Source organism: Clostridium prolinivorans (assembly GCF_004011155.1).
Classification (GTDB): Bacteria; Bacillota; Clostridia; order Clostridiales; family Clostridiaceae; genus Clostridium_AT; species Clostridium_AT prolinivorans.
Map to the genome: position 1 here is coordinate 1 of NZ_RJWG01000006.1, position 115343 is coordinate 115343.

Annotated in this window: 88 protein-coding genes, 2 pseudogenes, 2 CRISPR repeat arrays, 1 riboswitch and 1 other annotated feature (1 of these 94 running past the window's edge); of the genes and pseudogenes, 19 read left to right on the top strand and 71 right to left on the bottom strand. The window is 26.8% G+C overall.

Features of this window, described 5'->3' with window-relative positions:
* The coding region (locus tag EGD97_RS06830; protein ID WP_323052679.1) for a transaldolase family protein at window positions 1-97 on the bottom strand (97 nt) is incomplete at its 3' end.
* Between the two features lie 440 nt (window positions 98-537).
* Here EGD97_RS06830 and EGD97_RS06835 point away from each other — a divergent pair.
* Window positions 538-1629, top strand: coding sequence for a GntR family transcriptional regulator (locus EGD97_RS06835; protein ID WP_127836857.1), 1092 nt, complete (start codon window positions 538-540; stop codon window positions 1627-1629).
* Between the two features lie 44 nt (window positions 1630-1673).
* On the opposite strand, the gene EGD97_RS06840 is transcribed toward EGD97_RS06835, so the two are convergent.
* Window positions 1674-2420 (bottom strand): polysaccharide deacetylase family protein, encoded by a 747-nt coding sequence (locus EGD97_RS06840; protein ID WP_127836858.1) that lies wholly within the window; start codon window positions 2418-2420, stop codon window positions 1674-1676.
* Between the two features lie 76 nt (window positions 2421-2496).
* Window positions 2497-3459: a 3'-5' exoribonuclease YhaM family protein gene (locus EGD97_RS06845; protein ID WP_127836859.1), complete on the bottom strand. Its 963-nt coding sequence runs from the start codon at window positions 3457-3459 to the stop codon at window positions 2497-2499.
* A 431-nt stretch (window positions 3460-3890) separates the two neighbouring features.
* On the opposite strand from EGD97_RS06845, the gene EGD97_RS06850 reads away from it, so the two are divergent.
* The gene (locus EGD97_RS06850) at window positions 3891-4445 is read left to right on the top strand and encodes a rubrerythrin family protein (protein ID WP_078683053.1); all 555 of its coding nucleotides are present in this window, start codon (window positions 3891-3893) and stop codon (window positions 4443-4445) included.
* Window positions 4446-4503: 58 nt separating this feature from the next.
* Here the strand turns inward: EGD97_RS06850 and addA are convergent, their stop codons facing one another.
* From addA to EGD97_RS06880, 6 genes are all read right to left on the bottom strand, one after another.
* Entirely contained in the window at window positions 4504-8307 is a 3804-nt protein-coding gene (addA, locus tag EGD97_RS06855) for a helicase-exonuclease AddAB subunit AddA (RefSeq protein ID WP_127836860.1), read from the bottom strand.
* Window positions 8308-11781: a helicase-exonuclease AddAB subunit AddB gene (gene addB, locus EGD97_RS06860; protein WP_127836861.1), complete on the bottom strand. Its 3474-nt coding sequence runs from the start codon at window positions 11779-11781 to the stop codon at window positions 8308-8310.
* A 111-nt stretch (window positions 11782-11892) separates the two neighbouring features.
* A complete protein-coding gene (locus EGD97_RS06865; RefSeq protein WP_127836862.1) occupies window positions 11893-13458 on the bottom strand; it encodes a DUF3794 and LysM peptidoglycan-binding domain-containing protein in 1566 nt (521 codons plus the stop codon).
* 333 nt (window positions 13459-13791) lie between these two features.
* The gene (locus EGD97_RS06870) at window positions 13792-14025 is read right to left on the bottom strand and encodes a Veg family protein (RefSeq protein ID WP_127836863.1); all 234 of its coding nucleotides are present in this window, start codon (window positions 14023-14025) and stop codon (window positions 13792-13794) included.
* Between the two features lie 238 nt (window positions 14026-14263).
* Complete coding sequence (gene yabG, locus EGD97_RS06875) at window positions 14264-15127, bottom strand: sporulation peptidase YabG (protein ID WP_127836864.1); 864 nt, start codon at window positions 15125-15127, stop codon at window positions 14264-14266.
* A 320-nt stretch (window positions 15128-15447) separates the two neighbouring features.
* Entirely contained in the window at window positions 15448-16452 is a 1005-nt protein-coding gene (locus EGD97_RS06880) for a CotS family spore coat protein (RefSeq protein WP_127836865.1), read from the bottom strand.
* Between the two features lie 145 nt (window positions 16453-16597).
* Here EGD97_RS06880 and EGD97_RS06885 point away from each other — a divergent pair, with 145 nt between their 5' ends.
* Entirely contained in the window at window positions 16598-17722 is a 1125-nt protein-coding gene (locus tag EGD97_RS06885) for a glycosyltransferase family 4 protein (RefSeq protein ID WP_127836866.1), read from the top strand.
* Between the two features lie 118 nt (window positions 17723-17840).
* Here EGD97_RS06885 and EGD97_RS06890 read toward each other — a convergent pair whose 3' ends face one another.
* The 3 genes from EGD97_RS06890 to EGD97_RS06900 are packed head-to-tail and all read right to left on the bottom strand — an operon-like array spanning window position 17841 to window position 20738.
* On the bottom strand, window positions 17841-18878 hold the full coding sequence (locus EGD97_RS06890; RefSeq protein ID WP_127836932.1) for a CotS family spore coat protein: 1038 nt from the start codon (window positions 18876-18878) through the stop codon (window positions 17841-17843).
* Between the two features lie 50 nt (window positions 18879-18928).
* Entirely contained in the window at window positions 18929-19693 is a 765-nt protein-coding gene (locus EGD97_RS06895) for a spore coat protein (protein WP_127836867.1), read from the bottom strand.
* 34 nt (window positions 19694-19727) lie between these two features.
* The gene (locus tag EGD97_RS06900; protein WP_127836868.1) at window positions 19728-20738 is read right to left on the bottom strand and encodes a CotS family spore coat protein; all 1011 of its coding nucleotides are present in this window, start codon (window positions 20736-20738) and stop codon (window positions 19728-19730) included.
* A 191-nt stretch (window positions 20739-20929) separates the two neighbouring features.
* Here EGD97_RS06900 and EGD97_RS06905 point away from each other — a divergent pair, with 191 nt between their 5' ends.
* Complete coding sequence (locus EGD97_RS06905) at window positions 20930-22060, top strand: glycosyltransferase family 4 protein (RefSeq protein WP_127836869.1); 1131 nt, start codon at window positions 20930-20932, stop codon at window positions 22058-22060.
* A 39-nt stretch (window positions 22061-22099) separates the two neighbouring features.
* Here EGD97_RS06905 and larB read toward each other — a convergent pair whose 3' ends face one another.
* The 7 genes from larB to EGD97_RS06940 all read right to left on the bottom strand — a co-directional run bounded on the left by larB (window position 22100) and on the right by EGD97_RS06940 (window position 30733).
* Entirely contained in the window at window positions 22100-22846 is a 747-nt protein-coding gene (gene larB, locus EGD97_RS06910) for a nickel pincer cofactor biosynthesis protein LarB (protein ID WP_127836870.1), read from the bottom strand.
* Window positions 22847-22879: 33 nt separating this feature from the next.
* Entirely contained in the window at window positions 22880-24190 is a 1311-nt protein-coding gene (gene larC / locus EGD97_RS06915; protein WP_127836871.1) for a nickel pincer cofactor biosynthesis protein LarC, read from the bottom strand.
* Complete coding sequence (locus tag EGD97_RS06920) at window positions 24187-25080, bottom strand: DMT family transporter (protein ID WP_078682998.1); 894 nt, start codon at window positions 25078-25080, stop codon at window positions 24187-24189. The genes larC and EGD97_RS06920 overlap by 4 nt, the downstream gene beginning before the upstream one ends.
* A 239-nt stretch (window positions 25081-25319) precedes the next feature.
* Complete coding sequence (locus tag EGD97_RS06925) at window positions 25320-26387, bottom strand: mannose-1-phosphate guanylyltransferase (protein WP_127836872.1); 1068 nt, start codon at window positions 26385-26387, stop codon at window positions 25320-25322.
* Window positions 26388-26540: 153 nt separating this feature from the next.
* Window positions 26541-27218, bottom strand: coding sequence for a fructose-6-phosphate aldolase (locus EGD97_RS06930; RefSeq protein ID WP_127836873.1), 678 nt, complete (start codon window positions 27216-27218; stop codon window positions 26541-26543).
* Window positions 27219-27264: 46 nt separating this feature from the next.
* On the bottom strand, window positions 27265-29670 hold the full coding sequence (locus tag EGD97_RS06935; RefSeq protein ID WP_127836874.1) for a glycyl radical protein: 2406 nt from the start codon (window positions 29668-29670) through the stop codon (window positions 27265-27267).
* Between the two features lie 310 nt (window positions 29671-29980).
* Window positions 29981-30733, bottom strand: a complete 753-nt coding sequence (locus tag EGD97_RS06940) for a DeoR/GlpR family DNA-binding transcription regulator (RefSeq protein ID WP_127836875.1) — start codon at window positions 30731-30733, stop codon at window positions 29981-29983.
* A 370-nt stretch (window positions 30734-31103) separates the two neighbouring features.
* On the opposite strand from EGD97_RS06940, the gene EGD97_RS06945 reads away from it, so the two are divergent.
* Window positions 31104-32006, top strand: coding sequence for a glycyl-radical enzyme activating protein (locus EGD97_RS06945; RefSeq protein ID WP_127836876.1), 903 nt, complete (start codon window positions 31104-31106; stop codon window positions 32004-32006).
* Window positions 32007-32176: 170 nt separating this feature from the next.
* Window positions 32177-33732: direct repeats of the CRISPR family, unit length 30 nt; unit sequence GTTTCAATTCCATCTTGGAGAAGATTAAAC.
* 308 nt (window positions 33733-34040) lie between these two features.
* Here the strand turns inward: EGD97_RS06945 and cas3 are convergent.
* From cas3 to cas4, 8 genes are all read right to left on the bottom strand, one after another.
* Window positions 34041-36269 (bottom strand): CRISPR-associated helicase Cas3', encoded by a 2229-nt coding sequence (gene cas3 / locus EGD97_RS06950; protein WP_127836877.1) that lies wholly within the window; start codon window positions 36267-36269, stop codon window positions 34041-34043.
* The gene (locus EGD97_RS06955) at window positions 36269-36949 is read right to left on the bottom strand and encodes a hypothetical protein (protein ID WP_127836878.1); all 681 of its coding nucleotides are present in this window, start codon (window positions 36947-36949) and stop codon (window positions 36269-36271) included. Before EGD97_RS06955 ends, cas3 begins: the two co-directional genes overlap by 1 nt.
* Window positions 36950-36960: 11 nt before the next feature.
* Entirely contained in the window at window positions 36961-38043 is a 1083-nt protein-coding gene (gene cas7i, locus EGD97_RS06960; protein WP_127836879.1) for a type I-B CRISPR-associated protein Cas7/Cst2/DevR, read from the bottom strand.
* A complete protein-coding gene (locus tag EGD97_RS06965; RefSeq protein WP_127836880.1) occupies window positions 38040-39698 on the bottom strand; it encodes a Cas8a1 family CRISPR/Cas system-associated protein in 1659 nt (552 codons plus the stop codon). The genes cas7i and EGD97_RS06965 overlap by 4 nt, the downstream gene beginning before the upstream one ends.
* A gap of 42 nt (window positions 39699-39740) precedes the next feature.
* Window positions 39741-40502 (bottom strand): CRISPR-associated endoribonuclease Cas6, encoded by a 762-nt coding sequence (gene cas6 / locus EGD97_RS06970; RefSeq protein ID WP_127836881.1) that lies wholly within the window; start codon window positions 40500-40502, stop codon window positions 39741-39743.
* Window positions 40503-40728: 226 nt separating this feature from the next.
* A CRISPR array of direct repeats spans window positions 40729-42558; the repeat unit is 30 nt; unit sequence GTTTCAATTCCATCTTGGAGAAGATTAAAC.
* A gap of 181 nt (window positions 42559-42739) precedes the next feature.
* A complete protein-coding gene (gene cas2 / locus EGD97_RS06975; RefSeq protein WP_127836882.1) occupies window positions 42740-43003 on the bottom strand; it encodes a CRISPR-associated endonuclease Cas2 in 264 nt (87 codons plus the stop codon).
* Window positions 43004-43005: 2 nt separating this feature from the next.
* The gene (gene cas1b, locus EGD97_RS06980; protein ID WP_127836883.1) at window positions 43006-43995 is read right to left on the bottom strand and encodes a type I-B CRISPR-associated endonuclease Cas1b; all 990 of its coding nucleotides are present in this window, start codon (window positions 43993-43995) and stop codon (window positions 43006-43008) included.
* Between the two features lie 18 nt (window positions 43996-44013).
* Window positions 44014-44526, bottom strand: a complete 513-nt coding sequence (cas4, locus tag EGD97_RS06985) for a CRISPR-associated protein Cas4 (protein ID WP_127836884.1) — start codon at window positions 44524-44526, stop codon at window positions 44014-44016.
* Between the two features lie 235 nt (window positions 44527-44761).
* On the opposite strand from cas4, the gene EGD97_RS06990 reads away from it, so the two are divergent.
* The 5 genes from EGD97_RS06990 (at window position 44762) to EGD97_RS07010 (ending at window position 51108) form a co-directional block, all read left to right on the top strand.
* Complete coding sequence (locus tag EGD97_RS06990) at window positions 44762-47512, top strand: sigma 54-interacting transcriptional regulator (RefSeq protein WP_127836885.1); 2751 nt, start codon at window positions 44762-44764, stop codon at window positions 47510-47512.
* Window positions 47513-47725: 213 nt separating this feature from the next.
* Window positions 47726-48031 carry a PTS sugar transporter subunit IIB gene (locus EGD97_RS06995; RefSeq protein WP_127836886.1) on the top strand — a complete coding sequence of 102 codons (306 nt, stop codon included), beginning with the start codon at window positions 47726-47728 and terminating at the stop codon, window positions 48029-48031.
* Between the two features lie 33 nt (window positions 48032-48064).
* On the top strand, window positions 48065-49378 hold the full coding sequence (gene celB / locus EGD97_RS07000; RefSeq protein ID WP_127836887.1) for a PTS cellobiose transporter subunit IIC: 1314 nt from the start codon (window positions 48065-48067) through the stop codon (window positions 49376-49378).
* A gap of 30 nt (window positions 49379-49408) precedes the next feature.
* Window positions 49409-49705, top strand: coding sequence for a PTS lactose/cellobiose transporter subunit IIA (locus EGD97_RS07005; RefSeq protein ID WP_456064396.1), 297 nt, complete (start codon window positions 49409-49411; stop codon window positions 49703-49705).
* An 11-nt stretch (window positions 49706-49716) separates the two neighbouring features.
* Window positions 49717-51108, top strand: coding sequence for a glycoside hydrolase family 1 protein (locus tag EGD97_RS07010; RefSeq protein ID WP_127836889.1), 1392 nt, complete (start codon window positions 49717-49719; stop codon window positions 51106-51108).
* A gap of 121 nt (window positions 51109-51229) precedes the next feature.
* Here EGD97_RS07010 and EGD97_RS12795 read toward each other — a convergent pair whose 3' ends face one another.
* The 5 genes from EGD97_RS12795 to arfA form a co-directional block, all read right to left on the bottom strand.
* Window positions 51230-51490: an ABC transporter permease family protein gene (locus tag EGD97_RS12795; protein ID WP_407643136.1), complete on the bottom strand. Its 261-nt coding sequence runs from the start codon at window positions 51488-51490 to the stop codon at window positions 51230-51232.
* Window positions 51491-51536: 46 nt separating this feature from the next.
* Window positions 51537-52118: a carbohydrate ABC transporter permease gene (locus EGD97_RS12800; protein ID WP_407643132.1), complete on the bottom strand. Its 582-nt coding sequence runs from the start codon at window positions 52116-52118 to the stop codon at window positions 51537-51539.
* A gap of 1 nt (window position 52119) precedes the next feature.
* Window positions 52120-53016: a carbohydrate ABC transporter permease gene (locus EGD97_RS07020; protein ID WP_127836890.1), complete on the bottom strand. Its 897-nt coding sequence runs from the start codon at window positions 53014-53016 to the stop codon at window positions 52120-52122.
* A 113-nt stretch (window positions 53017-53129) separates the two neighbouring features.
* Window positions 53130-54485, bottom strand: a complete 1356-nt coding sequence (locus EGD97_RS07025) for an ABC transporter substrate-binding protein (protein ID WP_127836891.1) — start codon at window positions 54483-54485, stop codon at window positions 53130-53132.
* A gap of 20 nt (window positions 54486-54505) precedes the next feature.
* Window positions 54506-56017: an arabinosylfuranosidase ArfA gene (gene arfA / locus EGD97_RS07030; RefSeq protein ID WP_228201982.1), complete on the bottom strand. Its 1512-nt coding sequence runs from the start codon at window positions 56015-56017 to the stop codon at window positions 54506-54508.
* 558 nt (window positions 56018-56575) lie between these two features.
* Here arfA and EGD97_RS07035 point away from each other — a divergent pair.
* Entirely contained in the window at window positions 56576-57499 is a 924-nt protein-coding gene (locus EGD97_RS07035) for an ArsR/SmtB family transcription factor (protein WP_078683084.1), read from the top strand.
* 142 nt (window positions 57500-57641) lie between these two features.
* Here the strand turns inward: EGD97_RS07035 and EGD97_RS07040 are convergent, their stop codons facing one another.
* Entirely contained in the window at window positions 57642-58997 is a 1356-nt protein-coding gene (locus EGD97_RS07040) for a sn-glycerol-1-phosphate dehydrogenase (protein WP_228201983.1), read from the bottom strand.
* A gap of 147 nt (window positions 58998-59144) precedes the next feature.
* Window positions 59145-61424, bottom strand: coding sequence for a glycoside hydrolase family 65 protein (locus EGD97_RS07045; protein WP_127836892.1), 2280 nt, complete (start codon window positions 61422-61424; stop codon window positions 59145-59147).
* Window positions 61425-61947: 523 nt separating this feature from the next.
* Between EGD97_RS07045 and EGD97_RS07050 the strand changes: the two genes are divergently transcribed.
* From EGD97_RS07050 to EGD97_RS07070, 5 genes are all read left to right on the top strand, one after another.
* Window positions 61948-62211, top strand: a complete 264-nt coding sequence (locus tag EGD97_RS07050; protein WP_078683082.1) for a TM1266 family iron-only hydrogenase system putative regulator — start codon at window positions 61948-61950, stop codon at window positions 62209-62211.
* 12 nt (window positions 62212-62223) lie between these two features.
* Entirely contained in the window at window positions 62224-63279 is a 1056-nt protein-coding gene (gene hydE / locus EGD97_RS07055) for a [FeFe] hydrogenase H-cluster radical SAM maturase HydE (protein WP_078683081.1), read from the top strand.
* A gap of 23 nt (window positions 63280-63302) precedes the next feature.
* The gene (gene hydG / locus EGD97_RS07060) at window positions 63303-64721 is read left to right on the top strand and encodes a [FeFe] hydrogenase H-cluster radical SAM maturase HydG (RefSeq protein ID WP_127836893.1); all 1419 of its coding nucleotides are present in this window, start codon (window positions 63303-63305) and stop codon (window positions 64719-64721) included.
* Window positions 64722-64746: 25 nt separating this feature from the next.
* The gene (gene hydF, locus EGD97_RS07065) at window positions 64747-65937 is read left to right on the top strand and encodes a [FeFe] hydrogenase H-cluster maturation GTPase HydF (RefSeq protein WP_078683079.1); all 1191 of its coding nucleotides are present in this window, start codon (window positions 64747-64749) and stop codon (window positions 65935-65937) included.
* A 237-nt stretch (window positions 65938-66174) separates the two neighbouring features.
* Window positions 66175-67548: an MATE family efflux transporter gene (locus EGD97_RS07070; RefSeq protein WP_078683078.1), complete on the top strand. Its 1374-nt coding sequence runs from the start codon at window positions 66175-66177 to the stop codon at window positions 67546-67548.
* 233 nt (window positions 67549-67781) lie between these two features.
* Here the strand turns inward: EGD97_RS07070 and EGD97_RS07075 are convergent, their stop codons facing one another.
* From EGD97_RS07075 to EGD97_RS07100, 6 genes and pseudogenes are all read right to left on the bottom strand, one after another.
* Window positions 67782-69056, bottom strand: coding sequence for a methyl-accepting chemotaxis protein (locus tag EGD97_RS07075; protein ID WP_228201984.1), 1275 nt, complete (start codon window positions 69054-69056; stop codon window positions 67782-67784).
* 281 nt (window positions 69057-69337) lie between these two features.
* Window positions 69338-71275, bottom strand: a complete 1938-nt coding sequence (gene thrS, locus EGD97_RS07080; RefSeq protein ID WP_127836895.1) for a threonine--tRNA ligase — start codon at window positions 71273-71275, stop codon at window positions 69338-69340.
* Window positions 71276-71359: 84 nt separating this feature from the next.
* Window positions 71360-71567, bottom strand: a binding site (T-box leader).
* A gap of 66 nt (window positions 71568-71633) precedes the next feature.
* Window positions 71634-72377 (bottom strand): annotated as a pseudogene (locus tag EGD97_RS07085) (complex I 51 kDa subunit family protein); the annotation flags it as partial.
* A 229-nt stretch (window positions 72378-72606) separates the two neighbouring features.
* Window positions 72607-73131 (bottom strand): HD domain-containing protein, encoded by a 525-nt coding sequence (locus EGD97_RS07090; RefSeq protein WP_205693961.1) that lies wholly within the window; start codon window positions 73129-73131, stop codon window positions 72607-72609.
* Between the two features lie 74 nt (window positions 73132-73205).
* Window positions 73206-74900, bottom strand: a complete 1695-nt coding sequence (gene ubiB / locus EGD97_RS07095; RefSeq protein ID WP_323052678.1) for a 2-polyprenylphenol 6-hydroxylase — start codon at window positions 74898-74900, stop codon at window positions 73206-73208.
* Between the two features lie 196 nt (window positions 74901-75096).
* On the bottom strand, window positions 75097-75468 hold the full coding sequence (locus EGD97_RS07100; RefSeq protein ID WP_078683070.1) for a phasin family protein: 372 nt from the start codon (window positions 75466-75468) through the stop codon (window positions 75097-75099).
* A 455-nt stretch (window positions 75469-75923) separates the two neighbouring features.
* Between EGD97_RS07100 and EGD97_RS07105 the strand changes: the two genes are divergently transcribed.
* Both EGD97_RS07105 and EGD97_RS07110 read left to right on the top strand, forming a co-directional pair.
* Window positions 75924-76385, top strand: coding sequence for a hypothetical protein (locus tag EGD97_RS07105; RefSeq protein WP_127836896.1), 462 nt, complete (start codon window positions 75924-75926; stop codon window positions 76383-76385).
* A 243-nt stretch (window positions 76386-76628) separates the two neighbouring features.
* On the top strand, window positions 76629-78497 hold the full coding sequence (locus EGD97_RS07110; protein ID WP_078683068.1) for an LTA synthase family protein: 1869 nt from the start codon (window positions 76629-76631) through the stop codon (window positions 78495-78497).
* A 101-nt stretch (window positions 78498-78598) separates the two neighbouring features.
* On the opposite strand, the pseudogene EGD97_RS07115 reads toward EGD97_RS07110, so the two are convergent.
* The 7 genes and pseudogenes from EGD97_RS07115 to EGD97_RS07145 all read right to left on the bottom strand — a co-directional run bounded on the left by EGD97_RS07115 (window position 78599) and on the right by EGD97_RS07145 (window position 86411).
* A pseudogene (locus tag EGD97_RS07115) lies at window positions 78599-79949 on the bottom strand (6-phospho-beta-glucosidase).
* 450 nt (window positions 79950-80399) lie between these two features.
* Complete coding sequence (locus EGD97_RS07120) at window positions 80400-81743, bottom strand: aminotransferase-like domain-containing protein (protein WP_078683066.1); 1344 nt, start codon at window positions 81741-81743, stop codon at window positions 80400-80402.
* A 417-nt stretch (window positions 81744-82160) separates the two neighbouring features.
* The gene (locus EGD97_RS07125) at window positions 82161-82439 is read right to left on the bottom strand and encodes a hypothetical protein (RefSeq protein ID WP_078683065.1); all 279 of its coding nucleotides are present in this window, start codon (window positions 82437-82439) and stop codon (window positions 82161-82163) included.
* A gap of 279 nt (window positions 82440-82718) precedes the next feature.
* Window positions 82719-84041: a PTS sugar transporter subunit IIC gene (locus EGD97_RS07130; protein ID WP_127836897.1), complete on the bottom strand. Its 1323-nt coding sequence runs from the start codon at window positions 84039-84041 to the stop codon at window positions 82719-82721.
* 59 nt (window positions 84042-84100) lie between these two features.
* Window positions 84101-85510: a GH1 family beta-glucosidase gene (locus tag EGD97_RS07135; RefSeq protein ID WP_078683063.1), complete on the bottom strand. Its 1410-nt coding sequence runs from the start codon at window positions 85508-85510 to the stop codon at window positions 84101-84103.
* Window positions 85511-85661: 151 nt separating this feature from the next.
* On the bottom strand, window positions 85662-85970 hold the full coding sequence (locus tag EGD97_RS07140) for a PTS sugar transporter subunit IIB (RefSeq protein ID WP_078683062.1): 309 nt from the start codon (window positions 85968-85970) through the stop codon (window positions 85662-85664).
* Window positions 85971-86078: 108 nt separating this feature from the next.
* The gene (locus tag EGD97_RS07145; RefSeq protein WP_078683061.1) at window positions 86079-86411 is read right to left on the bottom strand and encodes a PTS lactose/cellobiose transporter subunit IIA; all 333 of its coding nucleotides are present in this window, start codon (window positions 86409-86411) and stop codon (window positions 86079-86081) included.
* A 462-nt stretch (window positions 86412-86873) separates the two neighbouring features.
* On the opposite strand from EGD97_RS07145, the gene EGD97_RS07150 reads away from it, so the two are divergent.
* A complete protein-coding gene (locus tag EGD97_RS07150) occupies window positions 86874-89534 on the top strand; it encodes a sigma 54-interacting transcriptional regulator (protein ID WP_127836898.1) in 2661 nt (886 codons plus the stop codon).
* A gap of 117 nt (window positions 89535-89651) precedes the next feature.
* On the opposite strand, the gene EGD97_RS07155 is transcribed toward EGD97_RS07150, so the two are convergent.
* The 24 genes from EGD97_RS07155 to folP form a co-directional block, all read right to left on the bottom strand.
* The gene (locus tag EGD97_RS07155; protein WP_127836899.1) at window positions 89652-90623 is read right to left on the bottom strand and encodes a GNAT family N-acetyltransferase; all 972 of its coding nucleotides are present in this window, start codon (window positions 90621-90623) and stop codon (window positions 89652-89654) included.
* Window positions 90624-90721: 98 nt separating this feature from the next.
* The gene (locus EGD97_RS07160) at window positions 90722-91549 is read right to left on the bottom strand and encodes a sugar phosphate isomerase/epimerase family protein (RefSeq protein WP_228201985.1); all 828 of its coding nucleotides are present in this window, start codon (window positions 91547-91549) and stop codon (window positions 90722-90724) included.
* A gap of 99 nt (window positions 91550-91648) precedes the next feature.
* A complete protein-coding gene (locus tag EGD97_RS07165) occupies window positions 91649-93727 on the bottom strand; it encodes a helix-turn-helix domain-containing protein (RefSeq protein ID WP_127836900.1) in 2079 nt (692 codons plus the stop codon).
* A gap of 21 nt (window positions 93728-93748) precedes the next feature.
* Window positions 93749-94234, bottom strand: coding sequence for a hypothetical protein (locus tag EGD97_RS07170; protein WP_127836901.1), 486 nt, complete (start codon window positions 94232-94234; stop codon window positions 93749-93751).
* Window positions 94209-94394 (bottom strand): hypothetical protein, encoded by a 186-nt coding sequence (locus tag EGD97_RS07175; protein WP_127836902.1) that lies wholly within the window; start codon window positions 94392-94394, stop codon window positions 94209-94211. Before EGD97_RS07175 ends, EGD97_RS07170 begins: the two co-directional genes overlap by 26 nt.
* 178 nt (window positions 94395-94572) lie before the next feature.
* Window positions 94573-96102, bottom strand: coding sequence for a sensor histidine kinase (locus EGD97_RS07180; protein WP_127836903.1), 1530 nt, complete (start codon window positions 96100-96102; stop codon window positions 94573-94575).
* Window positions 96092-96778 carry a response regulator transcription factor gene (locus EGD97_RS07185; protein WP_078682842.1) on the bottom strand — a complete coding sequence of 229 codons (687 nt, stop codon included), beginning with the start codon at window positions 96776-96778 and terminating at the stop codon, window positions 96092-96094. Before EGD97_RS07185 ends, EGD97_RS07180 begins: the two co-directional genes overlap by 11 nt.
* A gap of 74 nt (window positions 96779-96852) precedes the next feature.
* Window positions 96853-98022, bottom strand: coding sequence for an ABC transporter permease (locus EGD97_RS07190; RefSeq protein ID WP_127836904.1), 1170 nt, complete (start codon window positions 98020-98022; stop codon window positions 96853-96855).
* Window positions 98019-98675, bottom strand: coding sequence for an ABC transporter ATP-binding protein (locus EGD97_RS07195; RefSeq protein ID WP_078682859.1), 657 nt, complete (start codon window positions 98673-98675; stop codon window positions 98019-98021). Before EGD97_RS07195 ends, EGD97_RS07190 begins: the two co-directional genes overlap by 4 nt.
* 92 nt (window positions 98676-98767) lie before the next feature.
* On the bottom strand, window positions 98768-100264 hold the full coding sequence (locus EGD97_RS07200) for an efflux RND transporter periplasmic adaptor subunit (protein ID WP_127836905.1): 1497 nt from the start codon (window positions 100262-100264) through the stop codon (window positions 98768-98770).
* 344 nt (window positions 100265-100608) lie between these two features.
* A complete protein-coding gene (locus EGD97_RS07205) occupies window positions 100609-101976 on the bottom strand; it encodes a PTS fructose transporter subunit IIC (protein WP_127836906.1) in 1368 nt (455 codons plus the stop codon).
* A 158-nt stretch (window positions 101977-102134) separates the two neighbouring features.
* The gene (locus EGD97_RS07210) at window positions 102135-102575 is read right to left on the bottom strand and encodes a PTS sugar transporter subunit IIA (RefSeq protein WP_127836907.1); all 441 of its coding nucleotides are present in this window, start codon (window positions 102573-102575) and stop codon (window positions 102135-102137) included.
* Complete coding sequence (gene pfkB / locus EGD97_RS07215) at window positions 102575-103507, bottom strand: 1-phosphofructokinase (RefSeq protein WP_127836908.1); 933 nt, start codon at window positions 103505-103507, stop codon at window positions 102575-102577. The genes EGD97_RS07210 and pfkB overlap by 1 nt, the downstream gene beginning before the upstream one ends.
* 27 nt (window positions 103508-103534) lie before the next feature.
* Window positions 103535-104299: a DeoR/GlpR family DNA-binding transcription regulator gene (locus EGD97_RS07220; protein ID WP_127836909.1), complete on the bottom strand. Its 765-nt coding sequence runs from the start codon at window positions 104297-104299 to the stop codon at window positions 103535-103537.
* Between the two features lie 243 nt (window positions 104300-104542).
* Window positions 104543-105283, bottom strand: coding sequence for an amino acid ABC transporter ATP-binding protein (locus tag EGD97_RS07225; RefSeq protein ID WP_078682828.1), 741 nt, complete (start codon window positions 105281-105283; stop codon window positions 104543-104545).
* A 49-nt stretch (window positions 105284-105332) separates the two neighbouring features.
* A complete protein-coding gene (locus EGD97_RS07230; RefSeq protein WP_078682827.1) occupies window positions 105333-106061 on the bottom strand; it encodes an amino acid ABC transporter permease in 729 nt (242 codons plus the stop codon).
* A gap of 23 nt (window positions 106062-106084) precedes the next feature.
* Window positions 106085-106924, bottom strand: coding sequence for a transporter substrate-binding domain-containing protein (locus EGD97_RS07235; RefSeq protein ID WP_078682826.1), 840 nt, complete (start codon window positions 106922-106924; stop codon window positions 106085-106087).
* Between the two features lie 131 nt (window positions 106925-107055).
* Window positions 107056-107238: riboswitch (Lysine riboswitch) on the bottom strand.
* 241 nt (window positions 107239-107479) lie between these two features.
* Entirely contained in the window at window positions 107480-108100 is a 621-nt protein-coding gene (locus EGD97_RS07240) for a cupin domain-containing protein (RefSeq protein WP_127836910.1), read from the bottom strand.
* A 76-nt stretch (window positions 108101-108176) separates the two neighbouring features.
* Complete coding sequence (locus tag EGD97_RS07245) at window positions 108177-109010, bottom strand: Cof-type HAD-IIB family hydrolase (protein WP_127836911.1); 834 nt, start codon at window positions 109008-109010, stop codon at window positions 108177-108179.
* A 71-nt stretch (window positions 109011-109081) separates the two neighbouring features.
* Complete coding sequence (locus tag EGD97_RS07250) at window positions 109082-110536, bottom strand: glycoside hydrolase family 1 protein (RefSeq protein WP_127836912.1); 1455 nt, start codon at window positions 110534-110536, stop codon at window positions 109082-109084.
* A gap of 33 nt (window positions 110537-110569) precedes the next feature.
* Window positions 110570-112471, bottom strand: coding sequence for a beta-glucoside-specific PTS transporter subunit IIABC (locus EGD97_RS07255; RefSeq protein WP_127836913.1), 1902 nt, complete (start codon window positions 112469-112471; stop codon window positions 110570-110572).
* Between the two features lie 128 nt (window positions 112472-112599).
* Complete coding sequence (licT, locus tag EGD97_RS07260; RefSeq protein ID WP_127836914.1) at window positions 112600-113430, bottom strand: BglG family transcription antiterminator LicT; 831 nt, start codon at window positions 113428-113430, stop codon at window positions 112600-112602.
* A gap of 316 nt (window positions 113431-113746) precedes the next feature.
* Window positions 113747-114571, bottom strand: a complete 825-nt coding sequence (gene folK, locus EGD97_RS07265; protein ID WP_127836915.1) for a 2-amino-4-hydroxy-6-hydroxymethyldihydropteridine diphosphokinase — start codon at window positions 114569-114571, stop codon at window positions 113747-113749.
* A 20-nt stretch (window positions 114572-114591) separates the two neighbouring features.
* A protein-coding gene (folP, locus tag EGD97_RS07270) for a dihydropteroate synthase (RefSeq protein ID WP_127836937.1) crosses the window boundary here: on the bottom strand, window positions 114592-115343 show its 3' portion. It continues 55 nt past the right edge of the window; only the last 752 of its 807 coding nucleotides appear in the window; its start codon lies beyond the right edge, outside the window; its stop codon occupies window positions 114592-114594.

Sequence of the window (115343 nt, forward strand, 5' to 3'; positions counted from 1 at the left end):
CAATTAATGATGGATTTGTAGTTACTCCACAAATGACACCCATTTCATTAGCTTCTCTAATTTCCTTAACATTAGCAGTATCAATAAATAATTTCATTGTAAAAATTCCTCCTTTAATTTCCAACATATAAGGTTAATCGATAACAATTGTACGTACATGTAATTTGTACTACACTTGTATTTTAAGCCATTTATCCATATAATTCAATATATTTTGAAAGTTTTTAATACTATTTTAAAATATATACTAGAATTAAAGTATTTTCATATATAGAATTTAAAATATTATATATAAAAAGTAAATATAATTATATCAAATATAAAATTTTTACAATACTACTTGTACGTATAATCTGTAAATGTTATAATAATTTTCTACAAGTTATTTAATGATTAACCTACAATAAGCTGTAAATTAATTCCCACTATTTTATATTGTTTCTAAATTTCTATTATATATAGTGGTCAATATTTAATAAAAAGACTTTTTGTAATATAATAATTAAATATATTAAAAAATAAGCAGGTGTAATATATATGTCAGTAAAAAAACCAAAATATCAACAACTTAAAGACTATATAATATCAGCAATTAATTCAAATGAATTAAAGGTAGGAGACAAAATATATTCTGAAAATGAATTAGCAGAAAAATTTGAAATGAGCAGACATACTGTAAGGCAAGCTTTAGGAGAACTTGTTAATGAAGGATGGCTATATAAAATTCAAGGTAAAGGTACTTTTGTTGACGAAAAACATAATAAAACAGCAAGTAAATCTAAAGTTGTAGCTGTTATTACTACTTATTTAAGCGACTATATATTCCCTTCTATTATAAGAGGCATAGATACTGTACTTTCTGAAAACGGCTATAATATTCATTTAAGCTGCACATATAATCAGCATGAAAAAGAAAGACTCTGCCTTGAAAATTTATTGAATCAAAATGTATCTGCAATAATCGTGGAACCTACTAAAAGTGCTCTGCCAAATCCTAATATTGATATGTATAAAAATTTTATAAACTTAAATATACCTATTTTATTTATTCATGGGTGCTATAAAGAACTAAATTGTTCTTATATTGTTGAAGATGATACTGAAGCTGGATTTTTAGCAGCAAAACATCTTATAGAATTAGGTCATAAAAATATTGGAGGAATTTTTAAAATTGATGATATTCAAGGGCATATGAGATTTGCTGGATTTCAAAAGGCTCTTTATGAAAACTCAATAAAAATTTCTGATTCTAGAATTCTTTGGTTTGAAACTTCTGATATAGATGATAATTTTAAATCTAAATATACTTACTTTGAAAAAATATTATCTAATTGTACTGCAATAGTTTTCTACAATGATCAAACTACAATTAAATTTATGGATATTATAAGAGAAAAAAATTTAAATGTTCCTGAAGACATATCTATAGTAAGTTTTGATGATTCTCAGCTTGCAGTAGCTTCTGAAATTAAACTTACAACAGTTGCTCACCCTAAAGAAGCTCTTGGAAAAGAAGCTGCAAAAGCAATAATAAATATGATTAAAAAAAATCAAGATTATTATAATATAAAAATGAAACCTAAATTAATTATAAGAAAAAGTACCAAAGAATTAACATCTAATATATAAAAAGCAGATTAAATTAGTCTGCTTTTTATATAAAATAACTACTTTTACTTAAATCTAAAATAATATTCTGAAGTTTCATTTGTTATAGCCTTAAATTTATATCCTGAATTTTTATAATAATTTATAATTTCAGGAAGAGCTATAGCTGTATTTTTATTAACTTGATCACAGTGAAGAAGTAAAAATATTCTTGAGTAAGACTTACCCACTACATTGTGTGATTCCATAATTAATTTATTAACTGGAGTATTATAATTTAATCCATCAGAAAGACTTGCATTCCAATCATATATTTTATAGTTTTTTTTGTGAAGCCTATCTAAAAGTTCAGAATTTAAAAATGGTTTGCTTCCTCCTGGAAATCTAATAATATTAGGTCTAAAGCCAAGTACTCTATTTACTTCTTCTGCAGTATCATCCATTTCTTTTATAAAATTATCATAACTTGAATAAATTTGATTATATTTATGAGAAAAACTGTGAAGTCCTATAGAATGTCCTTCATCATACATTCTTTTTAAAATATTTTCTCTTCCCTTTATTTTACTTCCAACTACAAAAAAAGTTGCTTTAACATTACTTTCTTTTAAAATATCTAATATTTTATCACTTACTATATAACTTGGTCCATCATCAAAAGTTAAATAAATAACTTTTTCTTTTTTGTATTCTTCCTTACTATCTTTTGTATCTTTTGCTAAAACTATTTTTGAAGTTATCATGCAAAGAATTAATATTAAATAAACAAATGAAAAAATATATAATAAGAACTTTTTATTTTTTTCTCTCATGTCTTAATCCTCCAGACTAAAAATTAAATTATCTATTTTAGTATAACCTAAAATAGATAATTTAATTTTTTTGTCCTTATTCTTGACATGTTATATTCCCTTTATATAATTTTCTATTTTCTAATGAAAATATTTTTTCTGAAAAACTTCCTATATTAGTTTCTCCAAGGACTCTATTCATATCATACATTCTTGCGTCTATTATATCTAAATGATGTAATAGCTCTGCTTCTGGAAACATTGGCTTTACCGGGCTTCCGTATTCTGGCTCATAATGATGAGAGAGTATCATATGTTGTAACATTATAGTTACTTCCTTATCTGCTCCTACATTTTCAGCTGCTATTTCCAAATTTTTAACACCTTGAATTATATGCCCTAAAAGCTGTCCTTCTACTGTATATTCGCTAACTATCCCAAGATTATTAGCATTCATTTCTTCAATTTTTGCCATATCATGAAGTATAATGCCTCCGTATAATAAATCTTTATTTAAATATGTATATATTTCACAAAGCTTTTCTCCAGCTTTAAGCATTGTAAGTATATGATATAAAAGTCCTGATTTTATAGAATGGTGATTTTTCATAGCAGCAGGATAATGCATTAATTTTTCTTTATTTTTTTCTATAATAAATTTAACAATATTTTTTATATCTTTATTTTTTATACATGAAATATATTTAGTAATTTCACTGTACATAAAATCAGCTTCTAATGGTGCAGTCTCTACAAAATCCTCTATATTAACTTTATCTTCTTCTACTGCTTCTCTTAATCTTTCTATTTTAAGCTGTAATGAATTTTGCCAAAGGTTTACTAATCCTCTTACCTTTATAAGCATATTTTGAATATATCTTTTTTCGTCTCCGTCTGAATATTCCCAAAGCTTTGCATTTATTTCACCAGTTTTATCTCCTAAAGTAAAATCCATATATTTTTTACCATTTGAAGAAGTTTTTAATTCTACAGACTTTACAATAAAAAATCCATCTATCCTTTCATTAACTTGAAACTCATTAATTTTTTTTAATTCCAATGAAATTCTCCTCTCTTATACAAGTTTACTAAAATTATATGTTAATAAATAACTTTTCATATATTATCTTACTATCTATATTAATATATAAATTTAATCTTTTATAATCAAAATATACTTATAATTATAAGTAATTTTTAATATAAGTACAATTTAAAAGTATATTATAATCATTTGTATGTTGTTATAATATTAAATCTTTAGACAATATATATTGATTAACACACAATATAAAATAGCTTTCACTATACAATTTATATTGTCTTTAAATATATTTATCTCTACATATAGTAATCAATATTTAATAAAAAACTTTTGTAAAATAATAATATAATTTATAGTTTATTATAAATTAATTATATTTAGCAATGAATTAAATTTTTTTATTAAACAATAATATATATGTATAATATTTTAAAGGAGTGTGTTAAATGTCGCTAAAAAATGCTATGACTGCAGATTTTTTACGTTCAGCATATGGTGGAGAAAGTATGGCTCATATGCGATATCTTATTTGGGGAGAAAATGCTCAAAAAGATGGTTATCCAAATATAGGAAGACTTTTTAAGGCTATTGCATATGCAGAGTGGTGTCACGCCAAAAATCACTTTAATGTATTAAAAGAACAGGTAGGAGATAACACTGTTGCAGCAGGTGGAGTATTTGGAAATACAAACATTATAGAAAATCTTCAAGGTGCAATTAATGGTGAATTACATGAAGTAGAGCAAATGTATCCAGTTTATTTAGAAACTGCAAAATTTCAAGAAGAAAAAGATGCTCAGCGTTCTTTTCACTTTGCTTTAGAAGCTGAAAAAATTCATGCTGAAATGTTTAAAAATGCACAAAATTCAGCTAAAGAAGGAAAAGATATAGGAAATGAAACTATATACATATGCCCAGTTTGTGGTTTTACTGAAATTGGAGATAATGTAGAAAAATGCCCAGTTTGTGGAGCTAAAAAAGAATTATTTAAATCATTTTAAAAATTTTTAAGGCAGGCTTTTAGTTTAAAGCCTGCCTTAAATTTAAATATATTAAATTTTAATACTTTATTATTTCTCCATTACTAAATAAATATATATATTTTTCTTTAGGCTTTTCTCCTATTATACTTTCTATTGCCTTTGCATAATAATAAATCTGTCTTTCATATCTTTTTTTAATTTCTTCCATATTTTCTTTCGTTATATAATCTGTTTTATAATCTAAAAGAACTATACCATCTTCTTCTTTAAAAAAACAATCTATAACTCCCATAAGAAGAGTTTCTTCTTTTTCATAAATTTCTTTTGAAAGGTTATTATTTATCTCTGTACTTTTTACTCTTATATGAAATGCAACTTCTCTTTCTATATCTTTCTCTAAATTATTTACTTTAAGCATTCTTTTGCCAATAGGTGATTTAAAAAAGTTTAAAATTTTATCTATATTTATAGTTTTTGCCTGTTCCTCTGTAAGAAGCTCTCTTAAGACCATAGATTTTACTTGTTTATCTATTTCATTAAAACTACCTACATTTTTTAAATCAATATGCTGCATTACAAAATGTAAAACTGTTCCTCTCTCTGCAGCTGATAAGCCTTTCCTTTCCTCTAAAAAAGCTGGTTTTTTAGATATTTTTTCTACAAACATAGGCGTTGTATAATCATCTTTTTCAGGATTATTTATAAGTCTTTTCAGCTCTGTAACTGAAAGCTTTGCAGGTATTTTAGAAGCTTCTGTATATTTATATGAAAAACTTAATCTTCTCTCTACTTCCTTCTTAAACTTACTTTCAGGTTTTTTATCTTTTATTTCTTCTAGATATCCACAATTTATTTCTTCACCTTCGTTTTTATCCACACTTTCTTCTAAAATATTGTTAACAACCTCTTTTTTATCCCAAAGTTTAATTTCCCATCTTGAATTGTTAGAAGAAATTTTCCCTATTTTAAAATCTTCTACTTTAGCAATATTTCTTAATATTTCACCATCTTTATGCTTAAGTATTGCAAGTACAATCCATTCTAAATAACTCTTTGCATTAAATGCAGCATACTCTGGGACATTTTCATTATTTTTTTCTAAACTATCACACCATTTACTTAAAGAAGCTTCTATATCATTTAGCATACCGGTTATAATAAGTTTTTCCTTTGCTCTTGTAAATGCAACATATAAAATCCTTATTTCTTCAGAAAGAGTTTCAAGTTTTATTTTATTTTTAAGTGCCATTTTAATTATAGTAGAATGCTGTATTCTTTTTTCAGGATTTATATACTCTGGTCCAATTCCTAATTTTTGATGATAAAGAATTTTATTATTTAAATCCATCATATTAAAATTTTTCCCGCTGGATGAAAGTATAACTACTGGAAATTCCAATCCTTTACTCTTATGTATGCTCATAATTCTTACTACATTTTCATTTTCACCAAGTATCTTTGCACTACCCATATCTCCACTACTATTTTTTAATTTATTTATAAAATTTACAAAATTAAATAATCCTCTATAACTTGTTTTTTCAAATTGTCTTGCTCTTTCAAAAAGTATTCTCAAATTTGCTTGTCTTTGAACTCCACCAGGCATAGCCCCAACATATCCATAATATCCAGAAGATGTAAATAGATACCAAATAAGTTCATCTATAGGCATAAATTGTGCTTTATCTCTATAATTTTCTAAATTTTCCAAAAAGTTTTTAACTTTTTTTAAGGTATTTTCATTACTTTCATTTTTACTACCTTCAGCAAACTTTTTAAGAGCTATATAAAATGGTACTTTATTATCTACAAGCCTTATGTCTATAAGTTCTTCTGGAGTAAAAGAAAATATAGGACTTCTTAAAACTGCAATAAGAGGAATATCTTGAAGAGGATTATCTATAATTTGAAGTAAAGACATCATAGTTCTTATTTCTATAGTTTCAAAATATCCATTACCTGTATCTGCATATACAGGTATTCCTTCTTTTTCAAATTCTTCTACAAATATTGCTGCATAATCTTTTGTAGCACGAAGAAGTACAACTATATCTCTATATTGAAGATTTCTATAATCATTTAAGCTTTTATCAAAGACTTTAAAATTTTTCCCATTTTTTATCATAATCAATTCTTTAATTCTTCTGGCAGCAACTCTGGCTTCAATTTGAATATTATCTAAACTTTCTTCTTCATCTTCCTCATCTAACATTTCTGATACTTCTTTTATATCTTCTGATACTTCTTCTTTTTTATCTTTTTTCTCTATAATATGAATCTCAATAGGTCCTCCTGTTATACTGTCATAATCTTGTATAATTTTATAATCTGCTCCTAAATTCAGTGCCTCTTTATCTGTATATTCAAGCTCTCCTATATTTTTAGACATTAGAGATTTAAAAATATAATTTACTCCATTTATAATTTCGCTTCTGCTTCTAAAATTTTTATAAAGAGTTATAACCCTGTTTTTACTGCCCTCTTCTTTAGAATAATTTTCATATTTCTCTAAAAAAAGTTCTGGTACTGCCTGTCTAAACCTATAAATACTTTGCTTTATATCTCCAACCATAAACACATTAGGATTATCTTCAAATTTTCTTGAAACCATATTTATTATAACTTCTTGAACTAAATTACTGTCTTGATATTCATCTACTAAAATTTCATCAAAATGCTTTCTAAACTCTAATGCTATTTCAGAAGGCACAATTTCATCATTTTCATCTTTAGCCGTTAATATACTTAATGCTAAATGTTCTAAATCATTAAAATCTAAAATACCTCTTTCTCTTTTCTTTTCTGTATAAAGCTTATTAAAATCTAAAACTAAATTCCCAAGTTCTTTCATAAGAGGATACATAAAAATCAATTCTTCTTTTATTTCTTCATTACTAAAGTTAAAAAAATCATTATTTATTTGTTTTATTTTTTCCTTTACTTTTTTATTCCTTATATCTAATAATTTTTTCTTTAAATCTTCATCATAAATATCATTTTTCTTTAATGTTTTTAATTTAGAAAATTTACAGTTTTCAAATTCATATTTAATAACTTCCCATTTTGAATTTAAAGAAAGTATTAAATTATCAATAATATTCATATCATCATTAAATGTATCTAAATATAACTCTAATCCAGAAGAATTTTTAATCATATCTATTGCCTTATTTATTAAAGCTTTAATTTCAAGAAGTTCAAGCTTTACAGTTTCTATAATAACTTTTCCCCATTTAGTTTCTTTAAAATCAAAATCCTCATTTACATTAAAAGCTTCATAAGCCTCTTTAATCCATTTTTCAGGCCAAGGTCCACTCATTACAAATTTATATAAATTAATAACTATATCTTTAAGTTTAGCATCACTTCTCCCTCCACCATAAGCTTCAACAAGTCTTAAAAAATTACTTTCAGTATTTTCTTCTGCTTCTTTATACTTTTCTTCAAAAAATTCATCTATAGTTTCTGATTTTAAAAGTATTTCTTCCGTACTATCTGCAATTCTAAAATCAGGATCTAAATCTATGTGATGAAAATTATTTCTTATAATATCTAAACAAAAAGAATGTATAGTTGTTATTTTAGACTTATTTAAAAGAGTAAGCTGTCTTTGAAGAATTTTAGATTCAGGATTTTTATCTAAAGCTTTAGAAATTGCATCTCCTATTCTTTCTCTCATTTCAGCTGCAGCAGCATTTGTAAAAGTAACTACTAAAAGTCTATCTATATCAACGGGATTTTCTTCATTGCTTATAATTCTAATAATTCTTTCAACTAAAACTGCTGTTTTACCTGAACCTGCAGCTGCAGCTACAAGAAGATTACAATTTCTTGTTTCTATAGCTTCCTTTTGCTCTTTAGTCCAATTAGTATCGCTCATTTATATATCCTCCTTCTCAATTTCTTGTTTCATAAGAGTCCAAATTTCTTCATTCTTCTTTTCATTTAAATACTTATATTTATTTTCTTTTATACTAGCATCAAATTGGCATATACTTTTAAATTCACAATATTCGCAAGGCGTATTTTTATTTTGTTTATAAGGTTTAATACTTATATTCCCATTTAACATATCTTCACAAATATTTATAACCATTTTCCTTGCATATTTTCTAAGAATTTCAAATTCTTCTAATGTAGCACTTGAAGTTTGGCTATCTACAACTCCGCTCTTTTGAGTAACTCTTGCAGGGATTATTAATGAATATCCTTCCTTAGTTTCAGTAATAGTTAAATCCATTGCTTTAATTATTTCTATATCTTTAAGTAAAATACCTTTCATCTTAAGCTCTCTTAAAATAGCTTTTTTTATTTCATCTTCATTGCTGTTTCCATCTACCTTAACTATTGGATCATCTATCTTAAAATAAAATATACCTCCAGGAATAACTCCTTTTTCTATATACTTTTCTTTATTAGAAATAATAGCATCAAGATAAATTAAAAGCTGCAACTGAAGTCCATAGTAAACATCACTTAATTTAAAAGCCTTATTACCTGATTTATAATCAATTATCCTTATATAAATACCATTTTCAGTTTCAAGTTCATCCACCCTGTCTATCCTGCCTATAAGTTCAATTTTATCTCCAGATGGAAGAATAATATCTATTGGAGGATAATCTCCTTTACTTTCAAAAGATACTTCATGTCCTACAGGATTAAATTTACTTCTTTTAACATGTTCACTTATTATATTTACTGACTTTACAAGCACTCTTTTAAGCTTATTTGATATATATTTGTATCTTGGAGAGCTATTTAATATATATCCTGTTTTACCATTAATTTTTTCTTCTACAATTTGAGTTATAGCCTCTTGTGTAAATTTTTCATCTACATCTCTAAAAGTTACAGCCTCTTTATCTAAAACATTTGCAAATTCATCTAATACTTCATGCAAAAATGTACCTAAATCAGGCATAGAAAAATCATATATCTTTCTTTCTTGTGCTTTAAGTCCATATTGAATATAATAAGCAAAAGGGCACTGGGCATAACGTTCAAGCCTTGAAACACTTAATTTAAGCGGATATCCATAAAGTTTTTTAATTTTATTTGAATCAACTTTTGAAACTTGATTTTTATAACTTAGACCGCTAAAAGCTCTTTTACATCTCTCTCTCCATTTTTCATCTTTTAAATACCATCTATATGCATCCCACCATATAGGATTTATTTCTTTCCCTTCAATTTCTTCTTTTATTGCAGCAATAAGCTCATTAAAAGTTGAACTTTCTCCAACAATTTCTCTTAAAGTTTCTTCATCACTGTTTCCTTTTATTATATCGCTTTCTTCTTTAATCTTTGGAAATATTTTTTTCATTCTGGATATTATTATAGAGGGTCTCATGCTTTTCCCTTCAAAATCTGCAATAGGATAGCTTATTCTTAAATACTTTCCTCCTATAGTTAATGCTCTATATATTAAAAACTGCTCTTCAAAAGCTTGTGATTTAGTATCTCCTGCTATCTCTATACCAAGATTTTTTAAATTTTCTCTATCTTTATCATTCAAAATTCCTTCCTTATCTGAAATTCTAGGGAATATTCCATCGTTAACACCAATAATAAATATAGCCGATACTTCATGACTTTTAACACGTTCAATATCTCCTACTAAAACTTCATCTAAAGAAGCAGGAATTACACCAACATCATACTCATTTATACCTATCCTCATTATTTTTATAAATTCTTCAAGTTTTACTTCTTCTTCACCTAAAACTTCAACTAATTGGCTTAAAAGATCCATAACAACATTCCAAACCTGACTGTATTCATTTGCTAAATCTAATTGTTTTTCTCTTTCAAATTTAAGAACAAAATTTTCTATCTTTTCTCCTGCCCTTATTTCAACTAAAAATTCATAAATATTTGTACATATTTCCTTTACTTTGTTTTTACCTTTAACCTTATTTTGAAGTTTTATAAGAGGATTTGCTATTTTATTTTTTATATCATTTATCCTTTGAAAACTCTCTTCTTCTTTTTCTATATTATTAAAGTTATATTCAAAAGAATAATTCCATTCATCTTCAAGCCATTTCTTTCCTCTAATTCCATTTGATAATACATAGTTTTCAATAATATCTATTTCTTCTCTTTCTATATCTATAAGTCCAGTTTTTAAATATCTAAATACTGATTCATACGACCAGTTTTTTGTAAATATCTCCATAACAGAATTTAAAAGTATTATAAGAGGATTACTATTTATATCCCTTCTTTTATCTATAAAATAAGGAATATTATATTCAGTGAAAATAGCTTCAACAAGCTTTTCATAATTTCCTAAATCTCTTGTTACAACAGCTATATCTTTAAATCTTAAATTTTCATCTCTTACAAGCCTTATAATATTAGATGCTGTATTTCTTATTTCACTATACATATTAAGCCCTCTGAATATGCTTACATCTTTAGTATTTTCACTATAAATGTTATATGGAAATTTAAAAAAGTATTTTTCCAAATGAGCTATTTCTTTACTTTCCTTAAATCTAAAAGGAGTTTCTCCGTCTAAACATATTGGTTTTTCATAAGGAATATTATTTTTAGCTGCAATATTAACAAGCTTATTTTCTGTATTTTTAATAGGCATAAATACATCTGTATTATCTGTATTATCTGCATTACCTCCATTTATAAGACAATCTGTTGTAAGAGTAATATTTACCCTTTTACATTTTAAAAACAGCTGCTCAATTACATTATACTGAAGAGGAGTAAATGTAGAAAATTCATCTATCCATATTTCAGCTCCATCATATATAGAAGTTTCTTTCAGTTTTTCTACAAGAAGCATAAGTTCATCTTCTGTATCTATGTAATTTTTATGAAGATATTCCTCAAATTTTTGGAAAATAAGTGATATATCTTGAATTTTATCTTTTAAAACTTCATTATCATTTAATTGTGTTAATACTATATCTAATTCTTCTGGATTTATATTATATCTTTTAAATTCACTTATAATATCTGACATTATATCTACAAATCCTTGCTGCTTCGAAGCTCTTGAAAATACTTTTAATTTATCTTTAACTTCATCTAAAATTTTATATATAAGCATATTTCTTCCTGACGATTTCATGTGAAGCCTTGTTATTCCTCCAACTTCTCCTAACACTACTTGAGCCATTCTTGTAAAACTTAAAACTTGAACTTTATGTATCCCCTTTTCCCCTAATGTATAAACTAAATTTTTATCTGCTTGAAAAGTAAATTGCTCTGGAACAAGATAAATTATCTTTTTATCGTCTTTATTATCTAAAACACTTTTTTTTATATTTTCAAGACAAAATCTACTTTTACCGCTTCCTGCTCTTCCAAATATAAATCTTAAGCTCATAAAACCACTCCTCAATTTATTTTCATAAAAATTATAATTTATGTAAAAATAAAAATACCTTATCTAATATAATTTATTATATCAAATAAGGTATTTTTAAATAACCTTTATTTAAATTATTGCTCTTCCTGGAATTATAAGTTTTTCACCTTCTCTTATATTATCTAAGTTCTCAATTTCATTTATTTTTACCAAATCATCTACAGTTGTATAATATCTTTTAGCTATCTTCCAAAGTGTATCTCCATTTTGAACAACATATATAGTTATACTTGCTTTTTTATCTGGCTTTTCTCCTTCTTTTTGAACAACATTAACTAAAAATTCTTTATTTTTAATATAATTTACTCTTCCATAAGCTTCTACTATTGCTTTAACTCCTATAGTATTAGCTTCAATAGATGCTTCTATGCTTTCAAGATCTAATTTTGCAATACATTGCATATCTATCTTAGCATCTGGAATTTCTACATAAGTACTAAATGGTATTTCATCTTTAATAACATAAGCACATTTATCTTCATCATTAGTCTTATATAAAACTTCAACATTTAATAAACCTTCAATTAATATTTTATTTTCTATAAGCTTTTTCTCTGTTATACAAACATTTCCTGTAGACATAACAATTGAAACTGGTTTTGGAATATCTTCTGAAATTTCTATATTACCTTTAACTATAACTTCATTACCTGCCTGACCATGCATAACATTAAGTTCATAACTTTTTCTTTCCATATCCATAAGTACAGATGGTGAATAAGCATCTTCTATGGTATCTATTTCTTCTTTACTCATAACTTTAGTATTACTTCTTATAAGAATTTCAACATCAACAATTCTTTTTTCTCCAAGATCATTTTCCTTTACATCAAATATCATATCATCTACTCTAAATTCAGAAAAACTATCCATAAAAGAATTAACTTCCTCAGCTTCTAATTCTTTATTAACCAATACATCATCATCAACATAGCATAACTGAGAACTATCTTTATCTCTATAGAGCATATTAACATGGGCAAAAGCTGATACTTCTATTTTTCCATCTAAAACTTTAACTTCCTTTTTGTGAAGATCAACATCGCACTTTAATACTGTTCCTATTTCAGGCTTATCCATTGGAATTTCCATATGTGATTTAGCTATCATCTCTCCATCACAGTTTTTTACAATTTTATCTACAGAAGCACTGTCTTTTAATACCTGAACATCAGAAATTCCCCTTAAATCTTTAACTATTTCAAAATTATAAACCTTATATACTGATGATTTAACTTTTATTATGCCTTCTATTGCTATTTTTCTTTCATTAATAACTACAGGCTCAATATGTTCTATGTAACATTCAGCCTCACAAGGCATATTTCTATTTGCTCCATCTATTTCTATACTATTAGAGAATTTCGCACTATAATCTACATTGTAAACTCCGCTTCTATTTTCATCTTCCTTAGCTAAATATAGTACATTTAATGCAATTTGACCTTCTATATATACTTTATCCTGCATTACTTCTTTAGTTACTATAGTGGGTTTTGCATCAAGTGTTAAAATTTGATACACATCCGGGTGAGTATCTGGTATTACATATTCCCCCTTAATGACTGTATCAGCAGTGTTTTCTCCTAAAAGTTGTTCACATTCTATATTTTCTTTAAGCAAATCTATAGCCATTACTTTGTCCCTCCCATAAAATACCTACTATTAATTTATATAAATGCTTCTATAAAAATATAACCTCCAAAATAAAAAAATTATAAAATATTTTTATAATTTAAAGCATTTGTATATTTTATTTAATTTCAGTATTTTATATTACCTTAATTTGCCATGTATAAATATGTTGACAATTGAATTATTTTGTCTTAATATAGAATATGATTATTGACCATATAACCTCTCATAAATTCTCAATACCCTTTTATACCATAGTTGAAAGATGGAAAAACGCCATCTTTCTTTTTATTATATAAAATAAAATCGGCACTAAGTACTTAGTGCCGATTTTCATGCAAAGACTATTTGAACTGTCTTAGTTAAAACATCTGAATAACTGTATGTCACTGTCCTCTGGGTGTCATGTTCTAGTCTAATAACAAAAATATTAGGATAAGTTTTTTCAATTATACCTTTGTTAATAAGGACTTTCCTTCTACCGCCATTAGCCTTCAAAGTTACCTTTTCTCCAACATGGTTTTCGATGTCTGTCCTTATAGATGCAAGCACATTTATTTTTTCCACATCAAACACCCTCTTTCCACAAATATATTATATATTAAAAATCATTATCTGTCAAATAAACTTAATATTTTACCAGTTAATAAAGTGTTTTGTCAATATTAATTTTTTGTAAATAAAAATAAAAACTTCAAGTCATACTTAATACTTATGACCTGAAGTGTTATTATTTAAATATCCCATAAGTATATTTATATTATTTCCTAAAAATTTTCATATATGCACAATTTTTTACAAAATTTTATGCATAAGATGATTTAGGAAATCCTTCTCTATATTTTCCTCTAGTTTGAAGCCCTCCAATTCCTTTACTACCAGTTATTGTATTTTCCAAAGCATCTTGAATGGAAAGTACTTTTTCAATACTTGTATAAGCAATCCTTTCACAAAGAAATACTGGATCAAGACAATGAATTAAAATCCGAGAAGGTGAACTTGCAAAATTAGCACCTGCATCTAAAATTGCTTCGTAATTACTTTGACAGGCTCCTGCAAAAATAACTAAATCATCATAACTAGGCTCATAATTTCTAAGTTCACTTACTGTTTCTACAAAATATCTTGAGTTTCTATAATTATTTATATTTAAATAATCTTCAGCTCCTTTTGTTATAGCATCGTGACCAGTTATAATTACTATATCTGGTTTTATTTGTTTAACTAAATCTGGAACTTCTCTAGGCTGGTTTTTTTCTTCTATAACTTTTCCAACAACGTCTAATCCTAATTTTTTATATACTTTAAGGCATACATCTAAATATTCTGCATCTCCATCTACATGAAGTATTTTCCCAGGTCTTCCAAATACCATTTCTTTAGTTAAGTTAACCTTAGAACTTCTATAATATCGCTTATTTGTACTAAATCTGTTTATTAATATATTATTTATAGAAGTATTTACCTTCCTATTTAATATTTTTTCTTTTTCTCCAAAAGAATTTGGAACTACTTCCTCTAAATCTTCTGGCGGAGCATCTGCTATAACTCTAAGATTAATTCCTTTAAGAGTATATACAGGGCCATTTTCTGTATCTTTTACATCAATTATTTTAAAAGTTATATCTTTTCCATAAGATTTTCTTACAACAGTATCTCCTATATTCATACCCTCATCTCCAACTTACTTATAGTTTAACAAGTATAAACAAGCTCATATTAAATTTATATTATAGATATCAAACCCGAAATTTTAACATTAATCTAGGAAAATAACAACTTAGTCAATTAAATATATTTTTAATTTATTGTTTCACTATACTATTACATTAAATTTTAAGGTTTGATATATTTTAAATATTAAGCTTTTAAATATATGATATATACAATAAGATTACTTATATTACATACTATGAATTTACAATATTATATGTGCAAAATTATAAATAGGTCATGAAAATAAATGCTTCATGACCTATTTATAAAATATTATTCTTTTTGAGCATATATATTTTTAAACTCTTCTACAAAATTTATAAAATTATCTTGCTCCTTAATTAATTTTTCTATTTTATTGTTAAAAGTATTTTGAGCCCAACTAACTTCATTGTAATAATACCTGTTAGCAAGTCTCCAATATCTTTGAGGAAATAAAAGATATGCAAATAATACTCTATATTCATCTTCCCTTAAAGGACTTATCTCATTATAAGCATCTATTATTAATCTGGCATATTCTATGTTCCAATCTTGCCTTTTAAGAACTTTTGTAATAAAAAGAGATAAATCGTATGTTCTTACTTCTTTTTTACAATAATCAAAATCTATTACATTTACATCATTTTTATTATCTATTATTATATTATGATAAGTATAATCATGATGGCAAAAACTTTTTTCTTCATCAGTTATTCTACATATTTCATTATAATTTGAATTTTCAAGTACTTTTAAAGCCCTTTTACCCAAATTTTTATAAAATTCTACTGATTTAATGTAATTTAAATCAAAATTTGTTTTATTATTTTTTTTCCTAGACATGTCCCTCATTTTTTCAAAAGATTTTATCCTCTTTTCCATAAGATGAGGCCATCTTCCTAAATCACTTTTTAATTTACTGTTTTCCGGTGGTTCATATCCTTTTGATGCTATATGAAGCATTGCTAAATTTTTAGCAGCAATCACTAAATCCTCTTTACTGTAAAAATCACACTCTCTTCCATCTATCCATTCAGAAAGTGTATAAATGTCTTCATTTACCAAAGCGTAAGGATTGCCATCTATATTTAAACAATATCTATCAACTCTAGGAAAACCATTTTTTATAAGATGTTCTTTAGCTCCATATACAAAAAGCAGCTTTTGAGTACCATAGTTTATTTTTTTAAGACATTTCATTCCTTTATTGGTTTTTAAAATGTATACTCCTTTATTTGGTTTTAAACTTTCAATTTCAATATCAAACTGCCTTTCAAGTTCAAATTCTCTCATCATTTTAATCACCGCCCTCCTTTTTATTATGCTTAGATCTATAAATCAAATCCTCTATATAATTTATATGTAAAGTATAATTTATTTATTAACACTTTTTATTAATTCTTAATATAATAAACTATAAACACTTTGAAAGGATACCAATATGAAAATAGGTATAGATGGAAGAGGTGCTAAATGGTATAGGGGTACTGGTATTGGTACTTATACTTATCAGCTTATTTCATCCTTAAATACTATAGATAAACTTAATGAATATTTGCTTTTTATGCCAGAATCTTCTGTGTCAGATATATCTTTTAGCAATAATTTTCATATAGAAAATATATCAGAAGGTAATTTAAATAATTTTTGGGACGAAGTAAATATTCCTAATATACTCACAAATAAAGATATTGAAATTTATCATGTACCTCAAAATGGTGTTGGGCTTCCTAAGGAAAAGAATTGTCCTTTTGTTATAACATTACACGATGTTATTCCTCTAAAAATGCCCGAAACCGTTGGTGAAACATTGCTTAAAATATTTAATAATGATATGCCTTCTATAGTCTCTTCTTGTGATGGTATAATAACAGTTTCAGAATTTTCAAAAGAAGATATTGCCAGAAGTTTTAATTATCCAAAGGAAAAAATATTTGTTACTTATCTAGCTGCTGAAGAAATATATCATCCTTTAGATAGAATTCAATGTGCAGAATTAATAAAAAAATTTTACGGAATTGATGGAGACTATATTTTATATGTAGGTGGATTTAGTCCTAGAAAAAATATAATAGGATTAATAGAAGCTTTTAGTAAATTTATTTCTAAATATAAAAAAGATATAAAGCTTGTAATTGCAGGTAAGCAAGGTAAATCTTATGATATATATAAAAAACGTTCTCAAGATTTAAATATAGAGGATAAAGTTATATTCCCAGGATTTATACCTATAAAATATCTGCCATGCCTTTATAATGCTTCTAAACTTCTTGTATATCCTTCTTTTTATGAAGGTTTTGGACTTCCTCCAATAGAAGCCATGGCTTGTGGTGTTCCTGTTATAGCTTCAAATTTAACTTCTATTCCTGAAGTTGTTTCTGACTGTGCGGTACTTGTAGATCCTTATAATATAGATGAAATATCTAATGCAATATATAAGGTAATTAATGATCATAAATTTAGAGATAAACTTATAATAAGAGGACTAATAAGAAGCTCAGAATTTAATTGGAAGAAAACAGCTAAAAATACTTTAATAGCGTATAATAAAATAATTAATAACTAAATAAAAAACAGAAGGATAATATACACTTTAATATCCTTCTGCTTTTTATTTTATTTATCTAAAAAGCGCTTTAATTATATATAATAATCACATATAATTAAAACGCTTTTTATACTTTTTATTTATTATGAGAAAAAAATTTTTCATTAAATTCTTTCAAAAATTCTATTCTATCTTCTTTAAAAGATACTTTTTTCATAAGCCTATATAAAAAAACTTCTTCTTCCCAATCCTTTCTTCTTGTATAATAATCTTTAGAAATACTATAAAAATCCTCTGGAAAATATAAAAATCCATATAAAACTTTTAATTCTCTTTCATCAATAGAGTTTGTACTGGAATAATCATAAATAATAGAACTAGCTTTTTCTATATCAAAAGCAAAATTTTTTATAACTTTATTTATAAAATTACATAAATCATGAACTTTTAAATCAATTAATGCATAATCTAAATCTATAAAATATGCTTCATCATTATTTATAATAATATTATGATAAGCTAAATCATGATGACATAAGGCAATTTTATCTTTTTCATTACAAATTTCATAAAAAGAAGAATTTTTTAAAATATTTATGCTCTCCTTTATTTCATTTGTATAATGTTCAAAATTTTCTAAAAATATTTCATCGAATTCTGTTTTATATTGATGCATTTGAGCTATACTTTTAAATAACTTCATTTCTTCTAATTTTCTTTCAAAACTATATATAGTATTACCTACTGCATATTTATTTCTTATATTACTTGTAAAACCCAAAGAAGCTTTATGAAATTCTCCAAGCCCTTTAGATGCTATACTCAAATCAATTGGATTATTAAACTCACATTCTTTACCTGATACTAAATCCATAATACAATATATGTCATCTTTAATTTTAACATATATATCTCCTTCTTTTGTATTTACAAAATCTATTACTCTATCAAATTTATTTTTAATATATTTTATCGCTTTGTTTATAAATTCCAAATCCTCAAGAGAATAATCAATTTTCTTTAATACTTTATTTCCTTTATCAGTAGATATAATGTAAACACTTCTTATTGGTACTACATCTATAACTTTTAAATTAAATTTTTCAAAAAGTTCAATAGATAAATCATATTTTGCTAAATACTTTTTATCTCTATATCTTACATCTGTCTGCATTTTAAAATTTGAAGATAACTTTTCTGTTGCATTCAATTTTATATCACCTCCTAAAATAAAACTTCTCCATCTTTAATAATTGCTTTTTTTAATTTATTTTCATATTCTTCTTCGCTTAATTCTTTTGTTTTTTCTCTATATCTATTAAAACATTTCATGAATTCATAAGGATAAGATAACAAAGCTAAAATAAATCTATTACTTTCTTTTGAAAGATTTGAATATTTACAAAAATCATCTACAAGATATTTAAAATCAAGTTTAATTCCTTTCCTTTTATATTTGCTTAAAATATTAAAACAATCTATTTCTATGTTGTTATAATTGCATTTATCTATATTTATTATTTCTAATTTATCAGTTTTTCTTAAATTAGAAAAATCTGCATCACCTATACAAATTTCAGTTCTATCCATACTTCTTTTTATAATATCCATATAACTAGAATTAAAAATTTCAGATATGCAATATTCTGCCCTTTTTATATATTCATTGCCAACTTTTAAAAGCATTATTTCAAAATCATTCTCTGGTGAATTCATTTTTATATTATTTAAGTATCTTTTTAATCTTTTTATATAAACTTTATATTGTTCTATAATACTTCCAGTTTTATTATTAAGTCTTTTACCCATATATCCTTTATATCCCATAGCTTTATTTTGAAACTCATTTATAAGCATAAGTTGATTTGACATTAAACTTTCATCAATATTATTTGGTAAAACATATTTATCTTTAAAATTTTTAACTATATTTATATCTTTTGACATAAGATATTCTGCAAAAGGCTCAAACAATTCATCTCTAGCCACCAAAAACACCTCTATATATTTTTTATATTTATTTTTATACTCCGTATTTTATAAGCCTGAATTCATCAACAAAATCTTGTTTTTCTTCATTATCATCATATATCTTTTTTAATTTTTTAATAAAGAAATCTTCACCCCAAGGCTGTTTTTCCCAATAGTACTGAATTCCAACCTGCCAGTAATCTTGTGGAAATTCCATAAAAGCAGCCATAATTTCTATATCTCTTTTCTCTATTACTCTTTCTTTACTATAATTGTCCATTATAAAAATAGCATCATCTATACTCCATTTGCCGTTTTTTAGTTTTCTTAGTAAAAGACTTGCTAAATCATGTATATTTATATCTAATATACAATAATCAAAATCTATAATGTCAATATCACCATTATCTTCAATTAAAACATTATGATGTGCATAATCATGATGGCAAAAACCTTTCTTTAATATTTCACTATCTACTTTTTTTATATACTCGCTTTTCATAAGATTTCTTATAGATTTATCTGCTCTTTCTATCTCTTTAGACATAGCTTTAAGATATAAATTATCAAACTCACTTTTTTCTTCTTTTTTCAATATTCTATTTCTAAAATCTAATATTTCTTCCCTTCTTGTAACAAAATGATTTATCCACTTATACCAATATACTCTTGGATTCATATCTTCTGTTACATTAAATCCTTCACTTTTATTGTGAAGCTGTGCTAACTTAACTGCAGCTTTTGAAACATCAATTGGATTGTCATAGTTACATTCTCTTGCGTTTACCCATTTAGTTAAGTAAGCATTACAACCTTCAAAACTTATATAATCTAAATCATCTAATGTTTTTATTATCTCAGGTACTTTATCAAATCCATTATTTTGGAGATGCTTTATTGCACTTAAAATAAAATAAAAGTGAGGAAAATTATATTTAATAACTTTTAAACAGTAATCTCCATGAAGAGTTTTAATTTTATAAACATTTTTTATTTTTTCAAGGCCTATTATCTTTAATCCATAATTACACTCAACTAAATTTTTGATTTTCTCTAATTCCAAGGAGCTTCCTCCAAAAATATTGCTCTAATTGCATTATATGAATTTAATATAGAGTGTGTGATAATTAAAGATAAACAAGTTAATTATCAAACATTGTGGAACATTTTTATATTAATTCTAATACTTATAATATATAGGCTTATTTTCTTTAAATTAAACTTATCTTTTATCAATTTAAGGGAGAGGATTGGATGAGAATTGCAATTGATGCACGAGGTATCAATTGGTATAGAGGTACTGGCATTGGTACTTATACAGATAAAGTTTTAAGATATTTATTAAAAATGGATATAGAAAATTATTATCATATATATTGGTCTGGGGAAAATTATGAGGAATTTAAATCTAAAAATACAGACATTATTATGGCGTCCAAAAAACATCATAGATTTTTTGAACAAGTTTATTTCCCAAATAATTTAAAAAACAGCAATATAGATATATATCATGTACCTCAAAACGGAATAGGCATAAATGAAAATATAAAGTGCAAAAAAATTACTACTATACATGATTTAATACCTTATATAATGCCTGAAACTGTAGGGAGAGGATACCTTATTAAATTTCTAAAAGAAGTACCAAAAGCTATAGAGTTAAGCCATGCTATAATAACTGTTTCTGAATGGTCAAAACAAGATATATTAAAGTTTTTTCCTATAGATAAAGATAAAATTTTCGTCACTCCTCTTGCAGCAGAAGATATGTATAGACCTATGGATAAAGAAAAGTGCAAAGATTTTTTATCAAAAAATTACAATATAAATAAACCCTTTATACTATATATAGGAGGTTTTAGTCCTAGAAAAAATGTAAAATCTCTTATAACAGCTTTTCAAAAGATATATAAAGACTTAAATAAGGACTATAATTTAGTAATAGTAGGAGCAACAAAAGATCAAGGAGAATATTTAAATAAGTTTTCAAGCAATTTAGAATTTGCATCTAAAATAATATTTACAGGATTTGCTCCTGAAGAACATCTTCCTATTTTATATAATGGCTGCGATGTATTTGTATATCCTTCACTTTATGAAGGCTTTGGACTTCCACCTCTTGAAGCAATGAACTGTGGTGCTCCAGTTATAACTTCTAATTTAACTTCTATACCAGAAGTTGTAAAAGATGCTGGTATACTTATTAATCCTTATAACGAAAATGAACTTTCAAGTGCAATTTTAACGCTTTTAAATAGTGAAAGTCTTCAAAATGAATATAGAAAAAGAGGTCTTAAAAGAGCACAAAATTTTTCATGGTCTAAAACTGCTGAAAAAACTTTAGAAGTTTATAAAAAAGTTTATGAAACAAATTATGATATATAAAGTAAAATCAGAAGGCAAAAATACCTTCTGATTTTATTTTTACAATTTATTTATTATACTTGCTAAATATCCAGCACCAAAACCATTATCTATATTTACCACACTTATACCACTGGCACAGCTGTTAAGCATAGTTAAAAGTGCTGATAACCCTCCAAAATTAGCTCCATAGCCTACACTTGTAGGCACAGCAATGACAGGTTTATCAACCAATCCTCCTATAACACTTGCAAGAGCTCCTTCCATTCCTGCTATTACAACTACAACTCTCGCCCCTCTAATAATATCTAATCTATTAAAAAGTCTATGTATTCCTGCAACACCTACATCAAATATTCTTTCAACTTTATTTCCAAGTATTTCAGCAGTTACAGCTGCCTCCTCTGCTACAGGTATATCTGAAGTTCCAGCAGTTACTACAGCTATATAAGTATCAGGTATTTTTAATTCTTTCTTTTTTATAGTTATAGTACGTCCAAGTCTGTTATATTCTGCTTCAGGGCAAATTTCTTTAACTGCATTATAAATTTCTTCATTTGCTCTTGTTCCTAAAATATTGTTATTCTTAGTAAGCATAAATTCAACTATTCCTTTTACTTGATCTACAGTTTTTCCTTCACAATATATTACTTCAGGGTATCCTACTCTTACTTCTCTATGATTGTCAATCTTTGCATAACCAAGTTCTTTAAAAGGAAAATCTTTAAGTTTTTTTACTCCTTCTTCTATGGTTAAATTCCCGATTTTTATGCTTTCAAGTAAATCTTTTATCTCTTTTTCATCCATATTAGTATCACTGCCCTTTTATATTAAAATTATTTATAACTCTTTGTTAACTTCATCATAAACTTCATTTATAGATATATTATTTTCTATTGCAATCTTTTTACAATCATCATATTCTGCTTTAGATTTTATTTTTTTGTTATTAAAAAAAGAAGATTTTATTCTAACTTCACCATATTTAGTTTTTACTAAGCTAAATTCTCTTTTAAGCATTGTTTTTTCTACTTTATATTTTCTTATACCTAAAGTAGTAGTTTCCTTTAATATAATTTCTATAAGTTTTTCTTCTATATCTTCATCACACAAAACACTAAGCTTAATTCCTGGTCTTCCTTTTTTCATAATTATTGGAGTCATAAATACATCCATAGCACCTTCATTAAATAATCTTTCCATAACATAATCATAAAGCTCAGGGTTCATATCATCTATATTACATTCAATCATAACAGCATCTTCATAAATTTTATTGTTTTTATCAATATTAAATTCATCTTTTATTTTTTCTTGAGTTTCTCCTAAATATACTCTTAAAACATTTGGAATATCTGTATCTCTATGTCCTATTCCATAGGAAACTTTATTTATTTTAAAATCCTTTTTATCTGTAAATTCATCTACAACAGCTTTAAGTATTGCAGCACCTGTAGGTGTTGTAGTTTCAAAAGGTACTCCGCCAAGCTTTACAGGTACTCCTTTTAATATTTCAGCTGTTGCAGGTGCAGGAACTGGAAATAATCCATGAGCACATTTAACAAAACCGCCTCCAAGCTCAACTTTAGATGACATAATTTTATCAACATTTAAATAATCAAAACATATAGCTGCCCCTACAATATCAACAATAGAATCTACTGCTCCTACTTCATGAAAATGAACTTCCATTAAAGATTTACCATGTATCTTAGCTTCAGCTTCAGCAACTTTTAAAAATATTTTCTTACTTAAATTTTTGACTTTTTCATTTAAAGAACTATTATCTATTATAGTTTCTATATCACTTAAATTTCTATGATGATGTTCTCCTTCTTTATGATTATGTTCATGTTCTTTATTATTTAAATTGTGAATATGCTCATGTAAATCATGAATATGTTCATGTTTCCCATGCTCACGCTCATGATTATGCTCATGATTACATTCTTCATTATTTAATTTTACATTTACTTTTGTGCCAGTAATACCTTTTCTATTATCTTTACTTACTTCTATTTCATATCCAGAAATATTAAGCTTTGAAAGCTCATTAATAAGATAATCTTTATCAACTCCTAAATCTATCATAGCTCCCAAATTCATATCTCCGCTTATTCCAGAAAAACAATCATAATATAATATTTTCATGCTATTTCTTCCTTTCTTTCCTCTTTTCTTTCTTCTCTTATTTGAGGTAATTGTAAATTTATTACTATCATTCCTGACAATATCAAAAGACATCCTAATAAAGCTTTACCTGTTAATTTATCTCCAATAAAAACTGAAAATATTGCACTAAAAACTGGTTCTGCTAAAAATATTATTGCAGCATGAGTAGGTGTAGTATACATTTGAGCTATATTTTGAAGTCCATAGGCAAATACAGTACAAAATATTGCAGTAAATAAAATAGCACCAAAAGAAAATGTATTTAAATCCATTTTTAATCTATCAACAAAAACTGCTGGTACTAAAGAAATTATACCTACAGTTAAAAGTTCAATAAAAGTCAAAATAGCAATATCTGTATTTTCTGTATATTTATCTACTAATATTATTTGAACTGCAAAACATACAGCACTTAATAAAGTTAAAAAATCTCCTTTATTTAAGCCTAAATCTCCACTTATAGACATTAATCCTAAACCTATTACAGATATGACTATACCTATAATAGTTTTAAAATCTGGAAATTTCTTATATAAAAAAGCTAAAAATAAAGGAACCATAACTACATTAAGTCCAGTTATAAAACCAGATTTACTTGAACTTGTGTAAACAAGCCCTACTGCTTGAAGTATGCTTCCAATACCCAACGCCAATCCTATTAATACACCTGATTTTACCATATTTTTATTGCAATTTTTTAACTTTTTAATAGATATAACTCCAATTATAATGGCAGCTAAAATATATCTTAACGCTATAAAAGAATACGGCGGAATACTTTTTAGTGCTATACTCATAATTGGGAAGCTAGAACCCCATACTACCGTTACTAATATTAAACTTAAGTCTGCTTTTAATTGTTTTGTCATATTTTCCCTCCTGTATTGCTTTAAAATACATAAAAATTAATTATTGTCTACTTATATATTTTATCAAATATTAATGTTTCAATAAACATAATTATATGAAAATTCATATTAAAATAATATTTATTAATAACATTTTTTAATAAATATTAAAAAAGAGCAGTTCAAAACTGTTTTTTTAATAATTTTGAACTACCCTGTTTTAATAAAACTTGATACATAAAATAACCTGCTTTTAATATTTACAAAAATTTATTCAAAAAATCTTCTTTTTTGATTTCATTTACTAAATGTTTTACTTCCTGCTCTTTGTTTTTATCCATAATTAAAACTACATCTCCTGAATCAACAATAACTAAATCTTTAATACCAAATCCTATAATAAGTCTTTCATTGCCAAACACATAACAATTTTCACTTTGTTCCATAAAAGTTGTACCTAATACATTATTACCTCTGTAATTATTTAAAAATCTTCCTAAAGATGCAAAACTTCCAATATCATCCCATACAAATTCACACTTTACAACATAAGCTTTTCTTGTCTTTTGCATTATTCCAAAATCAACTGATATACCATCTATCAAATTATATTGTTCCTCTATAATTTCTTTCTCATTTTCTTCACCTATGTTCTGATAAATAGTCATTAAATTTTTATACATTTTAGGAAGATATTTTTCCATTTCTCTTAAAAATACATCTGCTCTCCAGATAAACATTCCACTATTCCAAAGGTAAGTTCCTTTTAACAAAAAATCTTTTGCTACTTCAATATTAGGTTTTTCAGTAAATCTTTCAACTTTAAAAGTAGCAATATCTCCTATAGTTCTTTCTCCCATTTCAATATATCCATAACCTGTTTCAGGTCTTGTAGGTGTTACCCCTATAGTTACAAGACCTCTTTTTCTTTCAGCTATTTCTACAGCTTGAGTTAAAGTATCTATAAATACTTTTTCTCCCTCTATATAATGATCTGAAGGAAGAACTATCATTGTAGCATCCTTGTCCTTTTTTAAAAGTTTAACTGCTGATAATCCTATACACGTTGCAGTTTCTTTATTAGCTGGTTCTACAAAAATATTGTCTTTACTTATCTCAGGAAGTTCCTCGTGAATTTTGTCTAAATATTCTTCATTTGTAACTACATAAATATTCTCTTTATTTATAAGAGGTTTTATTCTGTCTACTGTATTTCTTAAAAAGCTTTTATCATTTATTATTTTTAAAAACTGTTTTGGATTTTTATCTCTAGATAGAGGATATAACCTTATACCTTTACCTCCTGCTAAAATTAGTGCGTATAGCAAAAATACTCACTCCAAATATTGCTTTGGTTTATAATATGAATTTTTCTTTACATATGTGAAAATAAATAGATTATTGACAATTAAATTCTTTACGCCATATATCATATGTGAAAAATAAATAGTTTTATATTAGAATATACTTAACCCCATATATTACAAATCAGCTATAGAAACTTTTCCAAATACAGCTTCCCAATCATTTTTAAAATCATCAACTGCTTTGTAAATTGCTGGCATTTTTAAAGCATCTATTAAAATTTCAGGAGAAATTGTTGCACTTTGTGCACCTGCAGCAAAAGAAGCATTTACCTGCCCTATATTTTTAAAACTTGCCGCAAGTATTTTTGTTGGATAATTATATTTTTCAATTATATCAGCAAAAGTTTTTATAACTTCATGTGGATTAATATTCATATTTTCCATACGATTAAAATATGGTGCTATAAAGTCTGCCCCTGCTTCTATTGCCAATAATCCTTGAATTGTTGTGTAAATTGCTGTTGCAGTTATTGATACCCCTTGTGATTTTAGTATCTTAATTGCCTTTAATCCTTCTTCATTAACTGGTATTTTAATAAACACTTTATTATCAATATTTTCCAAAATTGCTTTTGCCTCTTTTATAATGCCTTCACAATCTTGTGCAACAACTTGAACATGAATACTTTTATCTTCCCCTATTATTTCGCGTATTTTTCTAAAATGATTAAAAAAATCAATTTTACCTTCCTTTTTTATTATGCTCGGATTGCTTGTAACACCTTTAATATTGAAAATTTCAATACACTTCTTAATCATTTCAATATTTACTGTATCTAACATATATTCCATTTTATATCTCTCCTTATTATTAAAATTTCCTAAAAATATTTTTTATTTATAAAACTTGTTCTGTTCTTTCAATTATATCATCTTGAGTTTGTTTAGATAATACATTAAAAAATGCACTATATCCTGCAACTCTAACTATTAAATCTTTATGTTTTTCTGGATTTTTTTGAGCATCAAGTAATATTTCTCTAGATACTACATTATATTGAACATGAAATCCATTTAAGCGATTAAAAAAAGTTCTTATTAACAAAATTAACTTCATTTTGTTTTCTTCTTTTGATAACATTTGAGGTGTAACCTTTTGATTTAATAATACCCCTCCTGTAATATCACGTATTGGCAATTTTGAAACTGACTTAAATACTGCTGTAGGTCCTTTTTTATCCATTGCATGTGAAGGTGAACAACCTTCTGCTAAAGGCTCTCCTGCTTTTCTTCCGTCTGTAGTTGCTAAAGTTCCTGCCCCTTGTGGTACATTAGCAGAAATAGAAGATGTACCTGCATAATAACAGCCTCCAATTGGTCCTCTTCCATATCTCGTATTTTTGTATTTTTTTATTTCATCAATATATATTTCATATGCCTCTTTTAATAATAAATCTACATAATCATCATCATTTCCATATTTAGGTGCATCATTAATTAATATATCTCTAATTTTTTTACCTTTTTCACCTTCAAAATTATTAATTAAAGCATCCCATAACTCTTTTGGAGTTATACTTTTATCTTCAAATACACATTTTTTAATTGCACAAAGAGAATCTCCAAGATTTGCAATACCTACTTGAAGGCCACTTATAAAATCATACACTGCTCCGCCTTCTTTTAAATTTAATCCTCTTTCAATGCAATCATCTGTTAAAGCTGAACATAACACATCTGCTGTAACTTCTTCTATAGCTAAATCTATACAGCTGTCAATTATTACACTGTGCCTTGTAAATTCTCTAATTATCTTATCCCATGCTTTCATAACCTCATCAAATGAAGTCATATATTTAAAATGCCCTACACCTTCGCAAAGCCTGATTCCTGAATCAGGATCAATCCCATTATTTAATGCAATTAGTAATGATTTGGGGAAATTTAAAAAACTCATACCTGTACATCTATAACCCCATTTGCCTGGAACTGCTACTTCTACACATCCAATTGCACTATAGTTATATGCATCTTCTTCTGATACTCCTTTTTCTATAAATGACGGAATTATAATTTCATCATTATTAAATGCAGGCATACCAAATCCTAACTTTACAACCTCAATACATTCATTCATAAAGTCATCTGATAATCCTTTATGATAACGCACTGTTAAATTAGGCTGAGGTAATTTTGTCTGAGCAACACTTTTTAAAATTAGATAGCTTAATTGATTTACTGCATCTTTTTTATCTACGGTCTGTCCACCAATTGTAACATTTTGATATAATGGACTTCCTGCACTAAAACGAGTATGAGACCAACTTCTTATTTTATTTATAGTAAATGTTTTAAGCCATAAATTTGTCAATAATTCAACAGCTTTATCTTCAGTTATTTTACCTATTTTTAAATCTTTTTCATAAAAAGGATTTAGATATTGATCCATTCTTCCATATGAAACTGAATGTCCATTAGATTCAATTTGCAATACAAGATGAATTATCCATAAGGATTGAACTGCTTCATGAAAAGTTTCTGCTGGATAATAGGGAACTTTATTTAGTATTCTTGACATTTCTAATAATTCTTCTTTTCTTAATGTATCTGCCTCTTTTTGAGCTAAATTTAATGCTAAGTCTGCATAACGTTTTGCAAAAGCAACTACTGCATCTAATGCAATTAAAACTGCCTTATAAAAATATAATTTATTTAAATTCCTATAATCAGTAATATCTAACTCTTTTAATTTCTTTTCTGTTCTTTCTTTATAATTAACTAATCCAAGATTTAATACTTTTTCGTAATTTACAGCTATATGTCCATCTCCTGATGTTATATTACCTTCTGCTTTTATTATTCCTAAATCATAAAAAACTCTACTTTCTGAAGGTATCCCCGCAAGCCCCCTATCTTTTAAAGTTTTCTTCTCCCAAAATGGTGCAATTTCCCTTAATACTTTTTTGTTTTCTTCAGTAATATAAAATACATCGCCATCACGTTTTTCAAATTCATCAAGTTCATCAATAACCCAATCCATTGCATATTCAGGGAAAATAGGTGCTGCTCTGTTATAAGATGCTTGATTTCCTGCAATCATTGTTTCATCTTCAATAAATATACTCATATTTTTCAATATATTTTCCAAACATAATGCTCTACGTAAAATCATAGGTTTGTCTGCATGTTCCTTATAACTTTCTGTAACAAATTTTGCCCTCTCTACACATACCATAGGTTTTGCATTTATTAATTTTTCTCTAAAATTATACATTCTTTCCGTTAATTCTCCAAAATGATTCATAATAATTCCCCTTTCATTGTAATGAGTATTTTGCTTTCATTTGAAATTTTTTATCTTTCTTTTATAATTTTATTATATAGCTTTATTATTCTTTGTCAATATTTTATTTCATTCAAAACTATAATAGTTATCTTTTGAAATTTTATAAAAATATTATTATAAAAAACACCATACTATAATATTAAATTTTTATAATATTTATATAGACTTAGTAAAATTATTATAAAAAAATACACAGACTATAATACCTACTACTTTTAGTAAATATTATAAACTGTGTATTTATACTTCTAATTTATTTTATTTTTTATTAATCTATATTTACCATTCTAACATCCACATTTTCTTTTTTTAAATTTTCTAAAATGTCTTTTGGAATATTGCTGTCTGTAAATAAATAACTTATCTCACAAGCTTTAAACTGAGATACCACCCCACGTTCTGAAAACTTTGATGAATCAGTTAATATTATAATTTTTTCAGCACTTTCAGCCATAGCTTTAACTGTTTCTACACGCATTAAATTTTTACCTGTAAAGCCTATTTTAGGACTATAACCATCAATTCCAATAAATAATTTATCTACAAAAAAATCCTTTACACATTTTTTTGTAAGAGGTCCTACTGAAACTTGAGATTCTGTCTGATAGTCTCCCCCAAGTAATACTATCTTTGCACCTCCTTCTCTAATATAGTTAGCAATAAAAATAGAATTAGTAATTATAGTTACATCTTTTTTATTATAGGCAAGCTCTTCTGCAAGCAAAGCACAAGATGACCCTGACTCTATCATAACAGTTTCTCCATCACTAACAAGCTTACTTGCCAAATGTGCTATCTTTCGTTTTATATCATAATTAAAAGCTAATCTGCTTCTAATATCATCACTTGAACTTATAACAGCATATCCATGCTCACGCTTTAATAATCCCTTTTCTTCTAATATATCAAGATCCTTGCGTATAGTAACTTGAGATACATTTAAAAGCTCTGATAATCTACTAACTTCTATACGTTTATTTTTATTTACAATTTCAAGAAGTTTTGTATGCCTATCTACCATAGTAACTTCCTCCTATCTCTTAAGTATAATGGTAATTATAACATAAACTTTTTCTAAAATAAAACATTTATATTTCGAATAAAAGCAAATCCATCTAATAAGTATTATATTTTTATTTATATACTTTTAATTAATCACTTTTTATTTATTTGAAATTATTTTTAATTTCAAATGTAATATAATTATTTACATTTAAGTATCTTGATGTTATTATTAAACTATAAAGCAATTTATAGTTATTATCTTTAATAAATATCCCTTATATCCCTTCCAGTTTTGAAATTATTGTTAAACTATAAAGTTGCATTGTATAATATTAACTGGTTTAAATATATTAGTAAATTAAATAGTACTATATGGAGATGATTATATGAAAGATATAAAGGCATGTATTTTTAATATTCAAAGATATAGTATACACGATGGTCCTGGTATTAGAAGTGTTATATTTTTTAAAGGCTGTCCTTTAAAATGTTTATGGTGTTCAAATCCAGAATCCCAATATAATAAAATACAAATTATATGCGATAAAACTAAGTGCAAACAATGCCTTAATTGTATAAATGTATGTCCTAAAAACGCTATTTATTTAAACAACAATCATATAGAAATTAATTATAATAAATGTATTTCTTGTCTTAGCTGTAAAAATTTCTGCCCTAATAACGCTCTATCAGTGGAAGGAAACTTTTTAAGTATTTCTGAAGTTTTAAAAGAAGTTTTAAAAGATGAAGTATTTTATGAAGAGTCAAATGGTGGAGTTACTCTATCTGGAGGCGAAGTATTAATGCAGCATGAATTTGCATCAGAGCTTTTAAAATCTTTAAAAGAAAAAAACGTACACACAGCAGTTGAAACTACTGGATATGCTCCAAGTAAAATATTCTTAAAATTTATAGAAAATGTTGATTTACTATTATTTGACATGAAACATTATGATAGAGAAAAACACTTTAAAGCTACAAATGTTTATAATGACTTAATTATTGAAAATTTAAAAATTGCTATAAACATGGAAAAAGAAGTTATTATTCGTATACCTGTTATACCAAATATAAACTCTAGTTTAAAAGATGCTGAAGAATTTTGTAAATTACTTAAATCTATCAATGCTAAAAAAGTAAATCTTCTCCCATTTCATCAATTTGGGCAGAAAAAATATGAGTTTTTAAATAAAAAATATGCTTTTCAAAATATTCAGCAGCTTCATGAAGAAGATTTAATAGATTATAAAAATATCTTTCTAAAAAATGGATTTGATTGTTATTTTTAAATATTCATTTCTAAATTTTTCTTTAATAAAATAAAAAATATACAAAGGATCATATTGAAATTATATGATCCCTTTTTATCTTCTTTTATATATAACTCACCAACTAATTCAATCCTTGTTGGAGAAGATTAAACTTGAGGTACAGTAGCTAAACCAATTAGTTATTAAAATTTTCAATTCCATCTTGGAGAAGATTAAACTGCTAATGCAACAATAGACACCGCGAATATAAAAGAGTTTCAATTCCATCTTGGAGAAGATTAAACCCGGTAAGAAGTGCTAAGATAACTTTCCTGGAAACAGTTTCAATTCCATCTTGGAGAAGATTAAACAATCAGATAAAAATGTTGAAAAATATCTTAAGTCTATGTTTCAATTCCATCTTGGAGAAGATTAAACAGTCATTCCATTTTTTCTATCATCATCGTTGATAGTGTTTCAATTCCATCTTGGAGAAGATTAAACTGACTGTTTTTTTGATTTTATTTCCATTTTCTTTTAAGTTTCAATTCCATCTTGGAGAAGATTAAACGATTGACGTGATAAATTGGGCAGTAACAAACGACCTGTTTCAATTCCATCTTGGAGAAGATTAAACTAATTAAGGAGGAAAAATAAATGTTAAAACAGTTACTGTTTCAATTCCATCTTGGAGAAGATTAAACCTAAGGCTGATTTATTCGTTAGTTGTCACCTAAATGCGTTTCAATTCCATCTTGGAGAAGATTAAACTAATGCTATCTAATATGATTATTTCTGTAGTGGCAATGTTTCAATTCCATCTTGGAGAAGATTAAACATATACCATATTATTATTTTCCCCCCTTATACAGCATGTTTCAATTCCATCTTGGAGAAGATTAAACAATATTAAGCATTGAAATGCAAAATGCTTATACAGGTTTCAATTCCATCTTGGAGAAGATTAAACACATGAAGCAATTACACTCATTTGGTCACATTTTTTTGTTTCAATTCCATCTTGGAGAAGATTAAACTTCCTGCCTCCTGTCCTATGCTTGCAATACCAGTATGTTTCAATTCCATCTTGGAGAAGATTAAACATTACTAACTAATAATAACTATTAGCACCTTGTACAAGTTTCAATTCCATCTTGGAGAAGATTAAACGAGGGATTAGAAATTGAAGTTTGTGGTTGTTTCATAGTTTCAATTCCATCTTGGAGAAGATTAAACATCTTCTACTTTTCCGTTATAATATTCGATTTCTCTGGTTTCAATTCCATCTTGGAGAAGATTAAACTTCTACAAAACAGCTAAGTGGAAAGCAAAGAGAGAAGTTTCAATTCCATCTTGGAGAAGATTAAACACAATTCTATCAACAACTATCAACAAAGGGGATGTTAGTTTCAATTCCATCTTGGAGAAGATTAAACACTGCCTAAAATCTTAGATACTCTTAAGTGATTAAGAGTTTCAATTCCATCTTGGAGAAGATTAAACAAGTTGCCTGAATACTGTGAAAGATAATTTCCAATGTTTCAATTCCATCTTGGAGAAGATTAAACAGAAGCTATGAAGGCTTATACAAATAAACTGATGATGTTTCAATTCCATCTTGGAGAAGATTAAACCAACACAGCAGTAGTTGATTTTTATGTTTTGCCAAGGTTTCAATTCCATCTTGGAGAAGATTAAACTTATATTATGCTCAGAAATTATGAAAATATTCCAAGTTTCAATTCCATCTTGGAGAAGATTAAACACCGACGTAAAGCCGCTAAAATAAACACCTCCGAGTATTCATTTTATGTATATTTTCTGAAAGCTATGGTTGTTAAGAAAACTAGGGGGTGTTTATAAATTTATTTCATTATATATCCTATATTACCACATTATAGAGATATTGAAAATAAAAATTTATAATTTTTTTCATAATTAATTTTATATTCTATTCATACATTCGTCTATTAAATTCTATATTTCTCACAATAGTCTTTATGCGTATATTTCAATCATTTATTTTTATTTTCACATATTAATCTTAGATTTAGTTCCATTTGACCGTTATTTTTAATCCAATCCTATAAAATTAGAAGTTTTTTCTTCAGTTAATAAACCCCTTTCTGAATCATATTTACAGTCTACTATTATTACGTCAGAATTTTCATCATTTTTATTTGTTATTTTATCAAATATTAAATTATACCTAACATTTACTAATAAATCCTTTGCTTCAACCCATAATCCTTGTTCTTTTTTATTTTCATATTCATCATAATAATTTATAGGAAGGACTTCACAATTTCCGTCATTTTTATCAACTACATCTTCTACCCATTTTCTACTTACTCCTGCTGTAAAGTTCTTTTCAAAATTATTTATACCATAATTATTGAATCCCAAATTAAAATATTCCATTTCTTCTGTTGTATAACCATTACTATAAACTTTATTAGTAATATCTAATAATTCCATTTCGCTTACAGGATTAATTATGTTTTTTAATAATTCTATAGTTTTACCTACTCTCTCTTTAATATAAATATTGTGTGGTGATATTTGTTTACTCATAACATAAATAGATTCTGGTTTCCTATCTCCTTTTCTGTTAATTCTTCCAAATCTCTGAGCTAAAGCATCAATTGGTGCAGGTTCAGTAAACATAGCTTGATAATCTATATCTAAACTTACTTCTATAACTTGAGTAGCTATTACAATCTTAGGTTTTGATTGTCCATTTGAAATTAACATTTGCTCTTTATTTCTTCTATCTTTTTTATTAAATCTACTGTGCAAAAGCATAGGCTTATAATCGCTTAATATTTCATAAATTTTTTGTGCAGTTTTAACATGATTAGCTATAATTAAAACACTTTTATCATCATCAATTGTCTGAATTATCTTATCTAAATTGTCTATTAAATTTCCATCTAAAACTTCAACAATATGCCTTTTCCTATTTAAAATATATTGATCATGATTATATTCATCTTTAGTCATTTCTTCTTGATTATATTGTTTGGCAGGGCTTATTTCTATCATTTCTCCAAGTTTCTCTTTAATAAGACTTTTTAAAAAATCAGGGAAAGTTGCTGAAGCAAAAGCTAGTTTTGCACCTAAATTTTTTAAAAGTTTTGCTGTAGCAAGAGTAAGTCCTACAATTTGAGGCTGAAAAGCATGAATTTCATCATAAATAACTAAGCTATTTGAAAATTCTAAAAACAAAAATTCCCATCCAGTACCTTTTAACCCAAATCTAAGTAATTGATGTGGAGTACATATTCTTATAGGATAATAAATTTCCTTAGCAAGTGCAGCCATGTTTTGAGCTTCCTTTTGATTGTCAGCCAAACTATTTTTATCCTCCCCTTGTGAATTGTAAAGATAAGAAACTGAATTTGAATGTAAAATCCCTACGTAATTTTTATCAAAAATTTTGCTTAATCTTTCATGCATAGCATTTATTGAAGCTTGATAAGGAAGAACGTAAAAAAGTCTAGAATTTTCTTTTTGATTACTTTGAGCCCATAAAAGAACAGCCTCAGTTTTACCAGAGCCTGTTGGTGCAATAAGCATAATATCTTCATTACATTCTTTACATCTTCTTTGAAAATATCTTAAGGGATATTTAGAAATTACATATTCTTTCATATTAATCTGATCAATAGGTTCTTTATGAGCTGAAGCTAAATGATCTGCAGCTCTTAATATACCTCTTAACTTTGCTGCAAGCTTTTTATTTTCTAAATTAATCTTAACACATTGTCCATATCTCCATCCCAATTTTCCATTCAGCCAAACCATATTAATTCCTATGCCCTTATCTAATTTTATAGAATAGTTTATTTTTAATTTTGCATAGTCTATAAGCTTATCACACAGAAACTTAATTTCTTCACTATTTTCTTCGAACTGTTTTTTCATATCATTTAATATTTCATTATCTTCCAACTGATTTGATGGAAGTATTTTTTTACCTTCAGAATATAAAATATCCTTATGATGTGTTATAACAGCAAAAATTTGTTCATCTTTAATATTTAAATTACCTAAAAAAGCTGCTGATAATATTTCATGCCTAAGTCCACCCCAATTGGATCCATTTATCAATGCCTTTTGAAAACCAACTGCTCCCTTACCTATATCATGAAACAATAAAGGAAGAGAAGAAAGTTTTTTTAATTCTTCTCTTTCATTTTTGGAATAAGGAAGCATATCAATAATTTTTAAACCTGCATTATAAACCTTAATACTATGCTCAAAAAGTGTTTCTTTATCACTTTTGGCATAAAGAGTCATTATATCTCATCTCCTAATCTATGCATATATATTACTTCGTTATCTGAGTCAGGTAATTTATAAAGATTATTTCTCCTCACAAATACACCTTCTTCAGTTTGAGGTACAACTTGATATAAAATCATTTTATCTGGCTTTCTTAAATAGCCTAATTCATTATTATAAAAATAATCACAATATCTTATAACTCTGCCTCCAAATTGTTCACAAGGAAAAGGTATAAGAGTAGGTTTCATTTTACCTTCACAGGCTTCTTCAACTTCAATAATTTCTATATTACTAATCCATGCAACATCTTGAGACCTTCCAAGAGTAGGAACTCCTATAGGCCTTTCAAAAAATTTTTTAAGCTCTAAATTATCTAAATATATATCAAGTTTTGGATTGACATGAAACTCTCTAATTATAATACCTTTTTCAGGATTTCTCTTTAAAATTTCTTTTTTAGAATCCATAAATAATCTAGTTGTAGTTTCTAAATCTCTTCCTATACCATCATAACTGTATTTAAATCCTATTAATGTTTCATTCTTTTCTATTAAAGAACCTTTACAGCAGCTTATTAACCCAACAATATTAGAATATGATGGTACAGGTGCAGATATTGCTACACCTGTATTAATAAAAGGCATCTTAAATGTAGCAGTATAAGCCTGAAAGGTTATATGTAAAACCTTCATATAATCAACTCCTACTTATAACCTAATTCTCGTTCATTAAATTTTTTCACAGCATCAATTGGAGATGTTACAACTACTAAATCCTTAAATTCTTCATCACTTGAAATATCGTAAATTTCCTGCTCATTCTTAATATAGCCTTTTCTAATTCCTATATAAACATTTCCTGTAATTCTATCCTTATAATCCCTTAAAACTTCTTTGAAAGTTTCAGTTTTAAAAAGTAACTCTTTCTCTTCTATAAATAAACTATTAAAAATAGGATTCCCACAGTTTAAAGGTGCTAAAATAATTGCTTTTGGAGCTAAATCTGTTCCAAATGCAGCTTGCTTTGCCCCACCTCTTAATACACTTAAAGCTTTTAAAAGTTCACCAGCTCTCTTCTTTCTTTCTTCATTTAAATTCTTAAGAGCATATACCTTCCAATTTTTCTTTTCATCTTCAACTTTAATTTCTTCAATTAATCCATCTTTAATAAACTTTTCAACTTTATTTTCATCTAACTCAATTCTATCTCCACAGTTATTAAAAACGCCAAGTCTACCATAATCTAAACAAAAAATACCTTGAAGATCTGTAGTATAAAACATTGTACTATAAGGTTGTGGCGTACCTTCTTTTAAATGAACAAAACCTTCATCAACTGTCTTCCATCCTCTTTTCCTTAAAGATAGAAGTATAGATGCCATAAACGGTGAAGTTCTTATAAGAGCCCTAGTTTTTCCTGAAGTTTTTTTACCTTCTTCTTCAGTTTCCTTACCCTGTCCCCCTTTAGCTTCCATATATCCAAAAATATCATCTTCAACAAACTCAACCGGATTTAATTCTCCAGCAATTTTATTTGTATTACCTTTCTCATTAGCACCTATAGCCTTAAGCTCACTTTTATCCCAGCCTGTTTCCTCAATAAGTGTATTTCTAAGCCATCTTTTCCATGCTTGAGCTGATACATAAGGTGCTTTTTCCCCCTTATAAACAAGAGTTTTAGGAACTGTTACATTTCTGTCTTCACCATCTCCAAGCCCTGCTCCATTTAAAAAACTTCCATCTGCCTCAATTAAAAATGTACCTGCAATATGAGTAAATTCTTTCATGCTAATTTTCCCTCCTTAATATATTCACGATAAAGTTCTGCAAAAGCTAATCTTAATTGAAACATTAGCTCTTTAATATTTTTATTTCCTTCTTCATCAGTAATAAAATCAAGCCATCCATCATAATCCAATTTCAAAGTTTCACACTCATAAATATCAGCCAACTTTGAAAAGTTATCCTTAAGCCAATACTCATCAAAATTTTTAAAGTTATCAAGTATGTTCTTTTTAAATTTTTCAATTCCCTTATAAGCACCATTTTCTTTATCTAAAACATAATATTTAAAATATAACTCTGCAAAAGTTTTTATCTTTTTATGAGTATTTATAGATTTAACTTTATAGTCCAAACTATCTTCCTCCTCGGTAACCTCAAGAGTATCACTATTACATAAATAATACATAATCGTATCAAAACCTTCCTTATGATTTGTGTTTAAATATTTATCATTTCTATTAAAAAGTTCCAAATAATCAACGATGTTTGCATTTCCATTTAATATGAGATCAACCATAATACTTTTTGCAAGATTTTTATTTTCTGAGTAAGCAAACACATCACTTTTTTGTATTCTTGATAATTCTTTTTCTTCTTTCCCAGAAATCATTACCGCTGCAACCTTTTTAGCAAAATTTAAAGCTTTAGGAGTCTTACCCACAATATATTTTTGAAAATATTCATAAAATTCCGGTATAACTCCTTTATATTTTCCTTTAGGATATAACCCAATATAATCCCATCCGTAACTAATACAATCAAAAAGTGATCCATTCTTATCTTTAGAAATAAGTTTTAAAAACTCATTTCTAAAACTCTGAGATTTTCTCGAAACTTCCCAAATAAATTTTAAAGGTTTATTTGGAATTTCTATCATATCACAGTCTGCTCCTGTACCTGCATTTGAAAATAGCCAAAGATAAATAGCAACAGTTTCAGGTAAACTTTCCTGTTTTCTCACTTCTTGAAGCAATTCAAAATATTCTAATAATCTTAAATAAATTACACTACTTCCTTCTTTTTTACCATAAATTTCTTTATTACCTCCAGAAATCCTATCTAAATTTTCAGCCACGATTCCTTTAGTTAAATCAATCATTATACTTTCAGAAGTACTTTCAATACAGATTAATCTTCCTTTTATGAGCATTGTCCCAAGTGGTATATAATTAACTGCAAACAGACATTTAGGGCAAATATTTAGCATCCTTGAAGCAGAAGGTAATGCTTGAGCGTCATTTCCTATGCTGCCTATTAATGGAAAAAAATCTCTGCCAACATACTTTTTTCCATTAACTTTTATATTATGTTTTTTAGCAATTTCTCTCCATAATATGTCAATATCAAAATTATGTTTTTCGCCACAAATTTCACAAATCTCTCCAGTGTCTTTTTTCTTCATCTCAATTAAGAGTGCCTTTAAAAAATCTATATATATTTCTTTGTTTTTAGGTTTAAATGCATTTTGAAATAATGGACCATTAGTACCAAAAATCATAGTAAAACTCTTAGTTTCTTTATTTATAGTTGCTATATCATATTTATTAAATGCCTCTTCAATATCCTCAATTTTTAAATCCTCAAAACTTGACTTATCAGCTAATGCAGCTATAGTACAAAGTCCTGTATCAACAAAAGGATTCCCACTTCTTTTCAAATTCTCACTTCCTTTATTTTAAAATTTTAAATTAGCATTAAATTATATTTTCCCTTTAGGGTAATAAACCTCTACAAGTCCCATGCCAAGTGAAGATTTACTTCCAAATCCAGCTTCATATCCAATTTTAATAAGCTCTTCACTGCCTTTTATTTCAAATATAGGATTATATCCTTTTATAAAACTATTTTTAATATTAATTCTCTTTCCTTTTATACATTTATCCAAATTTACTATTTTCATTTCAAAATTTAAATCATTAGGTAAAGTATTTGTTAATGCAAAATACTTTCTTAAAAGATTATTTTTTATGTTCTCTATAAATTTTTCGTTTTCTGGTGATAAATAATATTGCTTAAATTCACCCTCTACTACAGTTCCAGTATTTACAGCAATAGGAGACAAGCAACGAAACATCATTTTGTTTTTAAACTGTGGTGATTTTAATACCTCCACATTTAAAACCTGAAATTCTCCTTCTGAAATATTTACTGTACATTCATTTAAAAGAGATTGAGCGAAATAAAGTATAAATTCATTTACAGGTGAACTTATATACCAAGTAATAATATCTTTAAACAAAATGTATGATTCTTTTATTTCATATTTATGACAAATTAATGTACTATAAGTAAATAATTTAAATTTTTTACCACCAGCACTATATCCTTCCTCATGAAGTGTATTAGCAAAGTCTATATTGCTCTTACTAATAAATTTATATATTAAAGATGTAATATAATAATTGTAATTTATATCAATAGCTTTATCATTTAAAAGCTCTAAGTTTACTTTCAGTCTCATTTAATCACTTCCTAATTTCAACCTTAGTTATAATAATTATAAATATGAAGATAATTATTACGAAAATTATACATTATATGGTATAATTTTGCAATATTTTATTTAATAAATATAAATAATAAATGATTTTAATTTTTGATGATTCCACTTGTTTTAAAAAACTTTCATGCTCCTCTAAAAAGATTAAACATGAAGAATTTAAAAAAATTCAATATTAGTTTCTTGAGTTTCAATTCCATCTTGGAGAAGATTAAACCTTGGCTTTTATTTATGAGCTTGACGATAAGGACGAAGTTTCAATTCCATCTTGGAGAAGATTAAACTTTACAGTGTACAGCATTTTAGCAGTCATTCTACTAAGTTTCAATTCCATCTTGGAGAAGATTAAACTAAAATTAAATCCTGATTTAACATACAATTCTCAATTGTTTCAATTCCATCTTGGAGAAGATTAAACGTGGGCTCTTGTGGCTTCTTCTCTTTCACTACTTCTACGTTTCAATTCCATCTTGGAGAAGATTAAACCGGGGTATGAAAAGTGTTATATAGCTTGTCTTATAGGGTTTCAATTCCATCTTGGAGAAGATTAAACTCCTTTCTTAAACAATTTACCCTATCAATTAAATTTGTTTCAATTCCATCTTGGAGAAGATTAAACCTCAAGTGGTGGTGGTACTGTAAGAACAACTACTCAAGTTTCAATTCCATCTTGGAGAAGATTAAACAGGAACTGTTTACCAAGCTACAAACTGGTATTGTTTGTTTCAATTCCATCTTGGAGAAGATTAAACGCTGTAGGATTGAAAAGTGCGAATTTATGCTTGATATGTTTCAATTCCATCTTGGAGAAGATTAAACATTCTAATTTCACTGATATTATGTTTTTTAGTAATAAGTTTCAATTCCATCTTGGAGAAGATTAAACTAACCTTAATAAGTGTTTCATAATTAATTGTTTTTTCGTTTCAATTCCATCTTGGAGAAGATTAAACGTAATTCCTCTACGCTTAGCGCTCTTAGCTTTGACAGGTTTCAATTCCATCTTGGAGAAGATTAAACCAGATACAGTAAAAAGAAATGGAGTAAGTATTTAGAGTTTCAATTCCATCTTGGAGAAGATTAAACTGTTGTTCAAATGTTTTACGATATGTTTCACTATAAAAGTTTCAATTCCATCTTGGAGAAGATTAAACATAGTACTCTATTCGCAATCTCAATTTGATTTTTTTCGTTTCAATTCCATCTTGGAGAAGATTAAACTAAATTAAGCATATAAATATGCTTAATAAAAATAAGTTTCAATTCCATCTTGGAGAAGATTAAACGCTTATGTGATGCATGCCATAATAAAATGCATGATGTTTCAATTCCATCTTGGAGAAGATTAAACCCTTCGGATCTATATCTAGATTAGTAGTAATGATTAAGTTTCAATTCCATCTTGGAGAAGATTAAACTATACAAGCCCCTACTGGTGGTAATCCATCACTTATGTTTCAATTCCATCTTGGAGAAGATTAAACTCTTACCCATGCCCTAAATTCTTTAGCTTTTTCAGTTTGTTTCAATTCCATCTTGGAGAAGATTAAACTTTATTTAGCACTTCCTCAAATCTTTTCTTAATTGCGTTTCAATTCCATCTTGGAGAAGATTAAACCTGAAAGCAATAAGGTGTTGAATCTATGCTATGTAAGTTTCAATTCCATCTTGGAGAAGATTAAACATAATAGTAATTGAAAGGTTATCAATATGATAACTAAGTTTCAATTCCATCTTGGAGAAGATTAAACTCAATGCAGAATATGAAATAATGTTTAACATACTTAGTTTCAATTCCATCTTGGAGAAGATTAAACGCGTAGATTTAAGTGTAATACAAGCTACTATGCAAAGTTTCAATTCCATCTTGGAGAAGATTAAACCCGCAGTGGCTTAAGACATTAATTCATAATTATAAAAGTTTCAATTCCATCTTGGAGAAGATTAAACTAAGTACATATTCTAAGATAGAAAGTAACCAGCAACAGTTTCAATTCCATCTTGGAGAAGATTAAACACCGACGTAAAGTCGCTAAAATAAACACCTCCGAGTATTCATTTTATGTATATTTTCTGAAAGCTCTAATTATTAAGAAAACTAGGGGGTGTTTATAAATTTATTTCATTATATATCCTATATTACCAAATTGTATTTAAATTTACAAGTGATAAAAGAACAATTTATGATATTATCTAAATTAAATAAAATTTATTACTGGATTTTTCTCTTTACCTATAACATTTTTAGATATCCATTTTTTATCTCGTGATGTAAAAATAATTACAGAATCTTCTGTTTCATCTATTATTTTTTTAAGCTCATTTTTTATTTTTACAAGTTGGGATTGTGTAAGCTCTCCTTCAAATACAGAATTTTGTATCCAATTTAAGTAGCCTCTCATTAATTTTAAAACTTTACTAACTCTCTTCTCTCCGATATCATAAACTAATAATACATACATAACTACCACCAAACTTTAAACCCTTCATAATTTTCTAAACCTGTAATGTGTTTTATTATTTTATATAATTCAAGCCTTACAAGGCTTTTGTAACTTACATTTTTTTCAAGTTTTTTATGTGTTATTGTTGAATTCATTTTATTATCAAATTCCATAACAAATTTCTTTTTCCCCTCTTCAGTTAAATAACAGTAGTTAAGTTCATTTAAAAAATCATTTTCTTTTAGCATTCCTTCATTTACCATTTTAAAAATAATTCTATCTACTATAATAGGTTTAAAAATTTCACTTATATCAAGACTTAATGAAAATCTTCTCTCTGAAGGTTCATGAAGGTAACTTATAGTAGGATTAAGTTGAGTATTATAAATTTCACTTAGGACAGCACTATACATCATGGAATTTCCGAAGGATATAAGAGCATTCATTGGATTATCCGGTGGCCTTTTAACTCTACTTTTAAAATCTAAACGGTTATTTATAATTGTTTCAAAAGTTCCATAATATATATTTCTTATACTCCCTTCAATTCCCATGATAGTTCCTATATCAAAAGCCTTTAAAAGTTCTAATCTCATATTATCAATTTTAACAATAGCTTCATTTAACTCTGGATGCTTAATAGCATAATGCTTTAAATTTTTTATTATATTATAACTTGCTGAATAAATAAGTTCTCTTGCTATATAAACTCTCTTTTCATAATCTATATAATGCTTTGCTTGATTTATCAAAATATATCCTGAATTTAGTCTTTCTCTTGGATAAAAAGTACCTGTATAATATCCATAATAATTAAACATATGAATTGGAATATTACTTTGCCCAAGAAAATTAATACATTTTGTGTTTAAATCAACTTCTCCATAAAGATATATACTTTCAATATCATTAATAGGAAGTACCTTTTTCCTCTGTTCCATTTCAAAGAATACTGTATTATCTTTCCTTCTTAATCTTCCATCCTTAAAAACATAATAATTTTGTTTCATATACCCACATCCTTTCAACTAACAAAAGCATAATTCATAATAACTGCAACTTTTACATTTCTTTTCTTTAACCTTTTGGGGAGGAAACTCCATATTTGATATCTCAACTATTTGATTCATAAATTTTTCTATAGAACATTTGTCTTCATCAGTATAATTTATTATTTCAGTCTTTTTTAAATTAGGATAATGAATTATTCCCTTTCTGCAATCTATACCCTTTTGCTGAAGATAGTAAATATAGTACAGAATCTGAACTTTACTTGCTTCCTTCATAGCTTTAGTAGATTTTATTTCATGTACAGTAAGTTCATTATCTATATAATCTATTCTTATAGAATTGTCTATAAGAATTTCACTTCTTTTACTTGTTAATGAATTATTATGTATTTCTTTACCCAAAGCAACTTTATCAGAATTTTGCTCCATTGTTATTCCATGTAAGAAAAACCAAAGTTTTTTCTTACAAATTAATAAATAATTTATTTGTGTTCCTGTTATTTTAATATGTTCACCAAAAATATTTTCCATAAAATCACTTCCCATTTTAAAAATTATATTTATATTATGGACAACCATTTTGCTTATTAATCAACAAAAATAATTTTTTATCAAAAGTAAAATTATTATAAATTTGATCCGAAATCCCTTTTCAGAAAATCTATCCATTGCTTATTTAAATATTGTATGTTAATGTGTATATGTGTATAAATTCATTAATAACCTATATATTTTATACATTATAAAATATAGGAAGTGATATATTATGAAAAAATCAGATGCCATTATATTTAATTATTTATATAATAAATGTAAATCTCAGCATAATTTAGATAAAAGCGATATTATAGGTTGTACTACTAAAGAAATTGCTGAAGCTTTAAAGTTACAAAGAACAAATGTAAGTGCTGCTTTAAACAGACTATGCGAAGAAGGAAAAATTTTAAAAATAAAAGGAAAACCTGTTATATATACTATAAATTCATCATGTGAAAAATCTAATATTCAAATTTTAAAGCAAAATAATTTTAAAGTTAATAGAAGTTTTGATAATATTATTGGAGCAAATAAAAGTTTAAAAAAATGTATCCAACAAGCAAAAGCTGCTATATTATATCCTCCTAATGGTCTTCATACCTTGCTTTTAGGTCCTACTGGAGTAGGAAAAACTATGTTTGCAGAATTAATGTATAATTTTGCTATAGAAAAAGGAGTTATAAAATCTAATGCTCCTTTTGTTTCATTTAATTGTGCAGATTATGCCAATAATCCTCAACTTTTATTAGCTCACCTTTTTGGAAGTAAAAAAGGAGCTTTTACAGGAGCAGATAGAGATAAAATAGGACTTGTGGATAAAGCTAATGGAGGAATTTTATTTTTAGACGAAATCCATAGATTACCTCCAGAAGGACAAGAAATGCTTTTTATGCTAATAGATAAAGGAGTTTATACTCCTCTTGGAGATATAGAAAATAAAAAAACAAGTAAAGTCCTTATAATTTCTGCTACTACAGAAGATGTAGGAAGTTCTTTATTAAATACTTTTACCAGAAGAATACCAATGACAATAAGCATACCTCCTTTGAAAGATAGAACTTTAGAAGAAAGATTTGAGCTTATTTGTGAGTTCTTTAAAATTGAATCTAAAAGAATAGGTAAAGAAATAACTGTATCAACAAATACAATTAGAAGTTTACTTCTTTATAATTGTTCAGGGAACATAGGACAGTTAAAAAGCGATATACAATTAGGCTGTGCTAATGCTTTTTTAAAATTTGTGTCAAAAGGCCAAAAAAAAATAGAAGTTTACAGTACAGATTTTTCTAATAATGTAAGACAAGGATTAGTATTATATAAACAATATTCTAAAAGTATAGATAAAATTATTAAAGAAGATGCAAAATTAACTTTTAATTCAAAAGGTACAAAATTAAAAATGGAACATACTGATACTTCTCTTCCTGATAATTTTTATGAAAGTATTGAAAAAAGAATTCAAGAACTTAAAAATCGAGGTGTAGAAGAAGACGACATCAATTTTACAATATCTTTCGATATAAAAAATTATTTTAATAAATATATTAAAAAATTTGAACAAAAGGTTAATAAAGAAGAACTATCTAAAATTGTAGATAATAATATCATTAATATAGTTGAAGACTTTTTAAAAATAGCTTCTCAAGAATTAAAAAGAATTTTCCCTACAAAAGTTTTTTATGGATTATGTCTTCATATAAATTCAAGCATTGAACGAATTTTAAACAATAAAAATATAATCAATCATAATTTAGCAGAAATAATACAAAAGCATGGCCAAGAATATGGATTAGCACTAACTTTAGCTAATAAATTAGAAGAAAAATTCAACATTAAAATTCCAGCTGATGAAATAGGTTTTTTAGCTATGTTTTTATGTGTAGATTCTGAAAATGAAGAAAATATAAACAATAAACCTATTATTGTTATAGCCATGCATGGTAGAAACACAGCTTCTTCAATGGCAGAAGTAACAAATAAATTAGTAGGTGGAAATAATGTATTCGCTTATGATATGAATTTAGATAAAAAACCTCAAGAAGCTTACAGAGAAATTAAAAATTTAATAATTACCAATCACCAAGGAGCAGGAGTAATTCTTTTAGTAGATATGGGCTCTTTAAGTATGTTTGGCGAACTTATAGCTGAAGAAACAGGAATAAATATAAAAGTTATGGATATGGTATCTACTCTTTTAGCTATTGAATGTGCTAGAAAAGCTTTAACAAATAATAATATAGAAGAAATATGCAAAGAAGTAAAACAATCAATAAATTTTATTAATAATTACAGCATGAGTATAAAAGAAAATTATATACCTAGCAAAGATAATATAATAATAACCACATGCATTACTGGCGAAGGTAGTGCTATTAAATTAAAAAATATAATTGAAGAAAAAATAAATTTAAATGAAAAAGACATACAAGTAGTTGCTATATCCGCTAGTGATAAAAAAGAAATGTATAATACTATAAATATATTATCAAAAGGCAAAAAAATAATAGCAATAGTAGGTACTGTAAATCCTGATATATATGGTATACCATATATATCTACCTCAGAAATATTTTTAGATAGTAATTATACAAGACTTAAAAATATAGTTAATAGAATAAAAACTCCTAAAGATTTTTATAAAGATATTTTCGAGGGATTAGAAAAAGAAATGACAGATTTTAATATTCGTGAGTTTGAACCTCTTTGTATAAGATTTATAGATAAAATTAAAGAAACTATTACTAATGATTTAGATATATATATAGTTTCTGGATTAATATTACATTTAGCTTGTGCTATAGTAAGGTTAATAAATAAAGAAAATGTTAATAAATGCTCAAGATTAGATGAAATAATAAATATATACTCTAATGAATATATAAATTTAAAAACAGCTTTAAAAGAAATAGAAAATTTTTATAATATAAATTTTTCAGAAGATGAAATCTGTTATATACTTATGATAATACTTGGTATATAATTATGTGTATATAAAATATTATTTAATCGATTTAAAAAATGTGCATGTGTATAATACTATTTATATACACATGCACATTTTTAATTATGTGTATATAATCATTATATAAAGTACATAATAAATTGTTGAATTTATTATGTACTTTATATTGGCATAAATCTTGCTACATATATTTAATGAAAAATAAACTTATAATAGGAGGAGGAATTATTTATGAATATTTTATTAGCATGTGCATCAGGAATGTCTACAAGCTTAGTAGTGAAAAAAATGGAGGAAGCAGCTAAACAAAAGGGAATTGATTGTAAAATTTGGGCAGTATCTCAAGATGTAGTTGAAGAAGAAATGAAAAATGCAGATGTGGTATTAATAGGACCACAAATGAGATTTTTAAAAGGTAAATTAGAATCTAAGGCTACAGAACTTGGCATTAAATTGGACGTAATTAAACCTATGGATTATGGAAGATGTGATGGCAAAGCAATATTAAATATGGCTTTATCTATGCTTGAAAAATAAAAATTCAAAAATCAAAAAGGAGTGTTTAATTTGATGGATAAAATTATGAATTTTTTAGATAAGTACATGATGCCTATAGCTGATAAATTAAATAACAATAAATATTTAACAGCTTTAAGAGAAGGCTTTATGTTAAGCTTACCATTAATTATATTTGGATCAGTTTTTGTAGTTATATCAAATTTACCTTATCTAGATAAAATTTTTGGACAAGATGGTGTAAATCAATTAAAAAATTTATTAGGTGCAGCATCTAATTCTACTTTATCAATAATGACGTTATTTGTAATATTTGGTATAGGTTATAGTTTGTGTAAACAGTATAAAATAGAAGCAATTTATGGCGCTGCTGTTTCACTTGCTTCATTTATTATATTAACTCCTACCTTTTTCCAATATGGAAAAAGTACAAAAGAAGTTGTAGATGGAGTAATTCCACTTGACAGACTAGGTGCTAAGGGAATGTTTGTTGGTATAATTACATCATTTATAGCAGTAGAAATATATAGAAAAATTATACAAAAAAATTGGACAATAAAAATGCCAGCAGGAGTTCCTAGTGCAGTTTCACGATCTTTTGCTTCATTAATACCAGCATTTATAACTTTGACTTTTTTTCTTATCATAAGAATTATTTTTACTTTTACCCCATGGGGAAATGTACACGATTTTATATATAAAATAATACAAGCTCCTCTTATGTCTTTAGGTTCAAGTTTAGGAGCTACACTTGTTGCAATTTTTCTTACTCAATTATTTTGGTTCTTTGGATTACACGGACAAATAATAATAAATTCTGTATTAGATCCAATTTGGAGAGCATTATCTTTAGAAAATCTTCAAGCTTATCAAGCAGGAGCTAAACATTTGCCACATATAGTTAATAAGCAATTTATAGATACATTCACTGTTGGAATGGGTGGAACAGGAATGACATTAGCCGTTTTAATAGGTATATTAATTTTTTCTAAAAGTAAACAATTAAAAGAAATAAGTAAAGTTGCAACCCCTCCAGGAATATTTAATGTAAATGAACCAGTAATATTTGGTTTACCAATAGTATTAAATCCAATGATATTAATTCCATGGATGTTAGCACCTATGATTGTAACAGCTTTCACATATTTTGTTATGTCTATTGGTCTTGTACCATTTCCAATAGGAGTTGATGTCCCTTGGACAGTTCCAATATTCTTTAGTGGTATACTTGCAACTAATTCTATAGCTGGTGGTATTTTGCAAATTGTTAATCTTATAATTGTTTTAATAATTTGGACACCATTTATAATTGCACTTGATAAAAAATATTGTAAACAAGAAAAAGAAGAATCTGAAGACAATAACTAGAAATTGACGGAGGTTAAAAATATGGAAGATATAAATAGCATAGCATTTGAATTAATATTATACGCAGGTAATGGTAGATCAAATGCTATGGAAGCAATACAAGAAGCTAAAAAAGGAAATATTGAAAAAGCAGAAGAATTAATTAAAGAAGCTTCTATTGAACTTGGTAAAGCTCATGAATTTCAAACAAAGTTAATTCAATCTGAAGCAAATGGAGAATCTAATCCAATAAATATATTATTAGTTCACGCTCAAGATCATCTTATGACAGCTATGACTGTTAGAGATTTAGCTGCCGAAATAGTTGAAATTTATAAATTAAAATAGGAGTGATAGAGTTGAATTTAAAATATAAATTCCCTGAAAATTTTTGGTGGGGAAGTGCTGTTTCTGCTACACAAATAGAAGGCGCTTCAAAAGAAGATGGAAAAGGCTTAAATATATGGGATTACTGGTATGAAAAAGAACCCTATAGATTTTTTGAAGGAATAGGACCAGAAATTACATCTGATTTTTATCACAGATATAAAGAAGATATAAAACTTATGAAAGAAATAGGTCATAATAGTTTTAGATTTTCTATTTCATGGTCAAGATTAATTCCTAATGGGAATGGAAATTTAAACGAAAAAGCCATAGATTTTTATAATGATTTAATAAATGAATTATTAAAAAATGATATTGAGCCTTTTATAAACTTATATCATTTTGATATGCCTTTAGAACTTCAAAATAAAGGCGGCTTTGAAAATAGAGATGTAGTAGATGCATACACAGAATATGCAAAAACTTGTTTTAAGTTATTTGGAGACAGAGTTAAAAGATGGTTTACATTTAATGAACCTATAGTTCCTGTAGAAGGCGGTTATTTATATGATTTTCATTATCCTAATGTTGTAGATTTTAAGAGAGCTGTTCAAGTAGCTTATAATACTGTCATAGCTAACGCAAAGGCTATAAAAGAGTTTAAAAAATTAAATATAAAAAAAGGAAAGATAGGTATAATACTTAATTTAACTCCTTCTTATCCTAGGAGTAATAATCCAGCTGATTTAAAAGCAGCAAATATAGCAGATTTATTTTTTAACAGAAGTTTTTTAGATCCAACTGTTAAAGGAGAATATCCTAAAGAATTAATAGAATTAATAAAAAGTAATAATTTATTACCAATTGTATTTGATGGAGATAAAGATTTAATAAAAAATAATACAGTAGATTTTTTAGGAATTAATTATTATCAACCTAGAAGAGTTAAAGCAAAAGCTTGTATGCCTAATCCTGAATCTCCACTTTTGCCTGATGATTTTTTTGATAATTACGAAATGCCAGGAAGAAAAATGAATGTATATAGAGGTTGGGAAATATATGAAAAAGGAATATATGATATAGCAATAAACTTAAAAGAAAATTACAATAATATTGAATCATATATTTCTGAAAATGGTATGGGTGTACAAAATGAAGAAAGATTTATAAAAGATGGTATAATTCAAGATGATTACAGAATAGATTTTATAAGAGAACATCTTATATGGCTTCATAAAGCAATTGAAGAAGGCTGTAATGTAAAAGGATATCATATGTGGACTTTTATAGATAATTGGTCATGGACTAATGCCTATAAAAATAGATATGGATTTATTCAGCTAGATCTAAAAACTCAAAAAAGAATATTTAAAAAAAGTGCTTATTGGATAAAAGAAGTAGCTAAAAATAACGGTTTTAATTAATTAGTATATTTTTAAACACTTTAAATCCCTATAGATTTATTAATTTTTCATTTTTATAAATCTATAGGGATTTATTAATTTTTTATAAAATATAAAGCTATCTTAATATTATAAAATTATATTAACCCTTAACAGCTCCAGCCGTTATGCCATCAATAAAGTATTTTTGAAAGCACATGAATAATATAAATATAGGGAATATTGCAAAAAACGAGCCAACCATAAGTAAATCATAATTGTTACCATATGGTGTTAATAAAGTTTTAAGCCCTATTGGAAGAGTAAATTTTTTCTGATCTCCTAATACCATAAATGGCCATAATAAGTTATTCCAGCTATTCATTCCATTTAATATTGCCATAGCAGCAAAAGAAGGCTTCATAACTGGCAAAATTAATTTAAAAAATATGCCATATTCAGTTGCTCCATCAACTTCCAGCAGCTATAATTTCCTTTGGGACACTTCTTAAGTATTGTCTAAAGAAAAATATAGTACCTGCATTAGCAATACCTGGAAGAATAATTGCCGAAAAACTATTCATCATACCTAAATCATTAATTAGTGTATATAAAGGAAGTAACAATATTTCAAAAGGTATCATCATTATTAATAATACACAAATAAATAAAAAATTTTTTCCTTTAAAATCATAAGCTGCAAAACCATATGCTACAAATGCACTTATAAATAATGTTAATGTTACCTGTATTATTGTTATAAACATGCTATTTTTAAACCATATAAAATAATCATGATCACCTGTAAAAAGAAATTTAAAGTTATCAAGGCTCATTATATTTAAATCAAATTTAAGATTTAAACCATAACGTATTAAACTTTCCCCTGGTTTAAATGCAGATAAAGTTATTGCATAAAAAGGAATCATAATTAAACAAAATAATCCAATAAAAAATAAGAGGAGTAAAATGCTAAGAACCTTATTTTTTTTCTTTTTATTGCTGGTATTTAACTTAATATTAGTTTTATTAGCAATACTTACTTTATTCAATTTAATCCTCCTCCTTTTTAAACATTCCTGTAAATGTCAATTGAACTAAATTAATTATCATAGCAACACCCAAAAGAACTATTCCAACTGCAGCTGCATATCCTAATTTATTTTTTTCAATACCTTGTCTATATAAGTATCCAACTATTGTAAGTCCTATATTTTTAGGTGAATTATTCCCATTAAACATCATAAGACTTTCTGTAAACATTGCAAGCCCAGCATATATGCTTATGGTCAAAACATAAATTGTTGTTGGCTTTAAAAGAGGCATTGTAATTGTTATAAACTGTTGAAATGGAGAAGCACCATCAATAGAAGCTGCTTCATAATATTCATTATCTATACTCTTTAATCCTGATAAAAAATATAACATATTTACACCTGTCCATCTCCAGCAGGCAAGTGCCAATAAAGCAATATAGCTCCACGTAGCATCTTTTAAATATTTATAAGGTCCCATACCAAATATAGAAAATACACTATTTAACAAAGATCCTTCCATTTCTCCAAAAATTAAACGAAAAATTGTACCTGCTACTGCAACTGAAGTAAGTGCAGGAAGAAAAAATGCTGATTTAAAAAATTCTCTTCCTATCATTATTTTGCTATTAATAAGAACAGCAAAAAGCATAGGAAAAGGTATTAAAAGAATTAAAGTTCCAAGCATATATTTAACACTATTTAAAACAGCCTGCATGAATACTTTATCTGTTAGAAGTTTTTTAAAATTAGCAAATCCTACCCATTTTGGTGCTTGTCCGAGCATTCTTTCTTGGAAACTCATAATAACAGAATTACTAAGAGGATAAAACCAAAATATGATAAATACTATTATAAATGGTGAAACGAATACATAAGGTGCAACCTTTTGAGAATAGAAAATTTTTTTAAACATTCCTAATAATGCCTCCTTTTTGATAAAGGAACTGCCATATACCATATTTTTATATAAAATATCGTATATGGCTATTTCTTATCATATTTTTTAATAATTTTATAGATGTTAATCTATTTTAATTCTTGCTCAATTGCTTCTTGTGCTTCATCTAAAGCTTCTTTAACATCTTTATCATCTTCAAATATTGAATTTAAAGTTGTTGTACAAAGAACATTATTTATAGTTGGTGAAGCTGAAACCGATTTATGTTCTTTAATTTCATTCTTAATTTCGTTTAATGTATCAAAAGGATTTGTTTTAAAATATTGAACGAATTCATTATTAGGATTATGTGTAACTTCCTTCATTGTCCAAACTTTTGTGTTAACTGGATCAAAACCTAATGTATTCCAAATTTCTATATTTGCAGTTTCTGAAATTTTAGCAAATGTTAAAAAGTCTTTTGCTAGTTTGACATCCTTTGCAGTTTTAGTAACAACAGTACCAGTACCTCCTAAACCAAGTGAACGTGGCTGTCCTTCTTTAAATACTGGAAGAGGAGCTATTGCAAATTTACCCTTAAGATCTTTCATTTCATTTGTAAACCTTGACATATACCATAATGGCATAAATGCACTTGCAAAATTACCTTTATTAAATTCACCTTTACCTTCTTCAGTATCAGGTTGTCCGCCTGGAATTGTATGTATTACATTATTTTTTTGTAAATCTTTTAACATTTCAAGACCTTTAATCATTTCAGGTGAATTAATTTTTGGTTTTCCATTTTCATCTACAAAATCAGTACCTTGCTGTGCTGCAAGAAGTGATGCCTGCCATATAGCAGAAGTATCAGCCGTTCCCATATATTTACCAGTTTTTTCGTAAACCTTTATACCAGCAGCTTTATAATCATCCCATGTTTTTATTGTTTTATAATCAACCCCAGCTTTTTCAAGTATTTCTGTATTATAAAAAGCTACAGTTGCTCCTACATGTGTTGGAAATCCATATATCTTATCTCCTTTGCTGTATATAGAAAGACGTGAAGGAACTATTGAATCTTTATATGGCTCTACAACATCATTTAACTCTACTAATGGAACATCATCGCCTTCTAAAAAGTTAGGAAATCTCCCAACTTCAATATCAGAAATATCTGGAGCACCTTTGCCTGTTTGCACTGCCATTAATAATTTATTATGCATATCATCATATGGCATAACAGTAACATTTAATTTAATCTGCCTATCTGGGTTGTTTTTGTTCCAAAGTTCTAACATTTTTTCAAAATGTTTCCCATGTAAGTCAACAAATGTCCAATAACTAAGTTCTGTTGCATTAGCCCCAGCTGTTCCTGATCCTAATTGTGATTGTTTTGTTTCAGATGATTCACTTTGTTTGCTGTCCGACTTTTTCCCACATCCAGTTATAAGCATTAATGAAGCTGCAGTAACAGCCACTAGAGTTTTGGTAAATTTTTTCATATAATATTTCCCCCTTTTATTTATTTTCCTAATCTTATAACATTCCAAGAAAGTTTTGAAAAATCTGCTGTTAGCATACCATCTGTAATTTTAGCATTTCCATTATTATTTGGTTTAACATTGTATGGATTTAATTCTGTATTTACAGCATATATATCATCATTTTCAAGCACAATATGTTCAATCACTTTATAATTTTCAAAATTTCTTATATCACATTCAAAACTTAAAGAATCGTTTATATCTTTATTTAATGCAAAAATTGTTAATTCATCTTTTTCTTCGTTAAATACTGCAGCTGCATCTAATATTGGTACATCTGTATAATCTTTGCTATCATACTTTGGAGATGAAATAATAGGATTTAATGCATAACCTCTTCCATAAGCTGAAACATGAGCAAAAGGATAAAATATTGTCTGTCTCCAAGCTCCTCCTCCATTTGATGTCATTATAGGTGCTATAACGTTTACTAATTGAGCTAAACAAGCCATCTTAACTCTATCAGCATGTTTTAAAAAAGTTATAAGCATTCCTCCAACTAAAAGTGCATCTTCAAAATTATAAACGTCTTCAAGTTGTGCAGGTGCTATTGACCATCTTTCAATCTTTTTGTCAGCTTCATTGGAATGAAACCAAACATTCCATTCATCAAATGAAAGATTTATTGTCTTTTTTGATCTCTTTTTAGCTTTTACATAGTCAGCTGTTGCAATTACTGATTTTATAAATGCGTCTAAGTCCATAGTTTTTGCTAAAAAATTAGCTGTATCTTTTTCATGATTTCCATAATATTGATGAAGGGATATATAATCTACATATTCATATGTATGTTCAAGCACTGTTGCTTCCCAATCACTAAAAGTAGGCATATTAATATTTGAGCTCCCACAAGCTACAAGCTCTATTGTTGGATCAACCCACTTCATTACTTTAGCTGTCTCACAAGCAATACGTCCGTATTCTTCTGCTGTCTTATGACATATTTGCCAAGGTCCATCCATTTCATTTCCTAAACACCAAACTTTTATATTATGTGGATTTTCATACCCATGAGATCTTCTTAAATCACTCCAGTAAGTACCTTTTGGATGATTACAGTATTCAACAAGATTTCTAGCTGCATCTGCTCCTCTAGTTCCAAGATTTACTGCCATCATAATATCAGTGTTTACTTTTTTAGCCCAATCGGCAAATTCATTAGTACCAATTTGATTAGTTTCAATAGTTCCCCATGCAAGTTCAGTTCTTCTTGGTCTTTTTTCTTTTGGTCCTACGCCATCTTCCCAATTATACCCAGAAACAAAATTTCCGCCAGGATATCTTACTATAGGAACATTTAATTCTTTTACAAGATTAATTACATCTTTTCTAAAACCATCTTCATCAGCCTCTGGATGATCTGGTTCATATATACCTCCATATACTGCTCGTCCTAAATGTTCTATGAAAGAACCATAAAGACGCTTGTCCACCATGCCTATTTTATAATCTTTGTCTAATATCATTTTAGCTTTTTTTGCATTTAACATAATGTCTGCCTCCTTAAAGTTAATGAGTAATTAGTATTTAAAAATTAATTGTTTAAAAAATCACTCCCTCATAATTAAATTTATAATAAAGTTAAATTTATAATAAAAATTTAAAAATAATATTGTTTTACATTACTTTAAAACAAATAAAAAATATTATTAAATTTTTTAAAATTTTGTATATTTTTTATTTTAGAATCTTATATTTAATGAGCATTATTTTATATTTTATGTTATATAATATGTATTATTTTTTAAAATAATGTAATTTTACATTGTTTGATTTATATTTATATAAATCATTTTACTCATTTGTATGTTTATATTATTTCATCTTTGGTTATTATTGTCAATATATTTAATTAAAATATTTTATATTTTTTTAAAATTATTTAAATACTTGTATATTTTATTTTTTCATATTATATAGTATAATATTTACATCTATATATTTAATTATTTAATTTAAACTATTTTTTCATATAATTACTTATAATAAAAAATATTTTAAATATAATTATTTTAAATTTATATAAAATAGTACAAAGGAGACAGACTATGATTCATATTACTGATTTAAAGAAAAGTTTGCCATTATTTAAAGCTTTAAGTTCTGATATTAGAATTGAAATTATTGAATTGCTTTCACAATATAAGCAGCTTAACATGAATGATATATCAGAAAAGCTTAATTTAACTAATGGTGCTGTAACTATGCATATAAAAAAATTAGAAGAGTGTGGATTAATCAAAATTAACACTCTTACTGCAAAACACGGAATTCAAAAGATCTGCTGTTTACATGAGGATAAGTTTATTATAGATATAGGAAAACAAGATGTTCCAAATTCCTATGAATGTGAAATAGGAGTTGGACATTATTCAGATTATGAAATATATCCAACTTGTGGAATAGCGACAAAAGATAAATTAATTGGTGAAGTAGATAATCCAAGCTATTTTGCAGATCCTGAAAGAATAAATAGCGATATTTTATGGTTTACTAAAGGTTATGTGGAATATAGAATCCCTAATTATCTTAAACCTGGACAAGAATTTTCTGAAATTCAAATTTCTATGGAAATAAGTTCAGAAGCTCCAGGAAATTGTTCTATATGGCCTTCTGATATTAATTTTATTTTAAATAATATTAATTTAGGAAGCTGGACAAGTCCTGGTGATTATGCTGATACAAAAGGATTGCTTACTCCTTCTTGGTGGTTTCCAGCTTGGAATCAATATGGTCTTTTAAAATTACTTACAATTAATAAATTTGGTACTTTTATTGATGGAATACAAATTTCTGACGTTACTTTAGAAGATTTAAATTTAAACTATAAAAGCGATTTGTTTTTTAAACTATCTGTTCCTGAAAATGCAAATCATGTTGGTGGTCTTACTATATATGGTAAAAATTTTGGAAATTATAATCAAGGAATAAACGTTAGAGTTATATATGAGCAGCCTGCACCTAACGACTAATTTATAGAACATTTGATTAATATAAAAATTTATAATATAAACTCTATATCATCTCTTTTTAATTTATTTTGTCAAAATAAATTAAAAATAATCCAGTAGAAGCTATTATACTATGCTCTCTACTGGATTTATTTTATAAAATTTAATTATAATATATATCTGCAATTACTTGTGCTGCTTCTTCAATTTTTCCAATATCCTCTAATAATTGCAAAATTCCATAACGTTTTCTTATATCTTTAGCTGCAATAAAACTTTTCTTAAACATTTCTTTATCAAATCCTAATTCTGAAGGATTATAAACTGCTCCTGTATCTTTCATAATATTTCTTATTGTATCTGCACTTGGCAAAAATAAATCACAAATTTCTTTAATTTTATCCCAATTATCAACTATTTTTTTAAAATTTTTCTCTCTTTGTTCTTTGTCAAAACATATACATTCTTCTTTAAATTCAATAATACTTGGTGCTATTTTACCATAAACATCATTAATTCTTTTAATCCACTTATCTTTAGTAAAATATTTATACTCTCCTGAAGAATATATATTTTTTATATCAAGTGCACTTAAATATTTATAGGCTTGAGTAATAATGCCAACCCCTATGCCAACATTATTCCCATGAAGATATTCAGAATTTTTACCTTCATTCATAAAAATAGTTTCCCAGCAATGAGAAAGATGATGTTCCTCTCCTGAAGCAGGTCTTGATGTGCCACACATTCCAATAGCTAGTCCAGAAAGAATTAATGCTTCAGTTATGCTTTTAATAGAATTATTATCTCTTTTTTGTATTCCATTTGAATATTCTATACATTTTTTTAAAGCTTTTATTGTTATTTCCGATATTAAATTACAAAAATACTCATCATTTAAAATTTTAGAAAGCTGCCAATCAGCTAAAGCTGTGTATTTTCCTAAAATATCACCTAATCCTGCCAAAAGCATTTTCATAGGTGCCTCTTTTAAAATATCTATATCAGCTATAATTGCATTAGGATATACTGCATTTAAAGTTGTTTTAACTCCATTTACTACTAAAGGAGAAACTACAGAAGCATACCCATCCATTGATGGTGCAGTACATACAATTATATATGGAATTTTTAATTTGTAACTTAAAAATCTGCATAAATCGTTTATGGTTCCAGAACCTACAGCTAAAATAAGTTCAGCATCGTAAGGAATTTCAATAAGCATTTTACCCAATGCTTTTTCATCAGCTATAAGATGTTCATCTTGAAAAATTAACTTAGTTATATCAAATTTTTTATTTAATTTTTCTTCTACAATATTACCTGCTGCTTTATATGTATTTTTATCTTCTACAATAAAAATTTTTTTAATATTTAGTTCATCTACTATATTAGTAAGTTCATTTATTGCTCCATTCCCAATTTTTATATTTTTAATTTCTACACTGTGTCTGTGCCCGCAAGAACAATCGAAACATATTCCCGCCATATCCTCTACTTCCATAGATAATAAATCCATAATAACCCACCTCATTAAATAATTTTAATATCTAATTTACTTTATTTGTTTATACTTTAATATTATTTTAACATTTTTTCCATCAAATTCAATGATATAATCTTAAAAAATAAAGGGCTGCATATTTTGCATACCCTTTTATTTTTATTAAATATCTATTGTGGTTTCTCCAATGATATTATATATTTTATCTTTTACTTTTAAATTTATATATTCATTTGATTTCACATTTATGGTAGTTTTATCCTTTTGCATATAGACTTCTATAAGTGCATTTTTGTATAAAAATTTAAACTTAAGATTTTCCCAATTTATAGGAAGTTTTGGATTTAGATAAATGTAATCTTCTTTTATTCTAACTCCTGCAAATCCATAAATTATTGCCATCCAAGTACCACCCATATTAGCTGTATGTATACCATCTTTAGTGTTCCCATGGGTATTATCTAAATCAAGTCTTGCTGTTTCTATAAAGTAATCATATGCTTTTTCCATATACCCTAATTTAGCAGCCATAATGCTATATATAGCACATGATAAAGAAGAATCATGAGTTGTTATTTTTTCATAATAATCATAAGAATTTTTTATAATTTCAAAATCTGCCTCATCTTCTACTAAAAAGTGTGCAAGAACTGTATCTGCCTGCTTTAATACTTGATATCTATAAATAGTTAAAGGGTGATAATTAAGAAGCAGTGGATACTTATCTTTAGGTGTATTATCAAAATCCCAAACAGCTTTTGATAAAAATGTATCATCTTGAGCTGCAATATTATATTCTTCATTATATGGCAGATACATAGCGTTACAAGCTTTGTTAAATATTTCTATTTCTTCTTCTTTTAAATTTATTTTAGAAGCTAATTTATTTAAAGTTTCTTCATGATCATTTTTTAATAAATTATATAATTTTACTGCCCATTTTAAATTATATTTAGCTATTACATTTGTATAATAATTATTATTTACAATAGCTGTATATTCATCAGGTCCTGTTACTGCATCTATTTTAAATAAACCTTTATGAAAATGCCCTATTTCAATCCATATTCTTGCTGTTTCAAATATAACTTCAGCTCCAAATTCTTTTATAAAATCAATATCAGAAGTTGCTAAATAATATTGAATATAAGAATATGCAATATCACCATTTATATGGTATTGAGCTGTTCCAGCAGGAAAATAAGCTGAACATTCTTCACCTGTTATAGTTCTCCATGCATAAGCAGCCCCTTTTTTGTGCCCTAATTCCTTTGCTCTCTTTCTTGCAGAGTCTAAAATAGTATATCTATATCTTAAAAGCTGCTTAGAAAGTTTAGGATTACATAAAGTGAAAAATGGAATAATATAAATTTCACTATCCCAAAAATAATGACCTTCATAGCCCTCTCCGCTTAATCCTTTTGCACATATATTGCTTATAGAATCCTTACCAACAGATTGAAGAAGCTGATATAAATTATATCTAATTCCCTGCTGAAGTTTTTCATCTCCATTAATCTCAATATCTGCAATATTCCAAAATTCATCAAGATAATTTTTTTGCTCTTTTAAAATAACTTCAAATGATTTTTCCCTTACATTTTCTATTATATCTCTGCCACAGCTTAAAACATCTTTATATCTTCTTGAATCAGTATAAACATTATATTTAGTAAATTCTATTTTTTGCTTTCCTTTTGGTACTATATATATAGCTTTTAAATCTTTTGCTCCTTTTTCTATTTTAAATTTATAATCTGTATTAAATTTATGTATGCAGGTAACTGCTGTAGAAAGTTTTGAATTTTGAGTTTGGGCTTCTATCTGCATAATTTCATTATTCATATCTATATTGATAGATTTTACACTTAATATATTAGCATGTCCTCCTGATATGCGTGGATCTTTGTCATCTGTATAATTTGAAACATCTCCATTAATTCTGGATTCAACTATTATTTCATCATCAAAATTAATTTTTTCTATTTCATATTTTATTGCAAACAATTCCAATTGAGTTAAAGAAGCAACTCTTGTTATATTTAATTTAATTTCCTTCCCATTTATAGATACCCAGTGTATTTCTCTTTTATAATATCCTTCTTTCATGTTTAAATAACGCTTAAACTCTTTAATAGTGCCCTCAAATAATGAAAATCTTTCTCCACCTATTAATATATCAATATCTTGAGCGTCTATAACATTAACTATCTTTTGCGTGGTTTCTGGAAAAGCATATGCCTTTTCTCCATAAGATATAGGTGCATTTTCATAAAAAGCATTTATATAACTTCCTCTAATTGTTGAAAAATCTTTTCTGTATTTTTCTTCAAAATTCCCTCTAATTCCAATGTATCCATTAGCTGTATTAAAAATACTTTCATTTTTTAATAAATCTTCAGCTTTTAAGCTATTATCTGATATTATCCAATTACTATTCATACACTCTACTCTCTTTCTGTTTTTATTAAATTATTTTATTATCAAAATAATTCCCAAAGGAACTTTATTTAATTTATTTTTAGTATATAATTAAAAATATATAATCTTTATAAAATTTTAATATGTTTTATACTTTTTTAAGATAATTTTTATAATTAGTTTTCCAATAATAAGTTATAATATTATTATTCCAAATTATTATTTCAAAACTAAAACATCCCATAAAAAATCTTGTAAAATAATTAAAATATCTTTTCTAAATAAATAAACTATGCTATACTTTAATAGCAGATATACTTGTTAATATATTAACACTTGGTGAGCAGAAAAGGATTAAGCCTTACTGCAAACCACATAAATATTAAAAGCATCGCTCTGAAACATGAGGGGAATCCCAAACGAGAAGGCGAGAGAATAATAAAGATATCATAGTTTTTCTATGATTTATGTTTATTGTCCTTGTACCCGTTTGGGTTCAAGGATTTTTTATTATAAATTCTCTCATTTATGAAAGGAGTTAAAAATGGATACAAGAATTGCTTTAATTGGTATTATTGTTGAAGATTCAGATTCTGTTGAAAAAATTAATAAAATATTACACGAATATAGAGAGTATATTGTGGGAAGGATGGGTATACCTTATAAAAAACGTGATGTATCGATAATAAGTATTGTTATTGATGCTCCAAATAATGTAATAAGTGCCCTTTCTGGAAAGCTTGGGATGCTTCCTCATGTAAATATTAAAACTGTATATTCTAAACTACCCTCTTCTTTAGATAAATAACGGAGGTAATTTATGGGAAATTTAAAAGAGTTAATAGATAAACTTGAAAATAAAAGAATTTTAAGCCTTGAAGAATTCATAGAGCTTTTAAGCAATTTTACAGAAGAAACATCAAATTATCTTTTTGAAAAAGCAAGAAATACTTCTAAAAAATATTTTGGAAATAAAATATACACCAGAGGGCTTATTGAATTTACTAATTATTGTAAAAATGATTGTTTTTACTGTGGTATAAGAAGAAGCAATGTAGATGTTGAACGCTATCGTTTAAGCAAGGAAGACATTTTAAACTGTTGTGAAAATGGATATGAACTAGGTTTTAGAACCTTCGTACTCCAAGGAGGTGAAGATTTACATTATAGTGATGACTATATAGTGGAAATTGTATCTGAAATTAAAAAAAGATTTCCAGATACAGCTATTACTTTGTCAATTGGTGAAAAAAGTTATGAATCTTATGAAAAATACTATAAAGCAGGTGCTGATAGATATCTTCTTCGCCATGAAACAGCAAACTTTAAACATTATAGTATGCTGCACCCTGAAAATCAAACAGCTAAAGCTCGTCAACAATGTTTAAGAGATTTAAAAAAAATAGGCTATCAAGTAGGTGCAGGTTTTATGGTAGGTTCTCCCTATCAAACTATAGAAAACATTGCAGAAGATTTAATTTTTATAAATGATTTGCAACCTCAAATGGTTGGAATAGGACCTTTTATTCCACACCATGCTACTCCCTTTTCTGATTTCCCTCAAGGGAGTTTAGATATGACGTTATTTTTAATTGGAATATTAAGGCTTATGATACCAAATTTACTTATTCCCGCTACTACAGCATTAGGAACTATTGACCCAAATGGACGAGAAAAAGGTATTTTGGCTGGTGCAAATGTAGTAATGCCAAATTTATCTCCGGTTAAAGTCAGAAAACAATATTTATTATATGATAATAAAATCTGTACAGGAGAAGAAGCGGCAGAATGTAGATTTTGTCTTGCTAATAGAATGAAAAAAATTGGATATGAACTAGCTGTAGATAGAGGAGATTTTGTTCCATTAGAAAAATAATAATTTAAAAAGGAGTCTTAAATATGTATAATTGTAAATCAAAAATTGCAACTGAATTTATTGATGATGAAGAAATTAAGGAAACACTTGCCTATGCACAGGCAAACAAAAGAAACAGAGAACTTATAGACAGCCTTATAGAACGTGCAGAAGACTGCAAAGGCTTAAATCATCGTGAAGCTGCAGTTCTTTTAGAATGTGACTTAGAAGATGAAAATGAGAAAATGTATAAACTTGCAAAGAAAATAAAGCAAAAATTATACGGAAATCGTATTGTAATGTTTGCACCTTTATATCTTTCAAATTACTGTGTAAATGGATGTGTTTACTGTCCTTATCATTATAAAAACAAAAATATTGCAAGAAAAAAATTATCTCAAGAAGATATTGTAAAAGAAGTTATAGCTCTTCAAGATATGGGACATAAGCGTTTGGCTTTAGAAGCAGGAGAAGATCCTGTAAACAATCCAATAGAATATATTTTAGAAAGTATAGAAACTATTTATAGTATTAAACATAAAAACGGAGCTATACGTCGTGTTAATGTAAATATTGCTGCTACAACAGTAGAAAATTATCGTAAACTTAAAGAAGCTGGTATAGGTACTTATATACTTTTCCAAGAAACATATAATAAAAAAATATATGAAGAACTTCATCCAACAGGACCAAAGCATAATTATGCTTATCATACTGAAGCAATGGATAGAGCTATGGAAGCTGGAATTGATGATGTAGGACTTGGAGTATTATTTGGTCTTAATATGTATCGTTATGATTTTGTAGGACTTCTTATGCACGCAGAGCATTTAGAAGCTGTTTACGGGGTTGGTCCTCATACAATAAGCGTACCTCGTATCTGTCCAGCTGAAGATATAGATCCTAATAATTTTTCAAATGCAATTCCTGATGATATATTTGCTAAAATAGTCGCTGTACTTAGAATTGCAGTACCTTATACAGGAATGATTATATCTACTCGTGAATCTCAAAAAACCCGTGAACGTGTTTTAGATTTAGGAATATCACAAATAAGTGGTGCTTCAAGAACAAGTGTTGGAGGATATGCAGAAAAAGAAGATAAAACTCATACTTCAGCACAATTTGAAATAAGTGATGACAGAACATTAGATGAAGTTGTTAACTGGCTTATGAGACTAGGCTATATCCCAAGTTTTTGTACAGCATGCTATCGTGAAGGAAGAACCGGTGATCGTTTTATGAAACTTGTAAAATCCGGACAGATTGCAAACTGCTGCCATCCAAATGCTTTAATGACACTTAAAGAATATCTTGAAGATTATGCTTCTGAAGATACAAGAAAAATAGGTGAAGATTTAATTAAAGAGCAAGTTGAACTTATACCTAATGAAAAAGTTAGAAAAATAGCTAAAGAACATTTAAATGATATAAATAGTGGAAAACGTGATTTTAGATTTTAATTTTTAATTTAGGAAAGGAGAAAAAATGAGCTTACAAAGTACACCTCGATCAAACAGACTTCATATTGGTATATTTGGAAAAAGAAACAGTGGAAAGTCTTCTCTTATAAATGCACTTACCAATCAAAAAATAGCTTTAGTTTCAGATGTTGCTGGTACAACTACAGATCCAGTTTATAAATCTATGGAAATTCATGGTATTGGTCCTTGTGTTTTTATTGATACAGCTGGTTTTGATGATGTTGGTGAGCTTGGATTAATGAGAGTTTCTCAGACTAAAAAAGCTATGGAAAAAACTGATATTGCTATAGTTGTTTTTACTGATAGCCAAATTGAAGAAGAATTAAAATGGATATCTGATTTTAAAGAAAAAAACACTCCTGTAATTGCTGTAATAAATAAATCTGATATATTGGATAATACAAAAGAACTTTGTAAAATTATTAATGAAAAATCAGGTCTTAATCCAATTATAGTAAGTGCAAAAGATAAAACTGGTATTAAAAAAATTCAGGAAGAACTTATAAGACTTCTTCCTGAAGATTTTGAAGCAAAAAGTATAACTGGAAATCTAGTTAAAGAAGGCGATTTGGTTTTACTTGTTATGCCTCAGGATATACAAGCTCCAAAGGGAAGACTTATTCTTCCTCAAGTACAGACAATAAGAGAACTTTTAGATAAAAAGTGTGTTGTTTTAAGTTCAACTACAGATAAATTAGACGAAGCATTATCTTGTATTTCAAAACCTCCAGAACTTATTATTACTGATTCTCAAGTTTTTAAGACTGTTTATGAAAAAAAGCCTAAAGAAAGTAAGTTAACTTCTTTTTCAGTCTTATTTGCAAATTATAAAGGTGATATAGATTATTTTGTAAAAAGTGCTTATGCTATTGAAAATCTTACAGAAAACTCTAAAGTATTAATTGCAGAAGCTTGTACTCACGCACCTTTAGAAGAAGATATAGGACGTGAAAAAATTCCAAAAATGCTTAAAAAAAGAGTTGGCGAAAAACTTACATGCAATGTAGTTTCAGGTGCAGACTTCCCTTCTGATCTTTCAGAATATGACTTAATTATTCATTGCGGAGCCTGCATGTTTAATAGAAAATATGTTATTTCAAGATTAGATGCCGCTAAAGAGCAAGGAATTCCTATGACTAATTATGGTGTTGCAATAGCTTATTTATCTGGTATATTAGATAAAATAGATTTTTAGTTTGTATAAAATATAAACTAATAAAATATAATTATTATTTTATTATATGCTATTGAAATACAATATAACTACAAAACATAATTATTATTTTATTTGATGAATGCATTAAATAAGCTTTATATCTATATAAATATTAATAGTATAAAATAAACTAAAGCGATTTTTATAAATTTGCTTTAGTTTATTAATTTATATGATATTATTAATATAGATAGTTTTTTTAAAGAAGGTAATGAAATGAAATTAATAAGAAAAGATATATTAAGTCTTGCACTTCCAATTTTAACTGAACAGATTTTTGTTATATCTATGGGTATGGTTAATACCATGATGGCTGGACATATAGGTAAAGAAGCTGTATCTGCAATAGGTATGGTAGATTCAATAAATAATATTTTTATTGCTTTTTTCTCTGCTTTAGCTGTAGGTGGTACAGTTGTAGTTGCTCAATATGTTGGACGTGGAAATATAAAAAAAGCAAATGCAGCTTTAAAACAGGCTTTATATGCTGGTTTTTTGCTTTCTTTTGTAATTACTATTATTACATGGATTTTACGTGAACCTTTAATAAGTATATTATATGGTCAAGCTGATCCTTTAGTTATAAATAATGCTTATATATATTTAGGAATAACCCTACTTACTTATCCTTTGATTTCAATAGATTTAATTTCTAACGGTATTCTTAGAGGTGCAGGAGATACTAAAACTCCTATGAAAATTACTATATTTATGAATTTTATTAATGTAATATTAAGTTATTTCTTTATTTATGGAATAGATGTTAAAAATTCACATTTTCATATTTATATACCTGGAATGGGCATAAAAGGTGCTGCTCTTGGTATTGCTGCAGCTAGAACTACAGGAGCAATTATAATAATAATTGTGCTTTTAAGAGGTTCTCGAATCATAAAGTTAAATAAGATTTTTAAATTTAAATTTGATAGAGAATATCTAAGTTCAATATTTGGAATTGGAATACCTGCAAGTGTTGAATCTTTACTTTTTAATGCAGGAAAATTAATTACTCAAATTTACATAGTAAGCATGGGTACAATATCCATAGCATCAAATTCTATAAGCGGCTCCATAGCAGGAATGATTAATATCCCTGGTAATGCTTTATCTATTGCTGCAACAGCAATAGTTGGACAACATATGGGAAGAAAAAAAGAAAAAGAAGCTGAAAATTCACTTAGGTATATTTTATTTTTTTCAGCTGTTTGCTTAACAACATTAGGACTTATTTCTATTCCTTTAGCTAAAGTTCTTGCTTCATTATATACCGATAATGCTGATATAATTAATTTATCTGCTAAAATTATAAGAGTAAATGGAATATTTATTATATTTTGGCCTTTCTCTTTTGTCCTTCCAGCTGGTCTTAAAGGTGCTGGAGATGCAAAATATACAATGGTTACAGCAATTATAGGAATGTGGATTTTTAGAATAACTCTTGGATATTTATTAGGTATTAATCTACATTTAGGTCTTTTAGGAGTTTGGCTTGGAATGTTTATAGATTGGATTGTAAGAGGTGCTTTATATTACATAAGGTTAAATAATGGAAAATGGAAAAATCATTCTGTAATTAAATCAGAATCTTAAAAAGTAAACCGCAAATTAAATGCTCTTATTAAACTTATAAAGTTTTAATCAAAGCATTTAATTTGCGGCTATTATTTTATAAAATATTCTAAAATTTGCTTAAGTTATTATAATAGTTTATTTTAGCAAAAAGAAAGTTAATCCTATAATTTCTTCCACTTTAGCCTTAATATTATAAATATTTTGTTTTAACTTAACACTACTTTTTGGTTAATAATTTTAAATTTGATATATTAAATCTTAAATCTTGAAATTTCATTTTTTAATTTATTTGCACTTTCTTCTGCTTTAGCAGCCTGTTTAAGAATTTTGTTATATTTATCATTAACATCAGATACTTTATTTGCTATATCAGCAGTGCCTCCTGCACCTTCAGTTGCAGCTTGTGCAACTCCATCTATAATCTTTAATACATCACCAAGAGATGCTAATAATTCTTCTGAAGTTGAACTAAAATCTGTTACAAGGTTATCTACAAATTTTGCATCTTCGCTATATTTTTCTGCTACTTCAATCATAGTCTTGTAATCCTTGTTCACATCTTTTGACATAAAATCTAAAAGATTATTTGAATTTTCTACAAGATTTTTTACTGCATTTATTACTTTATTTGTTATATTTTGTATTTCACTAACTGTATCTTTTGACTGCTCTGCAAGCCCTCTTACTTCTTCAGCAACTACTGAAAATCCTCTTCCTGATTCCCCTGCTCTTGCAGCTTCTATTGCTGCATTTAATGCTAAAAGATTTGTTTCTTCTGTTATTTGCATAATAGTACTAGATAATATATTAATTTGCTCTACTACTTTTGATTCCTCTATAGCCTTTTCAAGTTTATCCCTTGTATTTATAAATATATTATTTGCTCTTTCTTTAGCACTTACAACTGTTCCTTTTATTTCATTTGCTCTTTTATCTATCTCTCCTGCCTGCATTGCTCCTTCTTGAGATTTTTGTGCTATTAAGCGTACTGCTTTTTCTATTTCCTGTGAAGTTGCAGACATTTCTTCTGCTGAAGCTGCTGTTTCTTCCATACCTGCAGAAAGCTCTTGTACAGTTGCAGATACACCTTCTATATCATTATTTAATTTTGTCATATAATTATTTAAAACATTAACTACACCTTCAAGTGTACCAGTCTCATTCATAATTTTTTTAATTAATTCTATTAAAAAATTCTGCATTTTATTTATATTATCTGTTAATTTACCTATTTCATCATTGCTTTTTATTTCATATTTATTAGTTAAATCTCCATTACTTATAGCATCAAAATGTTTATTTAAATTTGATATAATGGAAATTAAAGTAAATCTACCTATCAAAAAAGAAATAAAACCAACAAATACACCTGCTAGTAAGCATGTTAAAGTAAAATACAATGAATATGAAGGCTTTTTATAATAGGTAAAAAAGCTTACTAAAAAAGGAAATATAGCCCCCATTATAATACCTGACAATAGGGAAAAATACATATATCTTTTAATAATACTTTTCCTAAAAGACATCATTAACTGCCCCCTTTTTATTTTTGAAATTTTCATTTTATAATATGCCTATAAATGTAACTAAGTGAAATTTTTACTTATAAAATTATTATAACCATACAAATATTCAAAATCAATCTTAAAATAAATAGTGTACTTCAAAATAAATTAATATAGCCACAAATCTTATTTTTTCGTTTGTTTAACATTTAAGAAATTTAAAAAATTTAACGAAAATACTTGATTTGCGGCTATTTTTAAGCTTAGAAGTTTTATGAGCTTAATTGTAAAACTTTATAAAACTATCTTTCTTTATTTTCTACTTCTTTAACAATTCTTTCTATAAAGGCTTCTAAAGCTACTGCACCTTCATCATCATTTTTGCGGCTTCTTACTGATACAGTATTTTCTGAAGCTTCTTTTTCACCTACTATAAGCATATATGGTATTCTCTGCATACGAGCTTCTCTTATTTTATATCCTATTTTTTCTGCTCTATAATCAGGCTCTACTCTTATACCTTTAGATTTAAGTTCTTTAACTACTTTATCTACATAGTCATGATACTTTTCAGATATTGGAAGAACTTTAACCTGAACTGGAGCAAGCCAAGTTGGGAAAGCTCCTGCATATTTTTCAATAAGCATTGCTAAAGTTCTTTCATAGCATCCTATAGAAGTTCTATGAATTACATAAGGATATTTCTTTTCTCCATCTTTATCAACATAAGTCATTTCAAATCTATGTGCCAAAGAGAAGTCAATTTGAACAGTTATTATTGTATCTTCTTTCCCATGAACATTTTTAAATTGAATATCAAGTTTTGGTCCATAAAAAGCTGCTTCGCCTTCTGCTTCTTTATATTCTAATCCTAAATGTTCAAGTATATTCTTCATTATACTTTGAGTATTTTCCCAATCTTCATCTGATCCTATATATTTTTCTTTATTTTTAGGATCCCATTTTGAAAATCTATATGATACATCTTCTCTAATGCCTAAAGTATCAAGCATATAATTTATTAAGTCTACTACACCTTTAAATTCTTCTTCAAGCTGGTCTGGTCTAACAATTAAATGACCTTCTGAAATAGTAAATTGCCTAACTCTTATAAGTCCATGCATTTCTCCTGAAGCTTCATTTCTAAAAAGAGTAGAAGTTTCACCATATCTAAGAGGTAGATCTCTATAACTTCTTTGTTTAGCTTTGTATATTTGAAATTGGAATGGGCATGTCATTGGTCTAAGTGCCATAACTTCTTCATCTTTTTCTTCATCGCCTAGTACAAACATTCCTTCTTTATAATGATCCCAGTGACCTGAAATTTTATAAAGATCACTTTTAGCCATAAGAGGAGTTTTAGTTAAAAGATATCCTCTTCTTTCTTCTTCATCTTCAACAAATCTTTGAAGTATTTGAATAACCTTTGCTCCTTTTGGCATAAGAAGCGGAAGTCCTTGACCTACTTCTTCAACAGTAGTAAAAAGCTCTAATTCTCTTCCAAGTTTATTATGATCTCTTTTTTTAGCATCTTCTAATTTTTTCAAATATTCTTCAAGCTCATTTTTTTTTGTAAAAGAAGTCCCATAAATACGGCTGAGCATTTTATTCTTTTCGTTTCCTCTCCAATATGCTCCTGCAACTTGAGTTAATTTAAATGCTTTTATATATTTAGTATTCATTAAATGAGGTCCTGCACAAAGATCAATAAATTCTCCCATTTTATAAAAAGATATTATAGACTCTTCTGGAAGATCATTTATAAGTTCAACTTTATAGTTTTCACCTTTTTCGCTCATAAGTTTAAGTGCTTCTTCCCTTGAAAGTTCAAATCTTTCTATTGGAAGTTCTTCTTTTACTATTTTTTTCATTTCTGCCTCTATTTTTTCTAAATCTTCAAAAGAGAAAGATCCTTCTTTATCAAAATCATAATAAAATCCTTCTTCTATAGCAGGACCTATGGCAAGTTTAGCTTCAGGGAAAAGTCTTTTAACAGCCTGAGCTAATATATGAGAAGTTGTATGTCTAAAAGCTTTTTTACCTTCTTCATCATTAAAAGTTAAAATATTTAATTCGCAATCATCATATAATTTAAATCTTAAATCTACTGTTTTTCCATTTACGCTCCCTGCACAAGCTACTCTTGCTAATCCTTCACTTAAATCTTTTGCAACTTCTAAAACTGATATCCCTTTTTCATACTCTTTTTCTGAACCATCTTTTAGTTTAATCTTAATCATATAAATTCTCCTTTCTTATTAATTAAAAATTTTGTTTAATTACCATTTTGTACAAAATAAAAACTCTCGTCTCATATCTTAAAGATATGGGACGAGAGTGCATACTTCTCCCGCGGTTCCACCCAAATTAATCATATAAATGATTCTCTTAAAAATTATAACGGAATTACCGGGCTTTATTAGAGCCTCTCTGAGGTGGTCTTCAGTACCCTTTCATTTAAGGATAATTTCAGCTTCTTTATCCTCTCTCTGAAAACTACGGGGAACTTACTCTTCTCATCATAGAATTAATCAATATTTTGTTATAGTAATTATAACATTTTAAAACTCACTGTCAAGCATATTTCAAAAATTTTATATTTCTTATCTTACCTCCTAAAGCAAAAACCTTTGTTCCAGGACTTTTTTCAGTTCCTATACTTCTAAACCATTCAGCTCCTTTTAATATTATTGGAACAATGTTTGCAAAAGTTTCTACATTATTTATAACTGTAGGTTTACCCCATAATCCTCTTACAGCAGGAAAAGGCGGCTTTGGCATTGGCATACCTCGTTTCCCTTCAATAGACTGCATAAGTGCAGTTTCTTCTCCACATACAAAAGCACCAGCTCCCAGTCTTATTTCTATATCAAAGTTAAAACCCGTTCCCAAAATATTATCTCCAAGAAGTCCATAATTTCTTGATTGCTCAATAGCAGTACGAAGCCTTTCTACAGCTACTGGATACTCAGCTCTTACATAAACAAAACCTTTATTTGCTCCAATTGCATAGCCTCCTATTGTCATAGCCTCAAGTACAGAATGAGGATCTCCTTCTAATACGGAACGATCCATAAAAGCTCCAGGATCTCCTTCATCAGCATTACAAATTATGTACTTTTCAGGGCTTTGCTGCACGGCTGCAAATTCCCACTTATTACCTGTAGGAAAGCCCCCGCCTCCTCTTCCTCTTAATCCAAACTGCTTAATTGTATCTATAACTTCATTAGGCGTCATAGTTGTCAAAACCTTTATAAGTGCACCATAACCATCTAAAACAATATATTCATTAATATTTTCAGGATCTATAATTCCACAGTTTCTTAAAGCTATTCTTACCTTATTTTATTAACCAACAAATGCAAAATATAAAAAAATAATATAGAATTATATAAAAATATTATTTATTTTTATATAATTCTATATTATTTGAAAAATGAATTTAAGTCAATGTTTAACTTTCAAAAAACATATTATTGATAATATTACATTTTATGTAATATGTTATTGAAAAACAAGTAATTTAATAATTTATTTATAACTAATCTAACAATTTACTTATTTATAAATATCAATTAGATTGTTTTATATTCATTACCATCTCCTGTCCAAATTCCATTAGTGCACAGTATTTATCTGCAAAAGAAACTATAAATGATTCAATATATCTAGGTATTTTTATTGTAAGAGGCCACATATGCTTTTTTATAATATCTTTTTCTATAGGATTTAATTCACATATTTTTATAGCATTTTCAAGTGCTATATCTGGATGCCTAAATGCATGTTTTCCTTCATCTAATTTCGTAGTTCTCCAATCATATAAAAATAAATCATGGAGCAGTCCCCCTCTTGCAGCAGAAATATAATCTAATCCTAATTTCTTGCATATTATATAACTGCAAAATGATACATTTAAACAATGTTCAAGACAAGTAGTAGAGTAATGGTGCCTATACTTATCCATCATTCTTACTTTTTCATCCATAAGCAAATCTTTAATATAATTTTCATATTCTTTATATATATTATTTTCTTCTAAATTGTTTTCTTCATTTTCTTTTTTTAAATTTAGCTGTAATTTTTTTATATTCATTTTTACCCCTTCTTATTTTATACATTAATTTGTCTATTAAGAATTGTGAAATTATATTTATAATTTTTTAAGTTTTATAGACGACTTGATCGTAATATTGAAATAATAAGAAATAATATTATAAGAGCTGCTATTACTAATCCTACTCTTAAAATTGTTATATTAAATAAATACATCTCTGCTCCAATATTTGCATTCATACTAGAACCTATAATAATTCCTGCAATAATAATGCTGACTGCTAAAAGAACTACACTAAATGAAAGGCGATTAAAAATTTTATCAATTCGTTTTGTAATATCTTCAATTCCTTTAATCTTAAACTGCATAGTGAAATCTTCATCTTCTATCATATCTAAAAAATTTATCATAGAAGATGGAAATTTCCTTGCTAAGTTACCATAATCCATTATACTTGTAATAATTTCTTTACCTATCTTTTCCGGTGAAAATAAAGTAAATATAAGTTTTTCTGCAATTGGCTCTGCAACTTCTAAAACACTCATATCTGGATTTAATTTTTCAACAATTCCTTCTAATGTAATAAGTGATTTTGCAAGCATTGTAAATTCACTTGGAATTACAATATTGTAAAAAAAGGCAAGATTAAAAATTTCATTAAACATCTCTCCAATTTTTATTTCACTTAAAGGAATTGATAAATATTTATCCCTTAATACATCAATATCTTTTTCAAGTTTTTTCATATTTATTCTGTTAGGTATAGCATCTAATCCTATTATTCCTTCAATAATTAATTTACTGTTTTTTAAAGTAATACCCATTAACATTTTTAAAAATTGATTTTTTCTCTGTTGATTTAATTTTCCTACCATACCTAAGTCTAAAAAAACAATTTTATTTCCTTCTAAAACCATAATATTACCCGGATGAGGGTCTCCATGAAAAAAACCATCTCTCAATATTTGATTAAATATTGAAGTTGCAAGATTATAAGCAATTTCTTTCCTATCAATACCTGCTTTATCGAATTTATCAAAATCATTTAATTTTATTCCCTCTATATATTCCATTGTTAAAACACGTTGTGTTGTATGAATCCAACTGATATTAGGAACAGATACATTTTTATCTTTGGAAAAATTGTTTTTAAATGTTTCTGCATTTTCTCCTTCAATTCTAAAATCTAATTCATTTTTAATGCTAATTTCAAATTCTTTCACCATTTTATTGAAATCATATAGTTTACCATACTTTGTATGATTATCAATAAAATATGCAATATCTTTTAATATCTTTATGTCAAGATCAATCTTTTCCTCTATATTAGGTCTTTGAACTTTTACAACCACCCGTTTACCTGAAAGAAGCTGTGCAAGATGAACTTGAGCAATAGATGCTGCTGCTAAAGATTCTTTATCAAATTTTGCATATATATTCTCAAGTTTATCTCCAAGTTCACTTTCTATAACATTTTTAACTTCTTCAAAAGGAAAAGGGGGTACAGAATCTTGTAGTTTTTCAAGTTCTTCAATTATATCCTTTGGGAGTAAATCATGTCTTGTACTAATTATTTGTCCAAGCTTTACAAAGGTAGGTCCTAATTCTTCTAATGCAAGTCTTAGCCTTTGACCTACAGTAAGCTTCATAACTTTATCTTCAACATTATTATTTAATGTTTTTTTCTTAATTTTTAAATAAGATAAAATACCTATATTATCTATTATAGCTCCAAACCCATGCTTAATAAAAACTTGTATAATTTGTCGTACTCTTTTAATATGATTATATTGACTGGCAGCAATCAAATTTTATCACAACCTATTTTTCATATTTAATTAATACATACTATTTTAAAATCTAACAAAAATTTTATTAATAAATCGCTATTTAAGCTTAGTAAAATTCTGATATTTTTACAGTATTTTGTAAAGCTTAAATAGCGAATCTTATTTATATTATATAAATTATATACTTAAAATGTATTTCCTATCAATTATTATATTATTTATTTTCCCCATTTAATTCTTTTTTTAGATTAATAATATCATCTTTTGTTGCAATATTTTGTTCATTTAATATATTTATAAGTTCTTCCCTTATAATTTTTCTTATATCTTTTTCAGAAATTAAATCTTCTTTTTTGGCTACATTCATATAATCTAATGATTCAGTAACTTCATCTTTTATTATTTTTTTAAGTTCTTCTTTTTCTTCTTCTCCCTTTTTAACTAAATCATTAACTAAATCTTTGGCATCTTTTCTTGCCACTTCACCTTTATTTACTAATTCATCTACTATTTCTTCAACTTTTTCTCTTGAATATGAGAATAGTCCGAGCCCTAAATTAATGGATTTTTCAAATATACTTGACATACAGCATCTCCCTTTCTCTTTTATTTTATACTTTTATTCAGACAATTAACTTATAAACATATAATATCATAATTACTAAATTTTATAAATAAATTTAATTGTAAATTAACAATATTAATTATTTTTTAAATTTTTTATATTTACAGAATCAATTATTTTTTAGATCTATAAATATTAATTTCCAAAGTTTAATTAAATACTTTATTAAAATAATGATATCCTTTTTTGTAAAATAAAATTTAATTGCTAAATAATATAAAAATATTTTAGTCGTAATTATTGTATTGTATCAATATTTAGAGGTTGATTGTTAATAAAATATTTTTTTATTATATATTATTTAAATTTATTTTAATAAAAAAATGTTTATAAACTGTTAATAATTTCAACACATTCTTGACACATTATAGGCAAAATATAATACAGGATAAAAAATATAAAAAGGAGGAAACATTATGGTTAACAAAATTTATAAGAAAATTGCAGCACTTACATTAGTTTGTTTAACCTTTATAAGCTCTACTGCTTTTGCTAGTACATCACTTAATCCTAGTGAAACAAGTAATTTACCAAAAACAGATACTCAAAAATCTTATAAAAGAGAGATAAATAAAGAAGCTTTTGATAAATTCCTTACTGAGATAGGATTAACTAAAGAAGATTTAAAAAAAGGAATAGAGTCAAATAAAACTATTTTTGATTTAGCTAAAGAAAAAGGTTATACAGAAAAACAGGTTAAAGACATTCTTGTAAAGCATAAAACTGATGTTATAAACAAAGCTGTTCAAGAAGGTAAACTTACTAAAGAAGAAGCCGAAAAAATGATTGAAAAAGCAAAAGAAAAAACTGCAAATTGGGATGGTTCTATAAAAAAACATAAGCATAAAAATTGTGAAAATATTAAAAATAATAATTAAATATTAAATAATTATAACTACTGCCAGACATTTATTTTTTTAAACTTGTCTGGCAGTTTTTAATATTTAAAATATTCATATATTTAGGCTAAAAATATATAAATAATATATAATATAGCTTAGAGAGTTTAAATTTTAATTAATGATTTCATTTACAAAATATTTATAAAATCACAATAAAAAATACATATTATAAACACATAATTATATTTATACAATATATTTAAAATTAGGGGGAACGAAATGAAGTTTAATTTAAATTTTAATAAATTAAATTTAAAAAAAGTAAATATAAAAAATGGACTTCCTTATGTTGCTCTTTTTGTTTTATCTTTTATAACATTTTTTATATTTCAAAATACTCAATTAAATGAAGGCTTGTTTAAAACTTTAATATGGTTTGTATCAAATATAAAAATATCTATATTTAATACAATATTTATATTTTTTATTTATCTTTTAATTATATCTATTGCAGGTAATTTTACTACAGGTTTTATTATAGGATTTATAGTTTTTTTAATATTTAATTTTGCAAACAGCCAAAAATTATCAATATTAGGAGAGCCTATTTATCCTGTTGATTTTTATCAGGTTTTAGAAATAAAATCTTTGTTTAAATTTGTAAAAGGAAGTTTTTCATTATCTTTTTTAATTATTTTCTTTGTGCTATTGTTTGCTTTTGTAAAAGCAATAAAAAAACTTCCAAGGATATCTTTAAGTTTAAAAAATAGAGTTATTTCTATTATTTTGTCTGGTTTTATGCTTTATTCATACTTAAATTTTAGCAATAGCTTTTTAAATAATATTTTATCTAAAGCTGGAGTAACTATTGTTTTTTGGAATCAGCCAGTGAATTATTCTACAAATGGATTTATGATTGCTCTTTTATCAAATCTTCAAAATGATATAATGGCAATGCCTGAGAATTATACTGAAGAAAATGTTAATAAAATAGCTTTAAAATATAAAGAAAAGGCTGAAGAAATAAATAAAGACAGAAATATTTCTTCAAGCGAAAATCCAAATATAGTTTTTGTTATGGATGAATCTTTTTGGGATCCAACCAAACTTACAAATTTAAAATTCAGCGATGATCCTATGAAAAATATACGTGAAATAATGTCTAATTCTTCATCTGGAGCATTGCTTTCACCTAGTTTTGGAGGGTGTACTGCTAATGTAGAGTTTGAAGCTCTTACTGGTTTTTCAATGTATAATCTTTTTCCAGGTACTGTACCTTTTCAGCAAGGTTTTCAAAAGGATACAAAAATACCATCTATAGCAAGTATTCTAAAAAATGATAATTATGATACTTTGGCTATTCATCCTTATAATAAAATATTTTATAAGCGCTCTAAAGTTTATCCTCTTATAGGATTTGATTATTTTACAAGTGAAGAAAATATACGTTATAAAGATAGACTTACTAAAGATTCTTATATTTCTGACCAATCTGTTGTAAATGAAATATTAGATGTATTAAACGAAAAAAATAATCCTCAATTTATTCATGCTGTTACTATGCAAAATCATCTTCCTATAACAGATGGTAAACATGGTGAAAATTCAATATCTATTTCTGGATTAAATGAAGAAGATGCTAAAGAATTAGAAACTTATTCTGAAGGAATAAAGCAATCAGATATAGCAATAAAAAATTTAATTGACGGTGTATCAAAATTAAAAGAGCCTACTATTGTAGTATTTTGGGGAGATCATCTTCCATCACTATCTAACTCAATATATGAAGATTCTAAGTATTTAGGAGATGATGAGTCTTTAAATGAAAGGAAACTATCTGAAACTCCTTTGTTTATATATTCAAACTACAACTTAAAAAAAGAGAATTTAAAAACTATAAGTCCTGCTTTTTTAGGAGTAACTTTATTTGATATTTTAAATAAGCCTTTAACACCTTATTATGCAATGCTTGAAGATATAAAATCTCAAGTACCAGGGCTTAAATCATCTGTTCTTATAGATTCTAATAGCAATATAAAGAAAGATTTAAGCGATGATGAAAAAGAATTAATTGAAGAATATAAATTAATTCAATACGATTTACTTTTAGGGAAACAATATTCCTTACCTTTAATGTTTGAAAAATAAATTAAAAAGCTGTGCATAAATTAAAATATTTTTTATGCACAGCTTTTATTTACAAAATTATATAAATATTAATTTTGTTTTACTTTTATTTAATTAAATTTTTATTTTAGTTCTCCATTTTCAATTTTTTCTATAACTTCTTTAAATTGTGGAAGATGTTTTTTATGTGCTATAAGCATTTCATTTAATAATGTTCTTGCAATTTTTCCACTAGGAATTAATGGATTAATTGTAAAAGCTTGAAGTGCCTTGCCATAATCACCTGTAACTGCGGCTTCAATAGTAACTTCTTCCATAGCTTTCATAAGTTGAACCATTCCTCGCATAGCTGGTTTAAATTTACCAAATGTAATTGGTTTTGGACCAGATGCAGTAATTATACTGCTTACTTCTACTACGCAGTCATATGGTAAATCAGCTAATGCACCATTATTTCTTGTGCTAACTACCATATCAGTTCTTTTATCATTAAAAATTGAACATATTAATTCACAAGCAGCATCAGAATAATGAGCTCCTCCACGTTTAGATAGCTGCTCAGGTTTTACTTTTAAATCTGGATTTTTATATAATTCAAATAGTTCTTCCTCTAATTTCTTTACTGTTTCAGCACGAGTTTGATTTTTTTCAAATTCTTTTAATTCTTCCTTTAACATATCATCAGTTAAATAATAATATCTATGATAGCCGCATGGAAGCATTCCAAGGTCTTTAATCTGTTCTTCAAAGAATGGTTCAAAATGAATATTTTCTAATTCACTTTCTTTCATTGAAAACATTTTCTCCATAACTATTGGAGTTAAATCGGTTCCATCTTTATCATAAATTTTATGCCAATGATGATGATTAAGCCCTGCATATTGAAAGTATAATTCATCAGGATTTTTCCCAATTAAACTTGATTCTCGAATATTATGTCCTATAGGAACATTGCAAAGTCCAACTACTTTTTCAAAATTACCATATTTTAATACTGCTTCAGTTACCATTCCTGATGGATTTGTAAAATTTACAAGCCATGCATTAGGACATAAATTCTTTCATGTCTTTAACTATATCTAAAATTACAGGTATAGTTCTAAATGCTTTAAATATTCCTCCAGCACCATTTGTTTCTTGTCCCAATATTCCATGACTTAAAGGAATTCTTTCATCTTTTATTCTTGCATCTAAAAGTCCAACACGAAATTGTGTAGTTACAAAATCTGCATTTTCTAAAGCTGCTCTTCTATCGAGTGTTAAATGTATTTCCCAATCTAATCCTGCATTTTCAACCATACGTTTAGCAAGATTACCTACAATTTCAAGCTTTTCCTTTCCTTCTTCAATATCTACAAGCCAAATTTCTTTTATTGGAAATTGATCCTTCCTTAAAATAAAGCCTTCGATTAATTCAGGAGTATAGCTTGAACCTCCTCCAATAGTAGCAATTTTAATTCCTTTTTTCCCCATAGTAACCTCCTACAAATAAATTTTTAGTATATAAAAATTATTACATTTATATACTAAAAAATTTTTTAATAAGGTATATATAATTAATTATTTCTACCTTACAATAACAATTATATATCCACAAAAAAAGTATCTCAATCACAATAACTTCAAACTGTATTGGCACAGTTTAAATAGTGCAAATTATAATGTATTGTAAAAATTTTTAATATGATTATAATTTATTTATATAAATAAATTATTTTTAAAATTATTAATTAAAACAAAGCGAGGTAAATAAAAATGAAATTTAAATCATGGAACTTTAATTTAATATTAGCTATAATTTTCTTATTTATTGCTCTAACAAGATTTTTAGTTAAAGATACTATTGGAGTGATAATATTTATATTTATAGCAATATTATTTTTTATTACAAGTTTTACTAATAATAAAATTCAAAAATAACAATTAAAATTTTTTATATTTTTCAATCTCTTTAATAATAATTTGTAATCCTTTATCTATATCTTCTATTTTTGAATTAGCAATACTTAACCTTATTCCTTTTTTATAAAAAGATTCATTTAAAAAAAATCTATTTCCTAAAGTTACAATTACATTTTGTTTTTTTAGATTTTCTACAAATATATATTCATTTATATAATCAGGCAAATAAATATAAGAATAAAATCCATTTTTACCACCTGTACAATTAATACCACATTTTTTTAATATAGAAAAATAATTTGCTAAATATTTTTGCTTTTCTTCAAGTTCTTTTTTAACAGCTAATACATGCTTTTTTAAAATATTACTTCTTATATAAATTTCTAGTGTTGCCTGAGATATTAAAGATGCTGAAAAATAAGAATAATAATAAGAAACATGACTATATTCTTTAAATAAATTTATCATATTATCAGGAATAACTATTAACCCTATTCTTATCCATGGTAATATTTTAGAAAAGCTTTTTAAATAAAAATGATGCAAACGATCTGAATAAGTAAATATGGGATCGTATTTATTATCAGAAGAAATATCTGCAAAATAATCATCTTCAACAATATAAACGTCATATTTGCTTGCAAGCTTTGCTATCTTTTGTCTTTGATATTTATTATAATTAACACCTAATGGACTATGGTTACGGGGTACAGTATAAAAAAACTTAATATTTTCATTTTTGAAAAGGTATTCTAACTTATCTAAATCTATTCCGTTTTTATCTCTTTCTATTCCTATAACTTTTGCTCCTATAAATTTTAAAAAATTTATGAAATGACTATAAGTAGGCTGCTCTATTAAAATTAAATCTTTACCATTTGGGAACGGCATTTGTGTTAATATACTTAAAGCCTGCTGAATTCCTAAATTTACAAATATATTATCAGGGGAAGTAAATACTTGAAAATCTGCTAAATATTTAGGCAATATATTGCGTAAAGAATCCACTCCATATTCTGTATTATTTAATGAATTATTTTTATAAATATCAACGGCTCTATCAAGACAATGCTTAAGATCTGGAGTATTCATATTGCCGATAATAGGATTGCCACTACGAAAATCTATTGTTTTAAAATCATTTTCTATATTATTATTTATAATTTTTTCAACTATATAATATCCACTTTGTGGTATTGAATAAATTATATGATTATTTTTTAAAACTTCATAAGCTTTAACAACAGTGTTTTTAGAACATTTATATTTATCGCTTAATTCTCTTACTGAAGGTAATTTTTTACCAGGTTTATATATTCCTTTTACTATATCTTTTTTTATTTCATCAATTATTTTTTCATACATAGTTCTATCCCCTAGTTTTTATTTTAAATAATTTATTAAATAAACTGTAAACTAACTTTAAGTATACAATTTTAGTATGAAAATAAACCTTTCCTGCTTAAAATTTTTTATTGTATAAAAATCTTATAATAAATTCTTAATAAAAATAATTTTTATTACAATTACAATTATATATTATGAAATATAAACATACACAAAAAAAGTAAAAAAATATCTATAAGAAACATTTAATAACTTTAAATTTCTTAAACATATTTTTTTACTTTTTATATAATGATTATCTCACAAAAATTATTTTTTCTTAGAATTAACCACTATATTTTTAAATAAATCAATAATAAATATACTACTCATTGTGTAATGGAAATTTATTTACAATTTATTGTGGTTTAATAGTATAATTTATATGGTTTGTAATTATCTGCTTAATCTTTTTATAAATTCATTAACATCTTTTATAGATAATATTTCATTTTTAGATAAAGCTCTATCTACTGTTTGTGTATTCAATTTTACTTTAATATTTACAGGCTGTGGTCCACCATTTTTCTCTAGTTCTTTTAAAAATAAATTATATTTTTCTTGCTCTGATCCGTTAAAACCACAGTCTTCATAAGTAATAAAATTAGATGCTGCTGTATATTTTATATTAAAATTATCACTACTTCCATTAACATTTAATTTAAACAACTTCATTTTAAACTCTCTCCTTCTATAATACTTAATTATATTTAGTAATACTTAATTATATTTAGTGTACTAAATAATTTGAATAAATATATTTAGTTCTATTTTGACATACATTAAATAATAATTTTATAAATTTTAGTCTTTTAAACACTCTAAAATTGTATTAATTCTTTATCTATTTTTTATTAAAAATTTTAAATTTAAATATTAACCCAATATTTTATAAAATATTGGGTTAATATCATAAATTTTATAATTATATTAAAGTTTTTATTATTGTTTTTATTATTCTGCTGATCCTTCTTGTTCTATTTTTAAGTTAATTGCATCTTGTTTCTTAAAGAATGGGAAATATGCTATTGTAGACCAAGCCATTATTATAATTTGCCATAATGCACCTTTCCAACCTTGAAGAATAAATCCTGATATTATTGGTGGAGTTGTCCAAGGTACTGTTACAGCTGAAAATGGATGTAAAAATCCTATTTTCATGGCAAAATATGTTGCTATAGCTGATACAAGTGGAACTAATACAAATGGTATAAACATAAAAGGGTTCATTACTATAGGAAATCCAAATGTAACTGGTTCATTTATATTAAATATACCCGGCCATATAGCTAATTTTCCTAAAGTTTTTGACTGAGAAGATTTTCCTGCTAAAATCATTGCAATTACAAGCCCTATAGTAAGTCCAGATCCTGTAACTGTAACAAATAATGATTGAAATTGTTCAGTAATAATATGTGCTCCATTTTCTAAAGTTAATGCCTTTCCACTATCAAGTATAGCTTGATTAGCAAGCATATTTGCTTGATATATAGGAGTCATAACTCCACCTACAATTGTAGCTCCGTGTACACCAAACCACCATAAGAATGGAATTAATGCACCCATAATAAATACTCCAAACAATGAATCTGTAACGCCTTGTAGAGGTGTTTGTAATACCTTAAATATCCATTCTGCAAAAGTAGTCTTAAATACAACTGAGAAGAATATATTTATAATTAATAATGCTGTAAATATTACTAATGCTGGTATAAGAGCAATAAATTGATTTGCAACACCTTGTGGAACTCCTTCAGGCATTTTAATTGTAATTTTTTTAGTTAAGAATAAGGAGTATACATAACCAACAAGTAATCCCAAAATTATAGAAAGTACCATTCCTTGTCCACCAAGCCAGCTTGCAGGTAAAACACCACTTACAGTAATTGGCTTGTTATCTGCTCCTATTGCAGTAACTGTTCCTGGAATAACAATTGCCAATGAACATAAAGCAATTACTGCTGCAGGTAAACCTTCATGTCCCTCATTTTTTGTATAAGTATAAGCTATACCCATAACAGCTGCTAAAGCCATAAGTGCAAATGAACCATTGTAAATTTTTAGTAATGGTGCTGTCCAATTTTGTCCGAAAATACTTGCCATCCAATCATTAAATGGTTGATAAGGTATTTGCGCCAAAAGTAAGAATATTGATCCTACTAAGCTTAAAGGCATTGTGTATAGTATACCATCTTTCAAAGCAATAATTGCTTTTGTATTAACAAATCGCATTATGGCAGGTACTAATTTATCTGTTAATTTTGTTTGTTCTGACATATTTACAGGCCTCCTTAAAATTTATTGTAAATTTTTATTTTACTTAATTTATTACTGTATTAAATATTTTCTCCTCTTTCTTTAATAACCTTTTTATACCAATAACCAGATAATTTTATCTTTCTTTTTAAATTATTTTTATGATCTACATAAATAAATCCATATTGTTTTTTGTATCCATTTAACCAGCTTAGTAAATCAATTGCTGACCAAGCATAATAGCCTTTAATATTTATGCCTTCTTTAATAGCATTCTTAACAGCTCTTAAATGAGTTTCTATATATTTTATTCTAGGTACATCAACTATCTCACCATCAATAATAGGATCTTCGTCTCCTAATCCATTTTCTGTAATATATATTTTTATGTCTCCATAATCTTTTTTCAACATTTTTAAACCTTCAAGAAAAGCATCTGGAGCAATCTCCCATCCCCATTTAGTGTAAACTTTATCATCAAGCTTAATTGTTTTATAAAATCCATCAAAAGATGCATTTCCTGGTGCTCCAGTAAAATTTTCTCTAGTTTTTTGTGTATTTTCATCTTCTTTATGATTTTTTATAACTCTTTGAGGCTGATAATAATTTAATCCAATAAAATCATTATTTACAGCAGAACTCTTAATAATATTTAATTCTTCATCTGTCCAATCAGGAGTCCATCCTTTTTCTTTTATTTGTTTAACAACATATTCAGGATATTCTCCTTTAAGTACAGGATCATAAAACCAAGCAATATTATATTGATTAGCATGATATGCTGCAATTTTATTTTCTTCATTATCGTCTGCACTAAAAGCCGGTGAAAATACATGAGTAATACCTATTTCTCCAAATTGTCTTAAATTTTTATAATTTTGTACAGCTTTTGCATGTGCAAGTAATACATTATGTGTTGCTTCAAAGTATTTTTTTACATCATATTTTATTCCTGGTGGATGAGCCCCTGCTATATACCCTAATGAAGTAAATACTATTGTTTCATTAAAAGTAATCCAATGTTTAACTCTATCTCCAAAAGCGTTAAAACATACATTGGCATATTTTACAAATGCATCTACGGTTCTTTTATTGGTCCACCCTCCACATTCTTCTAAAACTTGTGGTAAATCCCAATGATATAATGTAACAAAAGGAACAATTCCATATTTTAAACATTCATCTATTAAATTGTTATAAAACTCTATTCCTTTTTCATTGACTTTTCCATCTCCATCTGGAATTATCCTTGGCCATGAAATTGAAAATCTATACGATTCCAATCCTATTTGAGCCATTAATTTAATATCTTCTTTATATCTGTGGTAATGATCTACAGATACATCTCCATTTGTATTTTCATATGTTTTGCCAGGTATTTTTGAAAATACATCCCAATTAGAAATACCTTTTCCATCTTCATTCCATGCACCTTCCACTTGATAAGAAGCTGAAGCTGCTCCAAATAAAAAATCGTGTGGAAACTTCATTCAATCAACTCCCTGTATTTATAACTCTTATATTAATTTTAATTTGAATTATTATTATATTTTATATATAATTTATATTGAGTACCTCATTTGTTTATTTTTATAAGTATTTGCCTAAACACTTTTAGTATTAGCACATGGGGTACTCATATTATTTTCCTGCTAATTTTAATGCTAAATTTAAAACTTTTTCCCCATTCATCATTCCATAATCTACCATAGGTATTACTTCTACTGGTATTCCTTTTTCTCCACATATTTTCTTTGCCTTTGGTAATGTATACCCAACTTGTGGTCCAAGAAGTACGACATCTACACCATCTAAACTTTTAGCCATAGCATTTTCTGGCAATGCATCAATATCTGCCTCAATTCCTTTCTCTTGAGCAGCTTTTTTCATTTTGTTTACTAATACACTAGTAGACATTCCTGCAGCACAAAATAATCTAATTTTTATCATAAAAAACTCCTCCTTTAAATAATTAAATAATATTTTAATTTTTAAATTATTTATTACATTAATTATTGATTTTAATATTTTACTTAAATTTAAAATTATTAATTATATCTAGTTGTTAATTTTAGTTAATATTTGATTAATTGTTTTTTTAAGTTCAATAATTTGTTCAATTAAATTTTTTTCTGTTATAGTTGTCATTAAATGGTCTTGAGAATGAACAAATAAAACTGAAAACTCAATTTTTTCACCGTTAGCTTCTTTTTGAATTAATGATGTTTGAGCATTATGTGCTACTTCAAGTGCTTCTTCAGATTTTTTCATTTCCTCTTCTGCACCAGCATAATCCCCATCATTCACCTTTCTTAAAGCCTCATATGCATGTGTTTTTGCATCTCCAGCATTAATTATAATATTCATAATCATTAATTCCATCTCACTCATTTAAGTCACCTCCTGAATTAGTCTAGTAATTTATTTTTATGTTTTCACTATATTTATTTAGCAAAAACTATGCCAAACACTAAATATTTATTAATTTGTGTTTTATATTTCTGCTTATTTAATACAGCAATTATTATGCCAAAACTCTAATTATTATAATTTTCATTATGATTACTCTAATAATCGCAATGAATTTTATTGAAATTATACTATTTAAGGCTATATAAAAATTGTATTTTAAATTTTTATTTATTAATAATAATTGCATTGTTTTTATAACGTTTACAATGGCTCTGTTGTGTTTAAATATAATTACATTAGTGTTTATATTAATTTGCTGAAAAATCAAAAAAAATAATAGTGTTTATTTTTTTAAACACTGTGATTTTAAACGTTATTAATGTATAATATATATATAATTTTGATTAGTTTGAAAATTCAATTGAAAGGAGGAAAGGCTCTTTGAAAAATAGTGAAATTATATATAATAAGCTTTTAGAACTTAATGATGGTAAAGGAATAGATGCTCAAACATTAGCTTCTATTTTAGGTATGAGCAGAGCTAATGTTAGCCATGAATTAAATAAGCTTTATAAAGAAGGAAAAGTTCAAAAATCTTCTACCCGTCCAGTACTATTTTGGGCTGCAAATAATATACTTTGTAAAAATAAAGAAAGTAAACTTGATCTATTGGTTAAAAATAATATGAGTTTAAGACAAGCTGTAGAGCAAATGAAGGCAGCTATATTATATCCCCCAAAAGGTATTCCTTCTTTAATTTTAGGAGATACAGGTGTTGGTAAATCAATGCTTGCTTCATTAATGTATGAGTATGCCGTAGAAATGAATGTAAGAGAAGAAAATTCACCATTTATAGTTTTTAATTGTGCCGATTACAGCAATAACCCTCAGCTGCTTACTTCTCAGCTTTTTGGCGTAAAAAAAGGAGCTTATACGGGAGCAGAAACGGATAGAATTGGTTTACTTGAAAAAGCTAATGGTGGTATTTTATTCTTAGACGAAGTTCATAGACTCCCTCCTGAAGGACAAGAAATACTTTTTACATTTCTTGATACCGGTTGTTTTAGACGTATGGGAGATTATGAAACTAGAAAATCAGATGTTCTTATTATTTGTGCTACAACTGAAGATCCAAGTTCAGCCTTGCTTAAAACATTCACAAGAAGAATCCCAATGATAATAAAAATTCCATCTTTAAAACAAAGATCATTAGAAGAAAGACTTTATTTAATTAAAAATTTTTTTAAAGTAGAAAGTCAAAAAATAAATAGAGATATATATGTGTCTTTAAACAGTATGAGAGCCCTTTTATCTTATGATTGTCCAAATAATGTAGGTCAGTTAAAAAGTGATATTCAACTTATTTGTGCTAAAGCTTATTCTGAATTTCTTACAAATATCAGATCTGATGTAAGAATACACAGCGGCAGTCTTCCATCTTATATTAGAGAAGGACTTTATAAGGAAAAAGAACATAGAATTTTATGGAACAAATTAGTTGGTGAAGAAATAGAATATTTTAAGTTCTCAAAATCTATGGAATATGACGAAAACTTAGAATCTGAAGATAACGGAATTTATAAAATTATTGAAACAAAACTTGAAAATTTAAAATCTAAAGGTATATCAAATATTGCTATAGAAAATATATTAGAAAAAGATATAACAAAATATTTTGTAAAGCATATCAGTGGAATTTCTGAAGAAATAAACAGGAAAAATTTACTAAGCATTGTTGGCGAAGAAGCTTTAGCATGTATTGATAAGGTTGTATATTATGTAACTTCTCAGTTAAAAAGAAATCTTAGTAATAATACTTATACTGCTTTAGCTCTTCATATAAATACTCTTATAAAAAGAATAAATAGTAATAAAACTATAACTAATCCTCAATTATATAAAATTAAAGAACTATACCCTGAAGAATTTAAGATAGCTGTTAAAGCTAAAGAAATTATTGAAAAATATATACATCATACAATACCTGAAGATGAAGCTGGATATTTAACAATATTTTTATTACCTGAAGAACAGTATAACATTAATAATAAAAATAAAGTTAAAATAATTCTTATAGCTCATGGTGAATCTACTGCAACATCCATGGCAAATGTAGCTAATGAACTTTTGGGAGAAAATTATGTTATAGGTATCAACTCACCAATAGATGAAAGCCCAGTAGTTATTCTTGAAAAAACCAAAAAAATTATATCTGAAGATATTAATAATAGTGGATATCTTTTTCTTGTTGACATGGACTCTTTAACTACTTTTGGTGAAACTATAAGTCAAGAATTTAATGTTCCTGTAAAAGTAATACCTCTTGTTTCAACATTACATGTATTGGAGGCTGCAAGAAAAGCTCTTTTAGGTCTTTCATTAGATGATATTTATAATGAAGTATTGCAAGTAAATTCATATTTTGAAAAAAATAGAATTATTAAAGAAGCTAATACTCATAACTCTAAAGTAGTTATAATAACAGCATGTTTAACTGGACAAGGTGGTTCTTTAGCAATTAAAAGTTTTTTAAATAATAATCTTAAATATGATAAAGATTTATTTGAAATAATTGCTTTAAATTGTTTAGACAGAAATTATTTTAAACAAAAACTAAATGAAATTTTAAAAGAAAAAGAAATTTTATTTATAGTATCTTCTTTCCCAATAGATATAGATATTAAACAATATAATATGTATGATGTACTTAATATGAAAGTTTTAGATTCACTTCAAGAAAGTATAGATATAAAAACTACACTTTTAAAAATGCCTATAATAATACAAGAAAATATTGATAATTTTGATGGAATTGAGCTTTATAATGATATTATAATTTTTTTAAAACGTTTAGAGGAAACCTTATCTTTAAAGTTAAAAGATGAAAGTTTAATTGGTATAATTTTGCATTTAGCTTTTATGTTAAGTAGGTTAAAAAAAGGCGATGCATCAATAGAATATCCTGATAAAGATAGTTATATATCACAAAACAAAGAAATATATTATATAGTTAAAGAAACCTTTTCATTTTTATGTAATAAATATCTTATAAATATATCTGATGATGAAATTTGTTATATAATAAACTTTTTTTCATCTTGATTTTAATATTGTATTTTTTATTCTTTGAATAAATTATAAATAGCCAATAGTAACCTTTTAATAGTTTTACTATTGGCTATTTAATTAGATAAATATAAAGATACTATTATATAAATTTTAAAATCCATCTATATCCCAAAAAGTAAATAATTCTTCATTTTGTATTTTGTTAATATTATTGAAAATTTTAATAAAATCTTTAGTATTTTCTATTTTAATACCTTTAAATTCAAAAGGATTAATAACATTAATCATTAAACCCATTTCTTTAATTACTTCTTCAATTTTTAATTCAGATTTTATAATTTTTGGATAAATTACCTTACACTCCTCTTCACCTTCTAAATAAACTATTTTAGATAATAATTCTTTGAATATACTTTTAGAGTGTAATAATTCTCCAAATTCTCTTATTTTAATAACATTATTGTTTTTTTCAAAATCAATATAAGAAATAATTTTATTATTATCCTCTACAATATAAAAATTTTTAGCCTCATTTTTAACCCAATTTTCCCAATAATATTTTTCATTACGTACTAATGTACCATTAAGTTTTTTAGAATAATTATTATAAATAGAAATAATTTCAGTAATATCAGTTTCAAAATTTATTGGTCTTATTTTAAACTTAAAATTATTGTTTCCTTTTACATTTGATGCATTAAAATATCTTGGTATATTATCCCATCCCAGCCTATTATAATAACCAAATTTATTTTGTGCCGCCCCAAGTATAGAAACATTTATGCCCATATTTTTCATTTTTTCTATAGCTATCTCAAGCAACTTTGTGGACAACCCCTGACTTCTATATTCACTCTTAGTACTTACCTCTCCTATTCCTCCCATTGAAACTTCTTTACTATTTAAATATATTTTTCTATTAAAAATTCTAACTGTACTTGCTATTTTATTATCATCCATACAAACTAATATAGTATCTAAATCTCTCCATGGATCATTATTATAATGATTTACAAAATATTGTCTATATTCTCTACTATATATTCCCTCATTAAAAACATACATACAGTGATCAAACCATTTTTCCAACTCATCATTTTTTAATGTTCTAAATTCTATCATAATATTTATATTTCTCCTCACAGTCTATATAATCTTTATATATATTTAATTAATTCTACTTAAAAATATTTTTATTAATAATTTTATAGTTTATATATTTACTTATTTATTATTTTTTCTAAAAATTCCTTTCCATATAAGATATCTTTTACTTGCTCTTCTCCACTTATTTCTCTTTCAATAGTCAAAGCTCCACTATATCCTATAGATTTAAGCTTGTAAATCAAGGCTTCAAAATTTACTCTACCTTTCCCTAATGGTTTTTCTTCACCTAAATATTTTCCATTAATAGGATATTCGCCATCTTTAGCATGTACTCCTCTAATATATTTGCCTAAAATATCTATGGCATCTATAGGATTTGCTTTGCCATATAAAAGTAGATTAGCTGGATCTAAATTAACGCCAATATTGTTTAATTTTGTATCTTCAATTAATCTTTTCAATGTTATTGGAGTTTCTTGTCCCGTTTCAAATAAAAAATATTGATTATTGCTTTCACAATGGTTAGCAACAAATTTTACTGCTTCTAAAACTCCTTTGTAATCTCTATCATTTGGATTTTCTGGTATAAACCCAACATGCGTTACTATATCACTCACACCTAATTGTTTAGCAAAATCTGAACCTTTTATTAATGTTTCCATTCTTGAAAATCTATAAGCTTGCGGTACTAACCCTAAAGTATCTGGTCCACTATAAAAATCCCAAACTTTTGGTCCCTGCCACCCACACCAAAAGGCAGAAATTTCAATATTATTATCAATAGAAGCCTTATTTACTATTTCAACATACTCTTTATTAAACATTTTTTCATCCCAGCAACATAACTGACAAGTATTAAATCCCATATCTTTAGCTTTTTTAAAATCTTCATATACATTTGGGGTAAGATAAACCATTATTCCTAATTTAATATTATTCATAAATACACTCCTTTCATATTCTATATATTTTTTCTGTAACCCATTATCTAAGCTTTATTCAACCTTCTAACAGCCTCTCCTAAATAAAATATTTTTAATCTAATTATTTTTCCCTCTATATTCACTTGGTAAAAATCCAAAATATTTTTTAAAAGCTCTTGTAAAATGTTTAGGATTATTATACCCAACACTTTTTGATACATCATTTATCTTGTTTGTAGGATCGCTTAAAAGTTCTAAAGCTTTTTCCATTCGAACTTTTAAAAGATAATCTGAAAAATTCATACCTGTTTCATCTTTAAAAATTTTGCTAAAATGCGAATAACTTAAAGAAACAATATTAGATGCTACAGCCATATCTATATCTTTGTAGTAATTTTCTTGTACATATTTTTTTATAATGTCAGATATAGAATTGGTTTCATTTCTTTTTTTTAATAAATTAATGAATTCAAATATATGAGTTTTTAAATATATTTTTAAATCACTTAAACTGTTAAAACTATTAAATTCTTTATAATTTTCATTTTGAAAAGATACTTCTTTAGTTGCTGCAATATCATTTATTATATTAATTATTTTTCTATATAGTTTATTTATTTGGTTTATAGATATTTCTTTTATTTTTTCTTTACTAAACAATATTTCAATTAAATTGCTAATTTGAACAGTATCATAATTAAGTATAAATTCTTTAATTTTGTTAAGTTCACTTGAAAAATTATACTTATCATTCTTTTGACTTATTTCATATACATTTGATTTAAAATTAATTTTATTTCCATATCTAAGCTTCTGAAGGCTTATATACTTTTCAACATACTCAATTTCGTCTTTAACCGTAGAATATTGAGAATCTCTATTTATATTATATCTAAGCATTTTACCAAAATTAGCAATTGAATCTGCTATTTCATAGTTGCCTTCTAATTCTAACTTCATTCTAAATATATCTATGGTATTATATATAAAATGTGGATTTATTTGATATTGTAAAGCAATTAATTGGGCATCTTTTTGTGCTGTCTCTTTTTTTACAATATCATTAATTAATGTATTAATTTTTTCTATTAATATATTGAAATTTTCTGATATCTTCCCAACTTCATCTCTATGAACTATAGGTATTTTTATATTAAAATTCCCTTGTGCAACAACTTCCATAACCTTTACAATTTGATTAAGTCTTGAAAACAACATTTTTAATATAAAATACGTAACTATTGCTAATATTATGCTTCCTATAATTATAGCTAAAATATTATATCCACTAGTTTTTAAAGTTTCCTGTGCTAATCCATTTACAAAAGTTTTACTTATAATTTTAAGGTTTAGAGAATTAATTGTTTCATAACTATATAATTTATTATTGTAAAAATAATCTCCCTTTTCTTTATTATTTATTTCTTCATTATGAAGTCTAATATATTTTTGTGTATCATCATCATCATTAGGATAAATAATATTATTACCCTTAACTACAAAAATTTTCCTGTTTTCCATTTCTGTGTTTATATTAGAAAAAATATCTTCTTCAAGAATATCTATTGTTAAAACTCCAAGGTACTTACCATTAACACTTTTAATTTTTTTTGCCATTTTTAAAACTTTAGAATTGGTTTCATTAGATGCCATATTAAAATCAAATTTATTACTTTTTGCTGGATATATCCATATTTCATCTTCATTACTTTTTTTAAAATTTTTAAGCCATTCTTCATCTTTTATTCTTTCTTCTTTTAAGAAATTATTATATTCAGGAATTGTATTATTAACAAAATAAACAGATATTTGATAAATATTAGCTCCATTAAAATTTAATGCATATTCTATAGGCATTGCTATTGAATTAATATAATAATTTAATTCCTCTGGTGTAAATTCCATACCATAATAAAGTAAGTTTTGTACTTTACTATTAAAAGCTATGTTATCAGCAACTCCTTCTATTATTACCATTTTTCTTTTTATATCTTCTTTTATTTGAAAAAGCATTTGATGAGAATTTTGCGATACTTCTTTTTTCATATTATTCATATATTGAAAATAAGTATAAATTCCCATTATTATAGCAGGAATAAAAATAGCAATAGTATATACTAATGACAATTTGTTAAGTAGATTCATTTCAGAAAAATATTTATATATTTTATTACACATATTAGTAATTTTTTTCATATGTTCCCCTCCGTAATAAATCTACTTAACATTTCCTGGATAACTGAATTCTTTACCTATTTTCTTTTTTTGTGCTTTAAATTTAGCGTTTGATAAATCATATACTCTTTGATAACCAATTTTATTAATATATTTAATTGATTCATTATATATATTTTCAACATCTTTTTCAGATTTAGCTAATATCATTTTTCTTGATTGATTTTCCCAATAATCATTAATTTTTTGAAGTATGCCAGCTTCGGGACTTCCTTCCTCTGGTAAAATCCCCATAGTTTCAGGTGTATGTATTGCATACTTTGAAAAATAATTTACTATATTTTTATAGTTTTTTTCTTCTTCTGGCAAATATTTAGTATTAATAGTTTTTTCATAAAACAATTGCTGCTTTAAAGGCCAAAAATCATTAATCCCATATACTTTTTTAGCCATTTCAGTATCTTCTTTTTTCATTGTTAAATATTCATTTGTATATTTAACTTTACCATCTACTATTATAAACTGCAAAATTAACTGTACCTGAAATTTTAGTTGGATCTATTTTGTTTACTGCATTAGTTGAATTTTGAGCATTTTCATTAGATGATTTTTTATTTGAGCATCCAGCAAATACCGAAGTACTCATTACTAATGTAAGAGCCACCGCAATTTTTGAAAGTTTATTCATTTTTATTCCCCCTATCTTTTCTTTTTTATTAATACGTTTTCATTATATACTCATATAAAATTATTTTGGGGCTCATTTTTTACGATTTGGTATCCTTTTTTATGATTACAAAAAATAACTATACTTATATTTGAAGCTATAACAGCAACAATAAGTATAGTTATTTTTAAAATTTCTATTAAATTTTAGGAACCTTAAAATAAAATTTAACTCCTGCTTTAGTATTTAACACTCCAAAAGGATAATTATGATGTAAAAGAATATTTTTTACTATGGATAATCCTATACCTGTTCCTCCTATTTTTCTATTTCTAGATTTATCAATTTTATAGAATTGATCCCATATTTTATCGATTTCTTCTTCATTTATATGTGAGCCTGTATTTTCTATTTCAATAGTTATAAAATCATCTTCATAAAGAGTTCTTACATATATTTTACCATTTTCATTAACATGTCTTATAGCATTGGTAATAAAATTTGTTAAAACCTGCTCTAATCTATTCCAATCTGCAAATACTTTTACTTCACTATAAAGATTTACTTCTAATGAAACATTCTTTTCTTTTATTAAGTTTTCATACTTCTTTAATGTTATTTTTATTAAAGGTATAATATTAAATTCTTCCCTTGTAAGCTTGAAACTTCCTGACTCAAGATATGATAAATCAAGCATATCAGAAACTAAATTTCCCATTTTTTCAGCTTCATCTATTATTATATCAAGATAATAATCCTTATCCTCATTCTCAAAAATATTATCTTTTAAGCCTACTGCATATCCATCTATTAAGCTTATAGGTGTTTTTAATTCATGCGATACTGCCGCAACAAAATCTCTTCTCATTTTTTCTAGTTTTCTTTCTTTTTCTATATCTTCTTCAAGTTTGGCATTAGCTTTTTTTAAAGAAGTAAGAGCATTATCAAGATTTTCTGACAAAAAATTTAAAGATGCTGCTACATTACCTATTTCATCATTGCTTTTTACTTCACATTTTTCCGAAAAATCTAAATTTGCAAGTTTTGTAGCTACTTTATTTATTTTAACAAGAGGTTTAGCTATCATATTTGAATATATAAAAGATAATAATATTATGAAAAAAACTGCTCCTATGCAAAAATATAAATATAATCTTTCAATAACTGATACCGCTTCATTTACAGGCTGTAATGAAGTAAGAGCAAAAAATATTTCATCTTTTTCATCATTGCTTGATATATTTATTATATTTTGTGGAGATGATTTATCCCTAGGATTTGAATATACTATTATATTCTTATTTTTTTTATTTAAATTTATTAAATTTTTATCATCTTCAAGCCATATTTTTATAAAATCAGTAAGTTCTCTTGCTCTTCCCATGTTCGCTCTGTTATTAGAAAAGGAAGGTAAAAATTTTAGAATTTTAACTGTATTAGAATTTTGCAATACAATTATCTCTATATTATTTTTTATTTCACATTCCTCAATTAATTCTTTCTGAGTATCTTCATCAGCTTTGTTGTATTCTACTTTTAATTTATTTATTATATCTATTAAATCTGTTTTCTTTTTATAGATATATAATTTTTCAAAAAATAAAGATTGTATTATTAATGTACTTCCTATAAAAATTGCAAAAACAATAGCATTTATTATAAATAATTTTTTTGTTATAGTTATATTTTTCTTATTAAATTTTTTTATTAAATTTATTTTACTCTTCATTTTTAGCCTCAAACCTGTATCCTGTTCCTCTTATAGTAGATATTAAATAAGCTTTATCACCAAGCTTTTCTCTAAGTCTTTTAATGTGGCTGTCTACAGTTCTTAAATCACCTTCAAAATCTAATCCCCAAATAGCATTTAATATTTTCTCACGACTTAAAACTATACCTTTATTAGCCATAAAATAAATTAATAAATCAAACTCTTTAGGTGATAAATATAAATTTTCATCATCTAAAGTAACTTTATGAGATAATTCATCAACATAAAGTCCATCACAAAAATATTCTTTTTTTTCTTGAGGTGTTGAGTTATATACTCTGTTTATAAGAGATTTAACTTTAGCTATTAATATTTTCATGTTAAAAGGCTTTGTAACATAATGATCTGTTCCAAGTTCAAATCCAAGAAGTTTATCTTCATCTTCTCCTTTTGCTGTAAGAAAAATAATAGGCACATTAGAAGTTTTTCTTATTTCTCTACAAACAGTATAGCCATCCATTATTGGCATCATTATATCTAAAATTATAAGATGTATTTTTTCTTTTTTAAATATATTTAATGCCTCTAATCCATTTTCTGCTTGCAAAGTTTCATATCCTTCTTTTTTTAAGTAGGCTTCAATAAGTTTTCGCATTCTTTCTTCATCATCAACAATTAAAATTCTTTCTTTCATATATTTAACCTCTTTTAATTATTTAGTTAATAAACCACATTTAATATATATTATATCAAATGTGGTTTAAATTTCTACTCAAACCTTAAAGCATCTATAGGGTTTAATTTAGAAGCTTTGTTTGCTGGATAAATTCCAAAAACTATTCCTACAATCACTGAAAAAGCAAATGCTGCAATTACTACATTTCCAGAAATTACAATTGTAGTTTCAAAATATTTAAGTCCAATATATGAACCTAAGTAGCCTATTAAAACTCCTGCTATACCTCCTAAACTGCTTATAGTTGAGGCTTCTATTAGAAATTGCAAAAGTATTACCCTTCTTTTTGCTCCAATTGCTTTTCTAATACCAATTTCTCTAGTCCTTTCAATAACAGATACAAGCATTATGTTCATAATACCAATACCACCAACTATTAAAGATATAGCTGCAATTCCACTTAACATAGCTGTCATACTCTCTGTTGTAGAATTTGCGGTTTCAAGAAGACTAGTTTGATTCATAACTCTGTAGCTTTGTGTATTGTTATTAAATTTTTTATTTAAAAATAATGTTGTATATGCCATAGCCTCTTCAACTTTATCTTTACTTTCTGCTTCAATATAAAATGTTGTTATATTAGAAGTTTTTAAAAGTCTCTTTGCGGTAGATATAGGAAGTATTATTCTATCATCATTTGAGCCATTAGCTGAAGTTCCTTCAGATTTAAGTAATCCTACTATACTAAATTCAATACCATTTACATACATTTTCTTTCCTACTACATTAGTAGTTTTAAATAGATTTTCAGCTGTTTCTGGTCCTATTACAAGTACATTGTATCTATTATCTACGTCCCTTTGAGTTATAAATCTTCCTGCGCTTAAAGTTAGTTTTCTTATTGATGCATAATTAGGTGTAGATGCTTCTAATGTTGTAGTTGTTGATTGGGATCCTGATTTTATATTAACATTTGATGACAAAGATGGAGCAATTTCTTTAATACCAGGTTTACTTTTTAATTCTTCTATTTCTTTATCTGTAATATTAGAATTTCTTTTGCCCATAATATTAACAGTTATAAGATTTGTACCAAGCTTTTCTATTTGTTCTGTAATGTTCTTTTTTGTTCCTTCTCCAATACCAACAAGTATAATTACTGAAGATATACCTATAATTATACCAAGCATAGTTAAAAATGAACGCATTTTATTATTCCAAACAGAAGATAATGCTATTTTTATAAGCTTTGAAAACCTCATGCTATAACCACCTTTTCATTTAAAACATCTGATATAATTTTACCATCCATTACAGTAACTATTCTTTTGGCATTAGCAGCTACTTCTTTGTCATGAGTTATCATAATTATTGTATTGCCTTCTTCATTTAAATCTCTTAACATCTTTAAAACTTCTTTCCCAGTTTTACTATCAAGTGCACCTGTAGGTTCATCGGCTAAAATAATCTGTGGCTCAGTAACCAAAGCTCTTGCTATAGCTACCCTTTGCATTTGTCCTCCTGAAAGCTCTGAAGGCTTATGCTTTATATGACTTAAAAGTCCTACTTTTTCTATAGCTTTTTTAGCTTTTTCTTTAATCTTATTATTGGGATAGCCTAAATATAATAGTGGCAATTCAACATTTTCTAATATATTTAATTTAGGAAGCAAATTATAATTTTGAAATATAAAACCTATTTTTTTATTCCTTATTTCTGCAAGTTTAGAATCACTGCATTTTGTTGTATTTAAACCATCTAATATATACTCTCCACCACTTGGAATGTCTAAACAGCCTATTATATTCATAAGTGTAGACTTACCAGCACCAGAAGGTCCAACTATAGCTACATATTCGCCTTTAAAAATACTTAAATTTATATTATTCAGTGCTTTAAAAGTGTTATTTCCCATTTTATAAAATTTATCAAGATTTGTTATTTTAATTAATTCTTTGCTGCATACACTCTCTTCCAATCTATTTACCCTCCTCTCATTTTTACAAACTAATCTCTTGAAAATCCGCCGCTTGGAGCTCCACCCATAGGCATTCCTCCACTAAATCCTCCCATAGTGTTTCTATTAGTTTTACTACTATTAGTTGTAGTAGTACTTGTTTGAGGAAGGGTTATTATTACCTTTTGGCCTTCTGTAAGTCCCTCTGTTACTTCAATGTAATTTTCATTTTCAAGTCCTGTTTTAATTTCAACTAATTTCCCTGCATTAATAGAAGTTTGCGATGAAGATACTCCACTTTGTCCTGATGATGCATATTGCCTATTTCTTGTCCCTTGAGCATTACTATTTGTATTTGCTGTTTTTTGACTGCTTGTTTCATCTTTTGGTAAATTAGTATTTTCTCCTTGAGGTGCTTGTTTACTTTCTATAGATGTCTTACTTGTTTCATCTTGAGGGTTAGCACTTTGGTTTGGTATAGTAGGGGTTGTACCTGTATTATCTGTACTTTCAACTCTTACAAATTTTTTACCGTTATTTTCTATCAAAGCCTCTGCTGGTATAACTAATGCATTTTCTTTGCTTTCAACTAAAATTGTTACATTTGCATTCATACCAATTTTTATGCCTTCAGGATTTGTTATTCCTACAACTACATCATAAGTAGTAACATTATTAGAAGAAGTCCCTACTTCTGCTATTTGCTCTACACTACCTTCATAACTCTTATCTTCAATAGCATCAAATTTTACCTGTGCTTTTTGTCCTAATTTTACTTTTGTAATATCAAGCTCGTCTACTGCTACTTTAACTTTAATAGAAGACATATCTACTATTGTTAAAACTGCTTTTCCACTTTGAACACTATCACCATTTACATTATTTACTGCAGTAACTACTCCAGATATAGGAGCTGTTACTGTCATTTTGCTTACAGCATTTTTAGCCTCTGTTAATTTATTTTTTGCATCTGTAACTTTAAGTTTAGCTTGTTCTACAGAAGATTTTGCTTTTTCAACATCAAGTTTATATGACTCTATAGATTTAGTATTTTGTCCAGAATTATTTTGATTATTATTTCCTGTATTAGCTTGATTATCTTCTGAAGCTTTTTCTGATGAAGCAGCTGCACTTTGAGCAGCAGCTAATTCATTTTGCGCATTAGTAAGATCACTTTGAGCATTTTTTAAATTAATATTTGCCTCATTTAAATTATTTTGTGCAGTTGTTACAGCACTATTAAGTTCATCACTGTATGAAGTAAAAAGTTTTTGCCCTGCAGTAACTTTATCTCCTACTTTTAAAGTTAATCCCTGCAATGTACCATTATTATTAGGACCTATTTCTTTAGTTGTTGCCGCATAAGCAGAACCTGTTCCTTGTATACTTACTTCTAAATTTCTTTTTGTTGCAGCAGCTGTTATGTACCTAGCAGAAGCTACGGTTGATTTTTCAGGGAAAATAGCTTTATATCCAAAATATCCTCCAAACCCAACTCCAATAACTATTAATCCTGCAATAACAGCCTTTAATGCCTTACTTTTCATTCATTAGCCTCCTTTTAAATTTTTAAATTTCGTAGCAATTTAATATTTTACATTTAACCTCTCTATATAATTTTTAAAAAAATTGAAAAATAATTATTTATAAATAAATTATATAAATCCTATGTTTATGATTTTATTAATTTAAAGTGGCATTAAAGTGTCATTGTTGTAAATAAAATGTAAACAAAAATAAATATTTTATAGTATGATTAGACCACAATAAATAGTTTTTGTCAGATATAGTATATTAAAATAAAAAAGTGCTTTTAAAATATTAGAAATTTCTAATATTTTAAAAGCACAAATTTAAATAAGTTCAATAGAAAGTTTTATTTAATTAAAATTTATTTTTCAATAGGCTTTTTCAATATTGAAAGCATTAAGGCTGAAACAACTGTACCAGCTACTATAGCTATTATATATGGTAATAGCTTTCCTACAACATTAGGTATAAATAATACCCATATTCCACCATGAGGAACAGCTAATGTTGAACCAAAGAACATTGAAATTGCTCCTGTTACTGCAGAACCTACCATTATAGATGGAATAACTCTAAATGGATCTGATGCTGCAAATGGTATTGCACCTTCTGTTATAAATGAAAGTCCAAGTGCCCAAGCTGCTTTACCTGCTTCTCTTTCTTGAAGAGTAAATTTGTTTTTAGAAATAACTGTTGCTAAAGCAAGTCCAAGTGGAGGTACCATACCAGCAGCCATTACTGCTGCCATTATAGTTGAAGGCTGACCTGCTGCTATAGTTGCTGTTGCAAAAGCATAAGCTGCCTTGTTTACTGGTCCACCCATGTCAAGAGCCATCATACAACCTAATATTATACCTAAAAATACTGCACTAGTTCCTTGTAATCCATTAAGCCAAGCTGCCATAGCATCATTTATGGATTTTACTGGACCACCTAAAACTAAAACCATTATAATTCCTATAATTGCTGTAGAAAGAACAGGTAATACTAAAACTGGCATTAAACCTTCCATAGACTTTGGAAGTTTAATATATTTCTTTAATAAAACTACTACATAACCAGCAATCAAACCTGCAATCAATGCACCTATAAAACCTGCACCTAATTTATCTGCAAGTGCTCCACCAACAAAACCTGGAACTAAACCTGGTCTATCACCTATAGAATAAGCAATATATCCTGCAAGTACTGGAATCATAAGAGCAAATGCTGATTTTCCTGTTGAAAATATTATTTCTCCAAAACTTCCTACATTTTCATAAACATATATACCACCAAAAGCAAAACCTAAAGCTATTAATATACCGCCTGCTACAACAAAAGGTATCATGTATGAAACACCAGTCATTAAATGTTTATATAGACCTTTTCTTGATTCTTTTTCTTCAGCTTTTATTTTATTTACTTCTTCTGTTAAATTTTCTTTTGGTTTAGCGTTTAAAGCTTTATTTATTAATGCTTTAGGATCTTTTATTGCATCTTTAACAGAAACTTCTACTATTGGTAGGCCTTTAAATCTAGACTTGTCTACATTAGTGTCAGCAGCAATAATAACTGCCTTTGCTTCTTTTAAGTCTTGTTCTGTTATAACGTTTTCTGCTCCTACAGAACCCTGAGTTTCTACTTTTATTTCGTAACCAAGTTCTTTAGCTGCCATTTGGAGCGCTTCTGCAGCCATATAAGTGTGGGCTATACCAGTGGGACAAGATGTAACAGCTACAATTTTCATATATAAATCCTCCCTTAAAATATAATATATATTTAGGTAAATAGCCTATATAAAAATATAGAATAATTGCATTGTAAGTTATAAACTATTTACCTTAATATCTTTTAATAAAATATTTTTAGTATATAGATTATGTTATTTATTAAAATTTTTAAAGTTTAAAAAGCTTTTATAAAGTCTTCAAAAGTTTCTGCTTTAAATAACTGTTCTCTTACATCATTATGCATAAGTTTTCTTGATATTTCACTTAAAGCTCTTAGATGTAAATCACTGGATTCTTCTGGAACAGCTATAAGGAAAAATAAATGTGCAGGCTTACCATCCATAGAATCATAATCTATGCCTTTATTGCTTCTTCCAAAAACAATAGAAGCTTCTTTAACTGCTGAACTTTTTCCATGAGGAATTGCAATACCCATTCCTATTCCTGTTGAGAATTCTTCTTCTCTTTTTAAAACAGCATCTTTAAATTTTTCTTTATCTGTTACTTTTCCATCTGCTACTAAAATGTCTATAAGTTCATTTAAAACTTCATCTTTATTGCTTCCTTTTAAATTAAAATTTACTCTTTCTTTTGAAAACATTTCTCTTGTTGTCATTATTGCTCCTCCTTCACTATAACTTTATCTATTAATTTATCTACTTGTTCTAATGTACAAGCTTCTGTTCCTTCTAATGTTACAGAAGCCGCCCCACTTGCATTGGCAAACTTTAACGTATATTCATCGCTAAAGTTTTTTATTATGCTGTATACTAAAGCTGCAACCATAGAATCTCCTGCTCCAACCGTACTTTTAACAGGTACTTTTAAACCATCACATTTTAGTATTTTATTTTCTGTTACATAAACTGCTCCTTTATCTCCTAAAGAAACAAGTACTTTTTTTATACCATAATTTATAAGTTTTTTAGAAGCATCTATTACAGTTTCTTCTTTTTCTTCATCTAAATTCATAAGTTTTTTTAATTCATGTATATTAGGTTTTATTATATCTGGTTTTTCTTTAATTCCTTTTTCTAATAATTCTCCTTCAGCATCTAATATAGTTATTGCACCTTTTTCTTTTGCTATTTTAATAAGTTCACCATAAATATTAGAAGGTACACTTGGACTTACTCCACCAGATAATACTACTATATCATCTTTTTTGCATAAATCACTAAAAGTTTTTATAAAGCTTTCTAATTCTTTATCTTTTATATAAGGTCCTGCTTCGTTTATATCTGTATATACTTTATTAACACTATCTACCACTTTTGTGTTAGTTCTTGTACTTTCATTTATATGAATAAATTTAGAAGAAATTTTTCTATTATTTAATTCTTCTATAAAATAGCTTTCCCAAATCCCACCTAAAAATCCTGTACATACAGAATCTACATTAAAATTTTTAAGAACTTTTGATACGTTTATTCCTTTACCACCTATATCGTATCTGATATTAGATACTCTATTTACAGCACCTAATTTAAAATTTTCAATAGTTAATGTTTTATCTAAAGCTGGATTTAACGTTACAGTTATTACCATCTATATTTTACCGCCTTTCTGCTTATATTAGTCGCCTTTATTTATTATTTCAACACCTGCATCTTCAAAGTCCTTTATTATTTCTTCATCTAAATCTTTACTTGTAATAATAGCAGTTACAGCCCTAATAGGACTTATGACAGAAAAACTTACTTGATTAAACTTTGAACTATCAGATACAATATAAACTTTATTGGCAACATTCATCATAGCTTTTTTAGTTTGAGCTTCTATAAAATTTGGAGTAGTTATTCCTTCTTCTACAGAAATTCCATTAGCTCCTATAAAAGCTTTATCTACTCTAAAATTTCTTAGTACATTCTCAGTTATATGGCCAACCATAGCTCTTGTAATTTTTCTTAAATTTCCCCCTGTAACAACAAGCTCTATGTCGTCTTTATTAGAAAGTTCTGATGCTATATCAATGGAATTTGTTATAACAGTTATATTTTTAGCTTCAATACATTTTGCAATCTCTAAAGTTGTAGTACCTGAATCTAAAATTATAGTATCTCCATCTTCAATTAAGGAAGCTGCAATCTTTGCAATAAAAGATTTTTCAGTATGCTTTTCGTCTTCTTTTTCTTTAAATGTAGGTTCAAAATTGGTTTTTTTAATTCCTACAGCACCACCATGGGTTCTTTTTAAAAGCCCTTTTTCTTCCATATCTTGAAGATCTCTTCTTATTGTAGATTCTGATACATTAAATATGGCTGATAACTCATTAACCTTTATACTTCTTTTTTGTTCTAATAATTCTGCTATTTTTTGCTGCCTTTCTTCTACAAACATAGAAGTTCACTCTCACTTTTGATTATTTATTCTTATTTATGCTCATTTCTTTTTATTGATTAAATTATATATTATTTTTTTATTTAAATCAATACGTTTTCTATAGTTTTTTAAAATTTTTTATTTATAAAAAATCATGCAAATTAATTCATTCGCTCACATATGAGCATAATAACGCATAAAAAACTCCATGTTCCTACAAACAATGGAGTTTTTTATAGTTTAGTAAGTTTAAGCTCATTCTTATATTTTTTCTAAAGTACGTTTTAAAAATTCTCTGGTTCTCTCTTGTTTTGGATTATTAAAAATTTCTTCAGGAGTTCCTTCCTCTGCAATAACACCTTTATCCATAAACACTATACGATCAGATACTTCTTTAGCAAAACCCATTTCGTGAGTTACTATAAGCATTGTAAGTCCAGTTTCAGCAAGTTCTTTCATAACTTTTAAAACTTCTCCTACCATCTCTGGATCAAGAGCTGAAGTAGGCTCATCAAAAAGCATAACATCTGGTTCCATAGAAAGTGCTCTTGCAATAGCTACACGTTGTTTTTGCCCTCCTGAAAGCTGCTTTGGTTTTGCATTTATATATTGCTCCATTCCAACAACCCTTAAATATTTTCTAGCTACCTTTTCTGCTTCTTCTTTTGAGCGTTTTAAAACTTTTACCTGTCCAACTATGCAGTTACTTAATACATTATGGTTATCAAATAAATTAAATTGCTGAAAAACCATGCCAAGCTTTGTACGATAAGCTCTGGTATCATGTCTTTGGTCTAAAATATTCTCTCCTTTATATATTATTTCTCCTCCTGTTGGTTTTTCTAAAAGATTAATACATCTAAGAAGAGTAGATTTACCAGAACCTGATGAGCCTATTATAGAAATTACTTCTCCTTTATTTACATAAAAATCTATGTCTTTTAGAACTTCATGATTTCCAAAAGATTTACTTAAATGATTTATTTCAATTACTTTTTCCATAATTATTCCTCTTCCTTTTATAAATTGCCTTATTTTTTATAAATATCTCTTATACTTGCATTTGATTAGAATTCATAATATAATTTTCAGGTCCATCTAACTTCTTTTCAATATAACGCAAAATTCTTGTAACTGTAAATGTCATTATAAAATAAAGTATGCAGGCAACGAAAAAGGACTCAAAGTATCTAAAATTATTCCCTGCTACAGATTTTGTTTGGAAAAATAATTCTGATACAGCAATTACATTAAGTACTGAAGTATCTTTTATGTTTATTACAAATTCATTACCTGTTGCTGGTAGAATATTTCTAATAGCTTGGGGTAATATTACATTAATCATGGTCTGAAAATGTGTCATTCCTATAGCATGAGCAGCTTCAAACTGACCTTTATCTATAGAAACAATACCTCCTCTTACTATTTCTGACATATAAGCTCCTGTATTTATAGATACTATAAGTATAGCAGCAAAAATTTTATTCATATCTATATTAAAAGCTAAAGCTGAACCATAGTATATTACCATAGCTTGTACAATCATAGGTGTACCACGGAATATTTCTATATAAATTGATAAAATTATATTTATAAATTTTAAAAGTATTTTTGTTATACCTCTCTCTGGTATTGGAGTAGTACGTATGACACCTACAATAAGCCCTATTATAAAACCTATAACAGTACCTATCATAGAAATAAACAAAGTCATAGCAGCTCCACGGAGAAACATACTCCAGTTTTCCGTAACTATCTTAACTATCCAATCAAAACTCATTTTGATTCTCTCCTTTTTTATATTTATTTAGCTGCTGGTTGATTTTTAATTGCAATATCCATAATTTCCTTTCTTTCTTCTTCTGAAATTCCTTTTAATATTTCATTTATTTTTTCAGTTAAACCACTGTTTTTAGCTACACCTACAGCAATTGCAGTATCTTCTTCTGATGTATTAAATCCATCTTTAAACTCTATCATTTTAAAGTTTGGATTTGCACTTTGAGCACTAATTCCTTCAGGACGCTCTGAAACATATCCATCAATCATTCCTGATTCAAGAGCAACTCTCATTGCAGGAAAATTATCCATAGCATTTTGTTTATTTACTCCTTTAATTTGATCTATTACTGAATAATGAAAAGTATTTAATTGAGCAGTTATTTTTGCCCCTGCAAAGTCTTGAATTGAATCAGCATTTTCAAATTTTCCGCCTTTTTTTACAACCATAACTAAATCTGATTTATAATAGTTATCTGAAAAATCAATAGTTTCTTTACGTTTAGCTGTTGGTGACATACCTGCTATAATTGCATCAATTTTTCCTGAAGTAACTGCTGGTACAAGTCCATCCCATTCAGTTTTTACTATTACTAACTTTTTACCTAATCCATCTGCAATTTTTTTAGCTATTTCTACATCATATCCTCCAGCATATTCTGAGCTGCCTTCAATTTTTACAGCTCCATTAGATGAATCTGTCTGAGTCCAGTTAAATGGAGCATAGCCAGCTTCCATTCCTACCCTGAAAATATTTTGATCTTCATCTTTTTTTGCCTTATTTGAACTGTTTGAAGCACAGCCTGATAAAAGCATAATTGCTGATAATGACATTGATATTAATATTGATAATTTCTTTTTCATAATTACTGATTCTCCTTTTATTATTTATAACTTATTTATTAATTATTAATTATATTTTGCATATAAAAAAGACCTAAGGTAAACTTAGGTCTCAATACATACACTTTGAGCTAAGCCCCTCTTCTTTCCCAAAATGAGATAGCACAACTTAATAAACCGGGATGTTTATTAAGACAGTCCTACAGCTCTTAACTGCAGGCCCAGCATGTAATACTGAGAATATTACACACTTCGGCGATATTTCCTTCTCCTTAGCATCATAGCTTTCTCATGCTCCTCTAAAGACTGTTAAATACCGCGCCTCTACCTCATCTACAAAAGATGAGGCTATATATTAAATTGTCAGATATAGTGTACAATAATATATTTTTTAAGTCAATAGTAAATTTATCCTATGATTATCCTACAAAAGTATTTTTCTTAAAATTGACTACTATATTTTCAAGTAAATCAATAATGAGCATACTTGTATAATAGAAATTTATTTACAGCTTATTGTAGTTTAATCATAATATAAACAAATTATATTTAGAATTTTACAATATTTTAAGTTTTTTATTCATGAGCTTCTGCATCCGCTTTAGTTTGATGAACTGTTCCACGTGGATGCTGAGGTGGTGCATAAATAGAATATAATTTAAGAGGTTTATCTCCCGTATTAATTATATTATGCCATTTACCAGCAGGTATAATAACAGCATAATTATCAGAAACTTTAGCTTGAAAACTTAAATTGTCTTTTCTATCTCCAATTTGTGCAAGTCCTTGACCTTCTTCAATACGTATAAATTGATCAACATTTGGATGAATTTCTAAACCTATATCTTCCCCAACATTAATACTCATTAATGTAAGCTGCAAATGGTTTCCTGTCCATAAAGCTGTACGGAAAGTATTATTTTCCTTAGTAGCTTCTTCAAGATTAACTACAAAAGGTTCTGGACCATAATCTTTTAATTTTATTAAAGTATTATCGTCATCTAATCTAAAAAAATTAAATTTTGCATCATTATCAATTTCATCACTAAAAGGTATAAATTGTTCATCAAATTGTCTTACAAAGTTTGGATTATACATCATTGCATTAGTATAATAAGGACATTGATAAATATTATTCATATTATTGGGGCTATACATGCAGTTAAAACATGGATGGGTTTTATAAGTACTATACATACATTAAATATCTCCTTCTTAGTAGGCTTACAATATTATGATATGTACTATATAAAAAAATGTGATTGAAGTAATATTATTTTTTTAACACAAATTTATTTATAGCTTTTGCCACCCCATTATTATCATTTGTATCTGTTATAAAGTCTGCTTTATTTTTTACTATATCAATAGCATTACCCATAGCTATTCCCATACCTGCAAATTCTATCATTGACAAATCATTTTCACTATCACCAATTGCTATAATTTTTTCTCTATCTATGCCGTAATAAGAACTTAATATTTCCACAGCTCTTCCTTTTGAAACACCTTTATTAGTAATTTCAATGTTATATTTTGTTGAACTTGCAATTTCTATTTCATCTATTGTTTTTAATTCATCTCTGATTTTTTTTAATTTATTTTCATCTTTGCTCATAACTTCACATTTTATTATATTTTCTTTTTCAAGTTTAAATATATTATCCCATTTAGTCCAAAAGGGCACATATTGAAAGCATAAATTTTTATTAAATATTCCTTTTAATTTTAAATATTGCATAAAAATTCTCCATACTATACTGCTTGAATAAATTTTATCAGGCGTCAAAAAAGTAGGGTTAACGTTATATTTTGAGAATACATCTATTAGCTTTAAACATACACTTTCTTTTAAAATGTTTTTATAAATAATTTCATCTTTATCTTTTTCTTTTATAAATGCTCCATTTGAAGCAATTACTGGAGATTTTACCCCTAAAAGATTAGAAAAATACTCAGCATCAGTATAAATTCTTCCAGTATTAACAACTATATGAACTCCCATACTATGTGCTTTTTTAATTGTTTCTTTAGATAATTCACTTATACTGTGTTTACTGTTTAATAAAGTCCCATCCATATCTATACAAATTAATTCATAATCCATAAAAATCACCTATCTATTTTACAAATTAAATAAAGTGCAGTTTTTTACTGCACTTTATTATTTTATTATAATTATACCAAATCTTCTCCATTTGTTTCTATAACTTTTTTATACCAATAAAAACTTTTTTTCTTTAATCTATTAAGAGTACCATTACCTTCATTGTCTTTATCTACATATATAAATCCATAACGTTTTTTCATTTCTCCTGTTGATGCACTTACTAAATCTATACAGCCCCATGGAGTATATCCTATTAAATCTACTCCATCAGCTATAGCTTCTTTCATCTGTTTAATATGCTCTCTTAAATAATCTATTCTATAATCGTCATTAATAGATCCATCTTCTTCTATAACATCAACTGCACCTAAACCATTTTCAACTACCATTACAGGTATTTGATATCTATTATAAATATTATTTAATGCCCATCTTAATCCTTTTGGATCTATCTGCCATCCCCAATCACTTGATTTTAAATATGGATTTTTTAATCCCATTACAAGATTTCCGCCTATTTCTTCTTGATTAGGATCAGCACTTACACAATTAGACATATAATAGCTAAATGTATAAAAATCTACACAGCCTTCTTTTAATATTTGTTCATCATTTTCTTCCATTACTATATTTATATTTTTTTCTGCAAAATATCTTTTTGCAAATCCAGGATATGCTCCTCTTACTTGAACATCTGAACATAAGAAATTATTTAAATTATCCTTTTGTTGAGCTAATAATACATCTTCTGGATTACATGTAAGAGGATAAGAACACATGTAAGCTATCATACATCCTATTTTAAAATCTTTATTTATATCATGGCCTAACTTTACTGCTTTTGCACTTGCTATAAACTGATGATGAAGAGCTTGATATCTTAATTGTTCATTATCTTTTATATTATTGCTAATTTCACCATCTTCATCTGGCATAATTGCTCCAGCCATAAAAGTTCCAAAAGGCATTGTTAAAGCATTAATTTCATTGAAAGTTAACCAGTATTTTACTACATTTTTATATCTATTAAAAATAACTTCACAGTATTTAACATAAAAATCCACGAGCCTTCTATCTGCCCATCCATTATATTTTTTAGCTAAGTTAAAAGGTGTTTCGTAATGGGATATTGTAACTAAAGGTTCAATATTATATTTTTTTAATTCTGCAAATACATCATCATAAAATTTTAATCCTTCTTCATTTGGCTTTTCATCATCACCATTTGGGAATATTCTTGACCAAGCAATAGACATTCTAAATGTTTTAAAACCCATTTCTGCAAATAATTTAATATCTTCTTTATAACGATGGTAAAAATCTATAGCTTCATGATTTGGATAATATGTCCCATCTTCTAAAACAGGAGTAATCCTTCTAGGTGTAGTATTTGTTCCTGCAGTCAAAACATCAGCTATACTTAAACCCTTTCCTCCTTCATTATAACCTCCTTCAAGCTGATTAGCAGCTGTTGAGCCTCCCCATAAAAATCCTTCTGGGAATTTTTTTAATATATTATTCATTGTTTTTTCTCCTCTCTTTTTTTGTTTTATATTTTAAATCATTATTGTTAATAAATCTTCTCCATAATTAATATTCTTTTTATCTGTTTCAATAATATCTAAATAATTACTTGAATTTGTAATTACTACAGGTGTTGTTAATAAATATCCTTCTTTTTTTATAGCTTCAATATCAAATTCTAATATTACCTGACCCTTTTTTATATGATCTCCTTGTTTTGCCTTAGGATAAAAATATTTTCCATCTAATTGAACAGTATTCATTCCTATATGAATTAATATTTCAGAACCTTTATCGCTTGTAATTCCTAAAGCATGTCCTGTTGGAAATAATGTAGTTAAAATTCCATCTACTGGAGCAACTATTTTGCCTTCTTTAGGTTCAATTGCAACGCCTTTTCCTAAAGCACCTTTTGAAAAAGCCTCATCTTCTGCTTCATATAAAGATTTAACTTCTCCCTTAACTGGACTTGATACTACTTCTTGTTTTATTAAAACATCTCCATTATTTGTATCTTTATCTACTTCTTTATTTTCTTCTTCATCTTTAAATCCAGCAAACATCATTAATAAAAAGCCTAATACAAAAGCTACAATTATAGCTATAATAGCACCGTAAAATCCCTTATCTATTCCATTAGGTCCAATATAACTTGGTATCCCAAATATTCCTAGTCCACCTATCATATAAGTTTTAGTTCCCATAAGTCCTATTATGCCACCACCTGCTGCAGCTGCGATACAACTTAATATAAATGGTTTTTTACGTGGCAAAGTTACACCATAAATAGCTGGTTCTGTAACACCGAAAATACCTGAAATAAATGCTGGTATAGAAAGTGATTTTAACTTTTTATCTTTTGTTTTTAAAAGTATTGCTAAAACTACACCTATTTGAGCAAATGAAGCTGCAAAAGTTCCTGCAAGAATTGGATCATAATGAAGTACTGCTAAGTTGTTTATTGCTATAGGAACAAATCCCCAGTGTAATCCAAATATAACAAATACCTGCCAGAAAGCACCCATAAATATTCCTGCAATAACAGGGCTGAAGTTATATATATAAAGTGTTAATGTACCAAGTAATTTACCTGCCCAAGTTGCTATAGGTCCAATTATAATTAATGCTAAAGGAGCAACTACTAATAAAGTAAAAAATGGAACTAAAAATGTTTTTACTACATCTGGTATTATCTTTTTAAATAATTTTTCAACTTTAGATCCTATATACACAGATAATATAATTGGAATAACGCTTGAAGAATAACTCATTAATATAACTGGAATACCTAAAAATGTTATATATACAGGTGATTCAAAAAGCGTTCCTGCAAATATTGTATATAATGGTTTTCCCGCCATTATTGTAGTAAATGTTGGATAAACAAGTATAGCTCCTAGTGACATACCAATAAATTGATTTACATTAAACTTTTTAGCTGCTGTAAAACCTAAGAATATTGGGAAGAAGTAAAACAAGCAGTCCCCAATGGCATTTAAAATTTGATAAGTTCCTGAAGTATTTGTAATTAAATGTAATGCTACAAACAAAGCATTAAAACCTTTTATCATACCTGTTGCAGCCAATACCCCTAAAGTTGGTGAAAACACACCAGAAATTGTATCTATAAATGCATTAAATAAACTCTTTTTCTCCTCTGAAACTGTTTCTTCGCTATCTCCTGTCTGAAATCCTCCTACAGCCACAACATCAGCATATACATCTGGTACATGATTTCCAATAACCACTTGATATTGACCACCGCTTTTAACTACAGTTACAACTCCATCCATTTTCTTTAAAACTTCTGTATTTGCCTTGCTTTCGTCCTTTAATTTAAAACGTAAACGAGTAATACAGTGAGTTAAGCTAATTACATTTTCTTTTCCACCTACATTTTCAATAATATCTTTTGCTAGTTTTTCGTATTTCATAAAACCATCTCCTTTTATTTTTTTATATAAAAAAGCGAGACCAATAAAATAGTATAATATAAATATTTTATACTACTTAGATGGTCTCGCCTGCTTTACCAGTAACAATCCAAAACAATATTATATTTTTATCTTTGAGTTATACGCTGAATATGAATTGTTAAATATAGTTTTTCTTCATCTGATAGTTCTATTCCTAAATATTTTTCTATTTTTAACATACATTCATAAGCTTTTTTATACTTTGTTTTAACCTTTTTTAGTAAAAAATCATCTTCTACTTCATTTATCTGTTCTTTTTTATTTAACCTTTGGAAAAAAAATCTTAAATGTGTAACAAATCTTTCATAGCTTATTGATTTTTCATCTAAAGTTATACCATAAGTATACCTTACAATGTTTAAAATATCTTGTATTTTTTTAGTTTGATCAGCTATGTTTTCTATATTAGAAAATGAATTATTTATTTGAGCATTTATTAAATGCAGGGCTATATTTCCTGCCTCATCTTCTGGAAGCTTTTTACCCAATTCACTTTCTATAAATTCTAATGCTTTTAATCCAATATTATACTCTTTAGGATAAAATTTTTTAATCTCCCAAATTAAAGGGTTTGAATTTTTTATACCTTCATCAAACAGTTTAATAGTATTGTAAATATGATCAGTGAGGGTAACATATAAATAATCATTTAATTTAACATTTAATATATTTTTTGCATATTCAATAATGTCATAACACAAAGAAACATATTCTGAAGGGACATCTTCTAGTAATAGCTTAAATTTTTCTGAAGCATCTTTTTGTTTAAGAATAAATATCTTTTCAATTAGATTTTCGTCTACTTCATCGCCTACACTTTTTTTAAATGCAATTCCACAACCCATAATAACAATATCATTTTTATTTGAATCTTTTGCTACTATAGCATTGTTATTAAATATCTTTTTTATTATCATATTTCCCCCCCTTTTCAATCTATATTTTTAACAAAAAAGCCTTAACTTATTAACATAGATAAAATAAATCCATGTTAATAAGTTAAGGTCTCGCCTGATCGAATCAGTAACAATCCAAAATACTTATAAACGTTTTCTGATATATAAAGAATAACTTATTTTATTTTAATTGTCAATATTTTTTTTGTATTTTTTAATTTTTTATCTCTTATTTTTGTAGACTATTGTAAAATAGCCGCAAATCTTAGTGCTTTTTGTATATTTATATTTTAATAAATTTAATCAAAGCCCTTAATTTACGGCTATTTATTATATTTTAAAGATTTTGAACTTTTGATAGTTCTTCTTCCAAAGATATTATCCTCTTATTTAGTATTGGATGTATTAAATAAGGTGCTATATCACTTAATGGTTTCAATACAAATAATCTCTCATGCATTCTTGGATGAGGTACTGTAATCTCTTCAGATGATGTTATTATATCATCATAAAGAAGTACATCTAAGTCTATAGTTCTAGGTCCCCATTTTATAATTCTCTCTCTTTTTAATTCTTTTTCAATATTAAGCAAAAATCTAATTAATTCTTCAGGTGTAAGTAAAGTTTTTATTTCTGCTGCACAATTTAAAAATTCATCTTGATCTAAATATCCAACAGGTTTTGTATTGTATATATTTGATACTTTCTCTACTCTGCATTTATCAGTATTTATGTATTCTAAAGCCTTTTTTATATTTTCCTCTTTATCTCCCATATTAGAACCAAGACCTATATAAGCTTTATGCCAATACCTTTCAATTTCTACGGCAGCATAATCTAACGACTTTCCAATAGGTGCCCATGGCTTTTTTACTAATACTTTAACTCCTTCTGCTTGATAATAATTAAGCAAAATAAAATTTGCTAAAGCTTCAGCAGATTTTTCAATCAAATTATAACTTTCCTTTGTAAATTCTCTTTCTATATCATGACAAAGCTTTGCATAATTTACTGTTGCATTTAAATTATCTGTTTTCCCTGCCTCTCTTAAACTAAGACTAAGTTCTATGGATATTAAAAATTTTTGTCCCATATTTTTTTCTTCTTTATTAACACCATGAAAAGCATATACCTCTAAATCTTTTATATATATTTTGTCCATAAATCCACCAACCCAAATAATTATTTTCTAACAATAGCATCTGTCATCATACATGCTCTTTTATTTTGTATAATATCATGAACCCTTACAAAATCACAATTTTTCATTATACCTATAACTGTTGTAGCTATAGTTCCTTCTACTCTATCTTCAGGAGGGAGGTTTAATGTATTTCCTATCATTGATTTTCTTGATGTTGCTAACATTACAGGATAACCTAAAGTAGTTAATTTTTCTAATTTATTCATAACAATTAGATTTTGATTATAATCTTTAGCAAAACCAATACCAGGATCTAAAATAATTTTATCTGGACTTACTCCTGCTTTTAAAGCAATTTTTATACTTTCTTTCAAATCATTAATAATATCATCTATAATATTATCATAAATATTATTATTTCTATTATGCATTAAGCAGCATGCAGCATCATATTTAGCCGCTACTTGTGCAATTTTAGGTTCTCTTTTAAATCCCCATACATCATTTATAAGAGATGCTCCTTCTTTAACAGCTATTTCAGCCACATTAGCTTTATATGTATCTACAGAAATAGGAACATCTATCTCTTTTGCTAAAGCCCTTATTACAGGTATTACCCTTTTTATTTCTTCTTCTTCACTTACAGGAATATGATTTGGTCTTGTAGATTCTCCTCCAACATCTATAATATCTGCTCCTTGCTCAACCATTTCTTTAGCACGTTTTACAGCACTTTCAAGTGTATTAAATTTTCCACCATCAGAAAAAGAATCCGGCGTTACATTAAGTA

Coding starts and splice junctions, on each gene's coding strand:
- EGD97_RS06835 (WP_127836857.1), top strand. CDS start 538: ATGTCAGTAAAAAAACCAAAATATCAACAACTTAAAGACTATATAATA.
- EGD97_RS06840 (WP_127836858.1), bottom strand. CDS start 2,420: ATGAGAGAAAAAAATAAAAAGTTCTTATTATATATTTTTTCATTTGTT.
- EGD97_RS06850 (WP_078683053.1), top strand. CDS start 3,891: ATGTCGCTAAAAAATGCTATGACTGCAGATTTTTTACGTTCAGCATAT.
- addA (WP_127836860.1), bottom strand. CDS start 8,307: ATGAGCGATACTAATTGGACTAAAGAGCAAAAGGAAGCTATAGAAACA.
- addB (WP_127836861.1), bottom strand. CDS start 11,781: ATGAGCTTAAGATTTATATTTGGAAGAGCAGGAAGCGGTAAAAGTAGA.
- EGD97_RS06865 (WP_127836862.1), bottom strand. CDS start 13,458: ATGGCTATAGATTTGCTTAAAGAAAATATAGAATGTGAACAACTTTTA.
- yabG (WP_127836864.1), bottom strand. CDS start 15,127: ATGAATATAGGAGATACTGTTGTAAGAAAATCTTATGGAAAAGATATA.
- EGD97_RS06880 (WP_127836865.1), bottom strand. CDS start 16,452: ATGATGAGAGAATTTGAACTTGAAAGGCAGTTTGATATTGAAATTGAA.
- EGD97_RS06885 (WP_127836866.1), top strand. CDS start 16,598: ATGAAAATAGGTATAGATGGAAGAGGTGCTAAATGGTATAGGGGTACT.
- EGD97_RS06890 (WP_127836932.1), bottom strand. CDS start 18,878: ATGCAGACAGATGTAAGATATAGAGATAAAAAGTATTTAGCAAAATAT.
- EGD97_RS06905 (WP_127836869.1), top strand. CDS start 20,930: ATGAGAATTGCAATTGATGCACGAGGTATCAATTGGTATAGAGGTACT.
- larB (WP_127836870.1), bottom strand. CDS start 22,846: ATGGATGAAAAAGAGATAAAAGATTTACTTGAAAGCATAAAAATCGGG.
- larC (WP_127836871.1), bottom strand. CDS start 24,190: ATGAAAATATTATATTATGATTGTTTTTCTGGAATAAGCGGAGATATG.
- EGD97_RS06920 (WP_078682998.1), bottom strand. CDS start 25,080: ATGACAAAACAATTAAAAGCAGACTTAAGTTTAATATTAGTAACGGTA.
- EGD97_RS06930 (WP_127836873.1), bottom strand. CDS start 27,218: ATGGAATATATGTTAGATACAGTAAATATTGAAATGATTAAGAAGTGT.
- EGD97_RS06935 (WP_127836874.1), bottom strand. CDS start 29,670: ATGAATCATTTTGGAGAATTAACGGAAAGAATGTATAATTTTAGAGAA.
- EGD97_RS06940 (WP_127836875.1), bottom strand. CDS start 30,733: ATGGTAGATAGGCATACAAAACTTCTTGAAATTGTAAATAAAAATAAA.
- EGD97_RS06945 (WP_127836876.1), top strand. CDS start 31,104: ATGAAAGATATAAAGGCATGTATTTTTAATATTCAAAGATATAGTATA.
- cas3 (WP_127836877.1), bottom strand. CDS start 36,269: ATGACTCTTTATGCCAAAAGTGATAAAGAAACACTTTTTGAGCATAGT.
- EGD97_RS06955 (WP_127836878.1), bottom strand. CDS start 36,949: ATGAAGGTTTTACATATAACCTTTCAGGCTTATACTGCTACATTTAAG.
- cas7i (WP_127836879.1), bottom strand. CDS start 38,043: ATGAAAGAATTTACTCATATTGCAGGTACATTTTTAATTGAGGCAGAT.
- cas6 (WP_127836881.1), bottom strand. CDS start 40,502: ATGAGACTGAAAGTAAACTTAGAGCTTTTAAATGATAAAGCTATTGAT.
- cas2 (WP_127836882.1), bottom strand. CDS start 43,003: ATGTATGTATTATTAGTTTATGATATCGGAGAGAAGAGAGTTAGTAAA.
- cas1b (WP_127836883.1), bottom strand. CDS start 43,995: ATGAAACAAAATTATTATGTTTTTAAGGATGGAAGATTAAGAAGGAAA.
- cas4 (WP_127836884.1), bottom strand. CDS start 44,526: ATGGAAAATATTTTTGGTGAACATATTAAAATAACAGGAACACAAATA.
- EGD97_RS06990 (WP_127836885.1), top strand. CDS start 44,762: ATGAAAAAATCAGATGCCATTATATTTAATTATTTATATAATAAATGT.
- EGD97_RS06995 (WP_127836886.1), top strand. CDS start 47,726: ATGAATATTTTATTAGCATGTGCATCAGGAATGTCTACAAGCTTAGTA.
- celB (WP_127836887.1), top strand. CDS start 48,065: ATGGATAAAATTATGAATTTTTTAGATAAGTACATGATGCCTATAGCT.
- EGD97_RS12795 (WP_407643136.1), bottom strand. CDS start 51,490: ATGAAGCCTTCTTTTGCTGCTATGGCAATATTAAATGGAATGAATAGC.
- EGD97_RS07020 (WP_127836890.1), bottom strand. CDS start 53,016: ATGTTTAAAAAAATTTTCTATTCTCAAAAGGTTGCACCTTATGTATTC.
- EGD97_RS07025 (WP_127836891.1), bottom strand. CDS start 54,485: ATGAAAAAATTTACCAAAACTCTAGTGGCTGTTACTGCAGCTTCATTA.
- arfA (WP_228201982.1), bottom strand. CDS start 56,017: ATGTTAAATGCAAAAAAAGCTAAAATGATATTAGACAAAGATTATAAA.
- EGD97_RS07035 (WP_078683084.1), top strand. CDS start 56,576: ATGATTCATATTACTGATTTAAAGAAAAGTTTGCCATTATTTAAAGCT.
- EGD97_RS07040 (WP_228201983.1), bottom strand. CDS start 58,997: ATGGATTTATTATCTATGGAAGTAGAGGATATGGCGGGAATATGTTTC.
- EGD97_RS07045 (WP_127836892.1), bottom strand. CDS start 61,424: ATGAATAGTAATTGGATAATATCAGATAATAGCTTAAAAGCTGAAGAT.
- EGD97_RS07050 (WP_078683082.1), top strand. CDS start 61,948: ATGGATACAAGAATTGCTTTAATTGGTATTATTGTTGAAGATTCAGAT.
- hydE (WP_078683081.1), top strand. CDS start 62,224: ATGGGAAATTTAAAAGAGTTAATAGATAAACTTGAAAATAAAAGAATT.
- hydG (WP_127836893.1), top strand. CDS start 63,303: ATGTATAATTGTAAATCAAAAATTGCAACTGAATTTATTGATGATGAA.
- hydF (WP_078683079.1), top strand. CDS start 64,747: ATGAGCTTACAAAGTACACCTCGATCAAACAGACTTCATATTGGTATA.
- EGD97_RS07070 (WP_078683078.1), top strand. CDS start 66,175: ATGAAATTAATAAGAAAAGATATATTAAGTCTTGCACTTCCAATTTTA.
- EGD97_RS07075 (WP_228201984.1), bottom strand. CDS start 69,056: ATGTCTTTTAGGAAAAGTATTATTAAAAGATATATGTATTTTTCCCTA.
- thrS (WP_127836895.1), bottom strand. CDS start 71,275: ATGATTAAGATTAAACTAAAAGATGGTTCAGAAAAAGAGTATGAAAAA.
- EGD97_RS07090 (WP_205693961.1), bottom strand. CDS start 73,131: ATGAATATAAAAAAATTACAGCTAAATTTAAAAAAAGAAAATGAAGAA.
- EGD97_RS07100 (WP_078683070.1), bottom strand. CDS start 75,468: ATGTCAAGTATATTTGAAAAATCCATTAATTTAGGGCTCGGACTATTC.
- EGD97_RS07105 (WP_127836896.1), top strand. CDS start 75,924: ATGGTTAACAAAATTTATAAGAAAATTGCAGCACTTACATTAGTTTGT.
- EGD97_RS07110 (WP_078683068.1), top strand. CDS start 76,629: ATGAAGTTTAATTTAAATTTTAATAAATTAAATTTAAAAAAAGTAAAT.
- EGD97_RS07120 (WP_078683066.1), bottom strand. CDS start 81,743: ATGTATGAAAAAATAATTGATGAAATAAAAAAAGATATAGTAAAAGGA.
- EGD97_RS07125 (WP_078683065.1), bottom strand. CDS start 82,439: ATGAAGTTGTTTAAATTAAATGTTAATGGAAGTAGTGATAATTTTAAT.
- EGD97_RS07130 (WP_127836897.1), bottom strand. CDS start 84,041: ATGTCAGAACAAACAAAATTAACAGATAAATTAGTACCTGCCATAATG.
- EGD97_RS07135 (WP_078683063.1), bottom strand. CDS start 85,510: ATGAAGTTTCCACACGATTTTTTATTTGGAGCAGCTTCAGCTTCTTAT.
- EGD97_RS07140 (WP_078683062.1), bottom strand. CDS start 85,970: ATGATAAAAATTAGATTATTTTGTGCTGCAGGAATGTCTACTAGTGTA.
- EGD97_RS07145 (WP_078683061.1), bottom strand. CDS start 86,411: ATGAGTGAGATGGAATTAATGATTATGAATATTATAATTAATGCTGGA.
- EGD97_RS07155 (WP_127836899.1), bottom strand. CDS start 90,623: ATGATAGAATTTAGAACATTAAAAAATGATGAGTTGGAAAAATGGTTT.
- EGD97_RS07160 (WP_228201985.1), bottom strand. CDS start 91,549: ATGAATAATATTAAATTAGGAATAATGGTTTATCTTACCCCAAATGTA.
- EGD97_RS07165 (WP_127836900.1), bottom strand. CDS start 93,727: ATGAAAAAAATTACTAATATGTGTAATAAAATATATAAATATTTTTCT.
- EGD97_RS07175 (WP_127836902.1), bottom strand. CDS start 94,394: ATGAATAAACTTTCAAAAATTGCGGTGGCTCTTACATTAGTAATGAGT.
- EGD97_RS07180 (WP_127836903.1), bottom strand. CDS start 96,102: ATGAAGAGTAAAATAAATTTAATAAAAAAATTTAATAAGAAAAATATA.
- EGD97_RS07185 (WP_078682842.1), bottom strand. CDS start 96,778: ATGAAAGAAAGAATTTTAATTGTTGATGATGAAGAAAGAATGCGAAAA.
- EGD97_RS07190 (WP_127836904.1), bottom strand. CDS start 98,022: ATGAGGTTTTCAAAGCTTATAAAAATAGCATTATCTTCTGTTTGGAAT.
- EGD97_RS07195 (WP_078682859.1), bottom strand. CDS start 98,675: ATGGGAAATAACACTTTTAAAGCACTGAATAATATAAATTTAAGTATT.
- EGD97_RS07200 (WP_127836905.1), bottom strand. CDS start 100,264: ATGAAAAGTAAGGCATTAAAGGCTGTTATTGCAGGATTAATAGTTATT.
- EGD97_RS07205 (WP_127836906.1), bottom strand. CDS start 101,976: ATGAAAATTGTAGCTGTTACATCTTGTCCCACTGGTATAGCCCACACT.
- EGD97_RS07210 (WP_127836907.1), bottom strand. CDS start 102,575: ATGACAACAAGAGAAATGTTTTCAAAAGAAAGAGTAAATTTTAATTTA.
- pfkB (WP_127836908.1), bottom strand. CDS start 103,507: ATGGTAATAACTGTAACGTTAAATCCAGCTTTAGATAAAACATTAACT.
- EGD97_RS07220 (WP_127836909.1), bottom strand. CDS start 104,299: ATGTTTGTAGAAGAAAGGCAGCAAAAAATAGCAGAATTATTAGAACAA.
- EGD97_RS07225 (WP_078682828.1), bottom strand. CDS start 105,283: ATGGAAAAAGTAATTGAAATAAATCATTTAAGTAAATCTTTTGGAAAT.
- EGD97_RS07230 (WP_078682827.1), bottom strand. CDS start 106,061: ATGAGTTTTGATTGGATAGTTAAGATAGTTACGGAAAACTGGAGTATG.
- EGD97_RS07235 (WP_078682826.1), bottom strand. CDS start 106,924: ATGAAAAAGAAATTATCAATATTAATATCAATGTCATTATCAGCAATT.
- EGD97_RS07240 (WP_127836910.1), bottom strand. CDS start 108,100: ATGTATAGTACTTATAAAACCCATCCATGTTTTAACTGCATGTATAGC.
- EGD97_RS07245 (WP_127836911.1), bottom strand. CDS start 109,010: ATGGATTATGAATTAATTTGTATAGATATGGATGGGACTTTATTAAAC.
- EGD97_RS07250 (WP_127836912.1), bottom strand. CDS start 110,536: ATGAATAATATATTAAAAAAATTCCCAGAAGGATTTTTATGGGGAGGC.
- EGD97_RS07255 (WP_127836913.1), bottom strand. CDS start 112,471: ATGAAATACGAAAAACTAGCAAAAGATATTATTGAAAATGTAGGTGGA.
- licT (WP_127836914.1), bottom strand. CDS start 113,430: ATGATAATAAAAAAGATATTTAATAACAATGCTATAGTAGCAAAAGAT.
- folK (WP_127836915.1), bottom strand. CDS start 114,571: ATGGACAAAATATATATAAAAGATTTAGAGGTATATGCTTTTCATGGT.